The 114,214-nt window shown below is 73.1% G+C and carries 98 protein-coding genes, 2 tRNA genes and 1 pseudogene (2 of these 101 only partly in view); 65 read left to right on the top strand and 36 right to left on the bottom strand.

Annotated features, from left to right (window positions below; genetic code table 11):
- Positions 1 to 541: the 5' end (the start) of an oxidoreductase gene (locus ACFUJY_RS14115; protein WP_383298474.1), read on the bottom strand. The gene continues 1,061 nt to the left of window position 1, outside the view; only the first 541 of its 1,602 coding nucleotides appear in the window; the start codon lies at positions 539 to 541; its stop codon lies beyond the left edge, outside the window.
- 146 nt (positions 542 to 687) lie between these two features.
- On the opposite strand from ACFUJY_RS14115, the gene hisD reads away from it, so the two are divergent.
- The 13 genes from hisD to ACFUJY_RS14050 all read left to right on the top strand — a co-directional run bounded on the left by hisD (position 688) and on the right by ACFUJY_RS14050 (position 14,446).
- On the top strand, positions 688 to 2,010 hold the full coding sequence (hisD, locus tag ACFUJY_RS14110; RefSeq protein ID WP_383298472.1) for a histidinol dehydrogenase: 1,323 nt from the start codon (positions 688 to 690) through the stop codon (positions 2,008 to 2,010).
- Positions 2,007 to 3,143, top strand: coding sequence for a histidinol-phosphate transaminase (locus tag ACFUJY_RS14105; RefSeq protein ID WP_383298470.1), 1,137 nt, complete (start codon positions 2,007 to 2,009; stop codon positions 3,141 to 3,143). Before hisD ends, ACFUJY_RS14105 begins: the two co-directional genes overlap by 4 nt.
- Positions 3,140 to 3,736: an imidazoleglycerol-phosphate dehydratase HisB gene (hisB, locus tag ACFUJY_RS14100; RefSeq protein WP_353788991.1), complete on the top strand. Its 597-nt coding sequence runs from the start codon at positions 3,140 to 3,142 to the stop codon at positions 3,734 to 3,736. The genes ACFUJY_RS14105 and hisB overlap by 4 nt, the downstream gene beginning before the upstream one ends.
- Positions 3,733 to 3,900: a hypothetical protein gene (locus tag ACFUJY_RS14095; protein ID WP_383298467.1), complete on the top strand. Its 168-nt coding sequence runs from the start codon at positions 3,733 to 3,735 to the stop codon at positions 3,898 to 3,900. The genes hisB and ACFUJY_RS14095 overlap by 4 nt, the downstream gene beginning before the upstream one ends.
- A gap of 9 nt (positions 3,901 to 3,909) precedes the next feature.
- Positions 3,910 to 4,551, top strand: coding sequence for an imidazole glycerol phosphate synthase subunit HisH (gene hisH, locus ACFUJY_RS14090; RefSeq protein WP_073864622.1), 642 nt, complete (start codon positions 3,910 to 3,912; stop codon positions 4,549 to 4,551).
- Positions 4,551 to 5,276, top strand: a complete 726-nt coding sequence (gene priA / locus ACFUJY_RS14085; RefSeq protein ID WP_383298465.1) for a bifunctional 1-(5-phosphoribosyl)-5-((5-phosphoribosylamino)methylideneamino)imidazole-4-carboxamide isomerase/phosphoribosylanthranilate isomerase PriA — start codon at positions 4,551 to 4,553, stop codon at positions 5,274 to 5,276. The genes hisH and priA overlap by 1 nt, the downstream gene beginning before the upstream one ends.
- Complete coding sequence (locus ACFUJY_RS14080) at positions 5,273 to 5,680, top strand: RidA family protein (protein WP_383298463.1); 408 nt, start codon at positions 5,273 to 5,275, stop codon at positions 5,678 to 5,680. The genes priA and ACFUJY_RS14080 overlap by 4 nt, the downstream gene beginning before the upstream one ends.
- A complete protein-coding gene (gene hisF / locus ACFUJY_RS14075; RefSeq protein WP_383298461.1) occupies positions 5,677 to 6,432 on the top strand; it encodes an imidazole glycerol phosphate synthase subunit HisF in 756 nt (251 codons plus the stop codon). Before ACFUJY_RS14080 ends, hisF begins: the two co-directional genes overlap by 4 nt.
- Before the next feature lie 128 nt (positions 6,433 to 6,560).
- Complete coding sequence (locus ACFUJY_RS14070) at positions 6,561 to 9,290, top strand: LuxR C-terminal-related transcriptional regulator (RefSeq protein WP_383298647.1); 2,730 nt, start codon at positions 6,561 to 6,563, stop codon at positions 9,288 to 9,290.
- A gap of 177 nt (positions 9,291 to 9,467) precedes the next feature.
- Positions 9,468 to 10,757: a PucR family transcriptional regulator gene (locus tag ACFUJY_RS14065; RefSeq protein ID WP_383298459.1), complete on the top strand. Its 1,290-nt coding sequence runs from the start codon at positions 9,468 to 9,470 to the stop codon at positions 10,755 to 10,757.
- 189 nt (positions 10,758 to 10,946) lie between these two features.
- Positions 10,947 to 12,530: a cation acetate symporter gene (locus ACFUJY_RS14060; RefSeq protein ID WP_383298645.1), complete on the top strand. Its 1,584-nt coding sequence runs from the start codon at positions 10,947 to 10,949 to the stop codon at positions 12,528 to 12,530.
- Positions 12,531 to 12,568: 38 nt separating this feature from the next.
- The gene (locus ACFUJY_RS14055) at positions 12,569 to 13,156 is read left to right on the top strand and encodes an ArsR/SmtB family transcription factor (RefSeq protein ID WP_383298457.1); all 588 of its coding nucleotides are present in this window, start codon (positions 12,569 to 12,571) and stop codon (positions 13,154 to 13,156) included.
- A 42-nt stretch (positions 13,157 to 13,198) separates the two neighbouring features.
- Positions 13,199 to 14,446, top strand: coding sequence for an MFS transporter (locus tag ACFUJY_RS14050; RefSeq protein WP_383298455.1), 1,248 nt, complete (start codon positions 13,199 to 13,201; stop codon positions 14,444 to 14,446).
- Positions 14,447 to 14,462: 16 nt separating this feature from the next.
- Here ACFUJY_RS14050 and ACFUJY_RS14045 read toward each other — a convergent pair whose 3' ends face one another.
- Entirely contained in the window at positions 14,463 to 15,095 is a 633-nt protein-coding gene (locus tag ACFUJY_RS14045) for a TIGR03085 family metal-binding protein (RefSeq protein WP_383298453.1), read from the bottom strand.
- Between the two features lie 84 nt (positions 15,096 to 15,179).
- Here ACFUJY_RS14045 and hisI point away from each other — a divergent pair, with 84 nt between their 5' ends.
- The 11 genes from hisI to lgt all read left to right on the top strand — a co-directional run bounded on the left by hisI (position 15,180) and on the right by lgt (position 24,074).
- Positions 15,180 to 15,563 (top strand): phosphoribosyl-AMP cyclohydrolase, encoded by a 384-nt coding sequence (gene hisI, locus ACFUJY_RS14040; RefSeq protein ID WP_383298451.1) that lies wholly within the window; start codon positions 15,180 to 15,182, stop codon positions 15,561 to 15,563.
- Between the two features lie 11 nt (positions 15,564 to 15,574).
- Positions 15,575 to 17,062: an anthranilate synthase component I gene (locus tag ACFUJY_RS14035; protein WP_383298449.1), complete on the top strand. Its 1,488-nt coding sequence runs from the start codon at positions 15,575 to 15,577 to the stop codon at positions 17,060 to 17,062.
- Positions 17,063 to 17,115: 53 nt separating this feature from the next.
- Positions 17,116 to 17,772: a TIGR02234 family membrane protein gene (locus ACFUJY_RS14030; RefSeq protein ID WP_383298447.1), complete on the top strand. Its 657-nt coding sequence runs from the start codon at positions 17,116 to 17,118 to the stop codon at positions 17,770 to 17,772.
- 121 nt (positions 17,773 to 17,893) lie between these two features.
- A complete protein-coding gene (locus ACFUJY_RS14025) occupies positions 17,894 to 18,142 on the top strand; it encodes an HGxxPAAW family protein (RefSeq protein WP_383298445.1) in 249 nt (82 codons plus the stop codon).
- Positions 18,143 to 18,219: 77 nt separating this feature from the next.
- The gene (locus tag ACFUJY_RS14020) at positions 18,220 to 18,741 is read left to right on the top strand and encodes a DUF2752 domain-containing protein (protein ID WP_383298443.1); all 522 of its coding nucleotides are present in this window, start codon (positions 18,220 to 18,222) and stop codon (positions 18,739 to 18,741) included.
- 127 nt (positions 18,742 to 18,868) lie between these two features.
- Positions 18,869 to 19,678 (top strand): indole-3-glycerol phosphate synthase TrpC, encoded by an 810-nt coding sequence (gene trpC, locus ACFUJY_RS14015; protein WP_383298441.1) that lies wholly within the window; start codon positions 18,869 to 18,871, stop codon positions 19,676 to 19,678.
- A gap of 31 nt (positions 19,679 to 19,709) precedes the next feature.
- A complete protein-coding gene (gene trpM / locus ACFUJY_RS14010; protein ID WP_383298644.1) occupies positions 19,710 to 19,850 on the top strand; it encodes a tryptophan biosynthesis modulator TrpM in 141 nt (46 codons plus the stop codon).
- 118 nt (positions 19,851 to 19,968) lie between these two features.
- Positions 19,969 to 21,255 (top strand): tryptophan synthase subunit beta, encoded by a 1,287-nt coding sequence (trpB, locus tag ACFUJY_RS14005; RefSeq protein ID WP_383298439.1) that lies wholly within the window; start codon positions 19,969 to 19,971, stop codon positions 21,253 to 21,255.
- Positions 21,252 to 22,064 carry a tryptophan synthase subunit alpha gene (gene trpA / locus ACFUJY_RS14000; protein WP_383298437.1) on the top strand — a complete coding sequence of 271 codons (813 nt, stop codon included), beginning with the start codon at positions 21,252 to 21,254 and terminating at the stop codon, positions 22,062 to 22,064. Before trpB ends, trpA begins: the two co-directional genes overlap by 4 nt.
- Before the next feature lie 75 nt (positions 22,065 to 22,139).
- A complete protein-coding gene (locus ACFUJY_RS13995) occupies positions 22,140 to 22,958 on the top strand; it encodes a thioredoxin domain-containing protein (protein ID WP_383298435.1) in 819 nt (272 codons plus the stop codon).
- A gap of 117 nt (positions 22,959 to 23,075) precedes the next feature.
- Positions 23,076 to 24,074: a prolipoprotein diacylglyceryl transferase gene (gene lgt, locus ACFUJY_RS13990; RefSeq protein ID WP_383298433.1), complete on the top strand. Its 999-nt coding sequence runs from the start codon at positions 23,076 to 23,078 to the stop codon at positions 24,072 to 24,074.
- Positions 24,075 to 24,287: 213 nt separating this feature from the next.
- On the opposite strand, the gene ACFUJY_RS13985 is transcribed toward lgt, so the two are convergent.
- Genes ACFUJY_RS13985 through ACFUJY_RS13955 form a run of 7 tightly spaced genes read right to left on the bottom strand, consistent with a single transcriptional unit; the run spans position 24,288 to position 32,146 of the window.
- Entirely contained in the window at positions 24,288 to 25,100 is an 813-nt protein-coding gene (locus tag ACFUJY_RS13985) for an HpcH/HpaI aldolase/citrate lyase family protein (RefSeq protein ID WP_383298431.1), read from the bottom strand.
- Positions 25,097 to 26,296: a CaiB/BaiF CoA transferase family protein gene (locus tag ACFUJY_RS13980; RefSeq protein ID WP_383298429.1), complete on the bottom strand. Its 1,200-nt coding sequence runs from the start codon at positions 26,294 to 26,296 to the stop codon at positions 25,097 to 25,099. Before ACFUJY_RS13980 ends, ACFUJY_RS13985 begins: the two co-directional genes overlap by 4 nt.
- A complete protein-coding gene (gene rbsK, locus ACFUJY_RS13975) occupies positions 26,293 to 27,177 on the bottom strand; it encodes a ribokinase (RefSeq protein ID WP_383298427.1) in 885 nt (294 codons plus the stop codon). The genes ACFUJY_RS13980 and rbsK overlap by 4 nt, the downstream gene beginning before the upstream one ends.
- Positions 27,174 to 28,553: an ADP-ribosylglycohydrolase family protein gene (locus ACFUJY_RS13970; protein ID WP_383298425.1), complete on the bottom strand. Its 1,380-nt coding sequence runs from the start codon at positions 28,551 to 28,553 to the stop codon at positions 27,174 to 27,176. The genes rbsK and ACFUJY_RS13970 overlap by 4 nt, the downstream gene beginning before the upstream one ends.
- Complete coding sequence (locus tag ACFUJY_RS13965) at positions 28,550 to 29,770, bottom strand: ADP-ribosylglycohydrolase family protein (RefSeq protein ID WP_383298423.1); 1,221 nt, start codon at positions 29,768 to 29,770, stop codon at positions 28,550 to 28,552. The genes ACFUJY_RS13970 and ACFUJY_RS13965 overlap by 4 nt, the downstream gene beginning before the upstream one ends.
- Positions 29,679 to 30,944 carry an ADP-ribosylglycohydrolase family protein gene (locus tag ACFUJY_RS13960; protein ID WP_383298421.1) on the bottom strand — a complete coding sequence of 422 codons (1,266 nt, stop codon included), beginning with the start codon at positions 30,942 to 30,944 and terminating at the stop codon, positions 29,679 to 29,681. Before ACFUJY_RS13960 ends, ACFUJY_RS13965 begins: the two co-directional genes overlap by 92 nt.
- Positions 30,941 to 32,146, bottom strand: coding sequence for an ADP-ribosylglycohydrolase family protein (locus ACFUJY_RS13955; RefSeq protein WP_383298419.1), 1,206 nt, complete (start codon positions 32,144 to 32,146; stop codon positions 30,941 to 30,943). Before ACFUJY_RS13955 ends, ACFUJY_RS13960 begins: the two co-directional genes overlap by 4 nt.
- A gap of 281 nt (positions 32,147 to 32,427) precedes the next feature.
- On the opposite strand from ACFUJY_RS13955, the gene ACFUJY_RS13950 reads away from it, so the two are divergent.
- The 3 genes from ACFUJY_RS13950 (at position 32,428) to ACFUJY_RS13940 (ending at position 39,586) form a co-directional block, all read left to right on the top strand.
- A complete protein-coding gene (locus ACFUJY_RS13950; RefSeq protein ID WP_383298417.1) occupies positions 32,428 to 33,162 on the top strand; it encodes a VIT1/CCC1 transporter family protein in 735 nt (244 codons plus the stop codon).
- A gap of 411 nt (positions 33,163 to 33,573) precedes the next feature.
- Positions 33,574 to 38,133 carry a glutamate synthase large subunit gene (gene gltB / locus ACFUJY_RS13945; protein ID WP_383298415.1) on the top strand — a complete coding sequence of 1,520 codons (4,560 nt, stop codon included), beginning with the start codon at positions 33,574 to 33,576 and terminating at the stop codon, positions 38,131 to 38,133.
- Positions 38,126 to 39,586, top strand: a complete 1,461-nt coding sequence (locus ACFUJY_RS13940; RefSeq protein WP_383298414.1) for a glutamate synthase subunit beta — start codon at positions 38,126 to 38,128, stop codon at positions 39,584 to 39,586. The genes gltB and ACFUJY_RS13940 overlap by 8 nt, the downstream gene beginning before the upstream one ends.
- Before the next feature lie 117 nt (positions 39,587 to 39,703).
- On the opposite strand, the gene ACFUJY_RS13935 is transcribed toward ACFUJY_RS13940, so the two are convergent.
- The gene (locus ACFUJY_RS13935) at positions 39,704 to 40,924 is read right to left on the bottom strand and encodes an SLC13 family permease (RefSeq protein ID WP_383298412.1); all 1,221 of its coding nucleotides are present in this window, start codon (positions 40,922 to 40,924) and stop codon (positions 39,704 to 39,706) included.
- A 36-nt stretch (positions 40,925 to 40,960) separates the two neighbouring features.
- A complete protein-coding gene (locus ACFUJY_RS13930) occupies positions 40,961 to 41,884 on the bottom strand; it encodes a rhomboid family intramembrane serine protease (RefSeq protein ID WP_383298410.1) in 924 nt (307 codons plus the stop codon).
- Positions 41,885 to 42,070: 186 nt separating this feature from the next.
- Between ACFUJY_RS13930 and ACFUJY_RS13925 the strand changes: the two genes are divergently transcribed.
- The 3 genes from ACFUJY_RS13925 to ACFUJY_RS13915 all read left to right on the top strand — a co-directional run bounded on the left by ACFUJY_RS13925 (position 42,071) and on the right by ACFUJY_RS13915 (position 44,593).
- Complete coding sequence (locus tag ACFUJY_RS13925; protein ID WP_383298408.1) at positions 42,071 to 42,556, top strand: pyridoxamine 5'-phosphate oxidase family protein; 486 nt, start codon at positions 42,071 to 42,073, stop codon at positions 42,554 to 42,556.
- Positions 42,557 to 42,762: 206 nt separating this feature from the next.
- Positions 42,763 to 42,966 carry a cold-shock protein gene (locus tag ACFUJY_RS13920; RefSeq protein WP_018104519.1) on the top strand — a complete coding sequence of 68 codons (204 nt, stop codon included), beginning with the start codon at positions 42,763 to 42,765 and terminating at the stop codon, positions 42,964 to 42,966.
- An 88-nt stretch (positions 42,967 to 43,054) separates the two neighbouring features.
- Entirely contained in the window at positions 43,055 to 44,593 is a 1,539-nt protein-coding gene (locus tag ACFUJY_RS13915) for a DEAD/DEAH box helicase (protein WP_383298406.1), read from the top strand.
- Positions 44,594 to 44,684: 91 nt separating this feature from the next.
- Here ACFUJY_RS13915 and ACFUJY_RS13910 read toward each other — a convergent pair whose 3' ends face one another.
- Both ACFUJY_RS13910 and ACFUJY_RS13905 read right to left on the bottom strand, forming a co-directional pair.
- Positions 44,685 to 45,569, bottom strand: a complete 885-nt coding sequence (locus tag ACFUJY_RS13910) for a hypothetical protein (protein WP_383298405.1) — start codon at positions 45,567 to 45,569, stop codon at positions 44,685 to 44,687.
- Positions 45,570 to 45,642: 73 nt separating this feature from the next.
- Complete coding sequence (locus ACFUJY_RS13905) at positions 45,643 to 47,424, bottom strand: beta-galactosidase (RefSeq protein ID WP_383298404.1); 1,782 nt, start codon at positions 47,422 to 47,424, stop codon at positions 45,643 to 45,645.
- Between the two features lie 124 nt (positions 47,425 to 47,548).
- Here ACFUJY_RS13905 and ACFUJY_RS13900 point away from each other — a divergent pair, with 124 nt between their 5' ends.
- Both ACFUJY_RS13900 and ACFUJY_RS13895 read left to right on the top strand, forming a co-directional pair.
- Positions 47,549 to 48,427: a helix-turn-helix domain-containing protein gene (locus tag ACFUJY_RS13900; protein WP_383298402.1), complete on the top strand. Its 879-nt coding sequence runs from the start codon at positions 47,549 to 47,551 to the stop codon at positions 48,425 to 48,427.
- Positions 48,428 to 48,704: 277 nt separating this feature from the next.
- Entirely contained in the window at positions 48,705 to 49,043 is a 339-nt protein-coding gene (locus ACFUJY_RS13895) for a chorismate mutase (protein WP_383298400.1), read from the top strand.
- Between the two features lie 66 nt (positions 49,044 to 49,109).
- On the opposite strand, the gene ACFUJY_RS13890 is transcribed toward ACFUJY_RS13895, so the two are convergent.
- On the bottom strand, positions 49,110 to 50,546 hold the full coding sequence (locus tag ACFUJY_RS13890) for an MFS transporter (protein ID WP_383298398.1): 1,437 nt from the start codon (positions 50,544 to 50,546) through the stop codon (positions 49,110 to 49,112).
- Between the two features lie 344 nt (positions 50,547 to 50,890).
- Here ACFUJY_RS13890 and ACFUJY_RS13885 point away from each other — a divergent pair, with 344 nt between their 5' ends.
- From ACFUJY_RS13885 to ACFUJY_RS13835, 11 genes are all read left to right on the top strand, one after another.
- Positions 50,891 to 52,375 carry an aldehyde dehydrogenase gene (locus ACFUJY_RS13885; RefSeq protein WP_383298396.1) on the top strand — a complete coding sequence of 495 codons (1,485 nt, stop codon included), beginning with the start codon at positions 50,891 to 50,893 and terminating at the stop codon, positions 52,373 to 52,375.
- A gap of 38 nt (positions 52,376 to 52,413) precedes the next feature.
- Positions 52,414 to 53,379: a VOC family protein gene (locus ACFUJY_RS13880; RefSeq protein ID WP_383298395.1), complete on the top strand. Its 966-nt coding sequence runs from the start codon at positions 52,414 to 52,416 to the stop codon at positions 53,377 to 53,379.
- Positions 53,376 to 54,215, top strand: a complete 840-nt coding sequence (locus ACFUJY_RS13875) for an aspartate dehydrogenase domain-containing protein (protein WP_383298393.1) — start codon at positions 53,376 to 53,378, stop codon at positions 54,213 to 54,215. The genes ACFUJY_RS13880 and ACFUJY_RS13875 overlap by 4 nt, the downstream gene beginning before the upstream one ends.
- Positions 54,212 to 55,000, top strand: coding sequence for an alpha/beta fold hydrolase (locus ACFUJY_RS13870; RefSeq protein WP_383298391.1), 789 nt, complete (start codon positions 54,212 to 54,214; stop codon positions 54,998 to 55,000). Before ACFUJY_RS13875 ends, ACFUJY_RS13870 begins: the two co-directional genes overlap by 4 nt.
- 39 nt (positions 55,001 to 55,039) lie before the next feature.
- Positions 55,040 to 55,561 carry a cupin domain-containing protein gene (locus ACFUJY_RS13865; RefSeq protein WP_383298389.1) on the top strand — a complete coding sequence of 174 codons (522 nt, stop codon included), beginning with the start codon at positions 55,040 to 55,042 and terminating at the stop codon, positions 55,559 to 55,561.
- Complete coding sequence (locus tag ACFUJY_RS13860; protein WP_383298387.1) at positions 55,561 to 56,319, top strand: SDR family NAD(P)-dependent oxidoreductase; 759 nt, start codon at positions 55,561 to 55,563, stop codon at positions 56,317 to 56,319. Before ACFUJY_RS13865 ends, ACFUJY_RS13860 begins: the two co-directional genes overlap by 1 nt.
- Positions 56,320 to 56,451: 132 nt before the next feature.
- Positions 56,452 to 57,237, top strand: a complete 786-nt coding sequence (locus tag ACFUJY_RS13855) for an SDR family oxidoreductase (protein ID WP_383298385.1) — start codon at positions 56,452 to 56,454, stop codon at positions 57,235 to 57,237.
- 35 nt (positions 57,238 to 57,272) lie between these two features.
- Positions 57,273 to 58,934 carry a thiamine pyrophosphate-binding protein gene (locus ACFUJY_RS13850; RefSeq protein WP_383298383.1) on the top strand — a complete coding sequence of 554 codons (1,662 nt, stop codon included), beginning with the start codon at positions 57,273 to 57,275 and terminating at the stop codon, positions 58,932 to 58,934.
- Positions 58,931 to 59,887, top strand: a complete 957-nt coding sequence (locus tag ACFUJY_RS13845; RefSeq protein ID WP_383298382.1) for a PDR/VanB family oxidoreductase — start codon at positions 58,931 to 58,933, stop codon at positions 59,885 to 59,887. Before ACFUJY_RS13850 ends, ACFUJY_RS13845 begins: the two co-directional genes overlap by 4 nt.
- 20 nt (positions 59,888 to 59,907) lie before the next feature.
- A complete protein-coding gene (locus ACFUJY_RS13840; RefSeq protein ID WP_164400303.1) occupies positions 59,908 to 60,129 on the top strand; it encodes a recombinase-like helix-turn-helix domain-containing protein in 222 nt (73 codons plus the stop codon).
- Between the two features lie 7 nt (positions 60,130 to 60,136).
- Complete coding sequence (locus ACFUJY_RS13835) at positions 60,137 to 61,186, top strand: Rieske 2Fe-2S domain-containing protein (RefSeq protein WP_383298379.1); 1,050 nt, start codon at positions 60,137 to 60,139, stop codon at positions 61,184 to 61,186.
- A gap of 36 nt (positions 61,187 to 61,222) precedes the next feature.
- Here the strand turns inward: ACFUJY_RS13835 and ACFUJY_RS13830 are convergent, their stop codons facing one another.
- Entirely contained in the window at positions 61,223 to 61,735 is a 513-nt protein-coding gene (locus ACFUJY_RS13830) for a MarR family winged helix-turn-helix transcriptional regulator (RefSeq protein WP_164625695.1), read from the bottom strand.
- Between the two features lie 127 nt (positions 61,736 to 61,862).
- On the opposite strand from ACFUJY_RS13830, the gene pepN reads away from it, so the two are divergent.
- From pepN to ACFUJY_RS13815, 3 genes are all read left to right on the top strand, one after another.
- The gene (pepN, locus tag ACFUJY_RS13825) at positions 61,863 to 64,364 is read left to right on the top strand and encodes an aminopeptidase N (protein ID WP_383298376.1); all 2,502 of its coding nucleotides are present in this window, start codon (positions 61,863 to 61,865) and stop codon (positions 64,362 to 64,364) included.
- A 288-nt stretch (positions 64,365 to 64,652) separates the two neighbouring features.
- A complete protein-coding gene (locus ACFUJY_RS13820) occupies positions 64,653 to 66,056 on the top strand; it encodes a pyridoxal phosphate-dependent decarboxylase family protein (protein WP_383298374.1) in 1,404 nt (467 codons plus the stop codon).
- Entirely contained in the window at positions 66,053 to 67,456 is a 1,404-nt protein-coding gene (locus ACFUJY_RS13815; protein WP_383298372.1) for a lysine N(6)-hydroxylase/L-ornithine N(5)-oxygenase family protein, read from the top strand. Before ACFUJY_RS13820 ends, ACFUJY_RS13815 begins: the two co-directional genes overlap by 4 nt.
- Positions 67,457 to 67,553: 97 nt before the next feature.
- Here the strand turns inward: ACFUJY_RS13815 and ACFUJY_RS13810 are convergent, their stop codons facing one another.
- Complete coding sequence (locus ACFUJY_RS13810; RefSeq protein ID WP_383298643.1) at positions 67,554 to 69,359, bottom strand: bifunctional metallophosphatase/5'-nucleotidase; 1,806 nt, start codon at positions 69,357 to 69,359, stop codon at positions 67,554 to 67,556.
- Positions 69,360 to 69,552: 193 nt separating this feature from the next.
- On the opposite strand from ACFUJY_RS13810, the gene ACFUJY_RS13805 reads away from it, so the two are divergent.
- Positions 69,553 to 70,254 (top strand): SIMPL domain-containing protein, encoded by a 702-nt coding sequence (locus ACFUJY_RS13805; RefSeq protein WP_383298371.1) that lies wholly within the window; start codon positions 69,553 to 69,555, stop codon positions 70,252 to 70,254.
- A 146-nt stretch (positions 70,255 to 70,400) separates the two neighbouring features.
- Complete coding sequence (gene pyk, locus ACFUJY_RS13800; protein WP_383298369.1) at positions 70,401 to 71,834, top strand: pyruvate kinase; 1,434 nt, start codon at positions 70,401 to 70,403, stop codon at positions 71,832 to 71,834.
- A 9-nt stretch (positions 71,835 to 71,843) separates the two neighbouring features.
- On the opposite strand, the pseudogene ACFUJY_RS13795 reads toward pyk, so the two are convergent.
- Positions 71,844 to 72,599: pseudogene (locus ACFUJY_RS13795) on the bottom strand (transcriptional regulator).
- Between the two features lie 96 nt (positions 72,600 to 72,695).
- A tRNA-Leu gene (locus ACFUJY_RS13790) sits at positions 72,696 to 72,778 on the bottom strand.
- A gap of 97 nt (positions 72,779 to 72,875) precedes the next feature.
- On the opposite strand from ACFUJY_RS13790, the gene ACFUJY_RS13785 reads away from it, so the two are divergent.
- Positions 72,876 to 73,526 (top strand): ANTAR domain-containing response regulator, encoded by a 651-nt coding sequence (locus ACFUJY_RS13785; protein ID WP_018518762.1) that lies wholly within the window; start codon positions 72,876 to 72,878, stop codon positions 73,524 to 73,526.
- A gap of 64 nt (positions 73,527 to 73,590) precedes the next feature.
- Here the strand turns inward: ACFUJY_RS13785 and ACFUJY_RS13780 are convergent, their stop codons facing one another.
- The 7 genes from ACFUJY_RS13780 to ACFUJY_RS13750 form a co-directional block, all read right to left on the bottom strand.
- Positions 73,591 to 74,307, bottom strand: a complete 717-nt coding sequence (locus ACFUJY_RS13780) for an ABC transporter ATP-binding protein (protein WP_383298367.1) — start codon at positions 74,305 to 74,307, stop codon at positions 73,591 to 73,593.
- Positions 74,304 to 75,173 carry an ABC transporter ATP-binding protein gene (locus ACFUJY_RS13775; protein ID WP_383298365.1) on the bottom strand — a complete coding sequence of 290 codons (870 nt, stop codon included), beginning with the start codon at positions 75,171 to 75,173 and terminating at the stop codon, positions 74,304 to 74,306. Before ACFUJY_RS13775 ends, ACFUJY_RS13780 begins: the two co-directional genes overlap by 4 nt.
- 4 nt (positions 75,174 to 75,177) lie before the next feature.
- Positions 75,178 to 76,962 carry a branched-chain amino acid ABC transporter permease gene (locus tag ACFUJY_RS13770; RefSeq protein ID WP_383298363.1) on the bottom strand — a complete coding sequence of 595 codons (1,785 nt, stop codon included), beginning with the start codon at positions 76,960 to 76,962 and terminating at the stop codon, positions 75,178 to 75,180.
- A gap of 5 nt (positions 76,963 to 76,967) precedes the next feature.
- On the bottom strand, positions 76,968 to 77,897 hold the full coding sequence (locus ACFUJY_RS13765) for a branched-chain amino acid ABC transporter permease (RefSeq protein WP_383298361.1): 930 nt from the start codon (positions 77,895 to 77,897) through the stop codon (positions 76,968 to 76,970).
- A 102-nt stretch (positions 77,898 to 77,999) separates the two neighbouring features.
- On the bottom strand, positions 78,000 to 79,217 hold the full coding sequence (locus tag ACFUJY_RS13760; protein ID WP_383298642.1) for a branched-chain amino acid ABC transporter substrate-binding protein: 1,218 nt from the start codon (positions 79,215 to 79,217) through the stop codon (positions 78,000 to 78,002).
- A 649-nt stretch (positions 79,218 to 79,866) separates the two neighbouring features.
- The gene (locus ACFUJY_RS13755) at positions 79,867 to 80,337 is read right to left on the bottom strand and encodes a PaaI family thioesterase (protein ID WP_383298359.1); all 471 of its coding nucleotides are present in this window, start codon (positions 80,335 to 80,337) and stop codon (positions 79,867 to 79,869) included.
- Positions 80,338 to 80,403: 66 nt separating this feature from the next.
- Positions 80,404 to 82,677 (bottom strand): FdhF/YdeP family oxidoreductase, encoded by a 2,274-nt coding sequence (locus ACFUJY_RS13750; protein ID WP_383298357.1) that lies wholly within the window; start codon positions 82,675 to 82,677, stop codon positions 80,404 to 80,406.
- Positions 82,678 to 82,843: 166 nt separating this feature from the next.
- Here ACFUJY_RS13750 and polA point away from each other — a divergent pair, with 166 nt between their 5' ends.
- Positions 82,844 to 85,555: a DNA polymerase I gene (gene polA / locus ACFUJY_RS13745; RefSeq protein ID WP_383298355.1), complete on the top strand. Its 2,712-nt coding sequence runs from the start codon at positions 82,844 to 82,846 to the stop codon at positions 85,553 to 85,555.
- On the opposite strand, the gene ACFUJY_RS13740 is transcribed toward polA, so the two are convergent.
- Positions 85,541 to 86,425, bottom strand: a complete 885-nt coding sequence (locus ACFUJY_RS13740) for a DUF4184 family protein (RefSeq protein ID WP_383298353.1) — start codon at positions 86,423 to 86,425, stop codon at positions 85,541 to 85,543. The genes polA and ACFUJY_RS13740 overlap by 15 nt on opposite strands.
- Positions 86,426 to 86,648: 223 nt before the next feature.
- Between ACFUJY_RS13740 and ACFUJY_RS13735 the strand changes: the two genes are divergently transcribed.
- Positions 86,649 to 88,364, top strand: a complete 1,716-nt coding sequence (locus tag ACFUJY_RS13735) for a lytic murein transglycosylase (protein ID WP_383298351.1) — start codon at positions 86,649 to 86,651, stop codon at positions 88,362 to 88,364.
- Positions 88,365 to 88,406: 42 nt separating this feature from the next.
- Here ACFUJY_RS13735 and hrpB read toward each other — a convergent pair whose 3' ends face one another.
- The gene (gene hrpB, locus ACFUJY_RS13730) at positions 88,407 to 90,908 is read right to left on the bottom strand and encodes an ATP-dependent helicase HrpB (protein ID WP_383298350.1); all 2,502 of its coding nucleotides are present in this window, start codon (positions 90,906 to 90,908) and stop codon (positions 88,407 to 88,409) included.
- A 49-nt stretch (positions 90,909 to 90,957) separates the two neighbouring features.
- Positions 90,958 to 91,770 (bottom strand): class I SAM-dependent methyltransferase, encoded by an 813-nt coding sequence (locus ACFUJY_RS13725; RefSeq protein WP_383298348.1) that lies wholly within the window; start codon positions 91,768 to 91,770, stop codon positions 90,958 to 90,960.
- A gap of 396 nt (positions 91,771 to 92,166) precedes the next feature.
- Between ACFUJY_RS13725 and rpsA the strand changes: the two genes are divergently transcribed.
- The 4 genes from rpsA (at position 92,167) to ACFUJY_RS13705 (ending at position 96,121) form a co-directional block, all read left to right on the top strand.
- Positions 92,167 to 93,675 (top strand): 30S ribosomal protein S1, encoded by a 1,509-nt coding sequence (gene rpsA, locus ACFUJY_RS13720; protein ID WP_383298346.1) that lies wholly within the window; start codon positions 92,167 to 92,169, stop codon positions 93,673 to 93,675.
- A 167-nt stretch (positions 93,676 to 93,842) separates the two neighbouring features.
- Positions 93,843 to 94,781: a PAC2 family protein gene (locus tag ACFUJY_RS13715; RefSeq protein WP_383298344.1), complete on the top strand. Its 939-nt coding sequence runs from the start codon at positions 93,843 to 93,845 to the stop codon at positions 94,779 to 94,781.
- A gap of 236 nt (positions 94,782 to 95,017) precedes the next feature.
- Positions 95,018 to 95,635, top strand: coding sequence for a dephospho-CoA kinase (gene coaE, locus ACFUJY_RS13710; RefSeq protein WP_383298342.1), 618 nt, complete (start codon positions 95,018 to 95,020; stop codon positions 95,633 to 95,635).
- A gap of 123 nt (positions 95,636 to 95,758) precedes the next feature.
- Positions 95,759 to 96,121 carry a tetratricopeptide repeat protein gene (locus ACFUJY_RS13705; protein WP_383298340.1) on the top strand — a complete coding sequence of 121 codons (363 nt, stop codon included), beginning with the start codon at positions 95,759 to 95,761 and terminating at the stop codon, positions 96,119 to 96,121.
- Here ACFUJY_RS13705 and ACFUJY_RS13700 read toward each other — a convergent pair.
- Positions 96,118 to 96,408, bottom strand: a complete 291-nt coding sequence (locus ACFUJY_RS13700; protein WP_383298338.1) for a DUF6343 family protein — start codon at positions 96,406 to 96,408, stop codon at positions 96,118 to 96,120. The genes ACFUJY_RS13705 and ACFUJY_RS13700 overlap by 4 nt on opposite strands.
- Before the next feature lie 124 nt (positions 96,409 to 96,532).
- On the opposite strand from ACFUJY_RS13700, the gene ACFUJY_RS13695 reads away from it, so the two are divergent.
- Complete coding sequence (locus ACFUJY_RS13695; protein ID WP_383298640.1) at positions 96,533 to 97,606, top strand: ADP-ribosylglycohydrolase family protein; 1,074 nt, start codon at positions 96,533 to 96,535, stop codon at positions 97,604 to 97,606.
- Between the two features lie 22 nt (positions 97,607 to 97,628).
- On the opposite strand, the gene ACFUJY_RS13690 is transcribed toward ACFUJY_RS13695, so the two are convergent.
- Genes ACFUJY_RS13690 through ACFUJY_RS13680 form a run of 3 tightly spaced genes read right to left on the bottom strand, consistent with a single transcriptional unit; the run spans position 97,629 to position 101,647 of the window.
- Positions 97,629 to 98,711, bottom strand: a complete 1,083-nt coding sequence (locus ACFUJY_RS13690; RefSeq protein WP_383298337.1) for a tyrosine-protein phosphatase — start codon at positions 98,709 to 98,711, stop codon at positions 97,629 to 97,631.
- Positions 98,712 to 98,749: 38 nt separating this feature from the next.
- A complete protein-coding gene (locus ACFUJY_RS13685) occupies positions 98,750 to 100,741 on the bottom strand; it encodes a hypothetical protein (RefSeq protein ID WP_383298335.1) in 1,992 nt (663 codons plus the stop codon).
- A gap of 3 nt (positions 100,742 to 100,744) precedes the next feature.
- Positions 100,745 to 101,647, bottom strand: a complete 903-nt coding sequence (locus tag ACFUJY_RS13680; RefSeq protein ID WP_383298639.1) for an SGNH/GDSL hydrolase family protein — start codon at positions 101,645 to 101,647, stop codon at positions 100,745 to 100,747.
- A gap of 151 nt (positions 101,648 to 101,798) precedes the next feature.
- On the opposite strand from ACFUJY_RS13680, the gene ACFUJY_RS13675 reads away from it, so the two are divergent.
- Positions 101,799 to 103,016, top strand: a complete 1,218-nt coding sequence (locus ACFUJY_RS13675; RefSeq protein ID WP_383298637.1) for a PucR family transcriptional regulator — start codon at positions 101,799 to 101,801, stop codon at positions 103,014 to 103,016.
- Positions 103,017 to 103,039: 23 nt separating this feature from the next.
- On the opposite strand, the gene ACFUJY_RS13670 is transcribed toward ACFUJY_RS13675, so the two are convergent.
- Positions 103,040 to 103,387 (bottom strand): hypothetical protein, encoded by a 348-nt coding sequence (locus ACFUJY_RS13670; protein ID WP_383298333.1) that lies wholly within the window; start codon positions 103,385 to 103,387, stop codon positions 103,040 to 103,042.
- 237 nt (positions 103,388 to 103,624) lie between these two features.
- On the opposite strand from ACFUJY_RS13670, the gene ACFUJY_RS13665 reads away from it, so the two are divergent.
- The 3 genes from ACFUJY_RS13665 (at position 103,625) to ACFUJY_RS13655 (ending at position 108,886) form a co-directional block, all read left to right on the top strand.
- A complete protein-coding gene (locus ACFUJY_RS13665; protein ID WP_383298331.1) occupies positions 103,625 to 104,506 on the top strand; it encodes a slipin family protein in 882 nt (293 codons plus the stop codon).
- A 175-nt stretch (positions 104,507 to 104,681) separates the two neighbouring features.
- The gene (locus ACFUJY_RS13660) at positions 104,682 to 107,543 is read left to right on the top strand and encodes an SNF2-related protein (RefSeq protein ID WP_383298329.1); all 2,862 of its coding nucleotides are present in this window, start codon (positions 104,682 to 104,684) and stop codon (positions 107,541 to 107,543) included.
- Positions 107,540 to 108,886, top strand: coding sequence for an SWIM zinc finger family protein (locus tag ACFUJY_RS13655; RefSeq protein WP_383298327.1), 1,347 nt, complete (start codon positions 107,540 to 107,542; stop codon positions 108,884 to 108,886). Before ACFUJY_RS13660 ends, ACFUJY_RS13655 begins: the two co-directional genes overlap by 4 nt.
- 12 nt (positions 108,887 to 108,898) lie before the next feature.
- Here ACFUJY_RS13655 and ACFUJY_RS13650 read toward each other — a convergent pair whose 3' ends face one another.
- Positions 108,899 to 109,489, bottom strand: coding sequence for a TetR/AcrR family transcriptional regulator (locus ACFUJY_RS13650; RefSeq protein ID WP_383298326.1), 591 nt, complete (start codon positions 109,487 to 109,489; stop codon positions 108,899 to 108,901).
- Positions 109,490 to 109,577: 88 nt separating this feature from the next.
- Here ACFUJY_RS13650 and ACFUJY_RS13645 point away from each other — a divergent pair, with 88 nt between their 5' ends.
- A complete protein-coding gene (locus ACFUJY_RS13645; RefSeq protein ID WP_383298324.1) occupies positions 109,578 to 110,123 on the top strand; it encodes an HXXEE domain-containing protein in 546 nt (181 codons plus the stop codon).
- 49 nt (positions 110,124 to 110,172) lie between these two features.
- On the opposite strand, the gene ACFUJY_RS13640 is transcribed toward ACFUJY_RS13645, so the two are convergent.
- Positions 110,173 to 110,700 (bottom strand): DUF3574 domain-containing protein, encoded by a 528-nt coding sequence (locus tag ACFUJY_RS13640; protein WP_383298322.1) that lies wholly within the window; start codon positions 110,698 to 110,700, stop codon positions 110,173 to 110,175.
- 204 nt (positions 110,701 to 110,904) lie between these two features.
- On the opposite strand from ACFUJY_RS13640, the gene ACFUJY_RS13635 reads away from it, so the two are divergent.
- Both ACFUJY_RS13635 and ACFUJY_RS13630 read left to right on the top strand, forming a co-directional pair.
- The gene (locus tag ACFUJY_RS13635) at positions 110,905 to 111,636 is read left to right on the top strand and encodes a hypothetical protein (protein WP_383298320.1); all 732 of its coding nucleotides are present in this window, start codon (positions 110,905 to 110,907) and stop codon (positions 111,634 to 111,636) included.
- A gap of 33 nt (positions 111,637 to 111,669) precedes the next feature.
- A tRNA-OTHER gene (locus ACFUJY_RS13630) sits at positions 111,670 to 111,756 on the top strand.
- Between the two features lie 313 nt (positions 111,757 to 112,069).
- Here ACFUJY_RS13630 and ACFUJY_RS13625 read toward each other — a convergent pair.
- Complete coding sequence (locus tag ACFUJY_RS13625; protein ID WP_383298318.1) at positions 112,070 to 113,281, bottom strand: pyridoxal phosphate-dependent aminotransferase; 1,212 nt, start codon at positions 113,279 to 113,281, stop codon at positions 112,070 to 112,072.
- A gap of 85 nt (positions 113,282 to 113,366) precedes the next feature.
- Here ACFUJY_RS13625 and ACFUJY_RS13620 point away from each other — a divergent pair, with 85 nt between their 5' ends.
- Together ACFUJY_RS13620 and ACFUJY_RS13615 are read left to right on the top strand one after the other, a co-directional pair.
- Positions 113,367 to 114,032: a winged helix-turn-helix transcriptional regulator gene (locus ACFUJY_RS13620; RefSeq protein WP_383298316.1), complete on the top strand. Its 666-nt coding sequence runs from the start codon at positions 113,367 to 113,369 to the stop codon at positions 114,030 to 114,032.
- Positions 114,033 to 114,141: 109 nt separating this feature from the next.
- Positions 114,142 to 114,214: the beginning of a cupin domain-containing protein gene (locus ACFUJY_RS13615; protein ID WP_383298314.1), read on the top strand. Its footprint extends 443 nt past the window's final position; the window shows 73 of its 516 coding nt (coding positions 1–73); the start codon lies at positions 114,142 to 114,144; its stop codon lies off the right edge, out of view.

Genomic DNA, 114,214 nt, shown 5'->3' with positions numbered 1-114,214 from the left:
CGAGCAGCGCCCGCCCCTGCCGGTCCGGGCCGACCTCGATCTGGTTGACCAGCAGGTCCGTGCCGATCTGGGCGTCCGTGAGCCGGATGCCGCGCTCCACCCGGCAGCGCGGCAGATGCAGATCGCCCTCGGTGTGCAGCCGGGCCGCGTCGAAGCGGGGCACCGCGCACCCCACCAGGCGCAGGGTCGTGAAGTGGCACTCCGGGAACGCCACCTCCTCGTCGAACCGGCAGCCGGTCAGCTCCACGTACGGATCGACACGCCCGCCCGACAGGTCCAGCTTTCCCGTGATCCGTATGCCCCAGAGCTTCAGCGCCGTCACCCGGCCCGGCCGGGCCGGCGGACCGCTCAGCAGCAGCCGGGCGACGACCCGGGCCGCCACACTGCGCTCGGGGCCCCACTCGTGCGGGGCGAACGGATCGTCGCGGGCCCGGTCGCGGGACCGGAGGTCGTAGGTCGTGCCGTTCCGGAAGGACTGCCACATGCCCAGCTCCGCCGCGCTGAGGCCGTCCGGGAGATCCTCGTCGTGCTGCTCCGTCACCGGTGCCCCTTTCGTTCGGAGGCGTGATCCCGTTATTCCCTCTGAGTGACGGAATGAACGCACATAGTCAGCCGTCACAGCACCGGCATGTATCAGCCAGTGATACGGCCGTCCGGCCGTGCGCGGCGGTCTGCGAGAATTGCGGTGTGATCTCTCGAATCGATCTGCGCGGCGATGCCCTCCCCGAGGGCGGCGCCCTGCGCGACCTGCTGCCCCGTGCCGAGTTCGACGTGGAAGCCGCCCTGGAGACGGTGCGGCCCATCTGCGAGGACGTACGCCATCGTGGCTCGGCGGCAGTGATCGACTGGGGGGAGAAGTTCGACGGCGTCCGGCTGGAATCGGTGCGGGTGCCCGCGGCCGCCCTCGCCCGGGCCCTGGACGAGCTCGACCCGGCCGTCCGCGCCGCCCTCGACGAGTCCATCCGCCGCGCCCGCCTCGTCCACCGCGCCCAGCGCCGCACCACGCACACCACCCAGGTCGTCCCCGGCGGCACGGTCACCGAGAAGTGGGTCCCCGTCGACCGCGTCGGGCTCTACGTGCCGGGCGGACGCTCGGTCTACCCGTCCTCCGTGGTCATGAACGTGGTGCCCGCCCAGGAGGCCGGCGTCGAGGGCGTGGCCGTCGCCTCCCCGCCGCAGAAGGAGTCCGGCGGCCTGCCGCACCCCACCATCCTGGCCGCCTGCGCGCTGCTCGGGGTGGACGAGGTCTACGCCGCCGGGGGCGCCCAGGCCGTCGCGATGTTCGCGTACGGCACCGAGGACTGTCTGCCCGTCGACCTGGTCACCGGCCCCGGCAACATCTACGTCGCCGCCGCCAAGCGCCTCCTCAAGGGCCGTATCGGCATCGACGCCGAGGCCGGACCCACCGAGATCGCCGTCCTGGCCGACGCCGGCGCCGACCCGGTGCACGTCGCCGCCGACCTGATCAGCCAGGCCGAGCACGACCCGATGGCCGCCGCCGTCCTCGTCACCGACTCCGAGGAGCTGGCCGCCGCCACCGAGGCCGAGCTGGTCACCCAGGTCGCCGCGACCAAGCACGTCGAGGAGCGCATCGAGCCCGCGCTGGCCGGCCGGCAGTCCGCGATCGTCCTCGTCAACGACCTGGAGGACGGCCTCACCGTCGTCAACGCGTACGCCGCCGAGCACCTGGAGATCCAGACCGCCGACGCCGCCGCCCTCGCCGATCGGGTCCGCAACGCCGGAGCGGTCTTCGTCGGCCCCTGGTCGCCCGTCTCGCTCGGCGACTACTGCGCGGGCTCCAACCACGTCCTGCCCACCGGCGGCTGCGCCTGCCACTCCTCGGGCCTGTCCGTGCAGTCCTTCCTGCGCGGCATCCACATCGTCGACTACACGCGCGACGCGCTCGCCGAGGTCACCCACCACGTGGTGACCCTCGCCGAGGCGGAGGACCTCCCCGCCCACGGCGCCGCGCTCAAGGCCAGGTTCGGGTGGAAGGTTCCCCAGCAGTGACGAACAGCAACGCCGGCGGACCCACGGCCAACCCCTGGGACACGCTGCCCCTCCGCGACGAACTGCGCGGCCAGTCCCCGTACGGCGCGCCGCAGCTCGACGTGCCCGTACGGCTCAACACCAACGAGAACCCCTACCCGCTGCCCGACGCCCTGGTCGACCGCATCGCCGAACGGGTCCGCGAGGCCGCCCGCGACCTCAACCGCTACCCCGACCGCAACGCCGTCGAGCTGCGCACCGAGCTGGCCCGCTACCTCACCCGCACCGCCGGGCACCGTGTCGAGGCCGCCAACGTCTGGGCCGCCAACGGCTCCAACGAGGTCCTCCAGCAGCTGCTCCAGACCTTCGGCGGCCCCGGCCGCACCGCGATCGGCTTCGAGCCCTCCTACTCGATGCACGCCCTCATCGCGCGCGGCACCGGCACCGGCTGGATCTCCGGGCCGCGCAACGAGGACTTCACCATCGACGTCGACGCCGCCCGCGCCGCCATCGCCGAGCGCCGCCCCGACGTCGTCTTCATCACCTCGCCCAACAACCCCACCGGCACCGCCGTCGACGCGGACACCGTCCTCGCGCTCTACGAGGCCGCCCAGGCCGCCAAGCCGTCGATGGTCGTCGTGGACGAGGCGTACGGCGAATTCAGCCACCACCCCTCGCTGCTCCCGCTGATCGAGGGCCGCCGCCACCTGGTCCTCTCGCGGACCATGTCGAAGGCGTTCGGCGCCGCCGGGCTCCGCCTCGGCTACCTGGCCGCCGACCCCGCCGTGGTCGACGCGGTGCAGCTGGTCCGGCTGCCGTACCACCTGTCCTCCGTCACCCAGGCCACCGCCCTCGCCGCCCTGGAGCACACCGATACGCTCCTCGGGTACGTCGCGCAGCTCAAGAGCGAGCGCGACCGGATCGTCACCGAACTGCGCGGTCTCGGCTTCGACGTCACCGAATCGGACGCCAACTTCGTCCAGTTCGGCCGCTTCGCCGACAGCCACACCGCCTGGCGGCAGATCCTCGACCGGGGCGTCCTGGTCCGCGACAACGGCGTACCGGGATGGCTGCGGGTCTCCGCGGGGACCCCGGCAGAGAACGACGCGTTCCTCGATGCGGTGCGCGAAATCAAGAAGGAGCACGACGCATGAGCCCCCGCGTAGGCCGCGTGGAACGCGCCACGAAGGAAACGTCCGTGCTGGTCGAGATCAACCTCGACGGCACCGGAAAGGTCGACGTCTCGACCGGGGTCGGCTTCTACGACCACATGCTCGACCAGCTCGGCCGGCACGGTCTGTTCGACCTCACCGTCAAGACCGACGGCGACCTGCACATCGACTCGCACCACACCATCGAGGACACCGCCCTCGCGCTCGGCGCCGCCTTCAAGCAGGCGCTCGGCGACAAGGTCGGCATCTACCGCTTCGGCAACTGCACCGTCCCGCTGGACGAATCGCTCGCCCAGGTCACCGTCGACCTCTCCGGCCGCCCCTACCTGGTGCACACCGAGCCCGAGAACATGGCGCCGATGATCGGCGCGTACGACACGACGATGACCCGGCACATCCTGGAGTCGTTCGTCGCCCAGGCGCAGATCGCCCTGCACGTCCACGTCCCGTACGGGCGCAACGCGCACCACATCGTGGAGTGCCAGTTCAAGGCGCTCGCCCGGGCCCTGCGCTACGCCAGCGAGCACGACCCGCGCGCGGCCGGAATCCTCCCGTCCACGAAGGGCGCCCTGTGACCGGCCTGAACACCGTCCTGATCCTGGTCGGCCTGTTCCTGGCCGGCGGGGTCTACTCCTTCGCCAAGCAGGGCATGCCCAAGGGCGTCATCGTGCTGCTCTCCATCGGGTCGCTGATGTGCCTGGTGGCGGGCGTCCTGCGCATTCAAGGTCTCTGGGACTAGGAAGCGACAGTGGATACGAAGAAGAAGGTCGTCGTCTTCGACTACGGCTTCGGCAACGTCCGTTCCGCGGAGCGCGCCCTCGCCCACGTCGGCGCGGACGTCGAGATCACCCGCGACTTCGACGCCGCGATGAACGCCGACGGGCTGCTCGTGCCCGGCGTCGGCGCGTTCTCGGCGTGCATGGAAGGGCTGAAGAAGGCCCGCGGCGAGTGGGTCATCGGCCGCAGGCTGGCCGGCGGACGCCCCGTCATGGGCATCTGCGTCGGCATGCAGATCCTGTTCGAGCGCGGCATCGAGCACGGTGTGGAGACCGAGGGCCTGGACGAGTGGCCCGGCACGGTCGGCCCGCTGAAGGCCGACGTCGTCCCGCACATGGGCTGGAACACCGTCGAAGCCCCCGAGGACTCCCAGCTGTTCGCCGGGCTCGACGCCGGTGCCCGGTACTACTTCGTGCACTCGTACGCGGCGCACGACTGGGACCTCGAAGTCACCAACCCGAAGATCCGTGCCCCCAGGGTCACCTGGGCCACGCACGGCGAGCGGTTCGTGGCCGCCGTGGAGAACGGCGCGCTGTGGGCCACCCAGTTCCACCCCGAGAAGTCCGGCGATGCCGGCGCCCAGCTGCTGACCAACTGGATCGAGACGCTGTAATGCCGAAGCTTGAACTGCTCCCCGCCGTAGACGTCCGCGACGGCCAGGCGGTCCGCCTGGTGCACGGCGAGTCCGGCTCCGAGACCTCCTACGGCTCCCCGCTGGAGGCCGCACTCGCCTGGCAGCGGGCCGGCGCCGAGTGGCTGCACCTGGTCGACCTGGACGCCGCCTTCGGCACCGGCGACAACCGGAGCCTCATCGCCGAGGTCGCCGGCGCCATGGACATCAAGGTCGAGCTGTCCGGCGGCATCCGCGACGACGCCTCGCTCGCCGCCGCCCTCGCCACCGGCTGCCGCCGGGTCAACCTCGGCACCGCCGCCCTGGAGACCCCCGAGTGGGTCGCCAAGGTCATCGCCGAGCACGGCGACAAGATCGCCGTCGGTCTCGACGTGCGCGGCACCACCCTGCGGGGCCGGGGCTGGACCCGCGACGGCGGCGACCTCTACGAGACGCTGGCCCGCCTCGACTCCGAGGGCTGCGCCCGCTACGTCGTCACCGACATCGCCAAGGACGGCACGCTCCAGGGCCCCAACCTGGAGCTCCTGAAGAACGTCTGCGCCGCCACCGACAAGCCCGTCGTCGCCTCCGGCGGCGTCTCCTCGCTGGACGACCTGCGCGCCATCGCCTCGCTCGTCCCGGCGGGCGTCGAGGGCGCGATCGTCGGCAAGGCCCTCTACGCGAAGGCGTTCACCCTGGAAGAGGCGCTGGAGGCGGTCTCCGCATGACCGACTCCGCCGCGCCCGTGCGCCGCGTCTCCTCCGGCGCCCCCTGGGAGGAGAAGTTCGGCTACTCCCGCGCCGTCGAGCTGCCGAACGGCCTGGTGCTCGTCTCCGGCTGCACGTCGGTGGTGGGCGGCGAGATCGCCGCCGGGGGCCCGTACGACCAGACGGTCACCGCCTTCAACGTCGCCTTCGAGGCGCTGAAGGAGCTGGGCCTCGGCCGCGAGGACGTCGTCCGCACCCGGATGTACGTCATGCACGCCCGCGACACCGACGAGGTCGGCCGCGCCCACAAGGAGCTCTTCGACGCGGTGCGCCCCGCCGCCACCATGATCGTGGTCTCCGGCTTCGTCGATCCCGGCCTCGTCGTCGAGGTCGAGGTCGAGGCGTACCGGGCGGGTGAGCGATGAGCCTCGCGGTACGCGTCATCCCCTGCCTCGACGTGGACAACGGCCGGGTCGTCAAGGGCGTCAACTTCCAGAACCTGCGGGACGCGGGCGACCCGGTCGAGATGGCGAAGCTGTACGACGCGGAGGGCGCCGACGAGCTGACCTTCCTGGACATCACCGCGTCCAGCGGCGACCGGGAGACCACCTACGACGTGGTGCGCCGCACCGCCGAGCAGGTCTTCATCCCGCTCACGGTCGGCGGCGGCGTCCGCACCCCGGACGACGTGGACAAGCTGCTGCGGGCCGGCGCGGACAAGGTGGGCGTCAACACGGCGGCCATCGCCCGGCCGGAGCTGATCCGGGAGATCGCCGAGCGCTTCGGCCGCCAGGTCCTGGTGCTCTCGGTGGACGCCCGGCGCACCCCCGAGGGCACGTTCGAAGTCACCACGCACGGCGGTCGCCGGGGCACCGGCATCGACGCCGTCGAGTGGGCCCACCGGGCGGCGGAGCTCGGCGCCGGCGAGATCCTGCTCAACTCGATGGACGCCGACGGCACGAAGGACGGCTACGACACCGAGATGATCGCCGCCGTCCGCACGCACGTCCGCGTCCCCGTCATCGCCTCCGGCGGCGCCGGCCGGCTCGCGGACTTCGCGCCGGCCATCGACGCCGGGGCCGACGCCGTCCTGGCCGCGTCCGTCTTCCACTTCGGCGACCTGCGCATCTCCGAAGTCAAGGGCGCGCTGGCGGAGGCCGGCCACCCGGTGCGCTGACCGGCCGGATTGTGCGCGCGCACAGCTGAGGGGCGTCCTTCCCTGGGAGGGCGCCCCATCGCCGTACGCGCGCCTTCCGGGCCGCGGCCCGCGGGCCTAGTGTGCCCGGCGTGACTCCCCCCACGACCGTGCACAGTCCGCTCCGGCTGTACGGCCGCAGCGGTGCACTCGCCGCCCTGGACACCCTGCTGACGCGCCTGTGCCACGGCGACGGCGGCGCGCTGGTCCTGACCGCCCCGCCCGGCTCGGGCCGTACGGCCCTCCTCGTCCACGCCGTCGCGGCGCACCGCGACCGGGGCGCGGGCCCCGCCCTCCACGTCGTCGGCGCCCCCGACGAACGGTGGGTGCCGTACAGCGGGCTGCACGCGCTGCTGTGCGCGGCGGGGCCCGTGCCCGGCGGCCCCGAGCGCGTCCTGCGCGACGGCCTCCCGCCCGCCGCGTTCCTCGCCGTGCTCCGGCGGCTCGGCGGCGGGCGGCCCCTCCTGGTGTGCGTGGACGACGCCCACCTCTGGGACCCCGACTCCCGCGCCGCCCTCGCCTTCGCCGCCCGCCGGCTCGGGCCGGGCAGCCGGGTCGCCGTGCTGATCGCCGCCGGGGACGAGGCCGGCTTCGCCGGGCTGCCCGCCCTCCGCCTCGGCCCCCTCGACGACGACGCGGCCTCCGCCCTCCTGGACCGGCTCACCGGAGCGGACCGGGCCGGTCCGGTGGTGCGGGGCGCCCTGCTCCGGGAGGCGGCCGGGAACCCGGGACTGCTCACCGCGCTCACCGCCCACCTCACCCCGGCCCAGCTCGCCGGGCGGGCCCCGCTGCCGCACCCGTTGCCCGGCGGGGACGACATCCTGGCCGCCCACGCCGACCGCGTCGGCCACCTCCCCGCCGCCACCCGGACCCTGCTCCTGATCACGGCCGCCGCCCACGCGCACGAACCGGAGGGCGCGGGCGCCGACCTCGCCCTCGTACGCCGCGCCGCCGCCTCGGCCGCCGTCCCGCCCGCCGCGTCCGACCTGGCCCTGCACACGCCGGGCGGCACGGCCGGTGCGCTGCGACGGGCCGGCGACCGCGTCCACTTCGGCGAGCCCCTGATGCGCCAGGCCCTCCTGCACCGGGCCTCCCCGGACCGCCGCCGCGCGGTGCACGACCTGCTCGCCGGCCTGCTCGCGCCCGGGTACGCCGCCCTGATCCAGCGGGCCTGCGCGTCCCCCGGCCCGGATGCCCCGCTGGCGGCCGGGCTGGAGGCGGCCGCCGCCCCGCCCCGCCCGCACGCCGACCGCGCGACCGCCCTCGGCCACGCCGCCGCACTGACCCCGGACGAGGCGGACGGGACAGGTCTCAGGGCCGCCCGGCACGCGGCGGCGGCCGAGCAGTACCGCCTCGCGGGGGAGCCGGGGCGGGCCCGCGCCGCGCTGGCACGGGCGGGCGCCGCCCCCGGCCCGGCCCATCACGTGAGGGGCCTGCTCACCCTCGCCGACGGACCCGCCCCGGACGCCCACGAGGCCCTGCTCACCGCCGCCGCCCTGCTCGCCCCGCACGATCCCGCACGGGCCCGGGACGCCCTGCTCGGGGCCGCCGAGGCGGCCTGGGCGGCCGGGGACGCCCTGGGATACCTCGACGCGCTGACCCGGGTCCCCGCGGACGCCGCCGACGGCGAGCTGGGCCACTACCGGGACGGGGTGTGCGCCGTGCTGCGCGGGCGGATCGGTGCGGGACACGTGCTGCTGCGCCGCTGCCTCGACTCCGGCGCCCGCGACCCCGGGGCGCTGTTACGGGCCGGGGCGGCCGGTCTCGTGCTCGGCGACCTCGAAGCCGCCTGCCGGGCCGGGACCCGCGCGCTCGCCGCCGTATGCGCGAGCGGTGCCGACGCGCTGCTGCCGCAGGCCCTGGAACACCTCGCCTACGCGGAGCTGCGCGCCGGCCGGCACGCCCGGGCCCGGGCCCACGCACTGGACGGCCTGCGCGCGGCGCGCCGTACCGGACGGCCCAACGCCGCCGCCCACCTGCACGCCGTCCTCGCCCTCGCCGCCTCCGTGGAGAGCGGGACGCGGGAGTGCGCGGCGCACGCCGGGGCCGCGCTCGCGGGCGCCGCACCGCACGGGCTGGTCCAGGCGGAGACCCTGGCCACCTGGGCGCTGGCGCGCGCCGACCTGGCCGCCGGGCGCCCGGCGGAGGCGGCTGCGCGGCTCGACCCGCTGGTCCGGCCCGGGCCCCGGCGCGGCCACTTCGCCACCCGGATGCTCGCCGTGCCCTGCTACGTCGAGGCGTCCGTGCTGGCCGGGCGGGCGGTCCGGGGCGGGGGAGCGGAGCCGGTGGCCGAGGCGGTGGCGGAGTTCGCCGTGTGGGCGACGCGCACCACGGACCCCCAGGTCCCCGCCCAACTCGCCCGCTGCCGGGCCCTGCTGGCGCCGGTGAGCGAGGCCGCCGGGCGGTACGGGGAGGCGCTCGCCCATCACGACCGGGCCGGCGGCGACTTCGAACAGGCCCGTACCCGGCTGCTGTTCGGGTCCTGGCTGCGCAGGCGCCGCCGTACCCGCGAGGCCCGTGAGCCGCTGCGGGACGCCCTGGTCGGGTTCGAGCGGTGCGGGGCCGCGGCCTGGGCGGCCAGGGCGAGCGGCGAACTGCGGGCCGCCGGGGAGGCGGTGGAGGCCCCGGGGCCGTCCGGGACGGCCGCCCCGCTGGCCGCGCTCACCCCGCAGCAGGCGCGCATCGCCCGGTGCGTGGCCGAGGGAGCCACCAACCGGGAGGTCGCACGGCGGCTCTCGGTGAGCACCCGGACCGTCGACCACCACCTGCGCAACGTGTTCGCCGCCCTGGGCGTGCGCTCGCGGACGGAGCTGGCCGGGCTGCTGGGGAACGGGCGTTGAGACCACCAAGGTTGCAGGACCGTGATGAGAAGGAGGCCGCACACCTCTAGGTACCGACTGGGCGGTATGTCATTCTGCGGGCGTCAGGATCATTCGGTGCGCCCGCGGCCCTGTCGTGGGCGGGGCGTGCCGGAGCCGGCCGTTCACCGAGCCGGCCGAATCCCGGTGGAGGCCGCCATGCCACAGGTCGTACGTTCACGGGTCAGGGCGCTGCACGCGCCGCCGCCCGTCGTCCCGGTCCCGCGCCGCTTCCGTTCGCTGGCCGATCGCGAGGCCGTCGCCGTCCTGCACCGGGCCGCCCGGGTGCTGGTGGCGGCGCTTCCGGAGCTGACGGACCGGATGGTGGAGGCGCTGCGGGAGCGGGAGCCCGGCTACCGTGCCGCGATCGAGGCCGATCCGGCGGAGATCTGGCAGGAGGTGCACCACTCGCTGCGGCACAACGTGGGGTCGCTCATCCAGCCCCGCGAGTTCCGGGAGGCCGCGCACCGCACATCGCGGCGGATCGGCGAGGTCCGGGCCGAGCAGGGGGTGCCGCTGGACGCGGTCCTGCACGCGTTCCGGATGGGCGGGGCGATGGTCTGGCAGGACCTGGTGGACGAGACCGCCCGCCGCCACCCCGAGGACGTCCGGCTGCTGGTCCATGTCGCCGCGGACGTCTGGAACTTCGTCGACGAGCACTGCGCCATCGTCGCCGACGCGTACCGCAGGGCGGAACGCCGCCTCGCCTGGCGCCGGGAGAACCGGCACCGTCTGATGACGGCCGCACTGCTCGACGGCACCGTCCAGATCGCCGACCTCCCGGACACGGCGGTGGCGCTCGGCCTGCCGGAGGACGGCCGGTACGCGGTGCTCGCGCTGCGCGACGCCCGCCGCTCCCCGCACGGCACGGCGCACCCGCCCCTGGAGCTGCCCGCCGCCGCGGACGCCGTGTGGCACGCGGGGCCCGAGGCGGAGTACGCCGTCCTGTCGCTGGGCCGGGCCGGCGGCACCGACCCGGCGGACGCCCTCGCCGCGCTGGCCTCCGGCCTGCGCGTACCGCCCGGGGCCCGGGCCGGCATCGGCTCGGTGGTGGACGGTCTCGCGGCGGTCGGGGACGCCCGGCGCCTCGCGGACACCGCGCTGCGGGCCTGCCCGGCGGACGGCGGCACCGTCCTGCTCGACGAGCATCTGCCCGCCGCCCTGGTGGTGTCGTCCCCGGCGCTCGGCGCGGCCCTCGCCGACCGGGTGCTGGGCCCCCTGGACCGGCTGGACGCGGCCGACCGGGACGTGCTCATCGAAACGCTCACCGCGTGGTTCGACGCGGACGGCTCGGCACCCCGGGCAGGAGCCCGTCTCTACTGCCACCGCAACACCGTGCTCAACCGCCTGCGCCGCTTCGAACAGCTCACCGGCCGCTGCCTGACCCGCCCTTCGGACGCGACCGAGGTCTCCCTGGCCCTGACGGCCCGCCGCCTGCTGCCGGACTGACCGCTGCCGGACCGAGGGGGCGCGGGGCGTGACGGGCGCGCCCTGTGCCCCCGCACAGTCCCCGCCCGTACGGCCTGTACCCCCGCCGCGCCCCGGGGCGACCCGCTGTACGCCGGCCCGGGAGCCTGATGCCGTAGCGGGCATGCCCTCTCCGTGCCCGATTTCCCCCGCCGTCCCGGGACCCCGACGGTGACCGGCGGCTTCGACGCCCGTTCGCTCGCGGTCGTCGTGTTCCTCGCGTTCGTCGCCGTCTCGCTGCTGCTGTGCGGGCTGGCCGCCGCCGACCAGGACGATCCGGAGCACTTCTACGCGGGCGGCGGTTCCGCGCTCGGGCCCGCCGGGAGCGGGCTCGCCGTCGCCGGGGACTACCTCTCCGCGGCGACGCTGCTCTCGACCACCGGGTCCGTCGCGCTGGCCGGGTTCGACGGGGTGCTGTTCGCCCTGGCCACGGTCGTCTCACTGGTCCTGGTGATGCGCGTCCTGGCCGAACCGATGCGCCGTGCCGGGGTGTTCACGCTCGGCGACTTCCTCGCGGACCGGCTCGGCGACCCCTCCGTGCGCCGCGCCCTCGGCATCACGACGCTGGTGGTCCTCACCCCGCTGCTCCTGGTCCAGCTCGCCACCGCGGGGCGGGTGATGGCCGCGATGTTCGGGCTGCCCGACGGCGCGCTCACCAGCTGCACCGTGGCCGGCGGAGCCCTGATGGTCTGCTACTCCGCGGTCGGCGGCATGCGGGGCACCGGGTACGTGCAGATCCTCAAGGTCGCGGTCGTCCTCGCGGCGGTGACCCTGCTGGCCGGCCTGGTGCTCGCCCGCTTCGGCTGGAATCCCTTCGCTCTGTTCGACGCCGCGCGCCGGGGCAGCGGGGCCGGCGGCGCGTACGCCCGCCCCGGGCTCCAGTTCGGCCACGGAGTCGCCGGCACCCTGGACCTGCTGGGCTTCCAGCTCACCCTGCTCCTCGGGGCCGCGTGCATGCCGCACATCACGATGCGGCTGCACCCGATGCGCGACCGCCGGACGGTGCGCCGCGCGACCGGGTGGGCGGTGGTCCCGGTGGCCGTGCTGTGCGCCGGGATCGTCGTCGCCGGGCTCGGCGCGTCCGCCCTGCTCGGGCACAAGGCCATCCAGGGGGCGGACCCGGCCGGCGGCACCGCGCTGCTGCTGGTGACCGGCGCGCTCGACCCGGGCGCCGGCGGGCCGCGCGAGAGCCTGCTCTTCGCGTGCGTGGCCTGCGCGGTCTTCGTCACCACGCTGGCCGCCGTCGCCGGGATCACCCTCGCCGCCGCCTCGTCCCTGGCCCGCGACTTCGCGGCGCGACGCGGCGCGCGTACGGCGGGGCGTTCCGGTCGGTCGGCACGGCGCGAGATCCTGCGGGCCCGCCTCGCGGTGGTCCTGACCGGCGCGGTCGCCGTCTGGGCGTCCACGTACACCCATGACCGCAACCCGCAGGTCCTGCTCTCGCTCTCCTTCGCGGCGGCGGCCTCCGTCCTGCCGCCGGTCCTGCTGTACGCGCTGTTCCGGCCGGGCTTCACCGCGCGCGGGGTGCGCTGGACGGTGTACGGGACGCTGCCCCTCATCGCGGTCCTGATGGTGTTCTCGCCCGCGTTCTCCGGCACGCCCGTCGCCCTCTTCCCGGACCGCGACTTCCACTGGTTCCCGCTCCAGACGCCCGGCCTGCTCACCATCCCGGCGGGCTTCCTGCTCGGACATCTGGGCTCCCGCGACGGCCGGAAGCGGACCCGGCCCAGACGTGCAGCTTTTCTTGCGCAATAGATATTGCACAACTTTTCTTTCCTATCTACGCTCGGGGTATGGCACGCGACGCATCACGCCGGGTCTCCGACCTCGGCACCCTCAAGGCATTCGGGCACCCCCTGCGGATGCAGCTGTACCGGGCCCTCTACATCGCCCGGCAGGCCACCGCCTCCCAGCTCGCCGAGCAGGTCGACGAGGCGGTCTCGCTCGTCAGCTACCACCTGCGCAAGCTCGCCGACCACGGCCTGATCGAGGAGGCCGACCGGCAGGGCAGGGACGGCCGCGAGCGCTGGTGGCAGCCCGCGTCGGAAGGGCTGACCTTCCACGACGAGGACTTCAGCGACGCGCCCGAGAAGGCCGCGACGCACTCAGCCGTCACCCGGCTCTCCTTCGACCAGCACGTCGAGATGTACCGCCGCCACCTCGACGCGCACCGCACCTGGCCCGCCGAGTGGCGCCGGGCCTCGTTCAGCTCCGAGTACCTGGCCCGGCTGACCGCCGAAGAGCTCGCCGCGCTCGCCTCCGAGATGAACGACCTCGTCAAGCGGTACGAGCGGCAGGGCCGCGCCCGCGAGGAGGCCGGCGACACCGAGGACCGCGAGAACGTCGCGCTCCACGTGTACGGCTTCCCGTTCCGCACCTGACCCGGCCCCTCCGACGACCCGGCCCTCCGAGAGGACGAGACCGTGACCGCCACCCAGCCCGCCCCCGCCGAGGCCCCCGCCCGCCCGGCCCACCGCGACGGCAACGTCCTGCGCTGGCTCGGCGCGTACACCGCGTCCATGATCGGCGACAGCGTCTACTACATGGCCCTGGCCTGGGCAGCCGCCCGCACGGGCAACGCCTCGCAGACCGGCCTGGTGCTCGCCGCGGGCTCCATACCCCGGGCGGTGCTCCTGCTCGGCGGGGGAGTGCTCGCCGACCGGCTCGGCCCGCGCCGCGTGGTCGTCGCCGGCGACACCGCCCGCTGCCTGGTCATCCTCGGCCTCGCCGGGACCCTGCTGCTCACCTCGCCCACGGTGTGGATGCTGATCGCCGTCGCGCTCGTCTTCGGCGCCGTCGACGCGCTCTTCCTGCCCGCCGTCGGCGCCCTGCCGCCTCGGATCACCGCCGCCTCCCAGCTCGCCCGCGTCCAGGGCCTGCGCGGCCTCGCCGCCCGCACCGCCAACGTGGTCGGCGCCCCGCTCGGCGGCGTCTCGGTCGCCCTCGGCGGCCCGGCCCTCGCCTTCGCCGCGGCCGGGGTCCTCTTCGCCGTGTCGCTCCCGCTCCTGCTGGCCGTCCGGATGACCCCGCTGCCCGCCCCCGGCACCAGCGCGCCCGCCGGCACCGCCTGGCGCGAACTTGCCGACGGGCTGCGCCACATCCGCCGCCACCCGGTCCTCGGGCCCCTGATGCTCGTCGTCGCCGTCACCGAACTCGGCTTCGTCGGCCCCCTCAACCTCGGGCTCGTCCTGCTCAGCGACGAACGCGGCTGGGGCGCCTCCGGCATGGGCTGGGTCGTCGCCGGCTTCGGCACCGGCGCGGGCGCCTCCGCCCTGATCCTCGCCGTCCGCGGCCGGATGCCCAGGGCCGGACTGGTCATGTGCCTGACCGTCCTGGTCGGGGCGTTCGCCATCGCGGCCCTGGCGTACGTGCCCTCCGTACCGCTCGCCGCGACCGTCGCGGTCCTCGTCGGGCTCTTCGCCGGCCTCGGCGGCTCGCTGTGCGGCGCGCTCACGCAGACCGTCACCGACCCGGCCTACCTGGGCCGCGTCACCTCGGTCTCCACGCTCTTCACGCACGCCCTCGCGCCGCTCAGCTACCCCGTCACCGGGGCCGCCGTCGCCCTCTGGGGCACCGGCCCGGTCTTCGTCGCCAGCGCCGCCCTGTGCGTCGTCGGCGCGGGCACCGGCCTGGTCCTCGCCCCGCTCCGCCGGGCGGAGCTCCCGCGCTGACCGGGGCGGACGCGGACTACATCCCCAGCTTCGCCGTCGTCACCCGGCCGATCGCCTCCGGCTCGCCCTCCAGCTCCACCCGCGCCGCGTCCTGACGCCCGAACGCGAACAGCAGCAGCTCGCCCGGCTCACCGGTCACCGTCACCACCGGCGTCCCCCGGTGCGCCACCGCCGTCTGCCCGTCCGGGCGGCGCAGCACCAGGCCCACCGGCGCCTTCCGGCCCAGCATCCGCGCCGCCTTCTCCGTACGCGCCCACAGCACGTCCGCGAAGACCGGGTCCAGCTCACGCGGCGTCCAGTCGGGCTGCGCCCGGCGCACGTCCTCCGTGTGGATGTAGAACTCCACCGTGTTCGCCGCCTCGTCCAGCTGCTTCAGGCCGAACGGGGACATCCGGGGCGGCCCGGTCCGGATGAGCTGGATCAGCTCCTCGTACGGCTTCTCGGTGAACTCGGCCATGACCCGGTCCCGGCGGCTCTTCAGCGGCCCGATGACGATTCCGGCCGCCGCGTCCGGCCGCCGCTCCCGCACCACCACATGGGCCGCGAGATCACGGGCCGTCCAGCCCTGGCACAGGGTCGCGGCCTGGGGACCCGCCGCCTCCAACAGGTCGGCGAGCAGAAGTCGTTCGCGCTTCGCATGGGTCGACATGCCCGCCAGCGTACGACCGCCGTCCCCCGTCCGCCCAGTGGACGCCCGCCCGGACACCCCGCGCGCCCACGGCACAATGGGCCCATGAGCAGCACGCCCCAGCCCGGCACCCCCCGGACCGCCAGCGCCCTCGACCCCGCCATCGCCGCCCGCCTGAAGCGCGGCGCCGACGGACTGGTCCCGGCCGTCGCCCAGCAGTACGACACCGGCGAGGTACTGATGCTGGGCTGGATGGACGACGAGGCGCTGCACCGCACCCTCACCACCGGCCGCTGCACCTACTGGTCCCGCAGCCGCCAGGAGTACTGGGTCAAGGGCGACACCTCGGGCCACATCCAGCTCGTCAAGTCCGTCGCCCTGGACTGCGACGCCGACACCGTCCTCGTCAAGGTCGACCAGACCGGCGCCGCCTGCCACACCGGCGACCGCACCTGCTTCGACGCCGACGTCCTCTTCCCAGCGCAGTAGGGTCTGCCGCCATGGACCTCGACACCTTCCGCAAGCTGGCCGTCGACCGGCGCGTCATCCCCGTCACCCGCCGCCTCCTCGCGGACGGCGACACCCCCGTCGGGCTCTACCGCAAGCTGGCGGGCGAGCGCACCGGCACCTTCCTCCTGGAATCCGCGGAGAACGGCCGCACCTGGTCGCGCTACTCCTTCATCGGCGTGCGCAGCGCCGCCACGCTGACCACCCGCGACGGCGAGGCGCACTGGCTCGGCACCCCGCCGGTCGGCGTCCCCGCCGACGGCGACCCGCTGCACGCCCTGCGCGCCACCATCGAGGCCCTGCACACCCCGCACGACCGGGAGTCCGGCCTGCCGCCCTTCACCGGCGGCATGGTCGGCTACCTCGGCTACGACATCGTGCGCCGCCTGGAGAAGATCGGCGAGAGCGGCGGCGACGACCTCCAGCTCCCCGAGCTGACCATGCTGCTCACCTCCGACCTCGCGGTCCTCGACCACTGGGACGGCAGCGTCCTGCTCATCGCCAACGCCATCAACCACAACGACCTGGCCACCGGCGTGGACGAGGCGTACGCCGACGCCGTCGCCCGGCTCGACGCCATGGAACGCGACCTGCGCCGCCCGGTCGAGAACGCCCCCGCCGCCCTGCCGCCCTCCGAGCTGCCCCCGTACACCGCGCTCTGGGGCGGCCGGGCCTACCAGGACGCCGTCGAGGACGTGAAGGAGCGCATCCGGGCCGGCGAAGCCTTCCAGGTGGTGCCCTCCCAGCGCTTCGAGACCCCCTGCACGGCGAGCGCGCTCGACGTCTACCGGGTGCTGCGCGCCACCAACCCCTCGCCGTACATGTACCTCTTCCGGTTCGACGGCTTCGACGTCGCCGGGTCCAGCCCCGAGGCCCTGGTCAAGGTCGAGGACGGCCGCGCCATGGTCCACCCCATCGCCGGGACCCGGCACCGCGGCGCCACCCCGCAGGAGGACCAGGCCCTCGCCGACGAACTCCTCGCCGATCCCAAGGAGCGCGCCGAGCACCTGATGCTCGTCGACCTCGGCCGCAACGACCTGGGCCGGGTCTGCGAACCGGGCAGCGTCGAGGTGGTCGACTTCATGTCCATCGAGCGCTACTCGCACGTGATGCACATCGTCTCCACCGTCACCGGCAAGGTCGCGGAGGGCCGCACCGCGTTCGACGTGCTCACCGCCTGCTTCCCGGCCGGCACCCTCTCCGGCGCCCCCAAGCCCCGCGCCCTCCAGATCATCGAGGAACTGGAACCCACCCGCCGGGGCCTGTACGGGGGCTGTGTCGGCTACCTCGACTTCGCCGGGGACTCCGACACCGCCATCGCCATCCGCACCGCCCTGCTCCGCGACGGCACCGCGTACGTCCAGGCCGGCGCGGGCGTCGTCGCCGACTCCGACCCGGTCGCCGAGGACACCGAGTGCCGCAACAAGGCGGCGGCCGTCCTCCGCGCCGTCCACACCGCCAACCGCCTCGGCGGCGCCTGAGCGGTGCGCCCGCGCCAGGGGCGCGGTGGGGCGTTCCGGGCCGGTGAGGGATAGTGGAGTACGTGAGTGCCGTCCCCGTACCCCAGCCCCGTGCCGAAGCCACCGCCGCGCCCGACAGCGCGGGGAGCCGCCGCACCCTGGCCGCCGGCCTGCTCCTCGGGGCGGCCGGCGCGACCGTCGTCCTGCTCGCCTCCGGGCAGACCTGGGCCGAGGGCAAGGCCCCGGTCGGCGGCGGCACCCTGCCGCTGAGCGCCGACGGGCAGGACGTCACCGGACTCCCCGCCGCCCTCGCCATCGTCGGCCTGGCCGCCCTCGTCGCCGTCTTCGCCGTACGCGGCGCCGGCCGGCGCGTGGTCGCCGGACTCCTCGCGCTCAGCGGACTCGGCGCCGCGCTCAGCGCCTTCCTCGGCGCGTCCGACAGCGGGGCGCTGGACGAGAAGGCGGCGCAGACCAGCGGCGACAGCGCCGCCACCATCACGGCCCTCAGCCACACCGCCTGGCCGTACGTCACGGCCGTCGGCGGCCTGCTGATCCTGCTCGCCGGGCTGCTCGCCCTGCGCTACGGCAACCGGTGGCCCACGATGTCCGGACGCTACGAGCGCGACGGCACCCCCCGCCCCCGCAAGGCCCCGCGCCCGCTCGACCCCGACCGGCCCGAGGATCTGTGGAAGGCCCTGGACCGCGGCGAGGACCCGACGCGCGAGGCATGACCCCCAGCTCACGTCCTACCCGCGCGTACGGGACAATGACCGTGAGCTGGCACAGCGGCACGGGCCGTGGGCACAGCGACCCGAGCGATTCCAACAGCGCAACACCAACGAGGAGCAACTCATGGCGGGCAGCAGCCACGGACACACCCCGGCCGCCTGGACCGGTGTCATCATCGCCTTCATCGGCTTCTGCGTCGCGGGCGTCTTCATGGTCGCGGCCAACCCGGCCGGCTTCTGGGCCGGCATGGGCGTCGTCCTGCTCGGTGGTGTCGTCGGCCTCGCGATGAAGGCCGCGGGCCTCGGCATGCCGAAGGAGTCGGCCGAGCTGACCGCCGCCCGCGCGCGCGCCGGCCAGGCGCAGACCTCCTGACCCCCGCACCGCGTACGCCGGAGAGGCGCGGCCCGGACCGGGCTGCGCCTTTCCGCGTCAGCGGCGACAATCACCGGGTGGACGCAACGCCAACCCCCGCCGCCGCCTCTCCGGCCCCGGACCCCGCCCCGGTCCCGGCCCCGGGGCCGCCGCCCTTCGCCCCCGTGCGGACCCCCCTCTTCCCGACGGCCCCCGCCGGCGCCTCGCGGCTGCGGCGGATCGCCGTCCCGGTGGGCGTGCTCGCCGCCGTCGTCGGCGCCTTCGGGTACGTCGCCACCGTCGACCCGAACCAGCCCGGCCACTACCCGGTCTGCCCGCTGCTGCGGTTCACCGGCGTCTACTGCCCCGGCTGCGGCGGCCTCCGCAGCGCGCACGCCTTCGCCCACGGCGACCTGGCCGCCGCCTTCGGCGCCAACGCCCTCGCCGTGGCCGGCTACGCGGTCTTCGCCGCGCTGTGGACCGTATGGCTGATCCGCGAGGCCCGCGGAAGGCCCCTGCGGATCGCGCCGCGGCCGGTGCACTGGTGGGCGATCGGCGCCGTGCTGCTGCTCTTCACGGTCATCCGGAACCTTCCCTTCGGCTCCGCGCTCGCCCCGTGAAGTCCCAGGTAGTGGGACAGCGGGCGGCCGGATGCGGGCCCAGCGCCCTCCTGCGGATAACATCGGAGTGGCTGATCCTGTGGCCTGCTACGTTTTTTTGTCACCGTTCCGGAAGGGGGCCGCTCGCGTGAGTGTGCTCGACGAGATCATCGACGGCGTACGCGCCGACCTCGCGGAGCGGCAGGCGCGCGTCAGCCTCGACGAGCTCAAGGAACGCGCTGCCCGGGCCCCCCGCGCCAAGGACGGCGTCGCCGCCCTGCGCGGCGAGGGCGTGAACGTCATCTGCGAGGTCAAGCGCTCCAGCCCCTCCAAGGGCGCGCTGGCCGCCATCGCCGACCCGGCCGCGCTCGCCGCGGACTACGAGGCCGGCGGGGCCTCCGTCATCTCGGTCCTCACTGAGGAGCGCCGCTTCGGCGGTTCCCTGGCGGACCTGGAGGCCGTCCGCGCCAAGGTCGACGTCCCGATCCTCCGCAAGGACTTCATCGTCACCTCGTACCAGCTGTGGGAGGCGCGCGCGTACGGCGCCGACCTCGTGCTGCTGATCGTCGCCGCCCTCGAACAGGAGGCCCTGGTCTCCCTGATCGAGCGCGCCGAGTCCATCGGCCTCACGCCGCTGGTCGAGGCGCACGACGAGGAGGAGGCCGACCGCGCGGTGGAGGCCGGGGCCCGGGTCATCGGCGTCAACGCGCGCAACCTCAAGGACCTCAAGGTCGACCGCTCCACCTTCGAGCGCGTCGCCCCCGAGATCCCCGACCACATCGTCAAGGTCGCCGAGTCCGGCGTCCGCGGCCCGCACGACCTGATCGCCTACGCCAACGCCGGCGCCGACGCCGTGCTGGTCGGCGAGTCCCTGGTGACCGGCCGCGACCCGCGGACCGCCGTCGCCGACCTCGTCGCCGCCGGCGCCCACCCGGCGCTGCGCCACGGACGGGGCTGACCCGCCCGTGGCCCTCCCGCCCCCCGAGCCGATGCGCTGCGCGCTGCCCTCGTGGCACCGCGGCTGCCGGGCGCCCGCGCGCCGGGTGCACGGCCGGCGGGTGCGGTACGTGATCGGCGCCGAGCCCGGTCAGGTCAATGGCATGCGATGGCGCGGGACGCGCGCGCTGTAGAGCGAGCCCGGCCGCCGTCCCGCGTGTCCGAAACCGCCCCGGTCCAGGACCGGGGCGGCGCTCCGCTCACGGCGCAGACGGTGCCATCACCCCTGTGACGACGAGGAGCACGTTCCGCATGTCTTCCGACTTCTTCATCCCGGACCCGGAGGGTCTGATCCCCAGCGCCGAGGGCTACTTCGGCGCGTACGGCGGCAAGTTCATCCCGGAGGCGCTGGTCGCCGCCGTGGACGAGGTCGCCGTCGAGTACGAGAAGGCCAAGGCCGACCCCGCGTTCGCCGCCGAGCTCGGCGAGCTGATGGTCCACTACACCGGACGGCCCAGCGCCCTCACCGAGGTGCCCCGCTTCGCCGAGCACGCCGGGGGCGCCCGCGTCTTCCTCAAGCGCGAGGACCTGAACCACACCGGCTCGCACAAGATCAACAACGTGCTGGGGCAGGCGCTGCTGACCCGGCGCATGGGCAAGACCCGCGTCATCGCCGAGACCGGCGCCGGCCAGCACGGCGTCGCCACCGCGACCGCCTGCGCCCTCTTCGGCCTCGACTGCACCATCTACATGGGCGAGATCGACACCCAGCGGCAGGCGCTCAACGTGGCGCGGATGCGGATGCTGGGCGCCGAGGTCATCGCCGTGAAGTCCGGCTCCCGCACCCTCAAGGACGCCATCAACGAGGCGTTCCGCGACTGGGTCGCCAACGTGGACCGCACCCACTACCTCTTCGGCACGGTCGCCGGACCGCACCCCTTCCCGGCGATGGTCCGCGACTTCCACCGCGTCATCGGCGTGGAGGCCAGACGGCAGATCCTGGAGCGGGCCGGCCGGCTGCCGGACGCGGCCGTGGCCTGCGTCGGCGGCGGCTCCAACGCCATCGGCCTCTTCCACGCCTTCGTGCCCGACCCGGACGTCCGCCTGATCGGCTGCGAGCCCGCGGGCCACGGCGTCGAGACCGGCGAGCACGCGGCGACCCTGACCGCGGGCGAGCCCGGCATCCTGCACGGCTCGCGCAGCTACGTCCTCCAGGACGACGAGGGCCAGATCACCGAGCCGTACTCGATCTCGGCCGGCCTGGACTACCCGGGCATCGGCCCCGAGCACGCCTACCTCAAGGACGTGGGCCGGGGCGAGTACCGCGCCGTCACCGACGACGCGGCCATGCAGGCGCTGCGGCTGCTCTCCCGCACCGAGGGCATCATCCCGGCCATCGAGAGCGCGCACGCGCTGGCCGGGGCCCTGGAGGTCGGCAAGGAGCTGGGCAAGGACGGGCTGATCCTGGTCAACCTGTCCGGGCGCGGCGACAAGGACATGGACACGGCGGCCCGCTACTTCGGGCTGTACGACACCGACGCGGCCGTCGAGGCGGACGGCGGCAGCGGTGACGCGGAGATCGAGGGGGACGCGCTGTGAGCGGCAACGTCGAACTGCTGAACACCACGCTCGCCGCCACGCGGGCCGAGGACCGGGCCGCGCTCATCGCGTACCTGCCGGCCGGCTTCCCGACCGTCGACGGCGGCATCGAGGCCGTCAAGGCCGCCGTGGCGGGCGGCGCCGACGTCATCGAGGTGGGACTGCCGCACAGCGACCCGGTGCTCGACGGCCCGGTCATCCAGACCGCCGACGACATCGCGCTGCGCGGCGGCGTGCGCATCGCCGACGTGATGCGCACCGTCCGCGAGGCCCACGAGGCCACCGGGGCGCCGATCCTGATCATGACGTACTGGAACCCGATCGACCGGTACGGCGTCGAGCGGTTCACGGCCGAGCTGGCCGAGGCGGGCGGCGCCGGGTGCATCCTGCCCGACCTGCCGGTCCAGGAGTCCGCGCTGTGGCGCGAGCACGCGGGGCGGCACGGCCTGGCCACCGTCTTCGTCGTCGCGCCCAGCAGCAAGGACGAGCGGATCGCCACCATCACCGAAGCGGGCTCCGGCTTCGTCTACGCCGCGTCCCTGATGGGCGTCACCGGCACCCGCGCCTCGGTGGGCGCGCAGGCCCAGGACCTGGTCCGGCGGACCCGCGCCACCACCGAGCTGCCGGTCTGCGTCGGCCTCGGCGTGTCCGACGCCGCCCAGGCCGCGGAGGTCGCCGGCTTCGCGGACGGCGTCATCGTCGGCACGGCCTTCGTCAAGTGCATGCTGGACGCCCCCGACGAGGCGGCCGGGCTCGCGGCCGTCCGTTCGCTGGCGGCCGAGCTTGCCGAAGGTGTTCGAAAGCGCTGACACCCGGGGTAACCCGAACGGGTGGACCTCGGCCCGGGGAGGCACGCGAGTGCCTCCCCGGGTCGTTTGCGCGGTGTGAGCGAGAAGAACGAACAGGGTAAGAGGGCCGCGCGAGACCGGCTGATCCAGCAGCGCGAGCAGGCGAAGGCGCGCGACCGCCGGCGCCGCACGCTGATCGTGTCCACGGCCGTGGTGGGGGTGCTGGGCCTGGCCGCGGTCGTCGGTGTGATCGCGGCGAACACCGACGGCAAGAGCGACAAGTCCAAGGCGTCCGGGCCGGCCGTCGCCCCGTCCGGGGCGACCGGCAAGGACGCCCTGGCCATCCGGGTCGGCGCGGACGACGCCCCGTCCACCCTCACCATCTGGGAGGACTTCCGCTGCCCGGTCTGCGCCCAGTTCGAGAACGCGTTCCGCGACACGATCCACGAGATGGAGCGCGACGGCCAGATCAAGGTCGACTACCACCTCGCCACGATCATCGACGGCAACATGGGCGGCAGCGGCTCCCTCAAGGCGGCCAACGCGGCCGCCTGCGCGCAGGACGCCGGCAAGTTCTCCGCGTACCACGACGTGCTGTACAGCAACCAGCCGGCGGAGACCGACGACGCCTTCGGGGACAACGACAAGCTGATCGAGCTGGCCAAGAAGGTCCCCGGACTGGACACGCCGGAATTCCGCGGCTGCGTCGAGGACGGCAAGCACGACGCGTGGGTGGAGAAGTCCAACCAGGCGTTCCGGGAAGGCGGCTTCCAGGGCACGCCGACGGCCCTGCTCAACGGGGAGTCGATCTTCCCGAAGAAGGGCGACGAGGCGATCACCGTGGCCAACCTGAAGAAGTGGGTCGCCGAGGCCAACAAGGGCAAGAAACCGGCCACCGCCACGGCGACGCCGTAAGGCGCGGCGGACGGTGTCCATGGGGCCGGCCGGGGGAATCGGCGGCCCGCTCGTTACCCAGACGTTGCCGGGCGGGTTGTCCTACCTCCCGCCCGGCAGGGTAGCGTCGATGCTGCCATGAACCTTGCCTACATTCCCAGCCCGTCGACCGGCGTGATCGATCTCGGACCGATCCCGCTCCGCGGCTACGCGTTCTGCATCATCATCGGTGTCTTCGTCGCCGTCTGGTTCGGCAACAAGCGCTGGGTCGCCCGAGGAGGTACCACCGGCACCGTTGCCGACATCGCCGTCTGGGCCGTGCCCTTCGGGCTTGTCGGTGGCCGGCTCTACCACGTGATCACCGACTACCAGCTGTACTTCAGCGACGGTGAGAACTGGGTCGACGCCTTCAAGATCTGGCAGGGCGGCCTCGGGATCTGGGGTGCGATCGCGCTCGGCGCGGTCGGTGCCTGGATCGGCTGCCGCCGCCGCGGAATCCCGCTGCCCGCCTGGGCCGACGCCCTGGCCCCCGGCATCGCCCTCGCCCAGGCGTGCGGCCGCTGGGGCAACTGGTTCAACCAGGAGCTGTACGGCAGGGCGACCGACGTCCCGTGGGCGCTGAAGATCAGCGAGGGTCCGAACCGGGTCGCTGGCACCTACCACCCGACGTTCCTGTACGAGTCGCTGTGGTGCGTCGGCGTCGCCCTCCTGGTGGTCTGGGCCGACCGCCGCTTCAAGCTCGGGCACGGACGGGCGTTCGCCCTGTATGTCGCCGCGTACTGCGCGGGGCGCGCGTGGATCGAGTACATGCGCGTGGACGAGGCGCACCACATCCTGGGCCTGCGGCTCAACGTGTGGACCGCGCTGATCGTGTTCGTGCTGGCGGTGGCGTACATCGTGATCTCGGCGAAGGTGCGGCCGGGCCGCGAGGAGACCGTGGAGCCGGGGGCGCCGGAGGCGCCGGAATCCTCGGACACGGCGGACGGGACCGACGCGGACGAGCCGGAGGCCGCGGAGGCCGACGCCGACGCGGACACCGATGCGAAGCCGGTCGCCGATGCGAAGGCGGACGACGACGCGGACGCGGACGCGGACGCGCCGAAGGCGGACGGTACGGCGGAAGCCGCGAAGGGCTGACGCCGCGCAAGCTGAGTGAGGGGCCGCCGAGGCATTCGGCGCCCCCTTCGCCGTCGCGGGGGTGTCCTCAATCGCCGGACGGGCTCGGTTTTGCCGCTCGCCGTTGAATCGGCTCCGCCGGACGGGTCTGATGCGGCCGGGCTCGATGTGGCGTGCGGCGGAAATCCAGCCCGTCCGGCGATTGAGGACAAGGCGGTCAGGCGGAACGCCAGGTCACCGCTTCCGCTGGGCCAGCGCCAGCGTCCGCCGCGCCTGCGCAACCACCGCCGCGTCCACGAAACGGCCGTCCGGGAGGGCCTGGGCCCCCGCCTGGTCACGGGCCGCCTCCACGATCTCCCAGGCCGCTTCGACCTCCTGCGGCGTCGGGTGGAACGCGCGCTCGATCACCGGGAGCTGGCGGGGGTGGATCGCCGCCCGGCCCAGGAAGCCCAGGGCCCGCCCGCGGACGCAGGAGGACCAGAGGCCGTCCAGGTCGCGGACGTCCGCGAACACCGACTGCGCGGGCGGCGCCAGGCCCGCCGCCCGGGCGGCGACCACCACCCGGCTGCGCGACCAGTCGAGCCCCGCGTCCTCCCGTACGCCCAGATCCGCGCGGAGGTCCGCCTCGCCCAGGGCGACAGCCCGGACCTGGGGGTGCGCGGAGGCCACCGAGTACGCGTGCTCGATGCCGAGGGCCGACTCCAGGAGCGGGCACAGGGCCACCCCGGGGGCCAGCGCCGCGATGTGGTGCACGGACGCGGCGTGGGTGATCTTCGGCAGCCGCAGCCCGCCGAGCCCCGGCAGCCCGGCGAGCGCCAGCACGTCCGCCTCGTCGTTGACCCGGACGTGGACGGGCGGAGCCGCGGCGGACGGCGGGTCCGACAGCAGCTCCACCGTCGCGGCCCGCGCGTACTCCTTGCGGTCCGGGGCGACCGCGTCCTCCAGGTCCACGATCACCACGTCCGCCCCCGAACCGGCCGCCTTGCGCACGACGTCCGGCCGGTCGCCCGGCACGTACAGCAAGGTGAGGGGGGCATCCGCGCTCACAGCACCCGCTCCGCCCGCAGCGCCGAGATCTCGGACCCGCTCAGCCCCAGCTCGGTCAGGATCTCCTCGGTGTCGGCCCCGTGCGGACGGCCCGTCCAGCGGATCGCGCCCGGGGTCCGGGAGAGCCGGAAGAGGACGTTCTGCATCCGCAGCGGGCCCAGCTCCGGATCGTCCACCTCGGTGACCGAGTCGAGCGCCCGGTACTGCGGGTCCTCCATCACGTCCCGCACGTCGTGGATGGGGGCGATGGCGGCCTCTGCCTTCTCGAACGCGGACAGGGCCTCCTCCCGGCTGTGCCGGGCGATCCAGTGGCCCACCGCCTCGTCCAGCTCGTCGCTGTGCTCGGCGCGGGTGGCGCCCGTGGCGAACCACGGCTCCTCGATCAGGTCCGCCCGCCCCACCAGCCGCATCACCCGCTCCGCGACGGACTGCGCGGAGGTGGAGACGGCCACCCACTGCCCGTCCGAGGTGCGGTAGGTGTTGCGCGGGGCGTTGTTGCGCGACCGGTTCCCGGTGCGCGGCTGTACGTAACCGAGCTGGTCGTACCAGAGCGGCTGCGGGCCGAGCACGGTCAGGATCGGCTCGATGATCGCCATGTCGACCACCTGCCCCTCGCCGGTCCGGTCCCGGCCCGCCAGGGCGGCCATCACCGCGTACGCCGTGGCGAGCGCGGCGATCGAGTCGGCCAGGCCGAACGGCGGCAGCGTCGGCGGTCCGTCCGGCTCCCCGGTGATCGCCGCGAAGCCGCTCATCGCCTCGGCCAGCGTCCCGAAGCCGGGCCGGTGGGAGTAGGGGCCGAACTGGCCGAAGCCCGTGACGCGCACCAGGACCAGGCGCGGGTTGACCGCGTGCAGCTCATCGGGCCCGAGGCCCCACCGCTCCAGCGTGCCCGGCCGGAAGTTCTCGATGATCACGTCGGTGCCGGCGGCGAGCCGCAGCAGCACGTTCCGGCCCTCCGGCGCGGAGAGGTCGAGCGTCAGATTGCGCTTGTTGCGGCCGAGGAGCTTCCACCACAGGCCCACGCCGTCCTTCGCGGGCCCGTGGCCCCGGGAGGGGTCGGGGCGTACCGGGTGCTCGACCTTGATCACCTCGGCGCCGAAGTCGCCCAGCATCGTCGCGCAGAGCGGGCCCGCGAAGAGCGTGGCGAGATCGACGACCCGCAGTCCGGTGAGCGGCGGCGCCGCGGGGGCGCTCACGCGCCGTCGATTTCGCTGCGGTACGGCATGGAGACCGAGGCGCCCGGTTTCTGCACGCAGAGCGCGGCGGCGGCCGAGGCCCAGGCGATGGCCTGCGGCACCGGGCGCCCCTCGCCGAGCGCCACGGCCAGGGTGCCGACGAAGGTGTCCCCGGCGCCGGTGGTGTCGACGGCGGTGACGTCCGGGGCCGGGAAGTGGATGGTGCGGCTGCCCCGGGCCGCGTACAGGCTGCCCTTCGAACCGAGCGTGATGAGCACCGCGGGGACCTGGCCGAGCAGGATCTCCGCCGCCGCGTGCGGGTCGTCGTAGCCGGACAGCTCGGCCGCCTCGTGCTCGTTGGGGACCAGCAGGTCGACGTGGTCGAGGAGTTCGGAGGGCAGCTCCTGCACGGGGGACGGGGTGAGCACGGTCCGTACGCCCTGGGCGTGACCGGCGCGGGCGCCCTCGATCACCGCGGACATCGGCAGCTCCAGCTGGAGCAGCAGCAGATCCGCCTCGGCGATGGCGGCCACCTCGCCCGGACCGAGCGCGGTCATGGTGCCGTTGGCGCCGGGGATGACCACGATCGCGTTGGAGCCCTTGGCGTCGACCACGATGTGCGCGGTACCGCTGGGGCCCTCGGCGGTGTGCAGCAGGTCCGTGTCGACGCCGGAGTGCTCCAGGCTCTCCCGCATCCGCACGCCGTACTCGTCGTCGCCGACCGCGCCGATCATCAGCACGTCACCGCCCGCACGGGCGGCGGCGACGGCCTGGTTGGCGCCCTTGCCGCCGGGGATGGTGCGGAACTCCCGTCCGGTGACGGTCTGGCCGCGCTCCGGGGCCCGGTCGACGTAGGCCACCAGATCCATATTGGTGCTGCCGAGCACCGCGATTCTGGTCATGGGCGGAGTGCCTCCTCGTGGGTGAGCCGGTGGGTCAGGGCGGCCAGGGTGTCGAAGCCGGCCCCGTCGAAACCGGGGACGGACGTGGCGAGCCGGTTCTTCAGCGGGGCGGTCCACCGGTCGGGCAGCGCGTCCGCCCGCCCGGCCAGCAGTCCGGCGAGCGAACCGGCGGTCGCGCCGTTGGAGTCGGTGTCCCAGCCGCCGGACACCGCCTTGCAGATCGAACCGGTGAAGTCGCCGTCGGCGTGGGTGAGGGCGGCGGCCAGCAGAGCCGCGTTGGGCAGCACATGCACCCAGTGATACCTGCCGTACGCCGCGTGCAGCCGGTCCACGACCGTATCGAAGTCCCGGTCCCGGCGGGCGGCCGCGATGCCGTCGCGTACCGCAGCCGCGAACCGCGAGCGCGGCGGCACCACGCGCAGCCCGGTGGCCAGGCAGCCGTGCACGTCGGTCTCGCCGGTGGCCGCCTCCGCCAGCGCCGCCGCCGTGAACATCGCGCCGTAGACGCCGTTCCCGGTGTGGGTGAGGACCGCGTCGCGGTACGCCTGCTCCGCGGCCCCGGCCGGGTCGCCGGGCCGGGTCCAGCCGTGCGCGTCGGCCCGGATCTGCGCGCCGATCCACTCGCGGAACGGGTTGCGGTGGCGGGCGGTGTCCGGGGGCTCGATGCCGTCGAGGAGATTGCGGTACGCGACCCGCTCGGCGGTGAACGTACGCCCGGCCGGCAGTTCGTCCAGCCAGAGCCGGGCCAGGTCCGCGGTGGTGAACGAGGTGCCGTGCCGCTGGAGCAGCAGCAGGGTGAGCAGCGGGTGGTTGAGGTCGTCGTCCTCGGGCATGCCGTCGATGTTCTCGGCGAGCGAGGTGGGTGCGGAGCGTTGGTTCCACGGGTAGGCGGCGGCCAGCGGGGCGGGCAGGCCCCGGGCGGTGAACCAGCTGTTCAGCGGCCAGTTGCCGGTGGCCCGGGCCAGGGCGCGGATGCCTTCCAGCGGCAGCTTCTCGACCGGCTTGCCCAGCAGGCAGCCGGCGGCGCGGCCCAGCCAGGCGGCGTGCAGCCGCTCCCGGCCGGCCGGCCGGCCGCCCCGGGCGTGCGGCCACTGCGGGCAGGCGGCCCGGATCGCGTCCAGGCCGTCCGGCTCGTCACCGGCCAGCGGGGATTCCAGCAGGGCGAGTTCGTCGAGCAGCCGTTCCGCGACCGCGCGCAGCCCGGGCGGGGCGCCGGGGTCGGAGGCGCCGGCGCGCTCCGGGGCGGGGGAGCCGCCGGCCCCGTACCACCGGCGGGCGATGTCGCGTGCGTCGCGGCCGTCCTCGGCGGCCTGCCGCAGCTCGTGGCCCACCAGGTCCTCCGGCTGCACCCAGGTCACCCGGACCGCCGTGGTCACGGGGTGCCCGCCAGCGCGGCGAAGGCGGCCTCGTGGGCCCGGCGGCGTGCGGTGTCCCGCGCGAACACCTCGCGGGCCACCCCGGCCAGGGTCCGGGCGGGGGCGCGCAGGTCGAGGCGGCTGGCCTCGGCGACGGTGGCCGCCCAGTCGGCGGGGACGGCGCGCTCGCCGTGCAGCGCGCCGGCGAGCGCGCCGCTCATGGTGGCGATCGAGTCGCAGTCGCGGCCGTAGTTGACCGCGCCGAGCACCGACTGCCGGTAGTCCCCGCCGGCGGCCAGCAGCATGCCGAGGGCGACCGGCAGCTCCTCGATCGCGTGCAGCCGGGACGGGCGTCGGGCACCGAGCGAGGGCGCGCGGTAGTCGGGGCCCACGGTGTCGAAGGGGGCGACGGCCGCGCGCAGCGGGACGAGCGCCGACTCGACGTCCTGATGGCGGGAGGCCGTCTCGCAGACGGCCTCGATCGCCGCCCGGGTGCCGTCCTTGGCGAGCGACAGGCACGCCTCCACGACCGTGGCGGGCGTCGCTCCGGGCGCGCAGGCGGCGGCCACCCCGGCCGCGAAGACGCCGGCCGCCTCCCTCCCGTAACTCGACTGATGGGCCCCGGCGACGTCGATCGCCTCGGCGTACGCCGCCTGCGGATGGGCGGCGTTCACCAGGCCGACCGGGGCCATGTACATCGCCGCCCCGCAGTTGACGATGTTTCCGGAGCCCGCCTCGCGCGGGTCGACGTGGCCGTAGTGCAGCCGGGCGACGATCCACTTCTCCGCGAGGAAGACCCGCTGGAGCGGCAGCGCCTCGGCCTCCAGCTCGGGAATCCAGCGCGGTGCGCCGATCATCTCCGGTACGAGGTGGTCGGCGACCGCGTACGCGTCGAGATGGCCGCGCACCTTCCCGTACACCCGGACCAGCGCGTGCGTCATCAAGGTGTCGTCGGTGACGTGCCCGTCGCCCTTGTGGTACGGGGCGATCGGGCGGGCGGTCCGCCAGTCGTCGCCGTCCCAGGGGCCGACGATCCCGGTGATCCTGCCGCCGTGCCGGGCCGTGATCTGCTCCGGCGAGCGGCCCTCGACCGGGCCGCCCAGCGCGTCGCCGACGGCGGCGCCGACGAGGGCGCCGGCGATCCGGTCATCGAGCGTGGGCGCCCCGGGGGGCGTGGGCGTCGTGGCCGCCGTGGGGGAGGGGGACGTCGTGGGCGCCAGGGGCGCTGTGGAAGTCATGCCCGAATTGTCCACCCATGGGGGCCGGTTCCGTGTCTGCCAGCAGCCCGGCGAGTTCCAGCAGATCCGTGCCCGCGAACCGGGGCAGCGCGCAGCCGGCCAGCGTCCGGCAGGTCTCGCGCCAGCCGTCGGGCACGGAGCCGATGGACCCCAGCGCCCCGGTCAGCGCCCCGGCCAGGGCGGGCGCGGAGTCCGCGACCCGGGACAGGCAGGCCGCCGCGGGCACGGCCTGCGCGAGGTCGCCCCGGGACGCGGCGGTCAGCGCCAGGGCGACCGGTACGGTTTCGGCGGCGGCGATCCCGTAGCTGTAGACGTGGTCCACGATCTGGTGCTCCAGGACCGGGACGAGCGCGAACGCCCCGGCCCGTTCCCCGGCGAACTCCCGCGCGATCCGGACCGCGTGGGCCGCGTTGCGGGCGATCTCGGTGCCGTCGGGGAGCTGGGCCAGCGCGGCGTCCACGGCGGTGTCCACGTCCGCCCCGCCCAGCGCCGCGGCGCTCGCCGCGGCCATCGCCCGCGCCCCGTGCACCCCGTCGCCGTCCTGCGTGAAGCGCGCGTCGAACTCCGCGAGCTCCGCCGCCGCGTGCGGGTCGCCCGGGTGGACGACCGCCAGCACGGCCGCCCGTACGCACGCCGCGTCGTCGAAGTAGTGCGGGTTGTCGTGCCCGGTGGCGGGCGGGCGCAGCCCGGCGGCGAGGTTGCCGAGCCCGGCCCGCACCGAGATCCGGGCCCGCAGCGGCAGCACGGCCGCCTCCACCTCGGTCGCGCGCGCCGCGGCGGCGGCGACCTCGGCGGCGAGCGCGTTCCAGGCCCCGGCGACGGCGGCGCGCACAGGGGCGTCGCCCGGGACGGTACGGCCCGGCCCGGCGCCGTCCGCCGAGCCGGCCCGGACCCGCCCCGCCGCCGCCAGCACGGTGCCCGCCGCGAACGCCGCCCACTCGGCGTCGTCGGACGGCCCGAGCCGCAGCGGCTCGGGAGGCTGGTTGAGGGCGATGGGCACGGGGAGCGTGGTCGTCGCGTTCTGCTCGGCGAAGGTGTCCAGCTCGCGGGTCAGGCGCCGGGTCCACTCCGGCATCCGGGCCGCCCGGTGCCGGGCCGCGGGCCACCCGGCGGCGTCGCCCGCGGCCAGCCCGATGAGCAGCCCCTCGACGCGGGCGCGCCGGGCCGCGCTCACCGGGACACCGCCCCGGTGCCGATGCTCTGCCGCGACGCCCCGGCGGGGGCCCGGTCCGGTGGATCACCCGGGCACGCCGCCGCACCGCTCGCCGCCGGGTCCGCGTCCGCCGCCGGGGTGAGCGGGGGTTCGTCCGGGGCGGCCGACCCGGCGGCCCCCGCCACCAGCAGGTCCGCGATGCCCACCACGTGGTACCCGCGCATCGACGGCAGGCAGCTGCCGCGTACCGGGCCGATCGCGTCGGCCCAGAGGCGGGGGATCGCGGACGCGCCGTGCAGGGCGCCGGACAGGGCTCCCGCCACCGCGGCCGTCGTGTCGGCGTCGCGGCCCATGTTGACCGCCGTCAGCACCGCCGTACGGAAGTCGCCGCGGGCCGCCGCGAAGGCGCCGAAGGCCAGGCCGATCGCCTCCGGGGCCAGGTCCGTCCACGGGTAGCCGCCGACCACCACGGCCGAGCGGACCGCGCGTTCGCCGGTGAGGCGGTCGGGGTACGGGCGCTGCGCCGCCGTCACCGCGCGGCGCAGGGAGCGGGCCGTCCAGGAGTCCATCGGGACGACCGAGAGCGCGGCGGCGATCACCGAGGTGACCGAGGCGCCGGTCATCGCCGCGGCCACCCCGGCGGCCACCGCCTGGCCCCCGTAGATGCCCTCGCCCTCGTGGCTGACCCGGCCGTCGACCGCGACCAGCCGGGCCGCCTCGGCGGGGCGCCCGGCCGCGAAGACGCCGAAGGGCGCGGCCCGCATCGCCAGGCCGTCGCTCCAGGCGTGCCGGTGCTGGGCGGAGATCGGCGCGGCCAGGCCCCGGCGCAGGTTCTCCAGCGTGCCGCGCTCGCTGAAACCGGCGCCCCGGAACGGCCCCTCGTCCAGGTCGGCGATCCACAGCCGCCAGGCCCGCTCGACGTCGGTGACGGTGAGGTCCGAGCCGTGCCGGGCCAGCAGCAGCCCGGAGAAGATCGCGTACTCCGTGTCGTCGGTGCCCGCCGGGTCGTCGCTGACGAAGCCCTCGATCCGCCCCCAGCGGCGGCGGATCTCGGAGGGACGCATGTTCTCCGCCGGGGCGCCGAGCGCGTCGCCGACCGCGAGGCCGAGCAGCGCGCCCCTGGCCCGGTCGCGGGGCCCGCCCGGGGCCGGCTCGTCCGGAAGCCGTGCCTTCCGGGTGCCGCCCGCCCGCGGTGCCGTCGGATTTCCTGCGACCGTGTCCATCGCGTCGACCCTTCGCTCGTACCGAGCCAGTACTCGTGCCTGTGGGATTCGTTCCACGCCGAGCCGGAACGAAGGCCGGTTATCCACACAAAAGGGCCACTCGGATGAAACCTTCCGGACAGCAAGGCAAGCCGTACCTATCCGGTTACGCAGGGTGGTAAGTACGGCCTGCCTTGCTGGCAGGAGCGATTTTTCGTGCGTACTTTCGATGGTGTCGAGCGGGTGTGGGCGGGCAGGAGGCCCACCTCCGGAGAATCCGGACCAGGGGAGAGGGATAAGTCTTGGCCATCATCGAGACCGACGCGGTACTGCACGAGGCGCACCGGGACAACCACACCCACCGTGACGTCAACGGCGGCTGGCTGCGTCCCGCGGTCTTCGGTGCGATGGACGGGCTCGTCTCCAACCTGGCCCTCATGACCGGTGTCGCCGGCGGCGACGTCTCGCACCGCACCGTCGTCATCACCGGCCTCGCCGGACTGGCCGCCGGCGCCTTCTCCATGGCGGCCGGCGAGTACACCTCCGTGGCCTCCCAGCGCGAGCTGGTCGAGGCCGAGCTGGACGTCGAGCGGCGCGAGCTGCGCAAGCACCCGGTGGACGAGGAGCGGGAGCTCGCCGCGCTCTACGAGTCCCGGGGCGTCGAGCCCGCCCTCGCCCGCGAGGTCGCCCGCCAGCTCTCGCGCGACCCGGAGCAGGCCCTGGAGATCCACGCCCGCGAGGAGCTGGGCATCGACCCGGGCGACCTGCCGTCGCCCCTGGTGGCCGCCTTCTCCTCGTTCGGCGCCTTCGCCCTGGGGGCCCTGCTGCCCGTGCTGCCCTTCCTGCTGGGCGCCGACGCGCTGTGGCCGGCCGTGCTGCTGGCGCTCGCCGGACTGTTCGGCTGCGGCGCGGTGGTGGCCCGGGTGACCGCCCGCAGCTGGTGGTTCAGCGGACTGCGCCAGCTGGCGCTGGGCGCCGCCGCCGCCGCGATCACGTACGGCCTGGGCGCCCTGTTCGGCGTGGCGGTGGGCGGCTGACCCCGCCCGTTTCGTACGTGTGACGGGCCGGTTCTCGCAATCGGCCCGTCACGCGTACGCCATGCGTGTGACGTACGTCTTGGCCCGGGCCTCTGGGCGCGACCGCGCCGCGCACCGTAAAATGAGTCTCTATGCAGGGCTGCACATAAGTAGCCACTACCCGGCGGTTTCGTTTTCTCCGCCACCGGGCATGAGCCGTAGACACCGCAGGCAACGACGCCTGCTCTCCGCGTCTCCCGGGCGCCGATCCTCCGACAGCGACCCACTCCGCCGTCATCGACGGTGTCCGCATGTTGGAACGGTTCATCCGCTTTTTGAGAAGCGCCCCATCATGTAATCTGCACGAAATTTCGCAGAGGGCCAACGTCGTCCCTCGGCACTGCATATGCCACGACGACGACGGGAGAGCCGATGCGCACCGACGCCTGGTCGCCCATGGACGGTCGCCCCGCCCCCCAGGGGATGTACGACCCCCGCAACGAGCACGACGCCTGCGGCGTGGGGTTCGTAGCCACTCTGACCGGTGTGCCCGGCCACGAGATGGTCGAGCAGGCGCTGACCGTGCTCCGCAACCTCGAACACCGCGGCGCCACCGGTTCGGAGCCCGACTCCGGTGACGGGGCCGGCATCCTGCTCCAGGTCCCGGACGCGTTCCTGCGCGCCGAGGTCCCCTTCGCGCTCCCCGAGGCCGGCGCCTACGCCGTCGGCATCGCCTTCCTGCCCGCCGACGACTCCGCCGGCGCCGTCCGCGCACTGGAGAAGATCGCCGGCGAGGAGGGCCTGACGGTCCTCGGCTGGCGCGAGGTCCCGGTCACCCCGGACATCCTCGGCAACGGCGCCCGCGCCACCATGCCCGAGTTCCGCCAGCTCTTCGTGGCGGACGGGGAGAGCGCCGGCATCGTCCTGGACCGCAAGGCGTTCCTGCTGCGCAAGCGCGCCGAGCGCGAGGCCGGGGTCTACTTCCCGTCGCTCTCCGCCCGCACCATCGTCTACAAGGGCATGCTCACCACCGGTCAGCTGGAGCCCTTCTTCCCGGACCTCTCCGACCCCCGGTTCGCCACCGCGGTCGCCCTGGTCCACTCGCGCTTCTCGACCAACACCTTCCCGAGCTGGCCGCTCGCACACCCGTACCGCTTCGTCGCGCACAACGGCGAGATCAACACGGTCAAGGGCAACCGGAACTGGATGAAGGCACGCGAGTCCCAGCTCGCCTCCGGCCTCTTCGGCGACGCGCCGCTCGACCGGATCTTCCCCGTCTGCACCCCCGACGCCTCCGACTCCGCGTCCTTCGACGAGGTCCTGGAGCTGCTCCACCTCGGTGGCCGCTCGCTGCCGCACTCGGTGCTGATGATGGTCCCCGAGGCGTGGGAGAACCACGACTCCATGGACCCGGCCCGCCGCGCCTTCTACCAGTACCACTCCGCGATGATGGAGCCCTGGGACGGCCCGGCCTGCGTCACCTTCACCGACGGCGTCCAGGTCGGCGCGGTCCTCGACCGCAACGGTCTGCGCCCCGGCCGCTACTGGGTCACCGACGACGGCCTCGTCGTGCTGTCCTCCGAGGTCGGCGTCCTGGACATCGACCCGGCCAAGGTCGTCCGCAAGGGCCGCCTGCAGCCCGGCCGCATGTTCCTCGTGGACACCGCCGAGCACCGCATCATCGAGGACGACGAGATCAAGGCGTCCCTCGCCGCCGAGCACCCCTACCAGGAGTGGCTGGAGACCGGCGAGATCGAGCTGGAGGACCTCCCCGAGCGGGAGCACATCGTCCACACGCACGCCTCCGTCACCCGCCGCCAGCAGACCTTCGGGTACACCGAGGAGGAGCTGCGCGTCATCCTCGCCCCGATGGCCCGCACCGGCGGCGAGCCGCTGGGCTCCATGGGCACCGACTCGCCGATCGCCGCGCTCTCGGCCCGCCCCCGGCTGCTCTTCGACTACTTCACCCAGCTGTTCGCGCAGGTCACCAACCCGCCGCTGGACGCCATCCGCGAGGAGCTCGTCACCTCGCTGCGCTCCGTGCTCGGCCCCTCGGGCAACCTGCTGGAGCCGGGCGCCGCGTCCTGCCGCAGCGTCGCGCTGCCCTTCCCGGTGATCGACAACGACGAGCTGGCCAAGCTCATACACATCAACGCCGACGGCGACATGCCGGGCATGAAGGCCGCCACGCTCTCCGGCCTCTACCGGGTGCACGGCGGCGGCGACGCGCTGGCCGCCCGCATCGAGGAGATCTGCACCGAGGTCGACGCCGCCATCGAGGACGGCGCCCGCCTGATCGTCCTCTCCGACCGGCACTCCGACGCCGAGCACGCGCCGATCCCCTCGCTGCTGCTCACCTCCGCCGTCCACCACCACCTCATCCGCACCAAGCAGCGCACCCAGGTGGGCCTGCTGGTCGAGGCCGGGGACGTCCGCGAGGTCCACCACGTCGCGCTGCTGATCGGCTACGGCGCCGCCGCGGTCAACCCGTACCTCGCCATGGAGTCCGTCGAGGACCTGGTCCGGGCCGGCACCTTCATCGAGGGCATCGAGGCCGAGGACGCCATCCGCAACCTGATCCACGCGCTCGGCAAGGGCGTCCTCAAGGTCATGTCGAAGATGGGCATCTCCACGGTCGCCTCCTACCGCGGCGCCCAGGTCTTCGAGGCGGTCGGCCTCGACCAGTCCTTCGTGGACCGGTACTTCAACGGCACCGCCACCAAGATCGGCGGCGCCGGCCTGGACGTCGTCGCCAAGGAGGTCGCGGCCCGGCACACCAAGGGCTACCCGGCCTCCGGCATCTCCGCCTCGCACCGCGCGCTGGAGATCGGCGGTGAGTACCAGTGGCGCCGCGAGGGCGAGCCGCACCTGTTCGACCCGGAGACGGTCTTCCGCCTCCAGCACTCCACCCGCAACCGCCGGTACGACATCTTCAAGAAGTACACGGACCGGGTGAACGAGCAGTCCGAGCGGCTGATGACGCTCCGCGGCCTGTTCGGCTTCCAGTCGGACCGCCCCTCGATCGACATCGAGGAGGTCGAGCCCGTCTCGGAGATCGTCAAGCGCTTCTCCACCGGTGCCATGTCCTACGGCTCCATCTCGCGCGAGGCCCACGAGACCCTCGCCATCGCGATGAACCAGCTGGGCGGCAAGTCCAACACCGGTGAGGGCGGCGAGGACGCCGACCGGCTCTACGACCCGGCCCGCCGCTCGTCCATCAAGCAGGTCGCCTCCGGCCGCTTCGGCGTCACCAGCGAGTACCTGGTCAACGCGGACGACATCCAGATCAAGATGGCCCAGGGCGCCAAGCCCGGCGAGGGCGGCCAGCTGCCCGGCCACAAGGTCTACCCGTGGGTCGCCAAGACCCGGCACTCCACCCCGGGCGTCGGCCTGATCTCCCCGCCGCCGCACCACGACATCTACTCCATCGAGGACCTGGCCCAGCTGATCCACGACCTCAAGAACGCCAACCCGCAGGCCCGCATCCACGTGAAGCTGGTCTCCGAGGTCGGCGTCGGCACGGTCGCGGCGGGCGTCTCCAAGGCGCACGCGGACGTGGTCCTCATCTCCGGCCACGACGGCGGCACGGGCGCGTCCCCGCTGACGAGCCTCAAGCACGCGGGCGGCCCCTGGGAGCTCGGCCTCGCCGAGACCCAGCAGACCCTGCTGCTCAACGGCCTGCGCGACCGCATCGTCGTGCAGACCGACGGCCAGCTCAAGACCGGCCGCGACGTCGTCATCGCCGCGCTGCTCGGCGCCGAGGAGTTCGGCTTCGCGACCGCGCCGCTCGTCGTCTCCGGCTGCGTCATGATGCGCGTCTGCCACCTCGACACCTGCCCCGTCGGCATCGCCACCCAGAACCCGGTGCTGCGCGACCGCTTCTCCGGCAAGGCCGAGTACGTCGTCAACTTCTTCGAGTTCATCGCGCAGGAGGTCCGCGAGCTCCTCGCCGAGCTCGGCTTCCGCTCGATCGAGGAGGCCGTCGGCCACGCCGAGCTGCTGGACACCGACCGGGCCGTCACCCACTGGAAGGCGCAGGGCCTGGACCTCGCCCCGCTGTTCTACGTCCCCGAGCTGCCCGAAGGCGCGGTCCGGTACCGGAACACCGAGCAGGACCACGCCCTCGACAAGGCGCTCGACAACGAGCTGATCAAGCTCGCCGCCGACGCCCTCAAGGCCGACAGCCCCGAGGCCGCCCAGCCGGTCCGCGCGCAGATCGCGATCCGCAACATCAACCGGACCGTCGGCACGATGCTCGGCCACGAGGTCACGAAGAAGTTCGGCGGTGCGGGCCTGCCCCAGGACACCATCGACATCACCTTCACCGGCTCCGCGGGCCAGTCCTTCGGCGCCTTCCTGCCCAGCGGTGTCACCCTGCGCCTGGAGGGCGACGCCAACGACTACGTCGGCAAGGGCCTGTCCGGCGGGCGCGTCGTCGTCCGCCCCGACCGCGGCGCCGACCACCTCGCCGAGTACTCCACCATCGCGGGCAACACCATCGCCTACGGCGCCACCGGCGGCGAACTGTTCCTCCGCGGCCGCACCGGCGAGCGGTTCTGCGTCCGCAACTCCGGCGCCACCGTCGTCTCCGAGGGCGTGGGCGACCACGGCTGCGAGTACATGACCGGCGGCCACGCCGTGGTGCTCGGCGAGACCGGGCGCAACTTCGCGGCCGGCATGTCCGGCGGCGTCGCCTACGTCATCGACCTCGACCGCGACAACGTCAACGCCGGCAACCTCGGCGCGATCGAGGAGCTGACCGACACCGACCAGCAGTGGCTGCACGACGTCGTGCGCCGCCACCAGGAGGAGACCGGCTCCACCGTCGCCGGGAAGCTCCTCGCCGAGTGGGACACCGCCGTGGCCCGCTTCAGCAAGATCATCCCGTCCACCTACAAGGCAGTGCTCGCCGCCAAGGACGCCGCTGAGCTCGCCGGTCTCTCCGAGCAGGAGACCACCGAGAAGATGATGGAGGCGGCGACCAATGGCTGACCCCAAGGGCTTCCTGACCACCGGCCGCGAGGTCGCGCAGACCCGCCCGGCCGGCGAGCGCGTCAAGGACTGGAACGAGGTCTACGTTCCGGGCTCGCTGCTCCCGATCATCAGCAAGCAGGCCGGCCGCTGCATGGACTGCGGCATCCCGTTCTGCCACAACGGCTGCCCGCTCGGAAACCTCATCCCCGAGTGGAACGACTACGCCTACCGCGAGGACTGGGCCGCCGCCTCCGAGCGGCTGCACGCCACGAACAACTTCCCGGAGTTCACCGGGCGGCTGTGCCCGGCGCCCTGCGAGTCGGCGTGCGTGCTCGGCATCAACCAGCCGGCCGTCACCATCAAGAACGTCGAGGTCTCGATCATCGACAAGGCGTGGGGCAACGGCGACGTGACCCCGCAGCCGCCCGAGCGCCTGTCCGGCAAGACCGTCGCCGTCATCGGCTCGGGCCCGGCCGGCCTCGCCGCCGCCCAGCAGCTCACCCGGGCCGGTCACACGGTCGCCGTCTACGAGCGCGCGGACCGCATCGGGGGCCTCCTCCGGTACGGCATCCCCGAGTTCAAGATGGAGAAGTCGCACATCAACCGCCGCATCGAGCAGATGCGCGCGGAGGGCACCAAGTTCCGCACCGAGACCGAGATCGGCCGGGACATCGACGCCGCGAAGCTGCGCCGCCGCTACGACGCCGTGGTCATCGCCGCCGGTGCCACCGTCTCGCGCGACCTGCCCGTCCCGGGCCGGGAGCTGAACGGCGTGCACTTCGCGATGGAGTACCTGCCGCTCGCCAACAAGGTGCAGGAGGGCGACCTCACGGTCTCCCCGATCACCGCCGAGGGCAAGCACGTCGTCGTCATCGGCGGCGGCGACACCGGCGCCGACTGCGTCGGCACCGCGCACCGCCAGGGCGCCCTGTCCGTCACCCAGCTGGAGATCATGCCCCGGCCGGGCGAGGAGCGGAACGCCAACCAGCCCTGGCCGACCTTCCCCATGCTCTACAAGGTCACCTCCGCGCACGAGGAGGGCGGCGAGCGGGTCTACTCCGTCTCGACCACCCACTTCGAGGGCGACGAGGACGGCAACGTCCAGGCCCTCCACCTGGTCGAGGTGGAGTTCAAGGACGGTAAGCTGGAGCAGAAGCCCGGCACCGAGCGGGTCATCCCCGCGCAGCTGGTCACGCTCGCGATGGGCTTCACCGGCACCGACCAGGCCAACGGTCTGGTCCAGCAGTTCGGTCTGGAGCTCGACGCACGGGGCAACATCGCCCGTGACGAGGACTACGCGACCAACGTCGACGGCGTCTACGTCGCCGGGGACGCGGGCCGCGGCCAGTCCCTCATCGTGTGGGCCATCGCCGAGGGCCGCTCCGCGGCACGCGGCGTGGACCGCTTCCTGACCGGAGCCAGCGCACTGCCGGCCCCGATCCGCCCGACGGACCGTGCCCTGACGGTCTGACACGGCACACAGACGTCCCGCACAACGGCGTGCGGAACTGAACGCGGCGCCTGCCCGTCCCCGACCGGACGAATTCGGCAGGCGCCGTGGCGCGTCCGGGGGCAGGTGGCGCCGGACTCAGACGGTCAGTGCGAGCGCGCAGGTCGCCGCCGCCGTCGCCGTCACCGCGAGCACCAGCCCGGTCAGCGCGAAACGCCGCAGGCCGATGCGGGTCCCCTGGAACCGGCACCGCTCGAACCACAGCAGCGTCGCCAGCGACCCCCACGGGGTGACCAGCGGGCCCGCGTTCACCCCGATCAGCAGGGCCAGCAGCTGATGGTGGTTGCCCACCGGGACGACCGCCTCGCCCGCCACGTACGCCGGAAGGTTGTTCAGCACGTTGGCGAGCCCCGCGCCCACCCCGGCGGTGCGCAGCATGCCCGCTAGGCCGTCGTCCGAGCCGAGCGCCCGCACCAGCACCTCGTGCAGCCCGTGCGCGTCGACCGTCTCCACCACCAGGAACATCCCCGGCACCAGGACCAGCAGCCGCCACGGGACCAGCGAGAGCCGCAGCTCCTCGCGCCGCCGCACCGCGTACGCCACCACCACGACCACCATCGCCACCAGCGAGGCCGACCACAGCGGCACGTCCACCGCCAGGATGGCCAGCAGGAACCCGGCGCACGCCACCGAGCAGACGCCCAGCAGCACCCGGTCGTCGGGCGTGGGCACCGGCGGCGGGGTGTACGAGTCGGCGCCCCGCCTGCCCCGGCGCCAGTAGAAGACCCACAGGCACAGCGCCGTCGTCCCGATCGCGGCCAGCTGCGGCAGCCACATCACCCCGGCCAGCCCGGCCGGGGACAGCGCCACCCGGTCCGCCGCGAGCAGATTGGTCAGATTCGATACGGGGAGCAGCAGGCTCGCCGTGTTGGCCAGCCACACCGTCGTCATCGCCAGCGGCACCGCCGCGATGCCCACCCGCCCGGCCAGCGCCAGCATCACCGGGGTGAGCAGCACGGCCGTGGTGTCCAGGTTCAGGGTGATCGTGGTCAGCGAGGCGAACGCCACGCACAGCCCGAACAGCAGCGGATACCGCCCCCGCCCGGCCCGCGCCACCCATGCCGCGACCACGTCGAAGACCTGGGCCCGGCCGGCCAGCTCCGCCAGCACGATCACCGTCGCCAGGAACGCCAGCAGCGGCCCGATGCGCCGCAGCTGGTCCTCGGCCGGGCCGGCGGGCAGCAGCCCGGTCGCCGCCGCGATCACTCCGAGCAGCAGCAGCCCCCCGGCCAGCCAGTCCAGGGGATGCAGCCGCCGCGCCAGGGCGCGCGAGCGCTCCGTGAAGTGATCGTTCCGCATGCGGTCATCGTGTCAGACCCGGGCACCCCGGCCGGCTCAGCCGGTCAGCGCCGACGTCTTGAGGACCACCAGCAGCACCAGCACCGCCGCCAGCACCACGCACCCGGCCGCCTGCACCGCCGTACGCCGCCCGGCCGGGGCGTACGCGTACACGACGGTCACCGCCGCACCGGTCAGCAGGCCACCCAGATGGCCCTCCCAGGACGTGAAGGCCGCGGAGAGCAGCATCCACACCAGGAAACCGGCCAGGAAGCTGTTGACCGCCCGCATGTCCCGGCCCAGGCGGCGGCCGATGACGTAGAACGCGGCTGCCAGGCCGAAGACCGCGCCCGAGGCGCCCACCACCTCGTCCGCCGGCGAGACCAGGTACACCAGCACCGAACCGCCCAGCGCGGACAGCAGATACAGGCCGAGGAAACGGACCCGGCCCAGCTGCTCCTCGACGACCCGGCCGATGTTCCACAGGGCGTACATGTTGAACGCGATGTGCAGCACCCCGAACGGCAGCGACCCGAACGACGAACCGTCCGGCGGCAGATGGAGGAAGGCCCCGGTCAGCAGCCGGTACCACTCGCCGTCCACCACCCCCACCACGTCGAACCCGGGATAGCCGCCCTCGACGTAGACGTACCGCCCGCCGTTCGCGTCGGTCAGCCCCGCCCCCGTCATCGCGAACCGGTCGACCACCCCCGGGCGTATCAGCTCCGCGAGGTACGCCAGGACGTTGAGGCCGATCAGCGCGTACGTGACGACCGGTACCGCGGTCCGCGCCACCGTCCCGCCGAACACGGTCCTGGCCTGCCGGATCGAGCGCTGCCCCGCCTTGACGCACTCCACGCACTGGTGGCCGACCGCGGCCTCACGCATGCAGTCCGGGCATATGAAGCGCTCGCAGCGGACGCAGCTCACATACGTCTCGTACGAGGGATGGCGGTAGCAGGTGGTGGCGGCGGCCTCCATGACCGGCTCCTTCGTCTATACGGAATCGGGGCCGGTGGGGGATCGGCGGCGATCAAGATAGCGAACCCGTGACGGCGGCCCCGACCCGGGCTCCGCACCCATGGCGGGCACCCGAACGGGTGGGCCGGCGCGGGTCCGCCGGAAAACCGGACAGAAGATGACGGGGTTACCCGGTTCCATGACCCCATGACCACGATCACCTGGACCGACTTCCGCACCGCCGAACCCGACTTCGCCGACACCGTGCGACGGAGGTTCGCGCAGTACAGGCACCACGTCCTCGCCACCCTCCGCGCGGACGGGTCGCCCCGGCTCACCGGCCTGGAGGTGGACTTCTGGCAGGACGAGCCGCACCTCGGCATGATGCCGAACTCCCGCAAGGCCCTCGACCTGCGCCGCGACCCCCGCTTCTGCGTGCACGCCAACCCCGGGCCCGACGCCGAGATGGCCGACGGGGACGTCCGGATCTCCGGGCGCGCCGTCGAGGTGACCGACCCCGCGGTCCTGGCGCGCTTCATCGCGGAGCGCACCCCGCCCGAGCCGTTCCACCTGTTCCGCGTCGAGCCCACCGAGGTGGTGCGGGTGGGCCTGGAGGGCGGCGACACCATCGTCCTCACCAGCTGGCACCCCGGCCGCCCGCTGCGCACCGTCCGCAGGGGAAACGACGCCTGATCCGGCCACCTCCCGACATCCGGCGGCGGCTCGTGCTACGGTGGGCGTGTTGCAGTTTTGGTACCCATGAACTTTATGTGCGCCTGACGGGAATGCTTCGTCAGGCGCTTTATTGTTTTCCGGCTTTCTCCGGATGGGGCTCAATGCGGCGACTTGGAATTCGTAAAGTGCGAATTTCCGGCACTGCACCTCCTTAGGAGATCGACATGGCTACTGGAACCGTGAAGTGGTTCAACTCTGAAAAGGGCTTCGGCTTCATCGAGCAGGACGGCGGCGGCGCCGACGTCTTCGCCCACTACTCGAACATCAACGCCCAGGGCTTCCGTGAGCTCGTCGAGGGCCAGAAGGTCAGCTTCGACGTCACGCAGGGCCAGAAGGGCCCGCAGGCGGAGAACATCGTCCCGGCCTAATTTTCGCCGGACGCGTACCTCGCAGCCGGGGCCCGCACCGTCATGGTGCGGGCCCCGGCTCGTGCTGTCCCAGGAGGACAATCCCGATATGACCCGCTCCGAACGCCAGGACCGTCCCGCCCGCAACCGCCCGTCCAGGGCACGCGGCACGGACCGGGCACAGGCAAACGCACAGGGTTCCGGCAAGGGAACCGGAAAGGCGTCGCCCCGTCGCAGGGCCACGCCGCCGCAGGGCGAATTCGCGCTGCCCGAGACCATCACCCCCGCACTGCCCGCCGTCGAGGCGTTCGCCGAGCTGGACATGCCCGCAGCCCTGCTGAAGACCCTTGCCGCGCAGGGCGTGACCGAGCCGTTCCCGATCCAGGGCGCCACGCTGCCCAACTCGCTGGCCGGCCGCGACATCCTCGGCCGGGGCCGCACCGGCTCCGGCAAGACCCTGGCCTTCGGCCTCGCGCTCCTGGCCCGCACCGCCGGCCGCCGCGCCGAACCGAAGGCACCCCTCGCGCTCGTCCTCGTCCCGACCCGCGAGCTCGCCCAGCAGGTCACCGACGCGCTCACCCCGTACGCCACCTCGGTCAACCTGCGCCTGGCCACCGTCGTCGGCGGCATGTCGATCACCCGGCAGTCCGCCACGCTGCGGCGCGGCGCCGAGGTGCTGGTCGCCACCCCGGGCCGGCTCAAGGACCTCATCGAGCGCGGCGACTGCCGCCTGGACCAGGTCGCGATCACGGTCCTGGACGAGGCCGACCAGATGGCCGACATGGGCTTCATGCCCCAGGTCACCGCCCTGCTCAAGCAGGTCGAGGCGGACGGCCAGCGGATGCTGTTCTCGGCCACCCTGGACAAGAACATCGACCGCCTGGTCAAGATGTTCCTCACCGACCCCGTCGTGCACTCGGTCGACCCGTCCGCCGGCGCGGTCACCACCATGGAGCACCACGTCCTCCACGTCCTGGACGAGACCGACAAGAAGGCCGTCGCGACGCGGATCGCAGCCCGCGAGGGGCGCGTGATCATGTTCGTGGACACCAAGCGCGCCGCGGACCGCTTCGCCAAGCGGCTGCTCGCCAGCGGGGTACGCGCTGCCGCGCTGCACGGCGGGCGCTCGCAGCCGCAGCGCAACAGGACCCTGGACCAGTTCAAGAACGGCCAGGTCACCGCCCTCGTCGCGACGAACGTGGCGGCCCGGGGCATCCACGTGGACGACCTCGACCTGGTCGTCAACGTGGACCCGCCCACCGACCACAAGGACTACCTCCACCGAGGCGGCCGCACCGCCCGCGCCGGGGAGTCCGGCAGCGTCGTCACCCTGGTGCTGCCCGACGAGAAGCGGGACATGACCCGCCTGATGCGCGACGCCGGCATCGCCCCGCGCACCACCAGCATCCGCTCCAGCGACGAGGAGCTGTCCCGCATCACGGGCGCCCGCGAGCCGTCCGGAGTCGCGGTGGTCATAGAGGTCCCGCAGCCGACGCAGCCGAAGCCGCGCACCCGGCCGGCGGGCACGGGCACGCGCTCGGGCAGCCGGGGCCGGGGCCGGGGGGCCGGTGCGTCGCGAGGCACCGGTGCGTCGCGCGGCACCGGTGCCTCCAGGGGCACCGCGCAGCGCAGCCGCCGCGCCGCGTAACACTTCCGGGGGCGCTGCCCCCGGACCCCCGCTCCTCAATCGCCGGAGGGGCTTGATTTCGCCCCTCCGGCGCCCCCGGGACGGTGACCGGTCACGTCGTGCAATCCAGCACCGCGCGGCACAGCGCACACCGCACCCGCACCCGCCCCCGCACCGGAACCCGGTTCCACTGATGGCAGACGGGGCACGGGAAGGCCACCCGCAACCCGTCCCCGCCCGCCTCGAAGGCGTACGAACCCCCGGGCCCCCCGGACGCCGACCGCCGGTCACGGGCGTAGCGCCGCCGCCCCGCCCACCCGGCGGCCGTCAACGGCGCCCGCGCCGCGTCCCGCAGCGCCCGCGCCCGGCCCTCCGTGTACGCGGTGTACGCCTGCGGACTGGTGAACCACGGCGAGGGGTCCTCGCCGAACACCAGCGCCCGCTCGGCCAGCACGTACCCGAACTCCTCCGGCGTCAGGTACCCCAGCTTCTGGCTCGACGTCGCGTCCTCGCGGAACGCGTCCAGCAGCAGCCACCCCGCCCCCAGGTAGGCCGCCGCCGTGTCGGTCAGGATCTCGTTGTCCCGGGTGCCGGGGAACTCCAGGCCCAGCCGGTGCAGCAGCACATGCGCGACCTCGTGCGACAGGGCCGCGCCGACGTCCCGGCGATGGGTGCGGAAGCGGTCGTTCAGCTCCACGAAGTACTCCGGCCCCGACGCGAGCTCGACACTCCCCGCGTGCTCCATGGACCGGAACGCCACGATCACCCGGGCGTCCGGCAGCCGGTAGTGGCGCACCATCGCCCGGGCCACCCGCTGCGCGCCCAGGTGCAGGTCGTCCGCGTCGGAGAACGCGGCGTCGGCCGGGGCGAGGCTCGGCGCGAATCGCCCGACCCCGTCGGCCGACAGCCTCCGGTACAGGGCGGTGATCGCCGAACGGACCGTGTCCAGATGCGGGAACCCGTGCTCGACGGGACTGCGGCGAGGACTCTCCGGCATCTCCGTACCCCCGCTCGTCGCTCCGGTCCCGACTCCTCACCCGGGTAAGACGGACTGCGGCGCCCCGGGGTTGTCAGCCGCCCGTCCGCACCGGCAGCCCCGGGCCCAGCTCGGCGAACGGCGCGCCCGCGCCCTCCGTCTCCAGCACCCACACCTCGTTGACGCCCTCCCGCAGCACCGGACCCGGCACGTACAGCGTGTGCTGCGGGCCCGCCGACCAGTACCGGCCCAGGCAGAAGCCGTTCACCCAGACGAACCCGCGCGTCCAGCCCGGGAGTCCGAGCCCCGCGTGGTCCGCCCCGGCCGTCAGCTCGAAGGCGCCCCGGTACAGACCCGGCCCGCCCTCCCCGTCGACCGGCGCGAACGGCACGCCCGCCACCGCGCCCGGTTCCTCGAACGCGTCCAGCCGCAGCGCCCGCGCCCGTACCCCGTGCAGATACTGGCGCTCGTGGAGCACACCCCCGGTGATGCCCTTCGGCTCGCCCAGGCGCGGCCCGTAATTGACCCGGCCCAGCGACTCCACCCACAGCTCCACCTCGGCCGGCCCGGCCACCGGCTCCGCCAGCGCGGAGGCCCCCTCGCTCAGGACACCCCGGCGCACCCCGTCCACGTACACCACCGCACGGTCCCGCAGCCCCGCGACGTCCAGCGGGTACGGGCGGCGCGGCCCCGGCACGGCGACCCGGTAGCGCACCAGGCCGCGGTCGACCCCCAGCTCCTCGAACGTCGGCGGCACCCCGGACTCCGCCGCCTCCTCGTCGCCCAGCGCCTCCAGCACCGTGTCCAGCGGCGCCCACTCGGTCAGCTCGGCCCGCACCGGGGCGGCGAGCCCGGCCGGCTCGGGCGGCGGCGGGGGCAGCGGCCCGTCCGCGTACCGGGCGAGGACCTCGCGGAACAGCCGGAACTTCTCCGTGGCCCGGCCGTACTCGTCCACCGGCGCGTCGTAGTCGTACGACGTCACCGTCGGCAGCAGCTCCTCGTCCTGGCGCGGCCCGGAACGGTTCGCGCCCGCCCAGCCCGCGAAGTTCGTACCGCCGTGCGCCATGTAGACGTTCACCGACGCCCCGCACTCCAGGATCTCCGCCAGCGCACCGGCCGCCTGCGCCGGATCGCGTACCACCGGCGGCGCGCCCCAGTGCTCGAACCAGCCGCACCAGAACTCCATGCACATCAGCGGACCCGACGCCTGGTGGCGGCGCAGCACCCGGAACGCCTCGCGGGCGCCCGAGCCGAAGTTGGCGGTGGCGAGCAGACCGGGCACCGAGCCGCCGGTGAGCATGTGGTCCTCCGGCCCGTCCGAGGTGAACAGGGGCACGCTCACCCCGTTCCCGCGCAGCAGCTCCGTCACCCGGCGCAGATGCACGGCGTCGGTGCCGTAACTCCCGTACTCGTTCTCGGCCTGCACCATGATCACCGGGCCGCCGCGGTCGATCTGCCGCTCCGCGACCTGCGGCAGCAGCTCGGCGAACCAGGCCCCGACCGCGTCGAGATACCCCTCGTCCCGAGTCCGCACCCGCCGCCCGAACCGGCCGGTCACCCACGCGGGCAGCCCGCCGTTCTCCCACTCCGCGCAGATGTACGGGCCCGGGCGCACGATCGCCCACAGACCGGCCCGGTGCGCCGCGTCCAGGAACCGCCCCAGCGCCCCGGTGTCCCGGAAGCGGCCGGGCCGGGGCTCGTGGAGGTTCCACGGGACGTACGTCTCCACGCAGTTCAGCCCCATCGCCCGCAGCATCGCGAGCCGGTGGTCCCACTGGCCCTCGTGCACCCGGAAGTAGTGCAGGGCCCCGGACAGCAGCCGCACGGGCTCCCCGTCGATCCGGAAGCCGTCGTCCCCGACGGTGAAGTCAGCCATGGTGCCCGTTCTCCTGATGCGCGGAATGTCTCGGTCCAGCCTCACCCCTGGCGTGCGGCCGGTCCATGGACAAAGATCTTGGCTGTTTGGACGCGAGTTGCCCGGAGCGGGCGAGAGGGAGCCCATGTACCACACCTGGATGCGCTTCTTCACGCCCAGCCCGCTCCACCACCGCCTCGGCCTCGTCTGCCTCGGCGTCGGCCTCCAGCACGGCACCCTGCCGACCGTCGGGCCGCGCACCCTGGACCACCACGTGGCCGTCGTCGTCCACGCGGGCAGCGGCTGGTTCGCCGCGCCGGACGGGCGGCGGGTGCCGGTCACCGCGCCCAGCCTCATCTGGCTGACCCCGGGCACCCCGCACCACTACGGCGCCGACCCCGCGTCCGGCTGGGACGAGAGCTTCGTGGACTTCACCGGGCCCGCCACCGCCACGTACACCGAGCTCGGCTACATCGAGCCCGACCGCCCCCTGGTGCCGCTCGCGGACACCGCCGCCCCGCGCGCCGCGATCGGCCGGATGGTCCGGGCGGCCCGGCGCGGCAACCCGCTCCTGGAGGTCGAGACGGGGGCCGCCGTGCACGAACTCCTGGTCGCCCTGCGCCGGGCCCGCGCCGACGTCGGCCCCGACGGCGACCCGGTGCTCCAGGCGCTCGCCCGGGACGCCTTCCAGCCGCTGTCGGTCGCCGAGCACGCCGCCCGGCACGGGATGACCTCCGCCGAACTGCGGACGGCGGTGCGCCGGGGCGCCGGGTGCAGTCCGAAGGACTACCTCCTCACCATCCGGCTCGGTCGCGCGAAGGAGCTGCTCGCCACCAGCGACCTGCCGGTCGCGGCCGTCGCCCGCCGCGTCGGCTACGACGACCCGGCCTACTTCTCCCGCCTCTTCGCCCGACGCGTCGGCGTCGCCCCGGTCCGCTTCCGCGAACAGCAGGGCCGCACGGTGCCGGGCGGCTGGAGCGACCGCGTCCCGGACCCCGAACACCCGCCGACGATCACGTCGTAGCCCGTGTGCCCCGCCTCCTCCACGCGATCCAGGCGGCGACCAGCGAACACACCCTCGACCGCCCCGTAACCGATCGGCGTCCACGCGGTCCACGGACAGTCGTCCATACGGGCGGAGCGCGCACATCCCGCCAGGCACCGGGCGACCGCCCCGCCACCACCCCCTTCACAACCGTCCGGACGCCGCAACGGCCGCTCCGGTTGCGGCCGGGCCGGTCGCGTCCCGGACCCTGAACACCCGCCGGCGATCTCCTCGCAGCCCCGTAAGCTCGCTGCCCATGACCACGAACGACATCGACGCCTCCGTGCGCGTCGAACTCGACCGGCTGCGCCAGAGCATCGACAACATCGACGCCGCCGTCGTCCACATGCTGGCCGAACGCTTCAAGTGCACCCAGCAGGTCGGCCACCTCAAGGCCGCCCACCAGCTCCCCCCGGCCGACCCGGCCCGCGAGGCCCGCCAGATCGCCCGGCTCCGCGAGCTCGCGGAGAGCGCCCATCTCGACCCGGCCTTCGCCGAGAAGCTGCTCAACTTCATCGTCGCGGAGGTCATCCGCCACCACGAGCGCATCGCCGAGGAGTCCGCGAACGACGCGGAGGCGACCGGGGGGCGTTAAGGGCCTGCCCCGGCCGCCTCCGGTCGCCTGCGTCGTCTCCGGCCGCCTCCGCGTCCGGCTCCCGCGTCAGGGCGAGATCTCCTCCAGCGGCCGGTTCGCCGTCTCCTCCGCCAGGGTGCCGGCGACCACCGCGCCGAGCACCGCGACCGCGGCGAGCATCACGAAGACCGCGACGACGCTGTCGTTCGCCGCGTAGACGACGCCGACCAGGATCGGGCCGAGGATCACGCCCAGGCGGTTGACCGCGCCGCCGACGCTGCACCCGAGCGCCCGCATCCGGGTCGGGTAGAGCTCGGGGGTGTACAGGTACAGGCAGATGTTGGAGCCGAAGAAGCCGACCGCCGACAGCGAGGTCCAGATCAGCACCTGGACGGGGGAGCCGGCGCCCAGCGCGGCCAGGGTGAGCAGGAGGGCGGCCGAGGCGCCGAGGCAGATCGCGAAGACCTTGCGGCGGCCCAGGACGTCCACCGTGAGCGCGACGACCAGGCAGCCGAGCAGGCCGGCGACCGAGGTCACCGTGGAGTACAGCAGGGCGTCGGAGAGGCCGAGGCCGTACTCGTCCTTGTAGATGCTGGGCAGCCAGGACGTCACGCCGTAGTTCACGAAGTAGCCGGTGAACCAGATCGCGCCGACGACCAGGGTGCGGCGCCGGTAGCGGCCGGTGAACAGGCCGCGCAGGCCGGTCGCCGCCCGTTCCGCGTCGGTGGCCGCGGCGGACGGCTTCTCCGGAGCGCGAGGGGGGCCCGCGGCGCCCGGGGCCGGGAGCGGCCGGCCCGTCGCGGCGGCCACCTTCGCCTCGATCCCGGCCATCACCGCTTCCGCCTCCGCGAGCCGGCCCCGGTCCGCGAGCCAGCGCGGGGACTCCGGGACGCGGCGCTGCACGAGGAAGGCCAGCAGGCCGGGGATCGCGGCGACCGCGAACATCGTGCGCCAGCCCGCGGCCGGGACGACCCAGGCCGCGACCAGCGCGCCGACGGTGAGGCCCGCCGGGAAGACCAGCTCGTACAGCAGGACGAAGCGGCCCCGTTTGAAGCTGCGCGTGATCTCGCTGATGAAGGCCGCCGCCACCGGCACCTCGCCGCCGATCGCGAGCCCCTGCACGAAGCGGAGCGCCAGGAACGGGGTGAGCGAGGTGCAGGCGGTGAGGGCCAGGCTCACCAGGCCCGACAGGGCGATGCAGTACGCGATGACCTTCACCCGGCCGTAGCGGTCGGCCAGCCGCCCCGAGAGCAGGGCGCCGACGAGCATGCCGACCGAGCCGACGGTCAGGACGGCCGTGGCGTCGCCGGTGGACAGGTGCCACTCGTCGCGCAGTTCGGGCAGCGCGTAGGCGATCAGCAGCTGGTCGAACGCCTCGAAGAAGGTGACCACGCCCACGATCAGGCGGACGGTGACGTGCCAGCGGGAGGGCGGCAGCCGCTCGAACCGGGCCGCGATGGCGGTGCGGGTGGTACCGGCGGGCGAGGGGCCCGGCGCGGCGTCCTGTGAGATGTCGGTGCTCATCCAGGGTTCCTCCTGCTCCGCGGGGGCCCGGAGCGGTTGGGGGAGCCAGGTGTACGTGTTCGCAGAGGGCGCGGTGGGCCGAGCGTACGGGTGGGGGAGCGGTACGCGGCGCCCGTGGAGCGGTGACATCGCCCACGGACCTCTGTAAGCACCTAGCTTCTTAGGGCTTAAGTTCTATCGGTCCGGGGGTGGCGGCCGTCAAGGGCCGGGGAGCAAAAGACTTTTTGCCCGGGCTTTCCGTCCAGGGGGGCTTGCGGGCAATTACTTAAGTGCTTAGCTTTTAAGCCCTGAGGTACTGGCTCCGGCCGGACCGGAAACCGATCACGACCGCAGGAGGCCAACCGATGCTTGCCGACGAGGTGTTGGTCGCAGGACAGTGGCGCCAGGGCCGGGGCGCCCCCATCGAAACCGCCGACCCGGCCACCGGCCAGGTCATCGCCACCGTGCACGCCGCGTCCCTGGAGGACGTCGAGGAGGCCGCCGCCGCGGCCACCCGGGCCGCCCAGGACCCCGCCTGGCGCGAACTGCCCGCCCACCTCCGCGCCCGGCTGCTGCACCGCGTCGCCGACCTCGTCGAGCAGAGCGCCGACCGGCTCTCCGCCCTCCAGACCGCCGACACCGGCAAGTGCCGCACCGAGACCCGCGCCCTCGTGCTCAGCGCCGCCGGCACCTTCCGCTACACCGCCGCCGCCCTGGAGACCGCCGAGGACGCCCTCACCCCGGCCCGCGGCCCGTACGTCACGATGAGCGTCCACGAACCCATCGGCGTCGTCGGCGCGATCACCCCCTGGAACTCGCCGATCGCCAGCGACGCCCAGAAGCTCGCCCCCGCCCTCGCCGCCGGCAACGCCGTGCTCCTCAAGCCCGCCGAGTGGACCCCGCTCGTCGCCCTCGCGCTCGGCCGCCTCGTCCACCAGGCCCTCACCGAAGCCGGCCTGCCGACCGCCCTGCTCTCCGTCCTGCCGGGCCGCGGCAGCGTCATCGGCGACGCGATCGTCCGCCACCCCGCCGTCGGCAAGGTCACCTTCACCGGCGGCACGAAGACCGGCCGCACCCTCGCCCACGCCGCCGCCGACAAGCTGATCCCGGTCTCCCTCGAACTCGGCGGCAAGTCACCGACGATCGTGCTGGAGGACGCCGACCTCGAACAGGCCCTCGCCGGCGTCATGTACGGGATCTTCTCCTCCAGCGGCCAGAGCTGCATCGCCGGCTCCCGCCTCTTCGTGCACCGCTCCCGCTACGAGGAGTTCCTCGGCGAACTCGTCGCCCGCACCGAGAAACTGCGCGTCGGCCCCGGCACCGACCCGGACACCCAGGTCGCCCCGCTGGTCCACCACCGCCACCGCGACAGCGTCGCCGCCTACGTCGACCTGGCCCGCGCGGAGGGCGCCACCGTCCGGTGCGGGGGAGCGGCCCCCGACGGCGAGCGCCACCGGCACGGCGCCTACTACCTGCCCACCGTCCTGGACGGCCTGCCGAACACCGCCAGAACCTGCCAGGAGGAGATCTTCGGACCGGTCCTGGTCGCCCTGCCCTTCGAGGACGAGGACGACCTCGTCGCCCAGGCCAACGACAGCGTCTACGGGCTCGCCTGCGGCATCTGGACCCGCGACCACGCCCGCGCCTGGCGGCTCGCCCGCCGCATCGACGCCGGCACCGTCTGGATCAACACGTACAAGCAGTTCAGCATCTCCACCCCGTTCGGCGGGCTGAAGGACAGCGGCATCGGCACCGAGAAGGGCCGCGACCTCATCCGCGGCTACCAACGGCAGAAGTCCCTCTACTGGGCCACCGACACCACCCCGCTGCCCTGGGCCGCCGCCCACTGACACCGCACGCGCCCCACCCACCCGAGCGGGAGGACACCATGCCCCACGACCACCCCCACGACCGGCCGATAGCCCGGCTCCGCGCCCTGCGCTCCGTCGAACTCCACACGCCCGCCCTCACCGAGTCCGCCGACTTCTACGCCGAGGTCTGGGGCCTGGAAACCGTCGAACGCGACACCGACGCCACCTGGCTGCGCGGCACCGGCGAGGAGCACCACGTCCTGCACCTCACCCGCGCCCCGCGCAACGGCCTCGGCCGCATCAGCTTCGCCGTCGCCACCCCCGCCGAGATCGACGAGGCCGCCCGCCGCCTCCTCGCCAGGGGCATCGTCCCCGCCGCCGGACCCGGCCCCCTCGACCAGGTCGGCGGCGGCTACGGACTCCGCTTCACCGACCCCGAGGGCCGGCTGATCGAACTCAGCGCCCAGACCCACGCCGTCACCCCGCGCGGCCGGGACGGCGCCGTCCCCGTCGGTGTCACCCACACCGTCCTCAACACCACGGACATCGACGCCGCCGTCGCCTTCTACACCTCCGTGCTCGGACTGCGCGTCTCCGACTGGTCCGAGCACCAGATGGCCTTCCTGCGCTGCAACGCCGACCACCACTGCATCGCCTTCAACCAGGCCGAGTGGACCTCCCTCAACCACGTCGCCTACGAGATGCCGTCCGTCGACCACTTCATGCGCGGCCTCGGCCGGCTCCGCCACCACGGCATCACCCCCCAATGGGGGCCCGGCCGGCACGGACCCGGCAACAACACCTTCTCCTACTTCACCGACCCGGCCGGACTCGTCTGCGAGTACACCTCCGAGGTCGCCCAGATCGTCGAGGACGCCTGGATCGCCAGGGTCTGGCGCCGCAGCCCCGACCTCTCCGACCTCTGGGGCACCGCCGGACCCCCCTCACCCGGCATCCGCCGCCACATGGCCGGCACCCCCGACCCCGGACCCCTCGCCACCGCACCGGAACTCGCCACCGCACCGGAAGAGGTCACCGCATGACCGCCGTCCTCACCCCCCGCCCGGACACCCCCGCCCGCCCCGGCCCCACCGTGCGCCGCGTCGCCCTCGTCGGCTGGGGCGCCATCGGACGCGTCGTCGGCACCGCCCTCGCCGAGGGCCGCGTCCCCGGCGCCGAACTCACCTGCGTCATCGACAACCGGCCCCTCGTGGACGCCCCCGCACCCCAGCTCTCCTTCGAGGACGCCCTCGCCGTCTGCGACCTCGTCGTCGAAGCGGCCGGCCAGGCCGTCGTACGGGAATGGGCCGAGCGCGTCCTCACCAGCGGCGCCGACCTGCTCATCGCCTCCACCGGCGCACTCGTCGACCCCGGCCTCACCGCCCGCCTGCGCACCGCCGGACCCGGCCGCGTCTACTTCACCGGCGGCGCCGTCGGCGGCCTCGACCTCCTCCAGGCCGTCCGCGGACTCGGCCCCCTCACCTCCGTCACCCTCACCACCACCAAGCTCCCCGCCACCCTCCACCAGCCCTGGATGGACGACGAGCTGACGGCCCGGCTCCGCACCACCACCGAACCCGTCGAGGTCATGCGCGGCACCGCCCGGGACGTCCCGGTGAAGTTCCCCAAGTCGACCAACGTCGCCGCCTCCGTCGCCCTCGCCACCGGCGACCCGGACCTCGTCGAGGTCGTCGTCGTCGCCGACCCGGACGCCACCCTCACCCGGCACGTCATCGAGGCGGCGGGCCCGCACGGCAACTACCGCTTCGAGGTCGCCCACCGCCCCGACGCCGCCAACCCCGCCACCAGCCAGGTCGTCCCGCACGCCGTGCTCCGCAGCCTCGGCGCCGTCGTCGGACGGGCGGGACAGATCCTGTGACCGCCGCGAAGGTCCACACCCGCGAAGCCGGCGACCCGGACGCCCCGCTCCTGCTCTGCCTGCACGGCATCGGCTCCTCCTCCGCCGCCTTCACCCCCCAGCTCGACGGCCTCGCCGACCAGGTACGGGTCGTCGCCTGGGACGCCCCCGGCTACGCGGACTCCGCCGACCCCGGCCACGCCCCCGGCCTCGACGGCTACGCGGACACCGCCGCCGCCCTCATCCGCGAGCGCGGCGGACCCGCCCACGTCCTCGGCGTCTCCTGGGGCGGCGTCATCGCCCTGCGCCTCGCCACCCGCCACCCGGAGCTCGTCGCCTCCCTGATCGTCGCCGACTCCAGCCGGGGCTCCGGCACCCACCCGGACAAGGCCGAGGCCATGCGCGCCCGGGCCGCACAGCTCGCCGCCGAAGGCCCCGAGGCGTTCGCCGCCGCCCGCGGACCCCGCCTCGTCTCGGAAGGCGCACCCCGCGACCTCGTCGCCCGCGTCGTCGCCACCATGGCCGCCTCCGTCCGCGGCCCCGGCTACGGCTACGCCGCCGAGGCCATGGCCGGCGCCGACCTCACCGACGACCTCCCCGCCATCACCGCCCCGGCCCTCGTGCTCTGCGGCGAACAGGACACGGTCACCGGCACCGCCGAATCCCAGGCCATCGCCGGAGGACTGGAGAAATCCGTCTACGTCACCCTGTCCGGCGCCGGACACCTCGCCAACCAGGAACGCCCCGAGGCGTTCAACGCCTGGGTCCGCGCCCACCTCCACGTCGTCGCCCGCGTACCCGCGTAACGACGCCCCCACCCACCCCGACCCACCGAGGAGCAACCCGTGCCCATCGACAAGACCCCCTACGAGAACAACGGCGACCTCGCGAAGTTCACCGACTCCCTCATCGTTACCAAGGACTCCCGCGAACCCGACTGGGACACCCTCTCCTTCCAGGAGAAGGCCGGCGCCCAGTACCGCCGCGCCCAGATCCGGTACGTCGGCTCCGGCGCCACCGGCAACCACGAGAACGACAACCGCATCCTGCCCTCGGGCGGCTTCACCCTCTCCAACATGCTGCTCCCGCCGGGCGCCGAGGGCCCCGAACACACCCACCACGACGTGGAGGAGGCGTTCTTCGTCCTGGAGGGGCAGGTCAGGGTCGGCATCCACCGCGGCGCCGACGAGACCGAGTACCGCACCCTCGGCTACCGGGACATGATCGTCGTCCCCGCCGGAGTGGCCCGCTCCCTGAAGAACGAGGGCGACACCGACGCCCTGTTCTGCGTCATCATCGGCACGCGGAAGCCGCAGGTCCCGACCTACCCCGAGCACTCGCCGATGCACGGCGTCACCCGCGACTGATGGCCGCCGACGACACCCCCCGCACGGTCGTCGTCACCGGCGCCGGCCGCGGCCTCGGACTGGCCGCGGCCCGCCGGATCGGCGGCGACGGACACCGCGTGATCATCGCCGAACTGGACGAGACCACCGGCCGGCAGGCGGCCGAGCAGCTGCGCGCCGACGGCATCACCGCGGATTACCACCCGCTCGACGTCGCCGACCCGCACTCCGTCGCCGCCCTCGCCGACACCCTCGCCGGCGACGGCAGCCGGCTGTACGGACTGGTCAACAACGCCGGACTGGCCAACGCGGTCGGCGGCAAGCCGTTCCACGAGATCGACGTCGAGGCGTGGGACCGCATCATGACGGTCAACGCGCGCGGACCCTGGCTCGTCGCCCGCGCCCTCCTCCCGCTCATGCGGGCCCACGGCGCCGGACGCATCGTCAACCTCGCCTCGGACGCCGCGCTCTACGGCTCACCCCGGCTCGCCCACTACATCGCGTCCAAGGGCGCCGTGATCTCCCTGACCCGGGCGATGGCCCGGGAGACGGGCGACCTCGGCATCACCGTCAACGCGGTGGCGCCCGGCCTCACGGAAGGAGAGTCCGCCGTGGACATCCCCGCCGAACGCCACGAGCTGTACCGGCTGAACCGGGCGATCTCCCGCCCCCAGCAACCGTCCGACCTGGTCGGCCTCATCGCCTTCCTCATCGGCGAGGAATCCGGCTACATCACCGGCCAGACATTCGCCGTGAACGGCGGCTTCACGATGCAGTGACCAGCGAAGGCCCGTCCGGCGATCCAGGGCACCGCAGTGCCGGCCCGTCCCGCGATCGGGACACCACCCGCACCGGCACCCCGGTGCCCCCGCGGAGCGCCCCGCACCCCCACCCGAAAGGAGCCCGCCCCCATGGACCTCCACCTCGAAGGCACCAGAATCCTCGTCACCGGCGGCAGCTCCGGCGTCGGCCTCGCCACGGTCCGCGCACTCCTCGCGGAGGGCGCCCGCGTCGCCACCTGCGGCCGCCGCCCCGACGCCCTCGCCGCCGCCCTCGACGGCCTCGCCGGACCCGACAGGCTCTACCACGCCCCCTGCGACGTCACCGACGAGGCCGCCGTCCGCGCCTTCACCGACGCCGCCGCCGACCACCTCGGCGGACTCGACGGCCTCGTCAACAACGCCGGCGCCTCCCGGATGAAGCCCTTCGCCGAAACCACCGCCGCCGACTGGCGCGAGGAGCTGGAGCTCAAGTTCTTCGGCGTCCTCAACCCGCTGCACGCCGCCCTGCCCCACCTCCGCGCCTCCGCCGCCGCCTCCGTCGTCAACATCAACGCCGTCCTCGCCAAACAGCCCGAGACCCGGCTGATGACCACCAGCGCCGCCCGCGCCGGCATCCTCAACCTCTCCACCTCCCTGTCCAAGGAACTGGCCCCCGACGGCATCCGCGTCAACTCCGTCTGCCTCGGCCTCATCGACACCGGGCAGTGGGAACGCCGGTACGCCGCCTCCGGCAGTCCGCTGGACTACCCCGCCTGGCAGGCCGGACTGGCCGCCGACCGAGGCATCGCCCTCGGCCGCCTGGGCAACGCCGACGAAGTCGCGTACGCCGTCACCGCCCTGCTCTCACCGCGCGCCTCGTACATCACCGGCACCACCGTCGACGTCTGCGGCGGCGTCAACCGCGCCGTCGCGTAACCCCCCATCCGCCACCCCCATCAGGAGCACCCGACATGACCCGACCCAACGGCGGCGACCTGCTCGTCGAGACGCTACGAGGACTGGGCGTCGACACGGTGTTCGGCATCGTCAGCGTGCACAACCTGCCGCTCGTCGAAGCCGTCGACCGCGACCTGCGCTTCGTCCCCGTCCGCCACGAGGCCGCCGCGGTCAACGCCGCCGACGGCTACGCCCGCGCCACCGGCAACCTGGGCTGCGCCCTCACCAGCACCGGAACGGGAGCGGGCAACGCGGCCGGCTCCCTCATCGAATCCCTCAGCTCCGGCACCCCCGTCCTCCACATCACCGGGCAGATCGACAGCGCGTACCTCGGCTCCGGGCGCGGCTTCATCCACGAGACCAAGGACCAGCTCGGCATGCTCCGCGCGGTCTCCGCGCACGCCGTCACCGTCACCGACGCCGAGAGCGCCGGCGACCTCCTGCGCGAGGCCGCCGCCCGCGCCCTCACCGCCCCGCACGGCCCGGTCAGCGTCGAATGGCCCATCGACCTCCAGTTCGCCCCCCAACGGCTCACCGGCACCCCCGTCCCCGCACCCGCCACCCCGGCCCTGCCCGACGCGGAGCTCCTCGACCGGGCGGCCGCCCTGCTGTCCGCCGCCCGCCGCCCCCTGCTCTGGGCCGGCGGCGGCGCCCACACCGCCCGCCCCGAGGTCGCGGCCCTCCTCGACGCCCTGGACGCCGGACTCGTCACCTCCAACTCCGGCCGGGGCGCCGTGCCCGAGTCCGACGAGCGCGTCCTCGGCAACTACGCCACCGCCCCGGCCGGCCGCGCCCTGCTCGCCGAAGCCGACGTACTGCTCACCATCGGCACCCACTTCCGGTCCAACGAGACCGCCGACTACCGCCTCAGGCTCCCCGCCACACACATCCAGATCGACCTGGACCCCGCCGCCCCCGGCCGCGTGTACCCGGCGACCGTCGCCCTCACCGGCGACGCCTCCGCCGTCCTCGCCGCCCTCCTCGGCCGCGTCACCAGCGGCGGCACGGAGCCGGGCTGGCCCGGCCGCGTACGCGAGGCCCGCACCGCCGCCCGTGCCGCGCAGCGCCACGCCATCGGCCCGCAGGCAGCGATCAACGACGCGATACGCGACGCCTGCCCGCCCGGGTCGGTCATCGCCCGGGACGTCACCATCCCGTCCTCCACCTGGGGAAACCGGCTCCTGGAGATCACCGAACCGGCCACCAACGTCTTCCCGCGCGGCGGCGGCATCGGGCAAGGGCTCGCCATGGGCATTGGCGCCGCACTCGGCCGCCCCCACACCCCCACCGTCGTCATCGCCGGCGACGGCGGCCTCGCCGTCCACCTCGGCGAACTCCTCACCCTCGCCCAGGAGAAGCCCGACCTCACCCTCCTCGTCTTCAACGACGGCGGCTACGGCGTCCTGCGCAACATGCAGGACCGCCACTTCCCCCGCCGCTCCGGCGTCGACCTCGTCACCCCCGACTTCGCCCTGCTCGCCGCCGCCACCGGCATCCCGTACGCCCGGATCGCCACCGAGGCCGACGCCGGACCCGTCATCAAGGAAGCCACCGCGACCCCCGGCCCCACCCTCGTGGAGATCGACCTCACCGCACTCGGCCCCATGAACACCCCGTTCACCCCGCCCGTCGAAATCCCCACCACCACCCCCGCAGAAGGAGGCGACCCGTCATGACACCCGCCGAGGAACCCCGGCTCGACCTGCTCGTCCACCGCATGACGTGGGAGGCCGACGGAGTCCTGAGCATCGAACTCACCCACCCCGACGGCCGGCCCCTCCCCGCCTGGCGGCCCGGCGCCCACATCGACGTCCACACCGGCGGCCACGTCCGCCAGTACTCGCTGTGCTCCGACCCCGACGACACCACCCGCTGGCGCATCGGCGTCCTGCGCGAACCCGCCTCCCGCGGCGGCTCCGCCCACATCCACAGCGAACTCCGCCCCGGCCGCACCGTCCACGTCCAGGGCCCCCGCAACCACTTCGCGCTCGACCCCGACGCCCCCGGCTACCTCTTCGTCGCCGGCGGCATCGGGATCACCCCGCTCCTCGCCATGGCCCGCGAGGCCGCCCGCACCCGCACCCCCTGGCGGCTCGTCCACGGCGGGCGCACCCGCGCCTCCATGGCCTTCACCGCCGAACTCACCGCCCTCGCCGGACAGCCCGGCGGCAGCGTCGAGTTCATCCCCCAGGACGAACAGGGCCACCCCGACCTCGACACCCTGCTGGGCGGCCTCGAACCCGGCACCCAGGTCTACTGCTGCGGCCCCGAACCCCTGCTCGCCGCCGTCGAGGAACGCTGCCCCGACGCCCGTACCGAACGCTTCGCCGCACCCGCCGCCGCACCCCGCGACGGCGCGGACACCGGCTTCGACATCGTCTGCTCCCGCACCGGCCGCACCGTCGAGGTCACCCCCGGCACCTCCGCGCTCGACGCCCTGGAGAACGCCGGCGTCCCCGTCGCCTCCTCCTGCCGCGACGGCATCTGCGGCACCTGCGAGACCAAGGTCCTCGAAGGCACCCCCGACCACCGCGACTTCCTCCTCAGCGAAGACGAACGCGCGGCCGGCGCCTCGATGATGCTCTGCGTCTCCCGCTCCCGCACCCCCCGCCTCGTACTCGACCTCTGAACCGCCCGAAGGGAGCCGACATGACCGGCCCGCAGTACCTCGAACCGCACCAGGCCCGCACCGCCGAGCCCACCCCGTACGAGAAGAAGCTCGCCGCCGTGATCGAGGAGGTCTTCGGCGGCGGCGCACACGACCTCCCCGGACTCGTCGCCGGACTCAACGCCCGCGACCTGCCCGCACCCGACGGCAGCCCCTGGACCGAGGACACCTTCCGCACCGAGATGCGACGACTGGGAGCGTGAGACAGCCATGACCACCGCCACCACCCCGACCCGCCCCTCCGAGGTCGCCCGCCCCGGCGACCGCACCGCCGACCGCCTCTTCGCCACCGGCATCCGCAACCAGTGGTACGCCGTCTGCCCCTCGGACTTCGTGCCCGCCGGCGGCATGAAACGGCTCACCCTCCTCGGCGAGGAATGGCTCCTCTTCCGCCGCGCCGACGGCACCCTCCACATGCTGGAGGACCGCTGCCCCCACCGCGGCGCCCGCCTCTCCCTCGGCAAACACCTCGGCGACCGCATCGCCTGCTGGTACCACGGCGTCCAGGTCGACGGCACCGGCACCGTCGCCGCCGTCCCCGGCCTCCCCGGCTGCAACCTGGAGGGCAAACAGCTCGTCGCCGCCCCCCACCTCATCGAGACCGGCGGCGCGGTCCTCGCCTACTTCGGCGACCACGCCCACGCCGAACCCGTCCCGCTCACCCTGCCCGAACCCCTCACCGACCCCGGCACCTCGGCGTTCCTCTGCTACGCCGAGTGGAACGTCAACTGGCGCTACGCCGTCGAGAACCTGCTCGACCCCATGCACGGCTCGTTCCTCCACCGCGACTCGCACAGCATGGCCGAAGGCCAGACCACCGCCCGCTTCCGCATCCGCGAGACCGAACGCGGCTTCTTCTTCGAGAAGACCGACCAGAGCGGCGTCAACTTCGACTGGGTCGAGCTCTGCCGCACCGGCGTCGACTGGGTCGACCTCACCATCCCCTACCCGCCGACCGCAGGACCCGGCGGACCCTTCGGCATCGTCGGCATGGCCACCCCCATCGACGAGGACCGCTGCGCCGTCTTCTTCTGGCGCTACCGCAAGGTCACCGGCTGGCAGCGCGACACCTGGCGCTTCCTGTACAAGACGCTCCTGGAGGACCGCCACTGGGAGGTCCTCGAACAGGACCGCGTCATGCTGGAGGACCTGCGCGCCGACGCCGACCAGGCGGAGAACCTCTACCAGCACGACCTGGGCGTCGTCCGGGTCCGCCGCATGTACCGCACGGAGGCGGAGTCCCAGGCGGCGACGGCCTGACCCGCCGCGCACCGGGGTCGAGCGGCCCCGGTGCGCCTACTCCCCGCCCTCCGCCGAGAGCACCGACCGCTCCAGCTTCCCCAGCAACCGCGCGAGCTCCACGCACTCCGCCTCCGACAGCCCCGCCAGCATCCGCCGCTCGTTCTCCAGATGCTCCGAGAACAGCGCGTCGATCAGCGAAAGACCCTCGTCCGTCAGCCGCGAGTGCACCACCCTCCGGTCCTGCGGATCACGCTCCCGCCGGATCAGCCCGTCCTTCTCCAGCCGGTCTATCCGCAGCGTCACCCCCGCCGAGCTGATCAGCCCGGAATCCGCCAGCTCACCCGCCGTCCGCCGGAACGGCGCCCCCGCCCTGCGCAACGCCGTCAGCACGTCGAAGCCGGCCATCGACAGACCCTTGCGCTCCACCGGGCGCGAAATCGCCGTGCTGTACCGCAGGAACGCCCGGTGCAGCCGGCCGAAGACCTCCAGCGGAGCCGTGTCCAGCTCCGGCCGCTCCCGCCGCCAGTCCGCCACGATCGACGCCACCGCGTCCGCCCGCTCCGCCATCCCGGCCACACCTCCGCGCAGGTACACAATGGGGTAAGAATCTTAGCGCTCAAAGGATCGCCGGGCGGCCCCCCGCCCCACCGGAACCCGCCTGCGCGCCGCCCGGCCGATACGGCAGCATGTCCCCATGTCCGTACTGACGCGCGATGAAGCGCAGGCCCGAGCCCAGATCCTCGACGTACAGCGATACACGATCGAACTCGATCTCACCGCGGGGGAGGAGACCTTCGACTCCCGTACCGCGATCGAGTTCACCGCCCGCACGGCCGGTGACACCTTCATCGAGCTCAAGCCCGCCACCCTGCGCTCGATCAGCCTCGACGGGCAGCCGCTGGACCCCGCGCACCTCACCGAGAACCGGTACCCCCTCACCGGCCTCACCGAAGGAACGCACGAGATCCACGTCGACGCCGCCATGCGCTACTCCCGCACCGGCGAAGGCATGCACCGCTTCACCGACCCCAGCGACAACGAGACATACGTTTACACCCAGCTCTTCATGGAGGACGTCCAGCGCGTCTTCGCCGCCTTCGACCAGCCCGACCTCAAATCGGTCTTCGCCCTCACCGTCACCGCCCCCGAAGGCTGGACCGTCCTCGGCAACGGCGTCACCGAGCACACCGGCGACGGCCGCTGGACCATCGCCCCCACCCCGCCGCTCTCCACCTACCTCGTCGCCGTCGCCGCCGGCCCCTGGCACTCCGTGACCACCGAACACGCCGGACTGCCCTTCGGCATCCACTGCCGCCGCTCCCTCGCCCCCCACCTCGACGCCGACGCCGACGAGATCCTCGACATCACCCGGGCCTGCTTCGACCGGTTCCAGGAGAAGTTCACCGAGCCGTACCCCTTCGACTCGTACGACCAGGCGTTCGTCCCCGAGTTCAACGCCGGCGCCATGGAGAACCCCGGACTCGTCACCTTCCGCGACGAATTCATCTACCGCTCCGCCGTCACCGACACCGAACGCCAGACCCGCGGCATGGTCATCGCCCACGAGATGGCCCACATGTGGTTCGGCGACCTCGTCACCCTCGCCTGGTGGGACGACATCTGGCTCAACGAGTCCTTCGCCGAGTACATGGGCTACCAGACCCTGGCCGAAGCCACGCGGTTCACCGATACCTGGGTCGACTTCGGCGTCGCCCGCAAGGGCTGGGGATACGACGCCGACCAGCGCCCCTCCACCCACCCCGTCGCCCCCGACCCCGCCGACGTCCCCGACACCGCCTCCGCGCTCCTCAACTTCGACGGCATCTCCTACGCCAAGGGCGCCTCCGCCCTCCGCCAGCTCGTCGCCTGGCTCGGCGAGAAGGACTTCCTCGCCGGCATCAACACCCACTTCGCCCGCCACAAGTTCGGCAACGCCACCCTCGCCGACTTCATCGACAACCTCGCCTCCGCCACCGACCGGGACGTCCACGCCTGGGCCGACCGGTGGCTCCGTACCACCGGCGTCGACACCCTCGCCGCACACACCACCGAAACCGACACCACCTGGTCGCTCACCATCGACCACCGGGGCACCCGCCCCCACCGCATCAGCGTCGGCGCCTACGACCACAGCCTCGACACCCAGCACGGCCCCACCCCCCTCGTCCTGCGCGAACGCTTCGACGCCGGCATCCCCGAGGAAGCCCCCGTCACCCGCCCCGGCCGCCGCCCCGCCCTCGTCGTCCTCAACGACGAAGACCTCACCTACGCCAAGATCCGGCTCGACCCGCACTCCTGGAACACCGTCCTGGACAGCCTCTCCGGCATCCCCGACCCCCTCACCCGCGCCGTCGTCTGGAACGCCGCCCGCGACATGGTCCGCGACGGCGAACTCGCCCCCAGCACCTACCTCGAAGCCGCCCGCGCCCACCTCCCGTACGAGACCGACCTCGCCCTCCTCCAAGGCGTCCTCGCCTTCGCCGACACCCACGTCGCCGGCCGCTACACCGCCCCCGAGGACCGGCCCGCCGCCCTCACCACCCTCACCGCCCTCTGCCGCGACCTCATCCGCCGCACCGAGGACGGCACCCACCCCGGCCTGCGCCTCACCGCCGTACGCCACCTCATCGACGCCGCCACCCAGCCCGACACCATCCAGGGCTGGCTCGCCGACGACACCGTCCCCGGCGGACCCGAACTCGACCCCGAACTGCGCTGGCGCATCCTCACCCGCCTCGCCGTCCTCGGCGCCACCGACGAGACCGCCATCGACGCCGCCCTGGAGGACGACCCCAGCGCCACCGGCCAGGAAGGCGCCGCCCGCTGCCGCGCCGCCCTGCCCACCCCCGAGGCCAAGGCCGCCGCCTGGAACGCGATGTTCCACGACGACAGCCTCTCCAACTACCTCTTCACCGCCACCGCCCAAGGCTTCTGGCAACCCGAACAGACCGACCTCGTACGCGCATACGTGCCCCGCTTCTACCCCGAAGCCGCCCAGCTCGCCGCCCGCCGGGGCCCCGCCATCGCCGAAGCCGCCGGACGCTACGCCTTCCCCGTCCACGCCGTCGACGCCGACAGCCTCCGCACCGGCGAGGAAGCCCTCGACGACCCGGCCCTCATCCCGGCCCTCCGCCGCAAACTCACCGACCAGATCGACGACCTGCGCCGCGCCCTGAACGTACGCGACGCCCACTGACCCCACCCGCACCACCCGTGCCCGGCCCACCCCGCACCACCGGGGCGCGCCGGGCACACCCATACCAGCCCCACCCCCGCCGACGCGCCCCCACCCGCACCCCGCCACCCTTTCGAGTTCAGATCACCAGGCAACCCGGCCGCGCCCCCCGAAACCCGGACAAGCTGGAACGCACACCCATGGCCGCGTCCGGAAAGCCCCGCCTCGCCCGCCGGGCGTACGACGGGACTCTCCGGACACGACCATGCCCGCACCCCGTCCACGCGCGCCCGAAGGACCACCCGCCCCATGCCCGTACCGCCCCTCGCCGGGACCACCACCGGCCCCGACGCCCTGCGCCCCCTCCTCGACACCGTCCTCACCGCCCTCGCCGAAGGCGCCCGACGCCGCGACGGCCCCCTCCCCGCAGGCGGACCCGACACCGTCACCCCCCGCACCCGCGCCGCCCTCACCCCCCTCATCCCCGACCGGGGCACCGGCGCCCACCACGCCCTCGCCACCCTCGTCCAAGCCCTCACCGAAGGCGCCGCCGACCCCGCCGACCCCCTCTGCGCCGCCCACCTCCACACCCCGCCCCTCGCCCTCGCCGCGGCGGCCGACCTCGCCGCCTCAGCCCTCAACCCCTCCATGGACTCCTGGGACCAGGCCCCCGCCGCCTCCACCCTCGAAGCCGACACCACCGCCGCACTCGCCGCCGAGATCTACCCCCGCCACCCCGCACCCGACGCCCTCATCACCACCGGCGGCACCGAAGCCAACCAACTCGGCCTCCTCCTCGCCCGCGAACGCCACGGCCCCGTCCAGACCATCGCCGGCGCCAACGCCCACCACAGCATCACCCGCGCCGCCTGGCTCCTCGGCCTGCCCGAACCCCTCACCGTCCCCGCCCCGGACGGCACCATCGACGTCCCCGCACTCCACGAGACCCTCGCCCGCCACCGGGGAAACGGCCCCCTCCTCGTCACCGCCACCGCCGGCACCACCGACACCGGCCGGATCGACCCCCTCACCGGCATCGCCGACCTCTGCACCCGCCACGGCGCCGAACTCCACATCGACGCCGCCTACGGCGGACCCCTCCTCTTCAGCCCCGCCCACCGCCACCTCCTCGACGGACTCGACCGCGCCGACAGCGTCGCCCTCGACCTCCACAAACTCGGCTGGCAGCCCGCCTCCGCCGGCATCCTCGCCGTCCCCGACCGCCACCACCTCCACGCCCTCCACCACCAGGCCCCCTACCTCAACGCCGACGACGACACCGAAGCCGGCCTCCCCGACCTCCTCGGCCGCTCCCTGCGCACCACCCGCCGCCCCGACGCACTCAAGATCGCCGTCACCCTCCGGGCCCTCGGCCGCACCGGACTCGCCGACCTCGTCGACCGCACCTGCGCCGCCGCCCACACCCTCGCCGACCTCGTCACCCGCACCCCCGGCCTCGAACTCCACGAACGCCCCACCATCAGCACCGTCCTCTTCCGCCCCACCGACGCCGACGACCACACCGTCGCCACCCTCCGCCGCACCCTCCTCACCCGCGGCCACGCCGTACTCGGCCGCACCCACACCCACGGCCGCCTCTGGCTCAAAGCCACCCTCCTCAACCCCCACACCACCCCCGACGACCTCCACCGCCTCCTCGCCCTCGTGACCCACCTCACCGCCGAACTCAAGGAAGGCAGCACCCTCCGATGACCGCCGCCCCGCCCACCCCCGACCCCCATCACACCCACGACCTCGTCGGCATCGGCATCGGCCCCTTCAACCTCTCCCTCGCCGCCCTCGCCCACGGCCTCCCCACCCCCCTCACCACCGCCTTCTACGAACAGCGCCCCGCCTTCCACTGGCACCCCGGACTCCTCATCGACGGCGCCACCCTCCAAGTCCCCTTCCTCGCCGACCTCGTCACCCTCGCCGACCCCACCAGCCCCTGGAGCTTCCTCAACTACCAACGCACCCAGGACCGCCTCTACCCCTTCTACTTCGCCGAGCGCTTCCACATCCACCGCGCCGAATACGACGCCTACTGCCGCTGGGTCAGCACCCGGCTCCCCGGCCTCCACTTCGGCCACCAGGTCGACACCATCCGCTGGGACCCCCAGACCGCCCGCTTCGACATCGACCACACCCAGCTCGACGCCCACGGCGAAGCCGAATCACTCGGCCGCACCCACACCCGCCACATCGCCCTCGGCATCGGCACCGAACCCCATATCCCCGAACCCCTCAAACCCCTCACCGACACCGGCACCGCCCCCGTCATCCACTCCGCCGACTACCTCCCCCACCGCGAACGCCTCCTCCGCGCCCGCCACATCACCGTCATCGGCTCAGGACAGTCCGGCGCCGAAATCTTCCTCGACCTCCTCCGCGCCCGCCCCCACGGCAACGAAGGACTCCACTGGCTCGCCCGCACCCCCGCCTTCGCGCCCATGGAGTACTCGAAACTCGGCCTCGAACACTTCACCCCCGACTACACCCGCTACTTCCACGCCCTCCCCGAACCCGTCCGCGACACCCTCGTCCCCCAGCAATGGCAACTCCACAAAGGCATCGACCACGACACCATCGCCGCCATCCACGACGAGCTCTACCGACGCACCCTCCACGGCGGCTGGCCCGACGCCACGCTCACACCCGGCGTCACCGTCCGCACCGCCGGACGCGTCGCCAACACCCGCGTCGAACTCCACCTCGAACACACCCAGCAGTCCACCCGCACCCGCGTCACCACCGACGCAGTCGTCCTCGCCACCGGCTACCGCGAACGCCCCCTCGACACCCTCCTCCACCACCTCACCCCCCACCTCCGCCGCGACGACGCGGGCCGCCCCCGCATCGACGCCCATCACCGCCTCGACCTCGGCCCCGCCATCACCGGCCACATCTACGTACAGAACGCCGAACGCCACACCCACGGCGTCGGCGCCCCCGACCTCGGCCTCGCCGCCTGGCGCAGCGCCACCATCCTCAACGACCTCACCGGCACCACCCCCTACCCCCTCCCGCAACGCACCGCCTTCACCACCTTCGGCCTCACCCAGCCCGCCATCCCCGCCCAACACCCCACCCTCGTCCCCCTCACCCACCCCTGAACAGAAACCCTGAACAGAAAACCTGAACAGAAAAAGGGCGGCCGCCCCACCTCCCCGAAAAAGGGAGACGGAACGACCGCCCTCACCAACCGCCCGCCTAGAACACCGGCACGCCGTCCCGCGTCAGCTTCCAGTCCACCGAAGCGAACTCCGCGGGGTCCACCGAACCCTTCGCCTGCACCCAGGCGATGATCGTGTTCCGGATCTCCTCCGAATTCGCCCACAGCTGCTTCGCACCCGGAACATGCGGGAAATTGCCGCCACCACTCGCCCGGTAGTTGTTCACCGCCAGCACGAACTGCGCCTTCGGGTCCAGCGGCTTCCCCTCGAACGACAGATTCACGATCCGCGAACCCACCGGCTTCGCGATGTCGATGTCATACGTCAGCCCCGACACCGCGTCGTAGTTGTAGTCCGGAGTGTTCTCCGCATTCGTCAGCTTCTCCGGATCCACCGCGGCACCCGCCGCCGTCCGCACGTAATACTTCGCCGAGAACTCCAGATAGTCCACGATCTGCGCACCCGTCACCAGACGCGCCTCCAGCGTGTTCTCGAACGGATACAGACCCGCCGCGTCCTTGATCGTCACGTTCCCGGCCGGAATCCGCGCCGTACGCGAGAAGCACGACGCCTGCGACAGCACCGGCAGCCCCGCGTACTCACCACCCGCCAGCGCCGCCTTCACCGTCTCCGCCTGGACCACGTTGATCAGATCGATGATCGGCTCGTCCTTCCACGCCGCCTCCGCCGTGGTCATCTCCGAAGCCGCCGTACCGATCACCTGGTTGACGTACGCCACGACCTTCTCGTGCTCGTCCGTCAGCAGCTTCGTGATCTTCCGGTCCTCGGCCGCCGTGTTCGAGTTCAGCACCCGCGAACCGGCCTTCTCGACCACCCAGCGGCCCTTCTCCCACACCACCTCGAAGTCGAACAGCGTCAGCCGCTGCCCCCACTTCAGCGGCTCCGAGAGCACGACCTTCTTCCCGGTCTCCTTGTTCTCCACGAAGTACTCGGGAATCTCCAGATGCGCGTGACCCACCAGGATCGCGTCGATCCCCGGCACCTGCTCCGCCACCAGACCCGCCGCGTTCTCCACATACGGAATCTGGTCCCCGTACGACGACGTCCCGCTGTTGCCCGAATGCGCCGACACGATCACCACGTCCGCGCCCATCGAACGCAGCCGCGGCACATACTTCGCCGCCTGCTCCTCAAGCCCCGGGAACACCATCTTCCCGCTCACGTTCGCCTTGTCCCAGATCGCGATCCCCGGGTTCGTCAGCCCCAGGATGCCCACCTTCACATCCCGCCCGTGCGGCGTCCGCAGCTTCTTGATCACATACGGCGCGAACGCCGGCCGCAGCGTCTTCGCGTCCAGCGCGTTCGCCCCGAGCAGCGGGAAATCGCACTGCTCCTCGAACTTCCGCAGCACCGGAATCCCGTAGTTGAACTCGTGGTTCCCCAACGCCGCCGCGTCGTACCCGATCGCGTTCATCGCCTGCGCCATCGGATGCACCGGACCACGCTTCGCCGTGATCGGGTCGATCTTCGCGTAGTAGTACGAGAGCTGCGTGCCCTGGATCGTGTCACCCGCGTCGATCATCAGCGTGTTCGCGCGGCCCTTCTCCCGCCGCACCTGCTCCACCAACGTCGAGATCTTCGCCAGACCGACGTCGTTGTGATCCTTGTCGTCGAACTCGGCATCCGTGAAGTAGTCCCAGTTGAACACGTTCCCGTGCAGATCCGTCGTCCCCATCACGGTGAACGAGTACCGCTTCTGCGGACGCCCGTGACCGTGCCCGCGCCCGTGCGCCTGGGCGGGCGACGCGACACCGCCCACCACCACCGCACCCGCGCCGGCCGCGGCCGATGTCCCCAGGAACGTCCTTCGGTTCAGCGGCATCTCGTTCTCCCACATGTCAGTTCACCCGGTGCGAAGTTCTGTCGTACGCCGTCCAGCGACGCGCGTAGATAATCACCCACGCACCACCCCCGGCAACACCCCCGGCAGGTTTCCGTTCCATGACCACACACCGACCGCACACCGTCCGGCCGGCCACACCCCCGCTGTCACACCCGGATGCCACAGTGGACCCATGACCGACACCGCCCAGCCCTACGGCACCCCGGACCAGCCCCGCCTCGCCGTCCGCGGCGAAGCCCGCCTGGAAGTCGACCCCGAGATCGCCCGCCTCTCCATCACCGTCACCGCCCGGGGCAAGGACCGCCGCGCCGCCCTCGAAGACCTCACCCGCCGCAACGCCACCGTCCTCGAACTCGCCCGCACCTACGGCGACGCCGTCGAGAAGATCGAGACCGGCGCCCTCTCCATCCACCCCGAACTCGTCCAACGAGGCCGCGACGAGAAGATCCGCGCCTACCACGGCCGCGTCTACATCACCGCCGTCCTCAACGACTTCACCGCACTCGGCGAATTCGTCACCCGCGTCGGCGACCTCGACATGACCCACGTCAGCGGACCCTGGTGGGCCCTGCGCCCCACCTCACCCGCCCACGGCGAGGCCCGCCGCCAAGCCGTCCGCGAAGCCGTCCAGCGCGCCCGCGAATACGCCGGAGCACTCGGCGCGGACCTCGCCGCCCTGGTCGAACTCGCCGACATAGGCGCGGAGAACGCCGCCCCCGTCGCGTACGCCCGCCGCGCCGGCTACGGCGGAGCGGTGCCGGCCCCCGCCGGAGCCGGTGCCCCGCCGCCGCCCCCCGTCGACCTCGAACCCCAGCAGCAGACCGTGTACGCGCAGGTGAACGCCCGCTTCACCATGACCCCGCCGAAACTCTGAACAACCGCCCACGGGGACGCCGGCGCGTGCTCATCCGAGCACGCCGCCGCACAATTCAACACTTGTCAATAACCCTTCACGCAAAGGTTGTTGAGCAGTCATTCACAGCCAATTACCTACCCATAGGTAAGGTCTAGGCTCGAACCATGCGCCGAGCCAAAATCGTTTGCACCCTGGGACCCGCAACCGACTCATACGACCAGATCAAGGCCCTCGTCGAGGCGGGAATGGACATCGCCCGCCTCAACCTCAGCCACGGCAGCTACGCCGAACACGAAGAGCGCTACCACCGTGTGCGCAAAGCGTCCGACGAGGCCCACCGCAGCGTCGGCGTCCTCGCCGACCTTCAAGGCCCGAAGATTCGCCTCGGACGCTTCCGCGAGGGCCCCGTACTCCTTGAACGCGGCGACGACTTCACCATCACCGTCGAGCCGATGGAGGGCGACCGCAACGGCTGCGGTACGACGTACGGCGGCCTCGCCGCCGACGTCACCCCCGGTGAGCGCATCCTGATCGACGACGGCCGCGTCACCCTGGAGGTCACCGAGGTCGACGGCCCCCGCGTCCGGACCACCGTGATCGAGGGCGGCATGGTCTCCGACCACAAGGGCCTCAACCTCCCCGGCGTCGCCGTCTCCGTCCCCGCGCTCTCCGAGAAGGACATCGAGGACCTGCGCTGGGCCATCCGCACGGGCGCCGACATCATCGCCCTCTCCTTCGTCCGCAGCGGCCGGGACATCGAGGACGTCCACCGCGTCATGGACGAGGAGGGCCGCCGCCTCCCCGTCATCGCCAAGGTCGAGAAGCCGCAGGCCGTCGAGAACATCGAGGACATCGTCGCCGCCTTCGACGGCATCATGGTCGCCCGCGGCGACCTCGGCGTCGAAATGCCGCTGGAGCAGGTCCCGATCGTCCAGAAGCGCGCGATCAAGCTCGCCAAGCGCAACGCCAAGCCGGTCATCGTCGCGACGCAGATGCTCGACTCGATGATCGACAACTCCCGGCCCACCCGCGCCGAGGCGTCCGACGTCGCGAACGCGATCATCGACGGCACGGACGCGGTGATGCTCTCCGGCGAGACGAGCGTCGGCAAGTACGCCATAGAGACGGTTCGCACGATGGCCCGCATCGTGGAGGCCGCCGAGGAGGACATCCTCGCCAAGGGCCTCCCGCCGCTGACGGAGCGCAACAAGCCCCGCACCCAGGGCGGCGCGGTGGCCCGCGCGGCGGCGGAGATGGGCGACTTCCTCGGCGCGAAGTTCCTGGTCGCCTTCACGCAGAGCGGCGACACGGTGAAGCGCCTGTCGCGCTACCGCTCCCCGATCCCGCTCCTCGCCTTCACCCCGGACCCGGCGACCCGCTCCCAGCTGAACCTGACGTGGGGCGTCGAAACGTTCCTGGGCCCGCACGTGGACTCCACGGACGCGATGGTGGCCCAGGTGGACGACGAACTGCTGAAGATCGGCCGCTGCCAGAAGGGCGACGTCGTGGTCATCACGGCCGGCTCCCCGCCGGGTGTCGCGGGCTCCACGAACCTGGTGCGCGTGCACCACATCGGCGAGGACGACAGGCCGAAGTAGCGGGCTGCCTCAGTATTTAGGCCCGACGTGAGCGTCCATGAGGGCTACGGACGCCCGTCGGGCGACGGAGATGTTCTTGCCGTTGGTGTCTTTCCACTCGACGCCGAGTTTGTCGAGCGTGTCGGTGTAAAGGCGCAGGATGTCGGCCGACAGGTTGGTGAAGAAGTAGCGCGGGTACTCGTAACGCCGTCGTTCGCCACGGACGAGGCGGGTGGCCCAGTTGGTGATGCGGCAGCCGTCGGAGTGGATGAGCCCACGGATGAACTCCCAGGGGTGCGCGTCCACGATCGCCTGCTGTCACTTGGTCAGCGCGATTTCGCGGTCATGTTTCTTGCCTGGGCCGTGCTGGGGGAACAGGCAGGGCCAGTGCTTGCTGAGGCACGTCACGTACTGGCAGCCCTGTCGCTGCACCCGGAACACCTTGTTGGCTGGCCGGATGATCTGCATGGCTTCGGCGCACGCGTCCATGATTCCGGGCCATGCGTCGGCGCAGGCGATGCGGAGCGCATACACGCCTCGCCTGCCCTGGCTGATGCAGCCGTCTCCGAGGTAGAGCCCGAGCAGATATGCGTAGGCGAGGCGATCGAAGTCTCCGCCTGCGCACTGTGGGCAGTCGGCGGGCCGCTGGGACGGGATTCCGCGCCGTCTGCGATCTGCATACAGCCACGAGCCGATCGTTCCGGCGGGAACGTTCAGCTCTCGTGCGACGTCCGCATTGCGGGCCCCGCCTCGGAGAAGAGTAAGAGCCCTCTGCCGTAATTCCATTTCGTACACGTTCACGCGAATAGGATGAACCCTCCGGACCTGCCGCGGGCAGCAAAAAGCGGATGTTCACGAGAACGTGAACATCCGCTTCGTACGTGCCCGGTGTGGGATTCGAACCCACATGCCCGAAGGCACGGTGGTTTGAGCACCGCGAGTATCGCCAATTCCTCCAACCGGGCAAGGCGGGAGCTGTGCAGCAGTATACCGGGTCCCGTTGGGGCGGCGTAGCTAGGTAGGCTCAGAGGCAGCAGTCCTGTCCTGGAACAAGGAGCCCCCGTGACCACCCCCGAGTCGCCCCAGCCCGTCGCCGATGACGACAAGTCGCACGTTCCGCCGCTGACGACCCGCGTCGTCATCGCCGAGGACGAGGCACTCATCCGCCTCGACCTCAAGGAGATGCTCGAAGAGGAGGGCTACTCCGTCGTCGGCGAGGCCGGGGACGGGCAGCAAGCCGTCGAGCTGGCGCGGGAGCACAAGCCGGACCTGGTCATCCTCGATGTGAAGATGCCGGTCCTCGACGGGATCTCCGCCGCCGAGAAGATTGCCGAGGAGTCCATCGCGCCGGTCCTCATGCTCACCGCGTTCTCGCAGCGCGACCTCGTGGAGCGGGCCCGGGACGCCGGGGCGATGGCGTACCTGGTCAAGCCGTTCAGCAAGAGCGACGTCGTCCCGGCGATCGAGATGGCCGTGTCGCGGTTCTCCGAGCTGAAGGCGCTGGAGAACGAGGTCGCCGACCTCGCGCAGCGGCTGGAGACGCGGAAGCTGGTGGACCGGGCGAAGAGCATCCTCCAGACGGACTACGGGCTGTCCGAGCCGGAGGCGTTCCGGTGGATTCAGAAGACGTCCATGGACCGCCGGCTGTCGATGCAGCAGCTCGCCGAGGCCCTGATCGCGGACGCCGAGGAGAAGAAGAAGGCCGCCGAGTAGGCCCCGTAGAACACGAGGAAGGCCCGCGCCACGTGGCGCGGGCCTTCCTCGTATCCGTAAGCGCTCAGTCCTCGCCCAGGTACGCCTTGCGGACGGACTCGTCGTGGAGGAGGTCCGCCCCGGTGCCGGAGAGGACGATCTTGCCGATCTCCATGACGTGGCCCTGGTCGGCCAGGGACAGCGCGGCCTGGGCGTTCTGCTCGACCAGGAGGATCGTCGTGCCGGAGGCGCGGAGTTCGACGATGGTCTCCATGATCTTCTGCATCATGATCGGGGAGAGGCCCATGGAGGGCTCGTCGAGCATGAGCAGCTTGGGCTGGGACATCATGGCCCTGCCCATGGCGAGCATCTGCTGCTCGCCGCCGGAGAGGGTGCCGGCGGCCTGCTTGCGGCGTTCCCCGAGGATGGGGAAGAGGTCGTAGGCGCGCTGGACGTCCTTCTCGATGCCCGCTTTGTCGTTGCGGAGGTACGCGCCGAGGAGGAGGTTCTCCGCGATCGTCAGCCGGGGGAAGATGTGGCGGCCCTCGGGGGAGTGGGCGAGGCCCAGGGAGACGATCTTGTGCGCGGGGACGTTGGTGAGCGGTTTGCCCTCGAAGAGGATGCGGCCGCTGAGCGGTTTGAGCAGCCCGGAGAGGGTGCGCAGGGTGGTGGTCTTGCCGGCGCCGTTGGTGCCGATGAGGGTGACCACCTGGCCGGTCTCGACGGTGAACGAGATGCCCTTGACGGCTTCGATCTTGCCGTAGGCGACGCGGAGGTCCTCGACCTCCAGCAGTGCGGTCATCGGTTGCCCTCCTCTTCCGTGCTCGTGTGGGCCTCGGCCGCTTCGACCTCGGCGACTTCCTCCGCGCCGGGGGCGCCTTCGAAGGGGGTGCCGAGGTAGGCGGCGATGACGCGTTCGTCGCTCTGGACCTCGGACGCGGTGCCTTCGACGAGTTTCTCGCCCTGGACGAGGCAGGCGACGCGGTCGCAGAGGTTGAAGATGAAGCGCATGTCGTGCTCGATGACGAGGACGGCGATGCCCTGGTCCCGGATCGCGAAGATGAGCTCTTCGGTGACGCGGGTCTCCTGGGGGTTCATGCCGGCGGTGGGCTCGTCCAGGAGGAGGAGTCCGGGGTCGCTGGCGAGGGCGCGGGCGATCTCCAGTTTGCGCTGGTCTCCGTAGGGGAGGTTGCGCGCGAGGTGGTCGGCCTTGTTCTGGAGTCCGATGAACTCCAGGAGTTCCATGGCGCGTTCGCGGCTGGATTTCTCGGCGGCCCGGTAGCCGGGCAGGTGGAGCAGGGCGGACCAGAGCCCTTCCTTGGTCCTGGTGTGGCGTCCGACGAGGACGTTTTCCAGGACGGTCATGTTGGCGAAGAGCCGGATGTTCTGGAAGGTGCGGGCGATGCCGGCCTTGGTGACGAGGTGGGGCTTGGGCGGCAGGACGGTGCCCCGGTAGCTGACCTTGCCCTCGGTGGGGACGTAGAGGCCGGTGAGGCAGTTGAAGAAGGTGGTCTTGCCGGCGCCGTTGGGGCCGATGAGGCCGACGATCTCGCCGGTGTTGACCTGGAGGTCGACGTCGCGGACGGCGGTGAGGCCGCCGAAGCGCATGGTGACCCCGCTGGCGTCCAGGACGGTCGTCCCGGTGGCGGTCTGTGTGGTGGTGGTCATGGTGTTACGCCCCCGCCTTGGCGATGCCGGCGTCCGTCTCGTCGGACTTCCGGGGTGTGGGCACGTCGAGCTGGTCGGTCTCGTGGAATTCGAGCTGCTTCCTGCGGTCGGCGACCAGGCCCTCGGGCCGGAAGCGCATCAGGAGGACGAGTGCGATTCCGAAGAGGAAGAGCTGGTAGTCCTGCATGAACTGCAGCTTGGCCGGGATGAGGTAGAGCAGCGCGGCGCCGACGAAGGGTCCGCTGAGGGTTCCCATGCCGCCGAGGATGACGGCGGCGAGGAGGAACGCGGAGTTCGGGGGCACGGAGCCGGCGAACTGGTACTGCTCGGGCGTCACGGTGTAGTTGACGTGTGCCTGTACGGTGCCGGCGAGGCCGGCGAGCGTGGCGCCGAGGGCGAAGGCGAGCAGCTTGAGCCGGAAGGCGTTGATGCCCATGGCGGTGGCGGCGGTCTCGTCCTCGCGGATGGCGACCCAGGCGCGGCCGATGCGGGATTCTCCGGAGCGGCGGAAGACGAGGACGACGACGGCGGTGACGACGAACATCAGCAGGTAGTAGTTGGCCGGCCTGCTGAGGGTGAAGGGTCCGACGTCATGGCTGAGGGCGAAGTCGATCCCGAAGAGGTTGAGGTCGGGGATGCTGGGGATGCCCTGGGAGCCGTTGGTCAGGTCGGGGCCGCTGTTGCCGTTGAGGTTGTTCACGGTGACGCGGAAGATCTCACCGAAGCCGAGGGTGACGATGGCGAGGTAGTCGCCGCGCAGGCGCAGGGTGGGGGCGCCGATGAGGACGCCGAAGATCATCGAGACGACGGCCCCGGTGAGGACGGCGGCCCAGAAGGGGAATTTGACGCCGATCGCGGAGAGGGGTGCGCCGGAGACCAGGGCGGCGGTGTAGGCGCCGACGCCGAGGAAGGCGACGTATCCGAGGTCGAGGAGGCCGGCGAGGCCGACGACGACGTTGAGGCCCAGGGCGACGGTGGCGAAGATGAGGATGTTGACGCCGATGAGGGCGTATTCCGCGGTGTCCTGGGTGAAGGGGAAGCAGAGTGCCGCGACGAGGGCGGCCGTGAGGGTGACGTTGCGGTGCTTGGCGGTCAGCGCGGTGAGGCGGGCGATGAGGCCGGCCCGGGTGAGTGCGGTGAAGGCGAAGCCCGCGGTGATGAGGAAGCCGATGAACTGTTCGGAGTCCTCGGTGGGGATGTCGATCCCGTAGGTGAAGACGTACAGCGCGAGGCCGAAGGAGACCGCGATGATGATGATCTCGGCCCAGCCCGGGAGGGCCTTGGCGCGGGGTGCCGAGGGTGCGGCGAGGCTGTTGCGGAAGCGCTGCCAGGCGTTCGGCGCGGGGCCGTCGGCGGGGAGCGGGACGTCGTAGGGGAGGGCGAGGGAGGCGATGACGGCGACGAGTGCGCCGATGCCGCTGACCCAGGCTCCCGGTTCGAGGTTGACGACGCCGCCGAGTTCGTAGGAGATGGCGCCCATGGCGTAGCCGGTGGTGCCGAAGGTGGCGAGGGCCGCGAGGCGGACCGGGCTGTGCGTGCCGGCGGGGGCGAGCCAGCGCAGTCCGGGGATGCCGTAGCCGGTGAGGGCGAGGAGCAGGGTGAGGATCGCGCCGGTGAGGGTGAGGACCTGGAGGCCGCCGGGGTAGCCGGTGACGGTGAGGTCGCCGGGGAATTCGGAGGTCCAGGTCCAGGGGAGCAGGGTGCCGGCGAGGGCGGCCGCGGCGCCGGTGAGGGTGGCGATGCGGGCGGCGGGGGCGGGGAGGGGGATGAGTGCGTTCTGGGTGGTCATCCGTATCACGCCCTGTCCGCGACGCGTTCGCCGAGCAGGCCCTGGGGCCGCAGCAGCAGGACGACGATGAGGAGGACGAAGGCCCACACGTCCTTCCAGGCGCCGCCGCCGAAGAGGTCCATGCCGGGTACGTCGCTCATGTAGCCGGTGGCGAGGGATTCCGCGACGCCGAGGACGACTCCGCCGAGCATGGCGCCGTAGATGTTGCCGATGCCGCCGAGTACGGCGGCGGTGAAGGCCTTGAGGCCCATGAGGAAGCCCATTTTGAAGCCGATCTGGCCGTTCTTGAGCCCGTAGGCGACGGCGGCGACGGCGGCGAACGCGGCACCGATGGCGAAGGCCATGACGATGATGCGGTCGGTGTTGATGCCCATGAGCTTGGCGGTGTCGGGGTCCTGCGAGGTGGCCTGCATGCCGCGGCCGGAGCGGGTCTTGGAGACGAAGAGGCCGAGGGCGATCATGCAGACGGGGGCGGCGATGAGGACGAAGAGGTCACCGCGCTGGACGTGGGCGCCGAAGAGGTCGAAGGCTTCGCCCTTGAACTGCGGGAAGGGGCGGTCCTTGGTGGCGTCGGGGTACCACTTCCAGATGGCCTGCTGGAGGGCGAGGGAGAGTCCGATCGCGGTGATCAGCGGGGCGAGCCGGGGGGCGTTGCGCAGCGGCCGGTAGGCGAAGCGTTCGGCGGCGGCGCTGACGGCGACGGAGCATATGACGCCGCCGATGATCATGAGGGGGATGATGGCGAGGAGGTTGGAGCCGGCCGGCATCCAGAGGTACACGGTGAGAGCTCCGAAGCCTCCGATCATGAAGATCTCGCCGTGGGCGAAGTTGATGAGCTGGATGATTCCGTAGACCATCGTGTAGCCGATCGCGATGAGTCCGTACATCGCGCCGAGGATGAGTCCATTGGCCAGCTGTTGCGGCAGTTCGTGCACCGCAGGGCCTCCGTGGAGTGGTTCGGATATGGCGCCGCGCGGGAGTGCTCGTAGCGCTCCCGCGCGGTCTGGTGTGCGTGTCGGTGGGTGTCCGGGTGCCGGTTACGGCTTGTAGACCTCGCTGAGCCTGGAGACCCACTTGCCGCCGTCGACCTGGTAGGCGGTCATCATGGTGTTGGTGGTGTCGCCGAACTCGTCGAAGGAGACGGGGCCGGTGACGCCGTCGAACTTGACCTTGCTCATGGCTTCGAGGACCTTGGCGCGGGCGTCGTCGGGGAGCTTGCCGTCGTTCTCGGAGACGACGAGCTTGACGGCCTCGATGATGGACCAGGTGGCGTCGTAGGTGCCGCCCCCGTAGGCCTCGTAGGCGTCCTTGTAGCCGGCGGTCTTGTAGTCCGCGATGAACTTCTTGGCGGAGTCGAGTTCCTCGACGGGCTTGCCGACGGAGGTCGCGATGTCGCCCTGGGCCTTCTTGTTGAGCTTGATGAAGTCGGCGCTGTACATGCCGTCGCCGCCCATGAGGGGGATCTGCACGCGGGCCTTGAGCTGCTGGCTCAGGGGGGCGCCGGCGGGGTACTCACCGCCGTAGTAGACGGCCTTGGCGCCGGAGCTCTTGACCTTGGTGACGACGGCGTTGAAGTCGCGGTCCTCGGGGTTGACGTGGTCGGCGCCGACGATCTTGCCGCCCAGTCCGGTGTAGGTGGCCTTGAAGGAGGCCGCGAGACCGGCGCCGTAGGGCTTCTGGTCGTCGATGAGGTAGACCTTCTTGATCTTCGCGTTGTTGTAGAGGTACTTCGCGGCGAAGGCGCCCTGGATCTGGTCCGTGGTGGCGGTGCGGAAGTAGGTCTTGAAGGGGCGCTTCTTGTCGCCGGTCTTCCAGTTGTTGCCCTGGGTGAGCTCGGTGCCGGTGTTGGCGGGGGAGACCTGGGTGAGGCCGGCGTCGTTGAGGGGCTTCTGCATCGACTGGGAGACGCCGGAGTTCAGCGGGCCGACGACGCCGAGGACCTTCTTGTTGTCGATGAACTTCGTGGCGTTCTGCTGGCCGACGGAGGGCTGGGCCTGGTCGTCGAGCGGCTGGACCTCGAAGGTGACGCCGGGGACGGTCTTCTCCTTGTTCGCCGTTTTGGCGGCGAGGTCGGCGGAGTTCTTGATGCCGAGGCCGAGGGCGGAGAGGTCACCGGTGAGCGGCGCGTCGACGCCGATGACGACGGTCGTGTTGGAGCTGCCGCCGTTGCCGTCGCTCTTGTTGTCGTCGTCGCGCGACCCGCAGGCGGTGAGTGTCAGTGCACCGGTGGTGAGCACTGTGGTGAGGATGAGCAAAGAACGGTGTCGCACGAAAGGTCCTTTCCCTGGCGCGGCCTCCTCTGCTTGAGGTGCCGTGTCGTTCGCCGGGCCGTACTGGGTTGGTACAGGGCCGTGCTTGCAGACGCGCCCGGCGGCGCGGTGACTGGCCGTGACTCTAAGGGCAGTGGTGGGGGTCGGGAGTGCTGCCGGCCAAGGATGTGACTGTCTTGTTATGCCCTTGAGCAAGGCTTGAGGTGGCTGGGCGGACATGTACGGCTTTTTACCGGACCGTGAAGTGACCGCAATGTGAGAACGTGCAGCTCTGCTAAGGGGCTTGGGGCGATCTTGCTGCTGTCGCGCGGCGGGGGCGCGGTGTGGGGGCGCGGGGGCATGGCGAAGGGGCCCGGTGGCTGTGGGGCCGGGCCGTTGGCCTCGCGGCGGGGTGTCCCGCTCCGGGCGTCGGTTACGCTGCGTGATGTCGGTGGGGGTGCGGCGACGCGGTGTGGTGGTGGGGGTGGGTGGGGTGTGGTAGCTGAGTGGGCCATGGAACGGGGCGCCGGGTCAAGGGGGTTGGGTCCGTGTGCCGTTCAATTTCCTTGATCGTGGCGGTGGTTGTGCCCGGATATGCCGCTGCCCGGCCGTTTTGGGTCACGGCCGGGCAGGGGGGTGGTGCGGTGGTGCGGGGTCAGGGGGCCGCCGGGGCGGGGGCGTCGCGCAGCAGGCAGGTGAGGCGTGCGGTGCAGACCCGCTTGCCCTGTTCGTCGGTGATGGCGATCTCGTACGTGGCGGTGGTGCGTCCCCGGTGTACGGGGGTGGCGGTGCCGGTGACGAGGCCGCTCCGTACCCCTCGGTGATGGGTGCAGTTCAGGTCGACGCCGACGGCGAACTTCGCGGGGCCGCCGTGCAGCATCGATCCGACGGAGCCCAGGGTCTCGGCGAGGACGGCGGACGCGCCGCCGTGCAGGAGTCCGTACGGCTGGGTGTTGCCCTCGACCGGCATGGTGCCGACGACGCGCTCGGCGGAGGCTTCGACGATGCGGACGCCCATGCGTTCGCCGAGGTGGCCGGCGGAGAAGAGGGCGGGCAGGTCGACGCCGAGCGCGGCGTACTCGTCGATGATCTCCTGGGGGAACGTGGGTGCGCTGTGCTCGCCCATGGGTCCGCCTTTCGTCTCGGTGCGGTGCTCGTCTGCGTCGTTCTTATCAGACGCCTGAGCGAGCGCTTAGCGCGCGGGCTCGAAGCGCACCACGACGGACTTGGAGGCGGGGGTGTTGCTGGTGTCGGCGGTGGAGTCGAGGGGAACGAGCACGTTGGTCTCCGGGTAGTACGCGGCGGCGCAGCCCCGGGCCGTGGGGTAGTGGACGACGCGGAAGCCGGGCGCGCGGCGTTCGACGCCGTCCTTCCACTCGCTGACCAGGTCGGTGTAGGCGCCGTCGGCGAGCCCGAGGGCTGCCGCGTCCTCGGGGTGTACGAGGACGACGCGGCGGCCGCCCTTGATGCCCCGGTAGCGGTCGTCCAGGCCGTAGATGGTGGTGTTGTACTGGTCGTGGGAGCGCAGGGTCTGGAGCAGCAGCCGGCCTTCGGGGAGCGCGGGGAACTCGACGGGGGCGGCGGTGAAGTTGGCCTTCCCGGTGTCGGTGGGGAAGCGGCGCGAGTCGCGGGGGCCGTGCGGGAGGGTGAAGCCGCCGGGGTGGGCGATTCGCGCGTTGAAGTTCTCGAAGCCGGGGACGACCCGGGAGATGCGGTCCCGGATGGTGGCGTAGTCCCGCTCGAACTCCTCCCAGGGCGTGGTGGACGCGGTCCCGAGGACGGCGCGGGCGAGGCGGGCGACGATGGCGGGCTCGGAGAGGAGGTGGGGACTCGCGGGGGTGAGGTTGCCGCGTGAGGCGTGGACCTTGCTCATGGAGTCCTCGACGGTCACGAACTGCTTCCCGCTCGCCTGGACGTCCTTGTCGGTACGGCCGAGGGTGGGCAGGATCAGCGCGCGGGCGCCGGTGACCACGTGGGAGCGGTTGAGTTTGGTGGAGACGTGGACGGTGAGGCGCGCGTTGCGCATGGCGGCCTCGGTGACGTCGGTGTCGGGGGTGGCGGCGACGAAGTTGCCGCCCATCGCGAAGAAGACCTTGGCGTCGCCGTCCCGCAGGGCGCGGATCGCGCGGACCACGTCGTAGCCGTGGTGGCGCGGTGAGGTGATCCCGAACTCCTCGTCGAGGGCGTCGAGGAAGGCGGGCGCGGGGCGTTCGAAGATGCCCATGGTGCGGTCGCCCTGGACGTTGGAGTGGCCGCGCACGGGGCACACGCCGGCGCCGGGGCGGCCGATGTTGCCGCGGAGCAGGAGGAAGTTGACGATCTCGCGGATGGTGGGCACGGAGTGCTTGTGCTGGGTGAGGCCCATGGCCCAGCAGACGACGGTGCGCTCGGAGGCCAGGACCATCGCGAGGGCCTGTTCGACGGCGGTGCGGTCGAGTCCGGTCGCGGCGAGCGTCGTGTCCCAGTCCGCGTCGGCCGCGGCGGCGGCGAACTCCTCGTAGCCGTGGGTGTGTTCGGTGACGAAGGTGCGGTCGACGGCGCCCTCGGTCTCCAGGATCAGCTTGTTCAGGAGGCGGAAGAGGGCCTGGTCGCCGCCGATCCGGATCTGGAGGAAGAGGTCGTTGAGCGGGGTGCCCTTGAGCATGCCCTGCGGGGTCTGCGGGTTCTTGAAGCGTTCGAGGCCGGCCTCGGGCAGCGGGTTCACCGAGATGATCTTCGCGCCGGCCGCCTTGGCCTGCTCCAGGGCGGAGAGCATCCGGGGGTGGTTGGTGCCGGGGTTCTGCCCGGCGATGATGATCAGGTCGGCGTGGTGCAGGTCCTCCAGGGACACCGAGCCCTTGCCGACGCCGATCGTCTCGGTGAGCGCGGAGCCCGAGGACTCGTGGCACATGTTGGAGCAGTCGGGGAGGTTGTTGGTGCCGAACTCGCGGGCGAAGAGCTGGAGAAGGAACGCGGCCTCGTTGCTGGTGCGCCCGGAGGTGTAGAAGACGGCCTCGTCGGGGGAGGCGAGGGCACGCAGTTCCTCGGCGACGATCTCGAAGGCCCGCTCCCAGGTGACCGCCTCGTAGCGGTCGGCGCCCTCGGGGAGGTGGACGGGCTGGGTGATGCGGCCCTGCTGGCCGAGCCAGTAGCCGCTGCGCCCGGCGAGGTCGGAGACGGGGTGGGCGGCGAAGAAGTCCGGGGTGACCCGGCGGAGCGTGGCCTCCTCGGCGACGGCCTTGACGCCGTTCTCGCAGAACTCGGCGGTGTGCCGCTTGTCGCCCTCGGGCCAGGCGCAGCCGGGGCAGTCGAAGCCGTCCTTCTGGTTGACCTTGAGGAGGGTTTGCGCGGTGCGGCGCAGACCCATCTGCTGCTGGGCGACGCGCAGGCTCTGGGCGACGGCGGGCAGCCCGGCGGCCGAGTGCTGGGCCGGTCCGACCCGGGGGGCGTCCTGGACGGGGTCTCCTGCGGGCGGCTTGCTGGCCATGGTGCTCCCCTTCGAGCCGGCTGCGGGACCCGGGAGGTGTCCCGCGGGTCCGCCGTGTGTGTTTCCTTCCCTCCGATCCTGGCACGGGGCACGGGCCCGGTGCCCGGTGAGGCGTCGCGGGCGGTGGCCGGTCCGGATTGTCAGTGGTCCGTGGCAGGATCGGGGTGTGGCTGAGACGGCATCGAAGAAGACGGCAGACAACCGACCGCGCCTGCTCCTGATGGACGGGCACTCCCTGGCGTACCGGGCGTTCTTTGCGCTGCCCGCGGAGAATTTCACGACGGCGGCGGGCCAGCCGACGAACGCGGTGTACGGCTTCATGTCGATGCTCGCGAACACGCTGCGTGACGAGGCGCCGACGCATTTCGCGGTGGCCTTCGACGTGTCCCGCAAGACGTGGCGGGCGCAGGAGTTCCCGGAGTACAAGGCGAACCGGTCGAAGACCCCGGACGAGTTCAAGGGGCAGGTCGAGCTGATCGGCGAGCTGCTGGACGCGATGCACGCGGACCGGTTCGCGGTCGAGGGCTTCGAGGCGGACGACGTCATCGCGACGCTGGCCACGCAGGCCGAGGCGGCCGGCTTCGAGGTCCTGATCGTCACGGGCGACCGCGATTCGTTCCAGCTGATCACGGACAACGTGACCGTGCTCTACCCCACCAAGGGCGTCTCCGAGCTGACCCGGTTCACCCCGGAGAAGGTCGTGGAGAAGTACGGCCTCACCCCCCGGCAGTATCCGGACTTCGCGGCGCTGCGCGGTGACCCGTCGGACAACCTTCCGAGCATCCCCAAGGTGGGTGAGAAGACCGCCGCGAAGTGGATCAACCAGTTCGGCTCGTTCGACGAGCTGATCGCGCGGGCCGACGAGGTGAAGGGCGTGGCCGGGCAGAATCTCCGCGACCACCTGGACGCGGTGAAGATGAACCGCGTGCTGACCGAGATGGTCCGGGACGTGGAGCTGCCGAAGACCCCGGAGGGCCTGGAGCGGGCCCCCTACGACCGCACGGCGGTCACCGGCATCCTCGACATACTGGAGATCCGCAACCCGAGCCTGCGTGAGCGGCTGCTCGCGGTGGACCCGGGCGCGGCGGAGGCCGAGCCGCCCGCGCCCGCCGCCGGGATCGAGCTGGACGGGGCCGTGCTCTCCACCGGTGAGGTCGGCCCCTGGCTGGCGGAGCACGGCGCGCAGCCGCTCGGCGTCATGACGGTCGACACCTGGGCGCTCGGCGCGGGCACGGTGACCGAGGTCGCGCTCGCCGCCGCCGACGGCGCCGCAGCCTGGCTGGACCCGGCGCAGCTGGACGAGGCCGACGAGCAGGCGTTCGCCGCCTGGGTCGCGGACCCGGCCCGGCCCAAGGTCATGCACAACGCGAAGAGCGCGATGCGGGTCTTCCCGGAGCACGGCTGGCACCTGGGCGGCGTCGCGATGGACACCGCGCTCGCCGCGTATCTGGTGAAGCCCGGGCGGCGGTCCTTCGCGCTGGACGCCCTGGCCGTGGAGTATCTGGGCCGGGAGCTGGCCCCGGCCGCCGCGGCCGACGGCCAGCTGGCGTTCGGCGCCGACGACCGGGCGGAGGCCGACGCCCTGATGGCGCAGGCCCGCGCGGTGCTGGATCTCGGTGACGCGTTCACGGAGCGGCTGAAGGAGGTCGGCGCGGCGGAGCTGCTGCACGACATGGAGCTCCCGACGTCGATCCTGCTGGCCCGCCTGGAGCGGCACGGCATCGCGGCGGACCGGGCCCATCTGGAGGGCATGGAGCAGCAGTTCGCCGGGGCCGTCCAGCAGGCGGTGAAGGAGGCGCACGCGTCGGTGGGCCGGGAGTTCAACCTCGGTTCGCCCAAGCAGCTCCAGGAGGTCCTGTTCGGCGAGCTGGGTCTGCCGAAGACCAAGAAGACCAAGACCGGTTACACGACGGACGCGGACGCGCTGGCCTGGCTGGCCGCCCAGACCGAGCACGAGCTGCCGGTCCTCATGCTCCGCCACCGGGAGCAGGCGAAGCTGCGGGTCACGGTCGAGGGCCTGGTGAAGACGATCGCGGCGGACGGCCGCATCCACACCACGTTCAACCAGACGGTGGCGGCGACCGGCCGTCTCTCGTCCACCGATCCGAACCTGCAGAACATCCCCGTCCGCACGGACGAGGGCCGGGCGATCCGCCGCGGTTTCGTCGTCGGCGAGGGCTTCGAGACGCTGATGACGGCGGACTACAGCCAGATCGAACTGCGGGTGATGGCCCACCTCTCCGAGGACGCGGGCCTGATCGAGGCGTTCACCTCCGGCGAGGACCTGCACACCACGGTCGCCTCGCAGGTCTTCGGCGTCGAGAAGTCCGCGGTCGACCCGGAGATGCGGCGCAAGATCAAAGCCATGAGCTACGGCCTGGCGTACGGGCTCTCCGCCTTCGGTCTCTCCCAGCAGCTGAACATCGAGGCGGGCGAGGCCCGGGGCCTGATGGACACCTACTTCGAGCGGTTCGGCGGGGTCCGGGACTACCTGCGCCGCGTGGTGGAGGAGGCCAGGGCCACCGGGTACACGGAGACGATCTTCGGCCGCCGCCGCTACCTCCCGGACCTGAACAGCGACAACCGCCAGCGCCGCGAGACCGCCGAGCGGATGGCGCTCAACGCCCCGATCCAGGGCACCGCCGCCGACATCGTCAAGGTCGCCATGCTCCACGTCGACCGGGCGCTGACCGAGGCGGAGCTGAAGTCCCGGATGCTGCTCCAGGTGCACGACGAAATCGTGCTGGAGATCGCCGAGGGCGAGCGGGAGCGAGTCGAGCGCATCCTGCGCCACGAGATGTCGACGGCGGTGCGGCTGCGCGCCCCGCTGGACGTGTCGGTCGGCGTCGGCGGCGACTGGGAGTCAGCGGCCCACTGACCGCTTCCGGCCGGGGTCCGCGGGGACCCCGGCCGCCTCCGCCTCCGCCTCCCGCCGCCGTGCCGGGGCCTGCCGCACCGCCGCGGCGTACAGCAGGAGCCCGACGGCGAGCCCCGCGCCCGCGCCGAAGCAGGCCGTCGGGATGATGTCCAGCGGTGTGTTGATGTGCCCGTGGTACGCGTACCAGCGGGCGCACCGGTGGGCGGTGCCCAGGACGGCGCAGAGCCCGATCGCGGCGAGCGCCCAGCCCCGGGCCCGCGCGGTCAGGGCCGGTACGGAGGCGGGCACCGGCCGGGCCCCGGTCCGCCGCAGCCCCGAGACCGTGAACCAGGCGAGCAGCAGCAGGGCCGGGGCGGACGTGCCGTACTGGACGAGCGTGAAGACGGGGTACCCGGCCACGCTTCCGTCGAGCCCGGGCACCAGTCGTACGCCCCACCGGTCGTGGTGCGTGAAGGCGTCCCAGACGACATGGGTGGCGGACCCGATCACCGCCGACACCGCGAACCACGCGGCGTCCCGCACGCCGAGCCCCCACCGCCCGGGGCCCGTCGGGGCCCCGCCGCCCCGCAGCCAGGTGTGCACGCGCCCCCGCCACCGCTCCGGCAGCAGCGCCACCAGCGGGTCGCGCAGCAGCAGCCACAGCCCGAGCGCCAGCGCGGTGATCAGGACGTCCACGGTGACGACGCCCCATACCGCGTGGGTGACCTCCCCGAACTCCATGGCGCCCGGGATCACCGAATCCGCGAAGTACGTCAGATCGGGGGCGAACGACCCGGCGACCAGGGCCGAGGCGAGGAGCGGGCCACGGCCGGCGCCGTCGCGGCGTATCCCCGGGAGCACGGCGGCGGCATGGCTCAGTGTGAAGGGCATGCGGGCAGTATGCGTGACCTGGAGGGGCAGTCACGGGGTGGCCCGTCGGGCAGGAAGGTCCGTCACGGGAATGTCCGCACGTGGACAACTTGTGTTCAGGAAGGTGAGAAAGCGGTAAGAACCGGCCCACCTGCCGTGTGCGGGCCGGAGGAGTTGCCGTAGGGTCGCCTGAGTCCAGGCGCAGGGGAGCGCCGGCAGCGACGAGGGGGAGGGCCCAGACGTCATGGCAGCGCAATTCGGTCGCCGGTTCTACAGAGGAGCGGCCACCACCGCCGTGGCCGCCGTCGCCGTGGCGGCGCTTTCCGCCTCGCAGGCCCCCGGGGCCCCGTCCCCGCTCCTCGCGGGGGACGGCGACCACCCCGCCACAGGCTCCTCGACCCCCGCCGGCCAGGGCGGCGGCGTCTCCGGAGACTCGCCGTACTACACGGACCTGCCGCCGCTGAACACCCCGGACAAGCCCGGCAGTTCGGCGAACCTTCCGGTGACCGGCAGCGCCGAGTCCGGCATACCCGCCTCCGTCCTCGCGGCGTACAAGAAGGCGCAGACGACCGTCGCGGGCACGGACCCGGACTGCCGGCTGCCGTGGCAGCTGCTCGCCGCGATCGGCAAGGTCGAGTCCGGCCAGGCCCGCGGCGGCCGCGTCGACGCCCAGGGCACCACGCTCTCCCCGATCCTCGGCCCCGCCCTCGACGGCAACGGCTTCGCCCTGATCAAGGACACCGACAACGGTGCCTACGACGGGGACCGGACGCACGACCGGGCGGTCGGCCCGATGCAGTTCATCCCGTCCACCTGGGCGACCTGGGGCCAGGACGGCAACGGCGACGGCCGCAAGGACCCCAACAACGTCTACGACGCCGCGCTCGCCGCCGGACGCTACCTCTGCGCCGGCGACCGCGACCTGTCGACCGCCACCGACCTGGACCGGGCGGTCCTGAGCTACAACCACTCCGACGTGTACCTGCGTACGGTCCGCTCCTGGTTCACCTACTACAACCGCGGCACGCACGAGGTCCCCGACGGCACCGGTGCCCTCCCGACCGGCCCCACCAACCGGAACCCGGGGCCCGACCGCCCGCACGACGGCCCGTCGAGCACCCCGTCCCCGACGCCCTCGCCGTCCGAGACCCCGAAGCCGGACAAGCCCACCAAGCCCACCAAGCCCACGGAGCCGGCCGAGCCCAGCCCCGAGCCCTCGAAGCCGAAGCCCCCGACGCACACCCCGGCCCCGGCGCCCACCCCGTCCCAGCAGGTGTCCGCGCTGCAGGACGACGGCACCGGAACGCTGACCGCCACGGCCGGCGAGAAGTTCGGCGGAACGGTCAAGGTGCAGGCCCGCGACGGCCTCGGCAAGACGGTGGCCAAGGCGAAGGTCACCTTCACCGTCGTCGGTGACACCGACACCGCGTTCGCCGGCGGCTTCAAGGCGGTCACCCTCGCCACCGGGGCCGACGGCAAGGCGTCCTCGCCGGTGCTCGTCGCGGGCGAGAAGACCGGCGAGTTCACCGTGCGGGCCACCGTGCAGGGCACCTCGGTCGCCACCACCTTCAAGGTGACCGTCACCGCCCGCCAGGCCGACGCCCTCACCAGGACCGGCACCACGAAGCTGACCGCCGTCGCCGGTGAGACCTTCGACGAGATCGCGGTCGCCGCCACCTACAAGGGCAAGGCCGCGGGCAAGGTCGCCGTCACCGCCACCGTGATCACCGGCGGCGACGATCCGGCCGTGAAGGACGAGGGCCCGTACTGCACGGACGACGACGGCAACCCCGTCCGCAGCATCGAGCTCACCACGGCGGCCGACGGCAGCCTGAAGCTCCCGACGTTCTACGCGGACGGCCCGGCCGGCACGTACCAGCTGCGCCTCACCGCCGAGGGCGGCGCCACGGTCACCATCGACCTGACGGTCGAGGAGCGCACCGCCACCGCCGCCTCCTGACGGCGGACGGGGTGGCCCTTCGGCCGAGGGGCCGCCCCGCGCTCACTCCCGCTTCGGCCTCGCCTTCGTGTACCGGGTCGCCGCCACCGTCGCCGGGTCCTCCGGCCACGGGTGCTTCGGGTACCGGCCGCGCAGCTCCGCCCGGACCGCCCGGTAGCCGTCGCGCCAGAACGACGCCAGGTCCGCCGTCACCGCGGCCGGCCGCCCGGCGGGGGAGAGCAGGTGCACCAGCACCGGCACGCCCGCCACCTCCGGGGTCTCCTGGAGGCCGAACAGCTCCTGGAGCTTCACCGCGAGCACCGGCTGGTCCCCGCCGTACTCCACCCTGATCCGCGAACCGCTCGGCACCTCGATCCGCTCCGGCGCCAGCTCGTCCAGGCGGACCGCCTCGCCCGTCGCCCACGGCAGCAGCCTGCGCAGCGCCTGCCCCGCGTCGATCGCGGCCAGGCCGGCGCGCCGCCGCGCGCGTGACAGCTCGGGCTCCAGCCAGGCCCCGGGGTCCGCGAGCAGCGCCCCGTCCGAGACGTCCGGCCACGGCCCGCCCAGCACCCGGTGCAGAAAGGCCAGCCGCTCCCGCAGCTGCGCCGCGTCCCGGCTCCACCGCAGCAGCCCCGGGCCCTCCCGCCGCAGCCCCTCCACCAGCGCGTCGCGGACCAGCGCCGGATCGGGCTGCTTCAGCGGGCGCGCGGCCAGCTCGACCGCACCCAGCCGCTCCACCCGGCGGGCCACCACGTCCCGGCCGTCCCAGCGGACTTCCTCGCCCGCGAACCGCAGCGGCCCGGCCGCCAGGAGCGCGGTGTCCTCGTCGATGACGGCCGCGAGCCGCACCCGGGCGGAAGCCGCGTGCGCGGGCCGGTCCGCGACCGCCACGGCGAGCCAGGGCGCCCCGCGCAGCCCGGAGCCCTCGCCGGGCTCCGCGCCGGTGCCCGACGCCATCAGGAACGCCCCGCCGCCCCGCGCCCGCGCCACCCGCTCCGGGAACGCCAGGGCCGCCACCAGACCGACGGCCGCGTCGTCCGCGACGGACCGCCCGCCGCCGTCGCCCTTCAGCGCGGACGACAGGCGCCGCACCTCCTGGCGCCAGCGGCCCGCGTAGGCGTCCTGGCCCCGGCGCGCGGTGCGCAGCGCGGCCGCCAGATCGTCGCCGTACGAGCGGGGCGGCTCCTCGCTCAGCAGCGCCACCACCTCGGCGGCCCGGCGCCCGCCCACCTCGGCCGCCCCGTCCAGCAGCGCCCGGGCCAGCCGGGGGTGCAGCCCGAGCCGGGACATCCGCACGCCCCGCTCGGTGACCCGGCCGTCCGGGCCCACCGCGCCGACCGCGCCGAGCACCTCGCGCGCGGCGGCCATCGCCCCCTCCGGCGGCGCGTCGAGCAGCGCGAGCCCGGTGGCGTCCGGGTCGCCCCAGCAGGCCGCCTGGAGGGCGAACGCCGTCAGGTCGGCCACCCTGATCTCCGGGGCCGGGAAGCGGGCGAGCCGGCCGTCCTCGGCGGCGTCCCAGCAGCGGTACACCGTTCCCGGTGCCTCGCGTCCGGCCCGGCCCGCGCGCTGCCGGCCCGCCGCCTGCGAGGCCCGTACGGTGGTCAGCGCGCTCAGTCCCCGGGCGTGATCGGTGCGCGGCTCCCGGGCGAGCCCCGAGTCGACCACCGTCCGCACGCCGGGGACCGTCAGCGAGGACTCGGCCACCGAGGTCGCCAGGACCACCCGACGGCCCTCCGGCGACCCGGCGAGCACCGCGTCCTGCACGGCGGCCGGGGCCCGCCCGTGGACCTGGAGCACTTCGGCCCCGACGCCCGCCAGCTGCCCGGCGACCCGGCCGATCTCGCCCACGCCGGGCAGGAAGCACAGCACGTCGCCGTCCCGCTCGGCGAGCGCCCGCCGCACCACCGAGGCGACGTGGCCCAGCAGTGCCGGGTCGATCCGCATCCCGTGCGGCGGCCGGACCGGGGCGGGCGGCGGGGCCCACACCACCTCCACCGGGTGCGACACACCCCGCGCCCCGATCACCGGGGCGTCCCCCAGCAGCCGGGCCCAGCCCTCCGCGTCCGTCGTCGCGGACGCCGCCACCAGCCGCAGGTCCGGGCGCAGCGCCGCGCGCACGTCCAGCAGGAACGCGGCCACCGTGTCCGCGTCCAGGTGGCGCTCGTGGCACTCGTCGATGATCACCGCGTCCACCCCGGCCAGCTCCTGGTCGCGCTGCAGCCGCTGGAGCAGCACGCCGGTCGTGACGACCTCCACCACGGTGTCCGGGCCCGCCACCCGCTCGCCGCGCACGGTGAACCCGACGCGTTCCCCGGTCCGCTCGCCCAGCAGCCACGCCATGCGCCGGGCGGCCGCGCGGGCGGCGATCCGGCGCGGCTCGGCGACGACGACCCGGCGCACCGGGCCCTCGCCGGTCAGCCCGGCCAGGGCGAGCGGGACGAGGGTGGTCTTGCCGGTGCCGGGCGGTGCGCACAGGACCGCGGTCCCGTGGTCGTCCAGCGCCCGCCGGAGGGCGGGGACGGCGGTGCGGACGGGCAGCCGGTCGAGGGCGTCGGTGCGGATCACGCCCCCAGTCTCGTACGGCCGGCGCCCGGGTCCCGCACCGGCCGCCGGCTCAGTCCCGTACGCAGACGAAGATCGCGGTCCCCGGGATCAGGTTGCCGCGCAGCGGGGACCAGCCGCCCCACTCCTGGTCGTTCCAGGCGGGCCACTCGGGCTCGACCAGGTCCACCAGCCGGAAGCCGCCGGCGACCACGTCCCGGACCCGGTCGCCCAGGGTGCGGTGATGCTCGACGTAGACCGCGTCGCCGTGCTCGTCCTGCTCGACGTAGGGGGTGCGGTCGAAGTAGGAGGCGGCGACCGACAGGCCCTCGGGGCCCGGCTCGTCGGGGAAGGCCCAGCGGACGGGGTGGGTCACGGAGAAGACCCAGCGGCCGCCGGGGCGCAGCACCCGGTGGACCTCGCGGAAGACCTGGACCGGGTCGGCGACGAAGGGCACCGCGCCGTAGGCGGAGCAGGCCAGGTCGAAGGAGGCGTCGCGGAAGGGCAGCCGCCCGGCGTCCGCCTCGACCAGCGGGACGTCGTCGCCGATGCGCAGGGCGTGCTGGAGCTGGCGGTGGGAGAGGTCCAGGGCGACGGGGCGGGCGCCCCGCGCGGCGAGCCAGCGGGAGCACTGGGCGGCGCCGGCGCCGATCTCCAGGACGTCGAGCCCCTTCAGCGCGGCGGCGGGGCCCAGCAGACCGGCCGTCGCCTCGTCCAGGCCCTCGGGGCCCCAGACGAAGCGGTCGTCGCCGAGGAAGGCGCCGTGGTCGCTCTGGTACTCGTCGGCGTTGCGGTCCCACCAGCCCCGGCTGGCCCGGCTGCTCTCGGCGGTCCCGGCGGTGCGGCGGGTCGCCTCGGGTTCGGCGGCGTACATCTCTTGGCTCATCGTGTCCGTCGTTGTAGTTTGCCTTCACCCCGCCGTACGCGGTACGTACCAAGGGGGCCTGCGCAGCGCTGCACCGGTGTGTCCGGACGTTGCCGGACACGATCTGGCCTCGGGGAACCCGAGTTGTGCCGGATATGGGGCTTTCCGCCCGTGGTGTCCGCCTTCGCGCATTGACCGTGCCCTGCTGCCCCCGTATGCTACAAGTTGCGCTGCGAGCCTGCGCTCCTCAGACCTAGCAGGCCGCGCTCGCATCTGTTGTGAGTTCCCTCGGTTCACGAGGCGCCTTCCGGTCACGGAATTGGCGCTTCCCGGGCTGTCCGGCTTCCACAGAGGCGATACGGGCTTTCGGCGTAGCAGTACCTACGACTCACTGTCCGTACCGGAGCCCTTTCCCACATGACGAGCAGCACCGAGACCACCGCCACCACTCCGCAGGTTGCGGTCAACGACATCGGCGACGCGGACGCGTTCCTCGCGGCGATCGACGAGACGATCAAGTACTTCAACGACGGCGACATCGTTGACGGTGTCATCGTCAAGGTTGACCGGGACGAGGTTCTCCTCGACATCGGTTACAAGACCGAAGGCGTCATCCCGAGCCGCGAGCTCTCGATCAAGCACGACGTCGACCCGAACGAGGTCGTGAAGGTCGGTGACGAGATCGAGGCCCTGGTTCTCCAGAAGGAGGACAAGGAAGGCCGCCTGATCCTCTCGAAGAAGCGCGCTCAGTACGAGCGTGCCTGGGGCACCATCGAGAAGATCAAGGAAGAGGACGGCATCGTCACCGGTACCGTCATCGAGGTCGTCAAGGGTGGTCTCATCCTCGACATCGGCCTCCGTGGCTTCCTGCCGGCGTCGCTCGTCGAGATGCGTCGTGTCCGCGACCTCCAGCCGTACGTGGGCAAGGAGCTCGAGGCCAAGATCATCGAGCTGGACAAGAACCGCAACAACGTGGTCCTGTCCCGCCGTGCCTGGCTCGAGCAGACCCAGTCCGAGGTCCGCCAGACGTTCCTCACGACCCTCCAGAAGGGTCAGGTCCGCTCCGGCGTCGTCTCCTCGATCGTCAACTTCGGTGCCTTCGTGGACCTGGGCGGCGTCGACGGTCTGGTGCACGTCTCCGAGCTGTCCTGGAAGCACATCGACCACCCCTCCGAGGTCGTCGAGGTCGGCCAGGAGGTCACCGTCGAGGTCCTCGACGTCGACATGGACCGCGAGCGCGTCTCGCTGTCGCTCAAGGCGACGCAGGAAGACCCGTGGCAGCAGTTCGCCCGTACGCACCAGATCGGGCAGGTCGTCCCCGGTAAGGTCACCAAGCTCGTTCCGTTCGGTGCGTTCGTCCGCGTGGACGAGGGCATCGAGGGCCTGGTCCACATCTCCGAGCTGGCCGAGCGCCACGTGGAGATCCCGGAGCAGGTCGTCCAGGTCAACGACGAGATCTTCGTCAAGGTCATCGACATCGACCTCGAGCGCCGTCGCATCAGCCTCTCGCTGAAGCAGGCCAACGAGGCGTTCGGCGGCGACCCGGCCTCGGTCGAGTTCGACCCGACCCTGTACGGCATGGCCGCGTCCTACGACGACCAGGGCAACTACATCTACCCCGAGGGCTTCGACCCCGAGACCAACGACTGGCTCGAGGGCTTCGAGGCGCAGCGCGAGGTCTGGGAGACCCAGTACGCCGAGGCGCAGCAGCGCTTCGAGCAGCACCAGGCCCAGGTCATCAAGTCCCGCGAGGCCGACGAGGCCGCTGCCGCCGAGGGTGCTGCCACCCCCGCCGGCAACACGCAGGCCGCCTCGGGCGGCAGCGGCGGCTCCTACTCCTCGGAGTCCTCGGACAACTCCGGCGCCCTGGCGTCGGACGAGGCCCTGGCCGCGCTCCGCGAGAAGCTGGCGGGCGGTCAGAGCTGACGCTCCGTCCCTCCGGCCGGTCATCGGCTGCGGTAGGTAAGTGACCGTGAGGCCCGCTCCCTTCGGGGAGCGGGCCTCACGTGTTTCCGGCGTGAAAGAGCGTGTACGGGGAATGACCGGGACACCCGTGGCGTTCTTCTCCAGGAACACAAGGAGGAGCGGTAACCGTGCCTGATCCGCAGAGTTTGTACGAATGGGAGCCGAAGGGCCTGGCTGTGGTCGACATGGCGCTCGCCCAGGAGTCGGCCGGCCTGGTCATGCTCTACCACTTCGAGGGCTACATCGACGCGGGTGAGACCGGCGAGCAGATCGTTGACGGCCTGCTCGAATCGCTGCCCCACCAGGTCGTGGCCCGCTTCGACCACGACCGCCTGATCGACTACCGCGCCCGGCGCCCGCTGCTGACGTTCAAGCGCGACCGCTGGGCCGCGTACGAGACCCCGGCGCTGGAGGTCCGTGTCGTCCAGGACGCCACGGGCGCGCCGTTCCTGCTGCTGTCCGGGCCGGAGCCCGACGTGGAGTGGGAGAGGTTCGCCGCCGCCGTCGAGGAGGTCGTGGAGCGCCTCGGCGTCCGCCTCGCCGTCAACTTCCACGGCATCCCGATGGGCGTCCCGCACACCCGCCCCGTCGGCATCACCCCGCACGGCAACCGCACCGACCTCACGCCCGGCCACCGCAGCCCCTTCGAGGAGGCACAGGTCCCCGGCTCCGCGGAGGCCCTGGTGGAGTACCGGCTGATGGAGGCGGGCCACGACGTGCTCGGCGTCGCCGCCCATGTGCCGCACTACGTCGCCCGCTCCTCCTACCCGGACGCGGCGCTCACCGCGCTGGAGGCGATCACGGCCGCGACCGGCCTGGTCCTGCCGTCCGTCGCGCACGCCCTGCGCACCGAGGCGCACCGCACCCAGACGGAGATCGACCGCCAGATCGGCCAGGGCGACGAGGAACTGGTCGCGCTGGTCGAGGGCCTTGAGCACCAGTACGACGCCGTCGCGGGCGCGGAGACCCGGGGGAACCTGGTCGCCGAACCGGCGGACCTGCCGTCGGCGGACGAGATCGGCCTCGAATTCGAGAAGTTCCTCGCCGAGCGCGAGGGCGACGCCTGACCCGCCGTGTCCTGCGCCCGCTGCCCGTGACCCCGATGCCGGGGGCCACGGGCAGCGGGCACAGTGCCTTTCCTTTGGGTCAGGCCGGGTCAGGGAGCGGGTTCTGGTGCCGTGCATCGCAAGGCGGAGGACTGAGACAACGCGGAGCGTTGGTGATTGACGACAACGCCGCGAGGTGCGGTGCCAGGGCCCGCGAGCCCGGCGTGACCCAAAGGAGAGGCACTAGGCTGCCGGGCATGCTGAAAGTGGGCCTGACCGGTGGCATCGGAGCCGGCAAGAGCGAAGTGTCCCGGCTGCTCGTCGGCCACGGTGCCGTCCTCATCGACTCCGACCGCATCGCCCGCGAGGTGGTCGAGCCCGGCACCCCGGGACTCGCCGCCGTGGCCGAGGAGTTCGGCCCCTCCGTCCTGAGCCCGGACGGCACCCTGGACCGGCCCGCGCTCGGCGCGATCGTCTTCGCCGACCCGGACCGCCTCGCCGCGCTCAACGCGATCGTCCACCCCCTGGTCCGCGACCGCTCCGCCGAACTGGAGAAGGCCGCGGCACCGGACTCGGTGGTCGTCCACGACGTGCCCCTCCTCACCGAGCACGGCCTCGCCCCCCTCTACGACCTGGTCGTCGTGGTGGACGCCGCCCCGGAGACCCAGCTCGACCGGCTCGTCCGGCTGCGCGGCATGACCGAGGAGGACGCCCGCGCCCGCATGGCCGCCCAGGCCACCCGCGAGCAGCGGCGCGCCGTCGCCGACCTGGTCGTCGACAACGACGGACCGGTCGAGGAGCTGGCGGCCCGGGTCCGCGAGGTCTGGGCGGAGCTGACCCGCCGGGCGGCGGAGAAGGGGTCCGGGGGGAGCTGACCCGCCGGGCGGCGGAGAAGGGCTGAGCCGGGGCCCGCGTCGCCGGGCGAGCCCGCCGCCGTACCGGAATACCCGCAGCCGCCCCCGTGTTCACCCCGGGACGGACCAGGGAAGGATGCCACCGTGCCCGAGAGGAACCCGGAAACCGACGTCATCGACTTCCGCGCGGCCGAGCAACTGCTCGCCGCGCGCGATCCCCGGGGCGCCGTGCGGCTGCTCGACTCGGTGATCGCCGCCCACCCCGAGAACACCGCCGCCCGGCTGCTGCGCGCCCGCGCCTTCTTCGCCGCGGCGCAGCTGCGCCCCGCCGAACTGGAATTCGAGCTGGTGCTGGAGCGCGAGCCGGACAACGCCTTCGCGCACTTCGCCCTCGCCCGCACCTTCGAGCGCTCCGGCCACCCCGAGCGCGCCACCCGCCACTTCCGGCTGGCCGCCGCACTCGACCCGAAGCCGGAATACCTGCGCGCGGCCCGCTTCGACGGTTAGGGCGTGCCCGGCGGCGGGCCCTTGCCGCGGGTGCCGTGGTCGGGTTCGTACGGGGGGACGGAGCGGCCCGGCTGGTAGTGCGGGCCCTGGCGCAGCCGGTGCACGACCACGCACAGGTCCACCAGGACCAGCGCGAGCAGCCCCCCGCAGACCGCCGCCCAGCCGGTGCGGCCGTTCACGGCGAAGGCCGTCACCCCGAAGACGGTCCAGGCCAGGCCCCATAGACTCAGCCAGAGCCGCATCCGCAGCGGACTGCGGGCGGTCGTCGGTTCATTGCCGGTACGCATGGCATCGCCTCCCTACCAGCATGGACCCACGGCCGGGCAGGTGCGGCATGGCGGAGTGAGAGGGCGGGGGCCGACGGTGATCGGTGCGACGACGCGGGCGGAGCTCACGGCCCGCCGGGCCAGGGTGCGCGGGTGTCTGCTGGGCGGGGCGATCGGGGACGCCCTGGGCAACCCGGTCGAGTTCCTGTCGCTCGCGGGCATCCGGCGCGCGCACGGCGAGCAGGGCGTACGCGGCATGACACCGGACGACGAAGGGGTCGTCGGCCGGATCACGGACGACACCCAGATGACGCTGTTCACCGCCGAGGGGCTGATCCGGGCCCACTCGCGCGCCATGTCCAAGGGCATCGGCGGCGCCGAGACGGGCATCGTCAGGAACGCGTACCTGCGCTGGCTGGACACCCAGAACCACCCGGCGCCGCCCGCCGCCACGGCCGGGCACCCGGTCCGCAACGGATGGCTCCGGCAGCAGCCCTGGCTGTACGCCCGGCGGGCCCCCGGGAACGCCTGCCTGACCGGTCTCGCCGCCGGGCACGTCCCCGACCCGAGGGGCCCGGTCGGTGAGCCCGGGCCGGTCAACACCGGGTCCAAGGGCTGCGGCACGGTGATGCGGTCCGCGCCCTTCGGTCTGACCGGCGAGGACCCGGCGTTCGGCTTCGAGCTCGCCGCCCGGTGCGCGCGGATCACCCACGGCCACCCGACGGGCGCCTTCGCGGCCGGGGTGCTCGCGGCGATCGTCGGATACCTCCTGGAAGGCGACTCGCTGCCCGGTGCGGTGCTGCGGGCCATGGAACTGCTCGTCCGGCATCCGGGCCACGAGGAGACGACGGAGGCCCTGCGCGCGGCCGTCGACCTGGCCGCGCGGGGCGGGCCGAGTGCCGAGAGGGTGGAGTCCCTGGGGCAGGGCTGGGTGGCCGAGGAAGCGCTGGCCATCGCGGTGTACTGCGCGCTCGTCCGGCCCGGTGCGGACCAGGTCGCCGAGGCCCTGCTGCTCTCGGTCAACCACTCCGGCGACAGCGACTCCACCGGTGCGGTCTGCGGCAACCTGCTCGGCGCCCACCACGGTGACACCCGCCTCCCTCCGCACTGGCTGGCGCGGACGGAGGGACGCGGGGTGATCGCCGAGGTGGCCGACGACCTGTGCCTGGAGTTCGAGCACGCCGTCGAGTGGCCGCCGGACCGCTATCCGGGCTGCTGATCCCCGGCCACGGACCGCGCGGTCAGTCGGTCAGCAGCTTCGCCCGCAGCGCTGCCACGGTCGCCGCGTCGAGCTTCAGCCCCTCCCGTACGTACGTGTCGAAGTCGCCGTAGATCTGGTCCACCTCGGCGTACGCGGCGCGCAGCCAGCTCAGCTCCACGGCCTGCGGGTCGCCCGTGTACCGGTTGCTGGCCAGGAAGTCCGCCTCGACCGTGGCCCGGGGGACGCCGAGCAGGGTGAGCAGGACGGCCGTGCCCCAGCCGGTGCGGTCCTTGCCCGCGCTGCAGTGGAAGACCGTGGCGCCGGAGGTGTTCGTGGCGACGGCCGTGACGAGGTCGTGGAAGGCGTAGTCCGCGCCCACGAAGTTGACCATGAACGGGTAGCCGATGGACTGGCCGAGGTCGGACGAGCCGGAGAAGAGCCCGGCGGCGATGGCCTCCGCCAGGGTCATCAGGGCCGAGTCGTGGAAGCGGATGCCGTGGGCGAGCGAGACGACGTCCGCGACCTGGTAGCGCACCCCGGCGGGCAGCCGGTCCGGGGCGTCGTGGCGCTCCTGGACGTTGCGCAGGTCCACGTCGAGCGTGAGCTTCTGGGAGACCAGCCGCTGCTGGTCGGCGTCGGTGAGGCCGCTCAGCTTGTTGGAGCGGTAGACCAGGCCGGGGCGCACCCAGCGCCCGTCCGTGGTGCGGTAGCCGCCGATGTCCCGGAAGTTGCGGGCGGAGGCCAGGCCGGGCGAGCGGTCGGCCACGACGAGCGGGCTGCCGCTGTCCGGGACCAGCCGGAAGTACCAGCGCCCGGCCTCCGGGAGGGTGCCCGGGGCGACCGTCAGCGAGCCGGTGCCGGGGGCCGTGCCGAGCGCGGTGCCGGTGGTGGCGTCGGGCGAGGTGACGGCGGTGACGGTCACCGAACCGGCGGGCGAGGCCCAGGACAGGGTGTGGCCGCCGTCGGCGGTGCGGGTGGCGGTGGCGGCCGTGAACGGCACGGCGGACTGCGTGACGGCGGCTGTCGCGGGCGCGGGCGGTGCGGCGAGGGCGGCCGGGGCCATGACCGTACCGGTCAGGAGGGCGGTGGCGAGGACGGCTCCGGCGATGCGGTGCGTACGCATGGTGCTCCTTGTCGTGACCCTGCGGGGCAGGGGAGGCGTCAGGAGGTCGGTGTGGCGGTGCACGGGGTGGTGCCGCAGACATTGATGACCAGCCCGGTGGTCAGGAAGGTGGCCTTCTGCTGACGTGCGGCGGGCGAGTTGCGGGGGTCTTCGTGCGGGTCGTGCCCGTACGCGGGCCCGGCGGGCGGGGTGTTGGTGACCGGGGGCGTGGGCGTGCCGCTGTCCCAGACGGTCATCGCGGAGCCCCGGTACGGCAGTCGGCGCGGGCCGATGGTCCGGATGCCCCAGTACGGGACGGCGTCCGGGCTGCGGCCGGCGGCGAGTGCGGGGGTGAGCAGCCGGGCGCCGATGGTGCGCGCCTCCACGTCGGCCGCCGCGTTCGCGACCTGGTGGTCGCCGTACGCGATGTGCATCAGGACCTGGTGGTGGTCGGTGAGGTGGTGGGCGTACCCGTTGGTCTCGCCCCGGTCCCAGACCATCTGGAAGAGCTGGAGGACCAGTTGCTGGTGCAGCTTGTCCGGGTAGGAGGCGTTCAGGACCTGCTGGAACGGGGCGAAGTCGGCGCTGCGGTCGAGCAGCAGCCCGTAGTTCATGGCGGTGACGCCGAGCACGCCGCGCCGGATGTCGGGCGAGGCGGCGACGAGCGCGCCGCCGAGGATGCCGCCCTGGCTGTTCCCGTCGTACGCGAGGCCGTGCCGGGTGTCGAGGAGCGGGCGCCCGTCGGCGGTGCGGAAGGCCGGCTCGGTGGTGAGGCCCCTGGGGTGGATCAGGGCACGGCCGAGGAACAGGGCGTTCAGCATGCCCTGTTCGCTGCGCTCGGGAACGGCCGGGAAGCGACCCGGGTCGGCGAGCGCGGCCAGGACGACGGGGATGTCCTCCTTGGCCATGCCGATCCAGTCCGTCGCGCAGAACGTGAAGTCGTGCTCGGCGGCCATGTCCCTGACGTTGCCCGCGCCGACCTCGTTGCGTGAGCCGAGCAGCCCGTGCCCGTACAGCGAGGGGTGCGACGGTTCGCGGAAGGCGGCGCGCGGGATCTCGCAGCGGAACGCGGCGGTCACGGTGCTGCCGGGAAGCGCGCGCGGGGTGCCGTTCCGGTCCCGGTTCAGCAGGGTGCCGGGCGGGCCGCCGGGCGCGTCCAGATAGCCGGGCACGGTGATCTCGCCGGTGACCTCGCGGGCGATCCGGGTGTCCTGCTCCCGGGTGAGGTCGGTGACCCCGGTGACCTCGAAGGCGGGCGCGCGGTCGCCGAGCCGGCGGAACGCGTCGTCGCGGATGGTGAACAGGTCGCCGGTGAGACTGCGCGTCGAGGCGACCGTGAAGTCCCAGGCGAGGTTGAGCCCCCGGCGGGAGACGCCCGCCCGGCGGAGCGCGGACAGCGCGGGCCGCAGCCGGTCCTGGCGGGCGCGCAGCGGATCGTGCGCGGGCAGCCGTTTCCCGGCCACCGCGGCGAAGGGGGCGGCGGCCGGAATCGTGCGGCCGGTCCCGTCCTTGAGGTGGCGCAGTGCCACGGCGTAGTGGTGGCCGTCGTGGAAGTTGCGGGCCGGATGGATCAGCAGCGCCCGGCGCGCGGGGTCGGTGGCGTTGCTGTCCGGCTCCGCCCAGTACGGCCACCGCTCACCGGTCGTGGTGTCCAGCAGGACGATGGGCGCGTCCCGGTCCAGGGACCGGCCGATGTCGGTCAGCGGGGCCGCGCCGGTCCTGGCCAGGTCGAGCCCCGGCACCCGGGCGATCAGCGTGGAGCCGGGGGAGAAGCCGTCGGACCGGTTCCAGGCGGCCGGGTCGACGGCCTGCCCGGTCGCGGGCCGGGGCAGCACCGAGGCGTCGAAGGCCACCCGCCGGCCCGTGTCGGTGCGCGGGTCCGGCCGGGTGTACCAGTCGTTGGGGAACGGCAGCAGGCACTCGGCGGGGGCCAGCGGGTCGCAGCCCCGCGCCGGGGAGGGGTCCGCCGGGGCCGCGTGGGCGGGCGGGGCGAGGAGCGCGGCGGCGCCGAGCACCGCGGCGAGCAGTCCGACGAGCATCCGCTGCCGCACGGCTCAGCTCCCCTGGAGGTGGGCGCCGATGATGCGCGCGTAGGCGGCCTCGCCGCGCTGGTTCGGGTGCAGCGGGGCGGCCGGCGCGGTGGGCACGTACCCCTCGACCCACTTGTCGGACGGTGCCTGGCAGGCGTCGTGGCCCTTGCTCGGCGTGGCGACGTCGATGTACTCGGCGCCGTGCGTGGCGCTCTGCTCGGCGATCACCGCGTTCATCCGGTTCACGCTGCCCTGGAGGAAGTCGGCGTCGACCGGCAGCACGGGCTGCAACGGCCAGCAGCCGCCCGGCTTGATGTAGAGCCCGTAGCCGGTCACGAGGACTCTGGCGTGCGGCGACCGCTGGTGGATTCCGTCGAGTACGGCTCCGAGGCGCGGCGCGAAGGCGTCGATCCGCTGCGCCACCTGGTCGACCCCGCCCTCGGTCAGCTTGTCCTTGCACGGGGTGGCGGTCGGGTCGAGCTGCATGCAGTCCTCTGCGACGCCGACCAGTCCGGCGTCGTTGCCGCCGATGGTGAGGGTGACCAGGTCGGTGTCGGCCTGCAGCGCCTCGAACTGGGGTGCCGCCGAGCCCATCGGCACGTCGAGCAGCGACAGGGACTGCTTCTCCGTCATGTGCGTGGACTTCGCCCCGCTGCACGTGACGTCGCGCAGTGAGGCGCCGATGCTCGCGGCCAGCTCGTGCGCGTAGTTGTGGGTGGAGCGGCCGCAGGCCAGCGGTCCCGTGATGCCGGGGATGAGCGGTCCCGAGGCCATCGAGTCGCCGAGGGCCACGTACTGCACGGGGTCGTCCGCGCTCGCCGCCCAGGCGCCGGACGCGGTGGTGCCGACGGCGAGGGAGGCCAGGGCGACGGCGGTGGCGGCTCCTCCGACAGTACGACAGAAAGCCTTGTTCCAGGACGAATTCACGACGACCTCCGGTGCGCTATGAGTGGGGGCATGGCGGGTGTCGCCGGTCATCATGCAGACTCGAACGCCGTCCTTTAACTGGTGGGTAACGCAGACTTCGCCGGGGGGTTTTGTGACGCGTGACAATGAACGGGTCAGCGCTCAGGGGCCGTTGGCCATCGCGGGGCGCCCGGTGGCGGTGCGGCTGCGGGCCCGCGTCCCCGCATTGACCACCCGGGTGGTCGCCCGTCTTCTCAGTGACCTCCCGGTCTACGCGGAGCTGCCGCACGAGGAGATAGCGGGAGACATCGCGGACATCGTCCAGCACAACCTGCGGCTCTTCGCGGACGTCCTCGAACACCGCAGGGCCGCCACCGACGGCGAACTCGCCCAGCAGCGCGACTCGGCCGCCCAGCGCGCCGAGGAGGGCGTGCCGCTGGACGCCATCCTCACCGCCTACCAGGTGGGTGTCGCCATGTGCTGGGAGGAGACCGCGCGGGACGCCGGGCCCGGGGACCTGCCCGCCGTGCTGGAGATCATGGACCGCATCCTCGTCCTCCAGCAGCAGCTGACCTCCGCGGTGAGCGGCGCCTATCTGGAGGCCCGGCAGATCCTGGACAGCCAGGAGCACGGCGGCCGGCACGCGCTGATGGCCGCGCTGCTGACCGGTGAGGACCTGGACGGCTTCACCCGCCGCACCGGCCTGCGCCCGGCCGCCCGCTATCTGACGATGGCCCTCGCGCTGGCCCCGCACCCGGACGAGACGGGGGCCGGCCTGCCGCAGGGGCCCGGGGCCGGGGTGGCCGCCCGGCGGAAGATACGGCGCATCCGGACGGCCCTCGACCGGTTCGCCGGGACGCCCGCGCTGACCGCCCTGGACGCGTCCGGCGGCACCGTGCTGCTGCCCGTCGCGGAGCCGCCGCCGTGGGACGGGCCCGGCGGGCTGTGCGGCCTGATCGCCGAGGCGACCCGGGCGGCGGGCGTCCCCGTCACGGCCGCCGCCGAGACCGCGTCACCGGACGGGGTGCCGGCGGCGGTGGCCCGCAACGCCGAGATCGTGGACCTGGTGGCCCGCACCGGCCGGGCCCCCGGCCTCTACCGGCTCGCCGACGTGCTCCTGGAGTACCAGCTGAGCCGGCCCAGCGAGGCGCTGCGCGGGCTGGCCGGGCTGCTGAGCCCGCTGGACGCCAAGCCGGAGCTGCTGCACACCCTGGAGACGTACCTCGGGCACGGCCTGGACCGCCGGGCCGCGGCGGCGGCGCTGCACGTCCACCCCAACACCGTCGACTACCGCATCCGCCGCATCGACCGCCTCACCGGTCTCTCCCCGGCCCGCCCCGCCGACCTCCAGCACCTGAGCGCGGCCCTGGTGGCGCGCCGCTCGGTCTGAGGGACCGTGTCCGCGCGGAGCGGTCAGTGGATGGTGCTGAAGCTGCGCCAGGGCCGCGCGTTCGGCGCGTTGACGTCCGAGAAGGTGGTCGCGAGGTACGTGGTGCCGGGGCCGGTGCAGTCGGGCGTCCGGTACAGCACGATGTCGACCAGGGTCTCGTTGGCCACCTCCTTCGCGCCGGCCGGGGCGAGCCGGTGGCAGCCCTTGACCGAGGGGCTGTTCACCTCGACCACGGCGTCCCGCTCGGTGGTGTAGATGACCGGGCCGACCGCGGTCCGGCCGAGGCCCGAACAGCCTGCGACGGTGAGGGTCAGGAGCACGGCCTGGGCGGCGATGCCGAGCCGGCGGCGTCGGCGGTCGATCACGGGCATGGGCGCATCCTCGTCTGTCTCGTCACCACGCACACCGCGGGTGCACGTGCCGGTGCCGCTCACCCTGCCCGCTTCCCCGGGTCCCGGCATCCGGGAAGCGGCCGGGCGGGGGAGCGCGGCACCACCGGGCGTACGCGCAGGGGTTCGACCCGGAGCGGAACCGGGCATACCGTGGTAATAGCGCACGAAGAGGTGCGATGCCGAGGGCCGGGGTCGTCCGGCCGGCAGGGGGCCGTCATGGTCCAGGACCTCTTGATCGCGGTGGTCGCTGCAGCGGCGGTGGGCGCCCTGTACCTGGCGGCGGCCGCCAGGGTCGTCAGGCAGTACGAACGGGGCGTGGTCCTCAGACTGGGCCGGCTCCGCGACGAGGTGCGCCCGCCGGGGTTCACGATGGTGCTGCCGGGCGTCGACCGGCTGCGCAAGGTCAACATGCAGATCGTGACCATGCCCGTGCCGGCCCAGGACGGGATCACCCGGGACAACGTCACGGTCCGGGTGGACGCCGTCATCTACTTCAAGGTGGTCGACCCGGCGAGCGCGGTCGTCGAGGTCGAGGACTACCGCTTCGCCGTCTCGCAGATGGCGCAGACGTCACTGCGGTCCATCATCGGCAAGAGCGATCTGGACGACCTCCTCTCCAACCGGGAGAAGCTGAACCAGGGGCTGGAGCTGATGATCGACAGCCCCGCGGTCGGCTGGGGCGTGCAGATCGACCGGGTCGAGATCAAGGACGTCTCGCTGCCGGAGACCATGAAGCGCTCCATGGCCCGCCAGGCCGAGGCCGACCGTGAGCGGCGCGCCCGGGTCATCAACGCGGACGCGGAGCTCCAGGCGTCCAAGAAGCTGGCCGAGGCGGCCTCCGAGATGTCCGCCCAGCCGGCGGCGCTCCAGCTGCGACTGCTCCAGACCGTGGTGGCCGTGGCGGCCGAGAAGAACTCCACCCTGGTGCTGCCGTTCCCGGTCGAGCTGCTGCGGTTCCTGGAACGGGCGCAGCAGGGGCAGCCGGGGCCGCCCGCCCCCGAGTCCCCGCAGCCCCCGGACCCGGCCGCGCGGCCCCCGGACCCCCGTACGCCGGACGCGCGTCCGGCTGCCCCCTCGAAGCCGTACGCCCCCCACTGACCGCTCCACGCGGTTGTTCTCCGGCCTCCGCCCGACCCGTACGAGCTGCGGGAGCGGCGGCGGCCGGGCCCTTGTCCGGGGCGTTGTCAGACCCCCCGCCTAGACTCGCCGAACAGAGGGATCGGTACGGACGATCCGTGCTGACCAGGCACGAAGCGCGCGAGGGGAGGAACCGATGAGCACCGCACCGCCGCCGCAGGACGCGGACGGCAGCCGCCTGCTGCGCTGCGCCGCCGTCTTCCTGCCCGGTACGCCGCCCCGCCGGGGGCGCGTCGCGTTCTGGGACCCGCTCGATGCCCCGCTCCCCGAGACCGAAGGCGCCCGGAGCGAGGAGATCACGGTCGTCCGGCCGTACGGCACCGAGGGCGAGGTCCGCCCGCGGGGCGTGCCCGCGCTCCTGCTCACCGTCGCCGAGGCCCTGCCCCTGCTCGCCCGCGCCCGCCACCTGCGCTCCGCCCACCCGGCGACCCGCGCCTGGGGCGCCGCCGCCCTGCACGCCCTGCACCTGGTGGCCGGCGGCCGCATGCTCCCCGGGCTGACCGCCGACGACCACGACGCCTGGCGGGCCGGCCCGCGCGACGCCGGGGACGTCGCCCACCTGCGCGCAGTGGCCGCCGCCCTGCCCTGGGAGGGGCACGCCGTCCCGCTGCCCGACCGGAGCCCGCCCCGGCTGCCCGACCCCGAGGCGCTGATCGGCGCCTTCCTCGACGCCGTCGCCGACACCCTGCCCCGGACGCCCGCCGCCGCGTTCGCCGTGGGCGCCCCCTTCGCGGCGGCCGAGCCCCAGCACCTGCCCGGCGCCCGGGAGTGGGCCGTCGAGGTCGCCTCCGGACTCGACGCCGGGGTCCGGGTGTCGCTCCGCCTGGACCTCTCCGCGTACGAGCTCTTCGACACGGCCGCCCCCGACGCGGCGACCGACCGGACCGCCCGGCAGGCCGCCGCCGCGGTCACCCAGGTCCACAGCCTCGCCGACCCCACCTACGTGGCCGACGCCGCCGCCCTGTGGGCCGGTGAGGCGGGCGAGCCGTTCGGCCCCCGGGCGCGGGTGGACACCGCGCTCGCCCTGCGCCGCGCGGCCCGCGTCTGGGCCCCGCTCGAACGGCTCCTGGACCAGCCGGTCCCCGATGTGCTGGCCCTCGGCGAGGACGAGCTGTACGAGCTGCTGGGCGACGCCGGGAGCCGGCTCGCCGCCGCCGGGGTGAGCGTCCACTGGCCCCGGGAGCTGGCCCGCACCCTCACGGCGGCGGCCGTGGTCAGGCCGGCGCCCGGCACGGCCACGGACGGCACCGCCTTCTTCGACGCCGAACAGCTCTTCGCGTTCGACTGGCAGCTCTCGCTCGGCGACCAGCGGCTCACCGAGGCCGAGATGGACGTGCTCGCCGAGGCCCACCGCCCCGTGGTGCGGCTCCGGGACCAGTGGGTCGTCGTGGACCCCGCGCTCGTCCGCAAGGCCCGCAAGCGGGAGCTGGGCCTGCTCGACCCGGTGGACGCCCTGGCCGTCGCCCTGACCGGCAGCGCCGAGGTGGACGGCGAGCAGGTCGAAGCGGTGCCCGCCGGCGCGCTCGCGGAGCTGCGCAACCGCCTCCTCGCCGACGAGACGGCACTCGCCCCGCCGCCCGGGCTCCACGCCACGCTCCGGGACTACCAGCTGCGCGGCCTGGCCTGGCTGGACCGGATGACCTCCCTCGGCCTCGGCGGCTGCCTGGCCGACGACATGGGCCTCGGCAAGACGATCACCCTGATCGCCCTCCACCTCCACCGCGCCCATCCCGCGCCCACGCTCGTCATCTGCCCCGCCTCCCTGCTGGGCAACTGGCACCGCGAGATCAACCGCTTCGCCCCCGGTGTCCCCGTCCGCCGGTTCCACGGCACCGGCCGCACCCTCGCCGGGGCCGGCCGGGGCTTCGTCCTCACCACGTACGGCACGATGCGCTCCAGCGCCGCCGAGCTGGCCGCCCACAGCTGGGGCCTGGTCGTCGCCGACGAGGCGCAGCACGTCAAGAACCCGCACTCCTCCACCGCGAAGGCCCTGCGCACCATCCCGTCCCCGGCGCGCGTCGCCCTCACCGGCACCCCCGTGGAGAACAACCTCTCCGAGCTGTGGGCGCTGCTCGACTGGACCACGCCGGGACTGCTCGGCCCGCTCAAGGCCTTCCGGGCCCGCCACGCCAGGATCGTGGAGAACACCGGCACGGCGGCGGGCCTCGGCAACGACGAGGCGGTCGAGCGGCTGTCCCGGCTGGTCCGGCCCTTCCTGCTGCGCCGCAAGAAGTCCGACCCCGGGATCGCGCCCGAGCTGCCGCCCAAGACGGAGACCGACCACCCCGTCTTCCTCACCCGCGAGCAGGCCACGCTGTACGAGGCCACGGTGCGCGAGACCATGGCGCACATCGAGGCGTCCGAGGGCATCGCGCGGCGCGGCCTGGTCATGAAGCTGCTGGCCTCGCTCAAGCAGATCTGCAACCACCCCGCGCAGTATCTGAAGGAGGACGCCGCCCGGCTCACCGGACGCTCCGGGAAGCTCGCCCTCCTGGACGAACTGCTCGACACGATCCTCGCCGAGGACGGCTCGGTGCTGGTCTTCACCCAGTACGTGACGATGGCCCGGCTGCTGTCCGCCCATCTGACCGCCCGCGCGATCCCCTCCCAGCTCCTGCACGGGGGCACCCCGGTGGCCGAGCGGGAGCGGATGGTGGACCGCTTCCAGTCCGGCGAGGTCCCGGTCTTCCTGCTGTCCCTCAAGGCGGCGGGCACGGGACTCAACCTCACCCGGGCCGCCCATGTCATCCACTACGACCGCTGGTGGAACCCGGCGGTCGAGGAGCAGGCCACGGACCGGGCCTACCGCATCGGCCAGACCCAGCCGGTCCAGGTGCACCGGCTGATCGCCGAGGGCACGGTGGAGGACCGGATCGGCGAGATGCTGCTCGCCAAGCGGGCGCTGGCCGACGCGGTCCTCGGCAGCGGCGAGGTCGCGCTCACCGAGCTGAGCGACCGCGACCTCGCCGACCTCGTCTCCCTCCGGAGGCCGTCATGAGCCCCGCCCGCCCCGGCGCCCCCCGCCCCACCACCGGACCGCTCGCCGCCCGCCGGGACACCCGCCCGGGCCGCCCCGGCGCCCGCTCCCGCCCCGGCCCCGACGACCTCCGGCGCACCTTCGAGGCCGTCCCGGCGCGCACGTCCGGGCAGGACGAGCCGTTCGCGGAGAGCTGGTGGGGCCGGGCCTGGGTGGCGGCGCTCGAATCCCTGTCGATGGACGGCCCGCGCCTCGCCCGGGGCCGGGACTACGCGGACGGCGGCCACGTCGCCGCGATCACCGTCACACCGGGGCACGTCGTCGCCTACGTGCACGGCAGCCGCCCCCGTCCGTACCGGGCCGAGCTGCGGCTGCGCACCTTCACCGATCCCGACTGGGACACCCTGCTCGACGCGGTGGCCGCCCGCCCCGGGCACCTCGCCGCGCTCCTCGCCAAGGAGATGCCGCACTCCCTGGCCGAGACGGCGACCGATGCCGGGATGACCCTGCTGCCCGCCCCGGGCGACCTCGATCCCGCCTGCACCTGCCCCGACCGGGGCAGGCCCTGCAAGCACGTCGCGGCCCTCAGCTATCAGATGGCCCTCCTGCTGGACACCGACCCGTTCGTCCTGCTCCTGCTGCGCGGCCGGGGCGAGCGCGAACTCCTGGAGGAGCTGGCCCGGCGCAACGCCGCGCACTCCGCCCGGGAGCGGCCCCCCGCCCCCGACACCCCGTCCGTCCCGGCCGCGGAGGCGCTGGCAGCCCGCTTCCTGCCCCCGCTGCCCGCGCCCTTTCCCCCGGACCCGCACCCGGGCCGTCCGCCCGCCTACCCCGTCCTTCCCGGCGCCCGGGACCCGCTGGCCCTGGACCAGCTCGCCACCGACGCGGCGGCCCGCGCCCACGCCCTGCTGACCACCGGCCGCGACCCGCTCGCCGGGCTCACCACCTGGCAGGACGCCGTCCGCCTCGCCGCGGCCGGACCCACCGCCGGGCTCACCGCGACCACCCGCGCCCTGTACCGGGAGCTGGCCTCCGCCACCGGCCGCACCACCACGGACCTGGCCCGCGCCGTGGCCGCCTGGCGGCAGGGCGAGGCCGAGGGGCTTGCCGTCCTGGAGACCCCGTGGGACCCCCCGGCCGGCCCGTTCGACCGCGCCCGTCCGGCCCTCGCCGCCGCCGGCTTCCCCCGCTTCCAGCCGTGGCGCAACCACCTCACGCACCCCGGCGGCGCCGTCCAGCTCCGCTTCGGCCGCGACGGCCGCTGGTACGGCTACGAGTCGGACCCGGGCCAGGACGAGTGGTGGCCGCGCGCCGCCCCGGACCACGACCCGGTCGGCGCCCTCCTGGAGCTGACCGGCGGCTGAGGGGCCCGCTGCTCAGCCGCCGCCCCCGGTCGGCAGCACCGCGTCGACCACGGCAGCGGCGAACCCGGGCGGGACTGCCTCGTTCCTGAGCGCCGCCCGCACCCAGACGGCCCCGGCGATCAGGTCGAGCACCAGTTTCGGGTCGGTCCCCGGCGGCAGCTCCCCGCGTGCGGCGGCCCGGGCGAACACCGGCTGCTCGCGCGCGAACCGGTCCGCGAAGAAGTCCCGGGCCAGCGCGGCCAGCTCGTCGTCGGCCAGCCCGGTCCCCGAGGCCAGGGCCCGCACGACCGCCCGGGTCCGTACGCCGGTGACCAGGGCGGTCACCTGCTCCGTGAGGGCGATCAGGTCCCCGCGCAGCGAACCGGTGTCGGGGATGCCGATGTCCAGTACCCGGGCCCGGAGCAGTGCGGCGCGCAGCAGTGCCGCCTTCGACGGCCACCAGCGGTAGATCGTCGTCTTGTTGACCCCGGCCTCCTGGGCGACGGCCTCGATGGTGAGCCCCGCGTACCCGCGTGCGGCGAGCAGCCGCAGCGTGGCGTCGAAGATCGCCTCGGCGGCGCGGGGGCCCTTCTCGGGGCGGGGGTGCGGGGGAGGGGTGGACATGGCGGCTCCGGAGAAAAATGCAACGCAACGTTGCGTTGCATTATAGGCTGCGGCCGATCACCGGAACACGACACACAGGGGGATGCTCATGACGGACGACCGGGACCCCGGGGTTTCCGCAGCCGTGACCTGGGGGCTGCTGGCCGCCTGGGCGGCCAACGACCTGGAGGAGATCGCCACCATGGCGGGCTGGCACCGGACCGCGCGGCCGAGGCTGAAGAAGCGCCTGCCGTGGGTGCCCGACCGGGTGTGGGACCGGGCGGAGCTCTCGCAGCGCGAGGTGAACACGGCCATCGGCCTGATGGGCGTGCTCATCGCGGCGGCCGCCGCCGACGGGGCGCGCACGGGCGGGCGCAGCGCCTTCTTCCGTACGGTCCTGACCGGATTCGGCCTGCACGGGGTGGTGCACCTCGCGCAGTCGGCGGCGTACGGCGGCTACACCCCGGGCGTGGCCACCTCGCCGACCGTGGTCATCCCGTACTCGCTGTGGGCGCTGCGCAGGCTGCGGGCGGCGGGCATCCCGGTCGGCGGCGTCCGCGAGACGGCGGCCGGGCTGGCGCTCCTTCCGGCCGCCGTGGCGGGCGCGCACGCGGCGGCGAGGGTGCTGGCCCGGCCCCCCGCGGCCGGCGCATGACGCGTTCGGGCGGCGTACACCCGGCGCGGGAGCGCGCCGCCCTCAGAAGTCAGAAGTCGGCCGTCAGCCGCTCCTCCAGCCGGGCCACCGAGTCCTGGGCGTACTCCTTCTCGTAGGCGTTGCGGATGCGCTCGATCTGGCGGCCCCGCACCCGCGCCTCGGAGGCCGGGTAGAGCAGGGTCAGCTCGTAGCTGCGCTCGCGCTCGATGACGCCGTGGGAGTCGCGCCACTGGCCCCGGCCGTCCTGGATGGTCAGCCCGTTCGGGAAGCGCGGGGTGACCTCCTCGTCGATGAACGCGAGGAACTGCCGGTCGGTCACGTCCGGCGCGCCGTCCGGGCGTTCGGTGCCGAAGAGCAGCCGGGTCTCGATGTAGTCCTGCCCCCGGACGGCCCCCACGGCCGGGCGGGGCTCCGGCGAGGCGCCCGAGCCGAGCGTCGCGTACGCGACGGGCGTCCCCACCCCCAGGACGGCGAGAGCCGCCGCGGCGGCGACGAGCGCGGTCCGCCGGCGCGGGCGGCGGTTGTCGGTGGGGCCGGCCGGGTCGCTCGCGGCGGCCGGGCGGGACAGGAGAGGCATGGGGGAGCCCTTCGTTCCGGGTACGGGGAAGGCGCAGACGCGCGGGCCTCACTGTCGCAAGCGGGCCCCGGCGAGGGGCGGCGGAAGCCGGGCGTCACCGGGAAACCACCCGATCGGGCGGGCGTACAAGGGCGCCCGGGAGGGCACCGGCCTTCCGGAAAAACCTTTGGCCCGCGCGCTGTTGGCGCTGCTAGTTTCCTCGGCGTGGCGAAACTCAATCAGATCATCGCAGTGGAGAAGGGCGTCAAGTCCAAGGCGCACCAGGACCTGACGGCGGCGCATCACGGCCTCCAGAAGGCCGGACTCCTCGCCGGGATCTCCCGGACCTACCAGCCGAAGGACGAGGAGGGCGAGCAGCTGCCGCCCGAGTCGACGCTGGTGCAGGTCAAGGCCGAGGACGTGCTGCGGGAGACCGCCAAGACGCTCACCCGGCTGTTCGACGTGACCGCCACGAAGGACTGGGCGAACTGCGCGGCCCGCGCCGATGTGACGGTCGACGGCCGGGTCCTGGTGAGTGACGTGCCGGTGTCCTACCTGCTCTTCCTGGAGAAGCAGCTCGTCGACCTCAACACCTTCGTCCGCAAGCTGCCGGTGCTCGACGCCGCCGAGGCGTGGACCCAGGACCCGTCCACCGACGCCTGGAAGACCGAGCCGGTCCGCACCCTGCGGACCAAGAAGGTGCCCCGCAACCACGTGAAGGCGGAGGCCACCGAGAAGCACCCGGCGCAGGTCGAGGTGTACTACGAGGACGTGCCGATCGGCTACTGGACGACCGTGAAGTTCTCCGGGGCGCTGCCCGCGCGCCGGGTCAACGAACTGCTCGACCGGGTGGAGAAGCTCCAGCAGGCCGTCAAGTTCGCCCGCGAGGAGGCCAACGGCGTGGACGTCACGGACCAGAGGGTGGGTGACGCCGTATTCGGTTACCTCTTCGGGTGACCGACCATGGATTCCCCGGCGGCGGTCGAAGCCGTCGGGGTGCGCGAGGAGCGCAAAGCTGAAACTGAAGTTTGTCGTGACGAAGCGGTTCCGGTGGAGGTTCGAGTCCTCCCCCCGGCACTTCCGTGCACCACGCACGGGCACGCGCCGGGGTGGCCCAACTGGCAGAGGCGGACCGCTGTGAATCTCAGACTCTCGCTCCAGGCTCAGCATGCGCCGCCTATCGCCGGATCAAACGGGCCCGTGCCCGTGGGCGTCGAGATGCCGGTTCGACTCCGGCCCGTGGAGCTTCGGTCCGCGGTCGTCTAAAGGCAGGATGCGACGACATCAAACTGACACGGGACCTTAAACGTGCCGGTGTGCGACAGCAGGCGGCAACACAGGGCTCGGGGGCCGGCTACGCCCCCGGGCCCGCTCCGCGTCCGGCGCCGGCTCACTGCCGGTAGCCCGCCAGGAACCGTCCGATGCGGCTGATCGCGGCGTCGAGGTCGTCGGCGTGCGGCAGGGTCAGGATGCGGAAGTGGTCGGGGCGCGGATAGTTGAAGCCGGTGCCCTGGACGACCTGGATCTTCTCGCGCAGCAGCAGGTCCAGGACGAACTTCTCGTCGTCCACGATCGGGTGCACCTGGGGGTCGATGCGTGGGAAGGCGTACAGCGCGCCCTTCGGCTTCACACAGGACACGCCCGGGATCTCGTTCAGCTTCTGCCAGGCACGCTCGCGCTGCTCGTACAGCCGGCCGCCGGGCACGACGAGTTCCTTGATCGACTGCCGCCCGCCGAGCGCGGCCTGGATGGCGTACTGGGCGGGCGCGTTGGGGCACAGCCGCATCGAGGCGAGCATCGTCAGCCCCTCCAGATAGCTGCGGGCGTGCTGCTTCGGGCCCGACACCACCATCCAGCCGGAGCGGAATCCGGCCACCCGGTACGTCTTCGAAAGGCCGCTGAAGGTGAGGCAGACCAGGTCGGGGGCGAGCACCGCCACGCTGTGGTGCTCGGCGTCGTCGTAGAGGATCTGGTCGTAGATCTCGTCGGCGAACACCATCAGGCCGTGCCTGCGGGCCAGGTCCAGGATGTCCTGGAGGACCTCGCGCGGATAGACGGCCCCGGTCGGGTTGTTGGGGTTGATGATCACCACGGCGCGGGTGCGGTCGGTGATCTTCGAGGCCATGTCGGCGACGTCGGGGTTCCAGTCGGACGACTCGTCGCACGTGTAGTGCACGGCATTTCCGCCGGCCAGCGTCGTCACCGCGGTCCACAGCGGGTAGTCCGGGGACGGGATCAGCACCTCGTCGCCGTCCTCCAGGAGCCCCTGGACGGCCATCGAGATGAGTTCGGAGACGCCGTTGCCGAGGAAGACGTCGTCCACGCCCACCTCGGTCAGGCCCATCGCCTGGTAGCGCTGGACGACGGCGCGGCGGGCGGACAGGATGCCGCGCGAGTCGGTGTAGCCGTGGGCCCGCGGGAGCATCCGGATCATGTCCTGGACGATCTCCTCCGGCGCCTCGAAGCCGAACAGGGCCGGGTTGCCCGTGTTGAGCCGGAGCACGCTGTGGCCCGCCTCCTCCAGGGCGTTGGCGTGCTCGATGACGGGGCCCCGGATCTCGTAGCAGACCTCGTTGAGCTTGCTGGACTGGCGGAATTCCATGCGGTGCCTCCCCGACCCGATTGCGATACTTGGTTTTACCAAGTTCGGGCTTGGAAAGTCCAACAACATGTCTAGACTGCGTCGCATGCCACGTCAGCCACAGCCCTCGACCCGCCCGGCCCGCCGCCGGAGTTACGACCAGTTCTGCGCCGGCGCCCGGGCGCTGGACGCGGTCGGTGACCGGTGGACGTTGCTGATCGTCCGTGAACTGCTGGCGGGTCCCCGGCGTTACACCGATCTCCACGCCGACCTGCCCGGCGTCAGCACGGACGTCCTGGCCTCCCGGCTCAAGGACATGGAGCAGGGCGGCCTCGTCACCCGCCGCAAGCTCCCGCCGCCGGCCGCCGCCACGGTGTACGCGCTCACCGCTCGCGGGCACGGACTGCTGCCGGTCCTCGCCGCGCTCGCCGAGTGGGGCGCCCCCGCGCTGGCCGAGCGGCGGCCCACGGACGCGGTCCGGGCGCACTGGTTCGCGCTCCCGCTGCTGAGCGCCCTGAAGGGGGCGGCCACGGGCGTGCTCGACGTCCGTCTGGACGAGGGCGAGTTCCACATCCGTACGGGCGAGGTGACGGCCGGTGAGCCGGTGTACGGCGACGGGCCGGCCGCCGACGCCGACGCGCGCATCGTCCTCGACGCGGAGCTGTGCCTCGCGCTGGGGCGCGGCGAGCCGACGTTCGCGGAGGCGGTCGGCGACGGCCGGATCGAAGTGCACGGGGACGGCGCGCTGGCCGAGGCGCTGCGCGGTCGCTGACGGCCGCCCCGGGTTGGGCCGGATGCCGATGGCGTGATTCCCGCGTGCCCGTTCCGGGTAGCGTCGGGACATTTGCGACGGCCGTGACACCCGACGACGGGAGAGACGCGTGAAGACCGACGTACAGCGGGGGCTGACGGGGCGGCAGGGACGAGCGGGACGGCGGGGGCGGCTGGGCCGGG

Origin of the sequence: Streptomyces sp. NPDC057249 (assembly GCF_042669245.1) — a bacterium.
Classification (GTDB): domain Bacteria; phylum Actinomycetota; class Actinomycetes; order Streptomycetales; family Streptomycetaceae; genus Streptomyces.
The sequence above is the reverse complement of the archived record's forward strand: the minus strand, read 5'-3'. Positions and strand labels throughout refer to the sequence as shown.

Excerpts from the sequence above, each read along its gene's own strand:
- ACFUJY_RS13935 (WP_383298412.1), bottom strand. The coding sequence starts at position 40,924 with ATGCGGAACGATCACTTCACGGAGCGCTCGCGCGCCCTGGCGCGGCGG.
- ACFUJY_RS13665 (WP_383298331.1), top strand. The coding sequence starts at position 103,625 with ATGGTCCAGGACCTCTTGATCGCGGTGGTCGCTGCAGCGGCGGTGGGC.
- trpB (WP_383298439.1), top strand. The coding sequence starts at position 19,969 with ATGTCTTCCGACTTCTTCATCCCGGACCCGGAGGGTCTGATCCCCAGC.
- ACFUJY_RS13725 (WP_383298348.1), bottom strand. The coding sequence starts at position 91,770 with ATGAGCCAAGAGATGTACGCCGCCGAACCCGAGGCGACCCGCCGCACC.
- ACFUJY_RS14025 (WP_383298445.1), top strand. The coding sequence starts at position 17,894 with ATGGCGGGCAGCAGCCACGGACACACCCCGGCCGCCTGGACCGGTGTC.
- ACFUJY_RS13910 (WP_383298405.1), bottom strand. The coding sequence starts at position 45,569 with ATGCCGGAGAGTCCTCGCCGCAGTCCCGTCGAGCACGGGTTCCCGCAT.
- ACFUJY_RS13750 (WP_383298357.1), bottom strand. The coding sequence starts at position 82,677 with ATGGCCAGCAAGCCGCCCGCAGGAGACCCCGTCCAGGACGCCCCCCGG.
- gltB (WP_383298415.1), top strand. The coding sequence starts at position 33,574 with ATGCGCACCGACGCCTGGTCGCCCATGGACGGTCGCCCCGCCCCCCAG.
- ACFUJY_RS14055 (WP_383298457.1), top strand. The coding sequence starts at position 12,569 with ATGGCACGCGACGCATCACGCCGGGTCTCCGACCTCGGCACCCTCAAG.
- ACFUJY_RS13855 (WP_383298385.1), top strand. The coding sequence starts at position 56,452 with ATGGACCTCCACCTCGAAGGCACCAGAATCCTCGTCACCGGCGGCAGC.
- hisB (WP_353788991.1), top strand. The coding sequence starts at position 3,140 with ATGAGCCCCCGCGTAGGCCGCGTGGAACGCGCCACGAAGGAAACGTCC.
- ACFUJY_RS13650 (WP_383298326.1), bottom strand. The coding sequence starts at position 109,489 with ATGTCCACCCCTCCCCCGCACCCCCGCCCCGAGAAGGGCCCCCGCGCC.
- ACFUJY_RS13670 (WP_383298333.1), bottom strand. The coding sequence starts at position 103,387 with ATGCCCGTGATCGACCGCCGACGCCGCCGGCTCGGCATCGCCGCCCAG.
- ACFUJY_RS13880 (WP_383298395.1), top strand. The coding sequence starts at position 52,414 with ATGCCCCACGACCACCCCCACGACCGGCCGATAGCCCGGCTCCGCGCC.
- ACFUJY_RS13965 (WP_383298423.1), bottom strand. The coding sequence starts at position 29,770 with ATGACTTCCACAGCGCCCCTGGCGCCCACGACGTCCCCCTCCCCCACG.
- priA (WP_383298465.1), top strand. The coding sequence starts at position 4,551 with ATGCCGAAGCTTGAACTGCTCCCCGCCGTAGACGTCCGCGACGGCCAG.
- ACFUJY_RS13810 (WP_383298643.1), bottom strand. The coding sequence starts at position 69,359 with ATGCCGCTGAACCGAAGGACGTTCCTGGGGACATCGGCCGCGGCCGGC.
- ACFUJY_RS13775 (WP_383298365.1), bottom strand. The coding sequence starts at position 75,173 with ATGACCACCACCACACAGACCGCCACCGGGACGACCGTCCTGGACGCC.
- ACFUJY_RS13920 (WP_018104519.1), top strand. The coding sequence starts at position 42,763 with ATGGCTACTGGAACCGTGAAGTGGTTCAACTCTGAAAAGGGCTTCGGC.
- ACFUJY_RS13930 (WP_383298410.1), bottom strand. The coding sequence starts at position 41,884 with ATGGAGGCCGCCGCCACCACCTGCTACCGCCATCCCTCGTACGAGACG.
- hisF (WP_383298461.1), top strand. The coding sequence starts at position 5,677 with ATGAGCCTCGCGGTACGCGTCATCCCCTGCCTCGACGTGGACAACGGC.
- ACFUJY_RS13640 (WP_383298322.1), bottom strand. The coding sequence starts at position 110,700 with ATGCCTCTCCTGTCCCGCCCGGCCGCCGCGAGCGACCCGGCCGGCCCC.
- ACFUJY_RS13840 (WP_164400303.1), top strand. The coding sequence starts at position 59,908 with ATGACCGGCCCGCAGTACCTCGAACCGCACCAGGCCCGCACCGCCGAG.
- ACFUJY_RS13860 (WP_383298387.1), top strand. The coding sequence starts at position 55,561 with ATGGCCGCCGACGACACCCCCCGCACGGTCGTCGTCACCGGCGCCGGC.
- ACFUJY_RS13835 (WP_383298379.1), top strand. The coding sequence starts at position 60,137 with ATGACCACCGCCACCACCCCGACCCGCCCCTCCGAGGTCGCCCGCCCC.
- ACFUJY_RS13620 (WP_383298316.1), top strand. The coding sequence starts at position 113,367 with ATGCCACGTCAGCCACAGCCCTCGACCCGCCCGGCCCGCCGCCGGAGT.
- ACFUJY_RS13925 (WP_383298408.1), top strand. The coding sequence starts at position 42,071 with ATGACCACGATCACCTGGACCGACTTCCGCACCGCCGAACCCGACTTC.
- ACFUJY_RS14065 (WP_383298459.1), top strand. The coding sequence starts at position 9,468 with ATGCCACAGGTCGTACGTTCACGGGTCAGGGCGCTGCACGCGCCGCCG.
- ACFUJY_RS13755 (WP_383298359.1), bottom strand. The coding sequence starts at position 80,337 with ATGGGCGAGCACAGCGCACCCACGTTCCCCCAGGAGATCATCGACGAG.
- ACFUJY_RS13885 (WP_383298396.1), top strand. The coding sequence starts at position 50,891 with ATGCTTGCCGACGAGGTGTTGGTCGCAGGACAGTGGCGCCAGGGCCGG.
- ACFUJY_RS14080 (WP_383298463.1), top strand. The coding sequence starts at position 5,273 with ATGACCGACTCCGCCGCGCCCGTGCGCCGCGTCTCCTCCGGCGCCCCC.
- ACFUJY_RS13805 (WP_383298371.1), top strand. The coding sequence starts at position 69,553 with ATGACCGACACCGCCCAGCCCTACGGCACCCCGGACCAGCCCCGCCTC.
- ACFUJY_RS13780 (WP_383298367.1), bottom strand. The coding sequence starts at position 74,307 with ATGACCGCACTGCTGGAGGTCGAGGACCTCCGCGTCGCCTACGGCAAG.
- ACFUJY_RS13890 (WP_383298398.1), bottom strand. The coding sequence starts at position 50,546 with ATGAGCACCGACATCTCACAGGACGCCGCGCCGGGCCCCTCGCCCGCC.
- ACFUJY_RS13690 (WP_383298337.1), bottom strand. The coding sequence starts at position 98,711 with ATGCGTACGCACCGCATCGCCGGAGCCGTCCTCGCCACCGCCCTCCTG.
- ACFUJY_RS13875 (WP_383298393.1), top strand. The coding sequence starts at position 53,376 with ATGACCGCCGTCCTCACCCCCCGCCCGGACACCCCCGCCCGCCCCGGC.
- ACFUJY_RS14045 (WP_383298453.1), bottom strand. The coding sequence starts at position 15,095 with ATGTCGACCCATGCGAAGCGCGAACGACTTCTGCTCGCCGACCTGTTG.
- hisI (WP_383298451.1), top strand. The coding sequence starts at position 15,180 with ATGAGCAGCACGCCCCAGCCCGGCACCCCCCGGACCGCCAGCGCCCTC.
- lgt (WP_383298433.1), top strand. The coding sequence starts at position 23,076 with ATGAACCTTGCCTACATTCCCAGCCCGTCGACCGGCGTGATCGATCTC.
- ACFUJY_RS13955 (WP_383298419.1), bottom strand. The coding sequence starts at position 32,146 with ATGGACACGGTCGCAGGAAATCCGACGGCACCGCGGGCGGGCGGCACC.
- ACFUJY_RS13895 (WP_383298400.1), top strand. The coding sequence starts at position 48,705 with ATGACCACGAACGACATCGACGCCTCCGTGCGCGTCGAACTCGACCGG.
- rpsA (WP_383298346.1), top strand. The coding sequence starts at position 92,167 with ATGACGAGCAGCACCGAGACCACCGCCACCACTCCGCAGGTTGCGGTC.
- ACFUJY_RS13940 (WP_383298414.1), top strand. The coding sequence starts at position 38,126 with ATGGCTGACCCCAAGGGCTTCCTGACCACCGGCCGCGAGGTCGCGCAG.
- ACFUJY_RS13900 (WP_383298402.1), top strand. The coding sequence starts at position 47,549 with ATGTACCACACCTGGATGCGCTTCTTCACGCCCAGCCCGCTCCACCAC.
- ACFUJY_RS13815 (WP_383298372.1), top strand. The coding sequence starts at position 66,053 with ATGACCGCCGCCCCGCCCACCCCCGACCCCCATCACACCCACGACCTC.
- pepN (WP_383298376.1), top strand. The coding sequence starts at position 61,863 with ATGTCCGTACTGACGCGCGATGAAGCGCAGGCCCGAGCCCAGATCCTC.
- ACFUJY_RS13820 (WP_383298374.1), top strand. The coding sequence starts at position 64,653 with ATGCCCGTACCGCCCCTCGCCGGGACCACCACCGGCCCCGACGCCCTG.
- ACFUJY_RS13740 (WP_383298353.1), bottom strand. The coding sequence starts at position 86,425 with ATGCCCTTCACACTGAGCCATGCCGCCGCCGTGCTCCCGGGGATACGC.
- ACFUJY_RS13830 (WP_164625695.1), bottom strand. The coding sequence starts at position 61,735 with ATGGCGGAGCGGGCGGACGCGGTGGCGTCGATCGTGGCGGACTGGCGG.
- ACFUJY_RS13700 (WP_383298338.1), bottom strand. The coding sequence starts at position 96,408 with ATGCGTACCGGCAATGAACCGACGACCGCCCGCAGTCCGCTGCGGATG.
- ACFUJY_RS14035 (WP_383298449.1), top strand. The coding sequence starts at position 15,575 with ATGGACCTCGACACCTTCCGCAAGCTGGCCGTCGACCGGCGCGTCATC.
- ACFUJY_RS13660 (WP_383298329.1), top strand. The coding sequence starts at position 104,682 with ATGAGCACCGCACCGCCGCCGCAGGACGCGGACGGCAGCCGCCTGCTG.
- ACFUJY_RS13645 (WP_383298324.1), top strand. The coding sequence starts at position 109,578 with ATGACGGACGACCGGGACCCCGGGGTTTCCGCAGCCGTGACCTGGGGG.
- pyk (WP_383298369.1), top strand. The coding sequence starts at position 70,401 with ATGCGCCGAGCCAAAATCGTTTGCACCCTGGGACCCGCAACCGACTCA.
- ACFUJY_RS13845 (WP_383298382.1), top strand. The coding sequence starts at position 58,931 with ATGACACCCGCCGAGGAACCCCGGCTCGACCTGCTCGTCCACCGCATG.
- ACFUJY_RS13850 (WP_383298383.1), top strand. The coding sequence starts at position 57,273 with ATGACCCGACCCAACGGCGGCGACCTGCTCGTCGAGACGCTACGAGGA.
- coaE (WP_383298342.1), top strand. The coding sequence starts at position 95,018 with ATGCTGAAAGTGGGCCTGACCGGTGGCATCGGAGCCGGCAAGAGCGAA.
- ACFUJY_RS13625 (WP_383298318.1), bottom strand. The coding sequence starts at position 113,281 with ATGGAATTCCGCCAGTCCAGCAAGCTCAACGAGGTCTGCTACGAGATC.
- ACFUJY_RS13770 (WP_383298363.1), bottom strand. The coding sequence starts at position 76,962 with ATGACCACCCAGAACGCACTCATCCCCCTCCCCGCCCCCGCCGCCCGC.
- ACFUJY_RS13655 (WP_383298327.1), top strand. The coding sequence starts at position 107,540 with ATGAGCCCCGCCCGCCCCGGCGCCCCCCGCCCCACCACCGGACCGCTC.
- ACFUJY_RS13915 (WP_383298406.1), top strand. The coding sequence starts at position 43,055 with ATGACCCGCTCCGAACGCCAGGACCGTCCCGCCCGCAACCGCCCGTCC.
- ACFUJY_RS13905 (WP_383298404.1), bottom strand. The coding sequence starts at position 47,424 with ATGGCTGACTTCACCGTCGGGGACGACGGCTTCCGGATCGACGGGGAG.
- rbsK (WP_383298427.1), bottom strand. The coding sequence starts at position 27,177 with ATGACCAGAATCGCGGTGCTCGGCAGCACCAATATGGATCTGGTGGCC.
- trpM (WP_383298644.1), top strand. The coding sequence starts at position 19,710 with ATGCGCTGCGCGCTGCCCTCGTGGCACCGCGGCTGCCGGGCGCCCGCG.
- ACFUJY_RS13735 (WP_383298351.1), top strand. The coding sequence starts at position 86,649 with ATGGCAGCGCAATTCGGTCGCCGGTTCTACAGAGGAGCGGCCACCACC.